This window comes from Hwangdonia sp., from assembly GCF_048381975.1.
GTDB lineage: Bacteria > Bacteroidota > Bacteroidia > Flavobacteriales > Flavobacteriaceae > Hwangdonia > Hwangdonia seohaensis.
In genome coordinates this window covers 115,343-230,685 of record NZ_JBLWYT010000004.1, presented here as the reverse complement: position 1 = coordinate 230,685, position 115,343 = coordinate 115,343, and the positions used below count along the sequence as shown (strand labels likewise).

The 115,343-nt window shown below is 37.2% G+C and carries 115 protein-coding genes and 1 tRNA gene (2 of these 116 running past the window's edge); 70 read left to right on the top strand and 46 right to left on the bottom strand.

The features are described from left to right. From bglX to ACN5J7_RS09200, 4 genes are all read left to right on the top strand, one after another. Positions 1-35: the final stretch of a beta-glucosidase BglX gene (gene bglX / locus ACN5J7_RS09215; protein ID WP_418603685.1), read on the top strand. 2,224 nt of this gene lie to the left of the window's left edge; 35 of the gene's 2,259 nt are visible here — the last part of the coding sequence; its start codon lies beyond the left edge, outside the window; its stop codon occupies positions 33-35. A gap of 79 nt (positions 36-114) precedes the next feature. Beyond that, the gene (locus ACN5J7_RS09210) at positions 115-1,029 is read left to right on the top strand and encodes an alpha/beta hydrolase (RefSeq protein ID WP_418603684.1); all 915 of its coding nucleotides are present in this window, start codon (positions 115-117) and stop codon (positions 1,027-1,029) included. Beyond that, a complete protein-coding gene (locus tag ACN5J7_RS09205; RefSeq protein WP_418603683.1) occupies positions 1,029-2,696 on the top strand; it encodes a sulfatase in 1,668 nt (555 codons plus the stop codon). The genes ACN5J7_RS09210 and ACN5J7_RS09205 overlap by 1 nt, the downstream gene beginning before the upstream one ends. Then, on the top strand, positions 2,686-4,536 hold the full coding sequence (locus ACN5J7_RS09200) for a family 43 glycosylhydrolase (RefSeq protein ID WP_418603682.1): 1,851 nt from the start codon (positions 2,686-2,688) through the stop codon (positions 4,534-4,536). The genes ACN5J7_RS09205 and ACN5J7_RS09200 overlap by 11 nt, the downstream gene beginning before the upstream one ends. Before the next feature lie 7 nt (positions 4,537-4,543). On the opposite strand, the gene ACN5J7_RS09195 is transcribed toward ACN5J7_RS09200, so the two are convergent. Further along, complete coding sequence (locus tag ACN5J7_RS09195; RefSeq protein WP_418603681.1) at positions 4,544-5,647, bottom strand: formylglycine-generating enzyme family protein; 1,104 nt, start codon at positions 5,645-5,647, stop codon at positions 4,544-4,546. Between the two features lie 190 nt (positions 5,648-5,837). Between ACN5J7_RS09195 and ACN5J7_RS09190 the strand changes: the two genes are divergently transcribed. From ACN5J7_RS09190 to nadD, 3 genes are all read left to right on the top strand, one after another. Further along, complete coding sequence (locus ACN5J7_RS09190) at positions 5,838-6,695, top strand: YicC/YloC family endoribonuclease (protein ID WP_418603680.1); 858 nt, start codon at positions 5,838-5,840, stop codon at positions 6,693-6,695. Between the two features lie 78 nt (positions 6,696-6,773). Continuing rightward, positions 6,774-7,361, top strand: coding sequence for a guanylate kinase (gene gmk / locus ACN5J7_RS09185; RefSeq protein WP_418603679.1), 588 nt, complete (start codon positions 6,774-6,776; stop codon positions 7,359-7,361). Between the two features lie 78 nt (positions 7,362-7,439). Next, entirely contained in the window at positions 7,440-8,018 is a 579-nt protein-coding gene (nadD, locus tag ACN5J7_RS09180) for a nicotinate (nicotinamide) nucleotide adenylyltransferase (protein ID WP_418603678.1), read from the top strand. 1 nt (position 8,019) lies between these two features. On the opposite strand, the gene ACN5J7_RS09175 is transcribed toward nadD, so the two are convergent. Then, the gene (locus ACN5J7_RS09175) at positions 8,020-8,631 is read right to left on the bottom strand and encodes a hypothetical protein (protein ID WP_418603677.1); all 612 of its coding nucleotides are present in this window, start codon (positions 8,629-8,631) and stop codon (positions 8,020-8,022) included. A 219-nt stretch (positions 8,632-8,850) separates the two neighbouring features. Here ACN5J7_RS09175 and ACN5J7_RS09170 point away from each other — a divergent pair, with 219 nt between their 5' ends. The 4 genes from ACN5J7_RS09170 (at position 8,851) to ACN5J7_RS09155 (ending at position 12,136) form a co-directional block, all read left to right on the top strand. Further along, complete coding sequence (locus tag ACN5J7_RS09170; RefSeq protein WP_418603676.1) at positions 8,851-9,588, top strand: lysophospholipid acyltransferase family protein; 738 nt, start codon at positions 8,851-8,853, stop codon at positions 9,586-9,588. A gap of 11 nt (positions 9,589-9,599) precedes the next feature. Then, the gene (locus ACN5J7_RS09165; protein WP_311935546.1) at positions 9,600-10,592 is read left to right on the top strand and encodes an acyl-ACP desaturase; all 993 of its coding nucleotides are present in this window, start codon (positions 9,600-9,602) and stop codon (positions 10,590-10,592) included. 67 nt (positions 10,593-10,659) lie between these two features. Next, positions 10,660-11,319, top strand: coding sequence for an HD domain-containing protein (locus ACN5J7_RS09160; RefSeq protein WP_311935544.1), 660 nt, complete (start codon positions 10,660-10,662; stop codon positions 11,317-11,319). Between the two features lie 274 nt (positions 11,320-11,593). Then, positions 11,594-12,136, top strand: a complete 543-nt coding sequence (locus ACN5J7_RS09155) for a CIA30 family protein (protein ID WP_311935542.1) — start codon at positions 11,594-11,596, stop codon at positions 12,134-12,136. Between the two features lie 22 nt (positions 12,137-12,158). Here ACN5J7_RS09155 and ACN5J7_RS09150 read toward each other — a convergent pair whose 3' ends face one another. Next, positions 12,159-13,232 (bottom strand): PA0069 family radical SAM protein, encoded by a 1,074-nt coding sequence (locus tag ACN5J7_RS09150; RefSeq protein ID WP_418603675.1) that lies wholly within the window; start codon positions 13,230-13,232, stop codon positions 12,159-12,161. 209 nt (positions 13,233-13,441) lie between these two features. Between ACN5J7_RS09150 and ACN5J7_RS09145 the strand changes: the two genes are divergently transcribed. Next, positions 13,442-13,678: a hypothetical protein gene (locus ACN5J7_RS09145; RefSeq protein ID WP_418603674.1), complete on the top strand. Its 237-nt coding sequence runs from the start codon at positions 13,442-13,444 to the stop codon at positions 13,676-13,678. A gap of 3 nt (positions 13,679-13,681) precedes the next feature. On the opposite strand, the gene ACN5J7_RS09140 is transcribed toward ACN5J7_RS09145, so the two are convergent. The 7 genes from ACN5J7_RS09140 to ACN5J7_RS09110 all read right to left on the bottom strand — a co-directional run bounded on the left by ACN5J7_RS09140 (position 13,682) and on the right by ACN5J7_RS09110 (position 19,737). Further along, positions 13,682-14,152 carry a hypothetical protein gene (locus tag ACN5J7_RS09140; RefSeq protein WP_418603673.1) on the bottom strand — a complete coding sequence of 157 codons (471 nt, stop codon included), beginning with the start codon at positions 14,150-14,152 and terminating at the stop codon, positions 13,682-13,684. Beyond that, the gene (locus tag ACN5J7_RS09135; RefSeq protein ID WP_418603672.1) at positions 14,152-14,415 is read right to left on the bottom strand and encodes a helix-turn-helix domain-containing protein; all 264 of its coding nucleotides are present in this window, start codon (positions 14,413-14,415) and stop codon (positions 14,152-14,154) included. The genes ACN5J7_RS09140 and ACN5J7_RS09135 overlap by 1 nt, the downstream gene beginning before the upstream one ends. A 372-nt stretch (positions 14,416-14,787) precedes the next feature. Continuing rightward, positions 14,788-15,570 (bottom strand): enoyl-CoA hydratase/isomerase family protein, encoded by a 783-nt coding sequence (locus tag ACN5J7_RS09130; protein WP_418603671.1) that lies wholly within the window; start codon positions 15,568-15,570, stop codon positions 14,788-14,790. Next, positions 15,557-17,062, bottom strand: coding sequence for a sensor histidine kinase (locus tag ACN5J7_RS09125; RefSeq protein ID WP_418603670.1), 1,506 nt, complete (start codon positions 17,060-17,062; stop codon positions 15,557-15,559). The genes ACN5J7_RS09130 and ACN5J7_RS09125 overlap by 14 nt, the downstream gene beginning before the upstream one ends. A gap of 128 nt (positions 17,063-17,190) precedes the next feature. Continuing rightward, entirely contained in the window at positions 17,191-17,751 is a 561-nt protein-coding gene (locus ACN5J7_RS09120; protein ID WP_311935527.1) for a CopD family protein, read from the bottom strand. Between the two features lie 3 nt (positions 17,752-17,754). Continuing rightward, a complete protein-coding gene (gene hemH / locus ACN5J7_RS09115) occupies positions 17,755-18,786 on the bottom strand; it encodes a ferrochelatase (protein WP_418603669.1) in 1,032 nt (343 codons plus the stop codon). 51 nt (positions 18,787-18,837) lie between these two features. Beyond that, a complete protein-coding gene (locus ACN5J7_RS09110) occupies positions 18,838-19,737 on the bottom strand; it encodes a helix-turn-helix transcriptional regulator (RefSeq protein ID WP_418603668.1) in 900 nt (299 codons plus the stop codon). Positions 19,738-19,925: 188 nt separating this feature from the next. On the opposite strand from ACN5J7_RS09110, the gene hemA reads away from it, so the two are divergent. The 22 genes from hemA (at position 19,926) to ACN5J7_RS09000 (ending at position 37,951) form a co-directional block, all read left to right on the top strand. Further along, positions 19,926-21,191, top strand: coding sequence for a glutamyl-tRNA reductase (hemA, locus tag ACN5J7_RS09105; protein ID WP_418603667.1), 1,266 nt, complete (start codon positions 19,926-19,928; stop codon positions 21,189-21,191). Further along, a complete protein-coding gene (hemC, locus tag ACN5J7_RS09100; protein WP_311935521.1) occupies positions 21,184-22,761 on the top strand; it encodes a hydroxymethylbilane synthase in 1,578 nt (525 codons plus the stop codon). The genes hemA and hemC overlap by 8 nt, the downstream gene beginning before the upstream one ends. A 105-nt stretch (positions 22,762-22,866) precedes the next feature. Continuing rightward, positions 22,867-23,898, top strand: a complete 1,032-nt coding sequence (gene hemE / locus ACN5J7_RS09095) for a uroporphyrinogen decarboxylase (protein WP_311935519.1) — start codon at positions 22,867-22,869, stop codon at positions 23,896-23,898. Between the two features lie 120 nt (positions 23,899-24,018). After that, on the top strand, positions 24,019-24,774 hold the full coding sequence (locus tag ACN5J7_RS09090; RefSeq protein ID WP_418603666.1) for an EI24 domain-containing protein: 756 nt from the start codon (positions 24,019-24,021) through the stop codon (positions 24,772-24,774). Then, complete coding sequence (locus tag ACN5J7_RS09085) at positions 24,764-25,306, top strand: GNAT family N-acetyltransferase (RefSeq protein ID WP_418603665.1); 543 nt, start codon at positions 24,764-24,766, stop codon at positions 25,304-25,306. The genes ACN5J7_RS09090 and ACN5J7_RS09085 overlap by 11 nt, the downstream gene beginning before the upstream one ends. A 2-nt stretch (positions 25,307-25,308) precedes the next feature. After that, positions 25,309-26,214 carry an oxygen-dependent coproporphyrinogen oxidase gene (gene hemF, locus ACN5J7_RS09080; RefSeq protein WP_418603664.1) on the top strand — a complete coding sequence of 302 codons (906 nt, stop codon included), beginning with the start codon at positions 25,309-25,311 and terminating at the stop codon, positions 26,212-26,214. Further along, complete coding sequence (locus ACN5J7_RS09075; protein WP_418603663.1) at positions 26,214-26,924, top strand: class I SAM-dependent methyltransferase; 711 nt, start codon at positions 26,214-26,216, stop codon at positions 26,922-26,924. The genes hemF and ACN5J7_RS09075 overlap by 1 nt, the downstream gene beginning before the upstream one ends. A 4-nt stretch (positions 26,925-26,928) precedes the next feature. After that, positions 26,929-27,921, top strand: a complete 993-nt coding sequence (hemB, locus tag ACN5J7_RS09070; RefSeq protein ID WP_418603662.1) for a porphobilinogen synthase — start codon at positions 26,929-26,931, stop codon at positions 27,919-27,921. Between the two features lie 99 nt (positions 27,922-28,020). Next, entirely contained in the window at positions 28,021-29,310 is a 1,290-nt protein-coding gene (locus tag ACN5J7_RS09065; protein ID WP_418603661.1) for a serine hydrolase domain-containing protein, read from the top strand. Between the two features lie 46 nt (positions 29,311-29,356). Next, positions 29,357-30,475, top strand: a complete 1,119-nt coding sequence (locus ACN5J7_RS09060) for a CNNM domain-containing protein (protein ID WP_418603660.1) — start codon at positions 29,357-29,359, stop codon at positions 30,473-30,475. Between the two features lie 84 nt (positions 30,476-30,559). Then, the gene (locus tag ACN5J7_RS09055) at positions 30,560-31,042 is read left to right on the top strand and encodes a methylated-DNA--[protein]-cysteine S-methyltransferase (RefSeq protein ID WP_418603659.1); all 483 of its coding nucleotides are present in this window, start codon (positions 30,560-30,562) and stop codon (positions 31,040-31,042) included. Between the two features lie 53 nt (positions 31,043-31,095). Further along, positions 31,096-32,253 carry a serine hydrolase domain-containing protein gene (locus tag ACN5J7_RS09050; RefSeq protein ID WP_418603658.1) on the top strand — a complete coding sequence of 386 codons (1,158 nt, stop codon included), beginning with the start codon at positions 31,096-31,098 and terminating at the stop codon, positions 32,251-32,253. Beyond that, a complete protein-coding gene (locus ACN5J7_RS09045) occupies positions 32,243-32,956 on the top strand; it encodes a 3'-5' exonuclease (protein WP_418603657.1) in 714 nt (237 codons plus the stop codon). Before ACN5J7_RS09050 ends, ACN5J7_RS09045 begins: the two co-directional genes overlap by 11 nt. A gap of 22 nt (positions 32,957-32,978) precedes the next feature. Beyond that, positions 32,979-33,389: a response regulator transcription factor gene (locus tag ACN5J7_RS09040; protein WP_418603656.1), complete on the top strand. Its 411-nt coding sequence runs from the start codon at positions 32,979-32,981 to the stop codon at positions 33,387-33,389. Positions 33,390-33,466: 77 nt separating this feature from the next. Continuing rightward, positions 33,467-33,838 (top strand): VOC family protein, encoded by a 372-nt coding sequence (locus ACN5J7_RS09035; RefSeq protein ID WP_418603655.1) that lies wholly within the window; start codon positions 33,467-33,469, stop codon positions 33,836-33,838. Positions 33,839-34,002: 164 nt separating this feature from the next. Then, positions 34,003-34,464 carry a DUF4199 domain-containing protein gene (locus tag ACN5J7_RS09030; protein ID WP_418603654.1) on the top strand — a complete coding sequence of 154 codons (462 nt, stop codon included), beginning with the start codon at positions 34,003-34,005 and terminating at the stop codon, positions 34,462-34,464. A 5-nt stretch (positions 34,465-34,469) separates the two neighbouring features. Further along, positions 34,470-34,934 (top strand): DUF1801 domain-containing protein, encoded by a 465-nt coding sequence (locus ACN5J7_RS09025; RefSeq protein ID WP_418603653.1) that lies wholly within the window; start codon positions 34,470-34,472, stop codon positions 34,932-34,934. Beyond that, complete coding sequence (locus ACN5J7_RS09020) at positions 34,931-35,317, top strand: VOC family protein (RefSeq protein ID WP_418603652.1); 387 nt, start codon at positions 34,931-34,933, stop codon at positions 35,315-35,317. Before ACN5J7_RS09025 ends, ACN5J7_RS09020 begins: the two co-directional genes overlap by 4 nt. A gap of 157 nt (positions 35,318-35,474) precedes the next feature. Further along, positions 35,475-36,239 carry a TSUP family transporter gene (locus ACN5J7_RS09015; RefSeq protein WP_418603651.1) on the top strand — a complete coding sequence of 255 codons (765 nt, stop codon included), beginning with the start codon at positions 35,475-35,477 and terminating at the stop codon, positions 36,237-36,239. A gap of 118 nt (positions 36,240-36,357) precedes the next feature. After that, positions 36,358-36,819, top strand: coding sequence for an NINE protein (locus ACN5J7_RS09010; RefSeq protein ID WP_311935490.1), 462 nt, complete (start codon positions 36,358-36,360; stop codon positions 36,817-36,819). A gap of 181 nt (positions 36,820-37,000) precedes the next feature. After that, complete coding sequence (locus ACN5J7_RS09005; protein WP_311937466.1) at positions 37,001-37,324, top strand: metalloregulator ArsR/SmtB family transcription factor; 324 nt, start codon at positions 37,001-37,003, stop codon at positions 37,322-37,324. Between the two features lie 105 nt (positions 37,325-37,429). Beyond that, positions 37,430-37,951, top strand: a complete 522-nt coding sequence (locus tag ACN5J7_RS09000; protein ID WP_311935488.1) for a DUF6428 family protein — start codon at positions 37,430-37,432, stop codon at positions 37,949-37,951. 131 nt (positions 37,952-38,082) lie between these two features. Here the strand turns inward: ACN5J7_RS09000 and ACN5J7_RS08995 are convergent, their stop codons facing one another. The 3 genes from ACN5J7_RS08995 to ACN5J7_RS08985 are packed head-to-tail and all read right to left on the bottom strand — an operon-like array spanning position 38,083 to position 41,691. After that, positions 38,083-39,912 carry a lysophospholipid acyltransferase family protein gene (locus ACN5J7_RS08995; RefSeq protein WP_311935486.1) on the bottom strand — a complete coding sequence of 610 codons (1,830 nt, stop codon included), beginning with the start codon at positions 39,910-39,912 and terminating at the stop codon, positions 38,083-38,085. Positions 39,913-39,934: 22 nt separating this feature from the next. Next, on the bottom strand, positions 39,935-41,185 hold the full coding sequence (locus ACN5J7_RS08990; RefSeq protein WP_418603650.1) for an aspartate kinase: 1,251 nt from the start codon (positions 41,183-41,185) through the stop codon (positions 39,935-39,937). A 23-nt stretch (positions 41,186-41,208) separates the two neighbouring features. After that, the gene (locus tag ACN5J7_RS08985) at positions 41,209-41,691 is read right to left on the bottom strand and encodes an N-acetyltransferase family protein (protein ID WP_418603649.1); all 483 of its coding nucleotides are present in this window, start codon (positions 41,689-41,691) and stop codon (positions 41,209-41,211) included. Positions 41,692-41,811: 120 nt separating this feature from the next. Here ACN5J7_RS08985 and fbp point away from each other — a divergent pair, with 120 nt between their 5' ends. Then, positions 41,812-42,819 (top strand): class 1 fructose-bisphosphatase, encoded by a 1,008-nt coding sequence (fbp, locus tag ACN5J7_RS08980; RefSeq protein WP_311935481.1) that lies wholly within the window; start codon positions 41,812-41,814, stop codon positions 42,817-42,819. A gap of 184 nt (positions 42,820-43,003) precedes the next feature. Here fbp and ACN5J7_RS08975 read toward each other — a convergent pair whose 3' ends face one another. Together ACN5J7_RS08975 and gltB are read right to left on the bottom strand one after the other, a co-directional pair. Next, positions 43,004-44,470: a glutamate synthase subunit beta gene (locus ACN5J7_RS08975; protein ID WP_418603648.1), complete on the bottom strand. Its 1,467-nt coding sequence runs from the start codon at positions 44,468-44,470 to the stop codon at positions 43,004-43,006. Between the two features lie 4 nt (positions 44,471-44,474). Next, positions 44,475-48,989: a glutamate synthase large subunit gene (gene gltB, locus ACN5J7_RS08970; protein ID WP_418603647.1), complete on the bottom strand. Its 4,515-nt coding sequence runs from the start codon at positions 48,987-48,989 to the stop codon at positions 44,475-44,477. A 458-nt stretch (positions 48,990-49,447) separates the two neighbouring features. On the opposite strand from gltB, the gene ACN5J7_RS08965 reads away from it, so the two are divergent. From ACN5J7_RS08965 to ACN5J7_RS08955, 3 genes are read left to right on the top strand one after another with little or no spacing between them, the layout of a single operon-like run. Beyond that, positions 49,448-50,497 carry an outer membrane beta-barrel protein gene (locus tag ACN5J7_RS08965; protein ID WP_418603646.1) on the top strand — a complete coding sequence of 350 codons (1,050 nt, stop codon included), beginning with the start codon at positions 49,448-49,450 and terminating at the stop codon, positions 50,495-50,497. A 60-nt stretch (positions 50,498-50,557) separates the two neighbouring features. Beyond that, positions 50,558-50,896 carry a P-II family nitrogen regulator gene (locus tag ACN5J7_RS08960; protein WP_311935474.1) on the top strand — a complete coding sequence of 113 codons (339 nt, stop codon included), beginning with the start codon at positions 50,558-50,560 and terminating at the stop codon, positions 50,894-50,896. A gap of 27 nt (positions 50,897-50,923) precedes the next feature. Continuing rightward, positions 50,924-52,228 (top strand): ammonium transporter, encoded by a 1,305-nt coding sequence (locus ACN5J7_RS08955; protein ID WP_418603645.1) that lies wholly within the window; start codon positions 50,924-50,926, stop codon positions 52,226-52,228. A gap of 68 nt (positions 52,229-52,296) precedes the next feature. On the opposite strand, the gene ACN5J7_RS08950 is transcribed toward ACN5J7_RS08955, so the two are convergent. Both ACN5J7_RS08950 and ACN5J7_RS08945 read right to left on the bottom strand, forming a co-directional pair. Next, positions 52,297-52,770 carry an N-acetyltransferase family protein gene (locus ACN5J7_RS08950; protein WP_418603644.1) on the bottom strand — a complete coding sequence of 158 codons (474 nt, stop codon included), beginning with the start codon at positions 52,768-52,770 and terminating at the stop codon, positions 52,297-52,299. Between the two features lie 47 nt (positions 52,771-52,817). Continuing rightward, the gene (locus ACN5J7_RS08945; protein WP_418603643.1) at positions 52,818-55,409 is read right to left on the bottom strand and encodes a phosphoenolpyruvate carboxylase; all 2,592 of its coding nucleotides are present in this window, start codon (positions 55,407-55,409) and stop codon (positions 52,818-52,820) included. Positions 55,410-55,691: 282 nt separating this feature from the next. On the opposite strand from ACN5J7_RS08945, the gene ACN5J7_RS08940 reads away from it, so the two are divergent. From ACN5J7_RS08940 to nadB, 3 genes are read left to right on the top strand one after another with little or no spacing between them, the layout of a single operon-like run. Next, positions 55,692-57,506 carry a hypothetical protein gene (locus tag ACN5J7_RS08940; protein WP_418603642.1) on the top strand — a complete coding sequence of 605 codons (1,815 nt, stop codon included), beginning with the start codon at positions 55,692-55,694 and terminating at the stop codon, positions 57,504-57,506. Between the two features lie 36 nt (positions 57,507-57,542). After that, a complete protein-coding gene (gene nadA / locus ACN5J7_RS08935) occupies positions 57,543-58,469 on the top strand; it encodes a quinolinate synthase NadA (protein WP_418603640.1) in 927 nt (308 codons plus the stop codon). Positions 58,470-58,474: 5 nt separating this feature from the next. Beyond that, positions 58,475-60,031 carry an L-aspartate oxidase gene (gene nadB / locus ACN5J7_RS08930; protein ID WP_418603638.1) on the top strand — a complete coding sequence of 519 codons (1,557 nt, stop codon included), beginning with the start codon at positions 58,475-58,477 and terminating at the stop codon, positions 60,029-60,031. A gap of 47 nt (positions 60,032-60,078) precedes the next feature. On the opposite strand, the gene ACN5J7_RS08925 is transcribed toward nadB, so the two are convergent. Next, entirely contained in the window at positions 60,079-60,411 is a 333-nt protein-coding gene (locus ACN5J7_RS08925) for a single-stranded DNA-binding protein (protein ID WP_311935460.1), read from the bottom strand. Positions 60,412-60,584: 173 nt separating this feature from the next. Between ACN5J7_RS08925 and ACN5J7_RS08920 the strand changes: the two genes are divergently transcribed. Both ACN5J7_RS08920 and ACN5J7_RS08915 read left to right on the top strand, forming a co-directional pair. After that, on the top strand, positions 60,585-61,115 hold the full coding sequence (locus ACN5J7_RS08920) for a GNAT family N-acetyltransferase (RefSeq protein ID WP_418603637.1): 531 nt from the start codon (positions 60,585-60,587) through the stop codon (positions 61,113-61,115). 36 nt (positions 61,116-61,151) lie between these two features. After that, a complete protein-coding gene (locus tag ACN5J7_RS08915; protein WP_311935456.1) occupies positions 61,152-61,502 on the top strand; it encodes a hypothetical protein in 351 nt (116 codons plus the stop codon). Between the two features lie 5 nt (positions 61,503-61,507). On the opposite strand, the gene ACN5J7_RS08910 is transcribed toward ACN5J7_RS08915, so the two are convergent. Further along, positions 61,508-61,975, bottom strand: a complete 468-nt coding sequence (locus tag ACN5J7_RS08910) for a CBS domain-containing protein (RefSeq protein ID WP_311935454.1) — start codon at positions 61,973-61,975, stop codon at positions 61,508-61,510. 167 nt (positions 61,976-62,142) lie between these two features. Between ACN5J7_RS08910 and ACN5J7_RS08905 the strand changes: the two genes are divergently transcribed. Next, positions 62,143-62,856 carry a tetratricopeptide repeat protein gene (locus ACN5J7_RS08905; protein WP_418603636.1) on the top strand — a complete coding sequence of 238 codons (714 nt, stop codon included), beginning with the start codon at positions 62,143-62,145 and terminating at the stop codon, positions 62,854-62,856. A 72-nt stretch (positions 62,857-62,928) separates the two neighbouring features. Here ACN5J7_RS08905 and ACN5J7_RS08900 read toward each other — a convergent pair whose 3' ends face one another. Together ACN5J7_RS08900 and ACN5J7_RS08895 are read right to left on the bottom strand one after the other, a co-directional pair. Beyond that, on the bottom strand, positions 62,929-65,019 hold the full coding sequence (locus tag ACN5J7_RS08900) for a M13 family metallopeptidase (RefSeq protein ID WP_418603635.1): 2,091 nt from the start codon (positions 65,017-65,019) through the stop codon (positions 62,929-62,931). 119 nt (positions 65,020-65,138) lie between these two features. Further along, positions 65,139-65,663: a hypothetical protein gene (locus ACN5J7_RS08895; protein ID WP_418603634.1), complete on the bottom strand. Its 525-nt coding sequence runs from the start codon at positions 65,661-65,663 to the stop codon at positions 65,139-65,141. A gap of 156 nt (positions 65,664-65,819) precedes the next feature. Between ACN5J7_RS08895 and ACN5J7_RS08890 the strand changes: the two genes are divergently transcribed. Together ACN5J7_RS08890 and ACN5J7_RS08885 are read left to right on the top strand one after the other, a co-directional pair. Next, a complete protein-coding gene (locus ACN5J7_RS08890; protein ID WP_418603633.1) occupies positions 65,820-66,782 on the top strand; it encodes an NAD-dependent epimerase/dehydratase family protein in 963 nt (320 codons plus the stop codon). Between the two features lie 71 nt (positions 66,783-66,853). Continuing rightward, positions 66,854-67,444 carry a HupE/UreJ family protein gene (locus ACN5J7_RS08885; RefSeq protein ID WP_311935447.1) on the top strand — a complete coding sequence of 197 codons (591 nt, stop codon included), beginning with the start codon at positions 66,854-66,856 and terminating at the stop codon, positions 67,442-67,444. Positions 67,445-67,873: 429 nt separating this feature from the next. Here ACN5J7_RS08885 and ACN5J7_RS08880 read toward each other — a convergent pair whose 3' ends face one another. Next, positions 67,874-68,305, bottom strand: coding sequence for a hypothetical protein (locus ACN5J7_RS08880; RefSeq protein WP_418603632.1), 432 nt, complete (start codon positions 68,303-68,305; stop codon positions 67,874-67,876). A gap of 481 nt (positions 68,306-68,786) precedes the next feature. Between ACN5J7_RS08880 and ACN5J7_RS08875 the strand changes: the two genes are divergently transcribed. From ACN5J7_RS08875 to ACN5J7_RS08860, 4 genes are all read left to right on the top strand, one after another. Next, positions 68,787-69,218 (top strand): dCMP deaminase family protein, encoded by a 432-nt coding sequence (locus tag ACN5J7_RS08875; RefSeq protein WP_311935443.1) that lies wholly within the window; start codon positions 68,787-68,789, stop codon positions 69,216-69,218. Then, entirely contained in the window at positions 69,218-70,810 is a 1,593-nt protein-coding gene (locus ACN5J7_RS08870) for a S41 family peptidase (protein WP_418603631.1), read from the top strand. Before ACN5J7_RS08875 ends, ACN5J7_RS08870 begins: the two co-directional genes overlap by 1 nt. A gap of 145 nt (positions 70,811-70,955) precedes the next feature. Beyond that, positions 70,956-71,189, top strand: a complete 234-nt coding sequence (locus tag ACN5J7_RS08865; protein WP_418603630.1) for a type II toxin-antitoxin system ParD family antitoxin — start codon at positions 70,956-70,958, stop codon at positions 71,187-71,189. Continuing rightward, entirely contained in the window at positions 71,190-71,492 is a 303-nt protein-coding gene (locus tag ACN5J7_RS08860) for a type II toxin-antitoxin system RelE/ParE family toxin (RefSeq protein ID WP_418603629.1), read from the top strand. A 31-nt stretch (positions 71,493-71,523) separates the two neighbouring features. On the opposite strand, the gene ACN5J7_RS08855 is transcribed toward ACN5J7_RS08860, so the two are convergent. From ACN5J7_RS08855 to ACN5J7_RS08845, 3 genes are all read right to left on the bottom strand, one after another. Further along, positions 71,524-72,126, bottom strand: a complete 603-nt coding sequence (locus tag ACN5J7_RS08855) for an NAD(P)-binding domain-containing protein (RefSeq protein ID WP_418603628.1) — start codon at positions 72,124-72,126, stop codon at positions 71,524-71,526. A gap of 157 nt (positions 72,127-72,283) precedes the next feature. Beyond that, positions 72,284-72,487, bottom strand: a complete 204-nt coding sequence (locus tag ACN5J7_RS08850) for a hypothetical protein (protein WP_311935436.1) — start codon at positions 72,485-72,487, stop codon at positions 72,284-72,286. Between the two features lie 62 nt (positions 72,488-72,549). Next, on the bottom strand, positions 72,550-73,137 hold the full coding sequence (locus tag ACN5J7_RS08845; RefSeq protein WP_311935435.1) for a MarC family protein: 588 nt from the start codon (positions 73,135-73,137) through the stop codon (positions 72,550-72,552). A 273-nt stretch (positions 73,138-73,410) separates the two neighbouring features. Between ACN5J7_RS08845 and ACN5J7_RS08840 the strand changes: the two genes are divergently transcribed. The 5 genes from ACN5J7_RS08840 to ACN5J7_RS08820 all read left to right on the top strand — a co-directional run bounded on the left by ACN5J7_RS08840 (position 73,411) and on the right by ACN5J7_RS08820 (position 78,540). Then, positions 73,411-73,974: a DUF3109 family protein gene (locus ACN5J7_RS08840; RefSeq protein WP_311935433.1), complete on the top strand. Its 564-nt coding sequence runs from the start codon at positions 73,411-73,413 to the stop codon at positions 73,972-73,974. 402 nt (positions 73,975-74,376) lie between these two features. Continuing rightward, a complete protein-coding gene (locus tag ACN5J7_RS08835; protein WP_418603627.1) occupies positions 74,377-75,651 on the top strand; it encodes a ribonucleotide-diphosphate reductase subunit beta in 1,275 nt (424 codons plus the stop codon). A gap of 2 nt (positions 75,652-75,653) precedes the next feature. After that, entirely contained in the window at positions 75,654-77,447 is a 1,794-nt protein-coding gene (locus ACN5J7_RS08830; RefSeq protein ID WP_418603626.1) for a ribonucleoside-diphosphate reductase subunit alpha, read from the top strand. Between the two features lie 112 nt (positions 77,448-77,559). Further along, complete coding sequence (locus tag ACN5J7_RS08825; RefSeq protein ID WP_311935429.1) at positions 77,560-78,087, top strand: RDD family protein; 528 nt, start codon at positions 77,560-77,562, stop codon at positions 78,085-78,087. A 15-nt stretch (positions 78,088-78,102) separates the two neighbouring features. Beyond that, positions 78,103-78,540, top strand: coding sequence for a nucleoside deaminase (locus ACN5J7_RS08820; RefSeq protein WP_418603625.1), 438 nt, complete (start codon positions 78,103-78,105; stop codon positions 78,538-78,540). Positions 78,541-78,546: 6 nt separating this feature from the next. On the opposite strand, the gene ACN5J7_RS08815 is transcribed toward ACN5J7_RS08820, so the two are convergent. Beyond that, complete coding sequence (locus tag ACN5J7_RS08815) at positions 78,547-79,266, bottom strand: DUF6503 family protein (protein WP_418603624.1); 720 nt, start codon at positions 79,264-79,266, stop codon at positions 78,547-78,549. 268 nt (positions 79,267-79,534) lie between these two features. On the opposite strand from ACN5J7_RS08815, the gene ACN5J7_RS08810 reads away from it, so the two are divergent. Beyond that, positions 79,535-81,304 (top strand): Na/Pi symporter, encoded by a 1,770-nt coding sequence (locus tag ACN5J7_RS08810; protein WP_311935422.1) that lies wholly within the window; start codon positions 79,535-79,537, stop codon positions 81,302-81,304. Between the two features lie 181 nt (positions 81,305-81,485). Here the strand turns inward: ACN5J7_RS08810 and ACN5J7_RS08805 are convergent, their stop codons facing one another. Both ACN5J7_RS08805 and ACN5J7_RS08800 read right to left on the bottom strand, forming a co-directional pair. Then, positions 81,486-83,849, bottom strand: coding sequence for an inorganic phosphate transporter (locus ACN5J7_RS08805; protein WP_418603623.1), 2,364 nt, complete (start codon positions 83,847-83,849; stop codon positions 81,486-81,488). Positions 83,850-83,918: 69 nt separating this feature from the next. Further along, a complete protein-coding gene (locus ACN5J7_RS08800; protein WP_418603622.1) occupies positions 83,919-85,115 on the bottom strand; it encodes a porin in 1,197 nt (398 codons plus the stop codon). Between the two features lie 396 nt (positions 85,116-85,511). On the opposite strand from ACN5J7_RS08800, the gene ACN5J7_RS08795 reads away from it, so the two are divergent. Then, the gene (locus ACN5J7_RS08795) at positions 85,512-85,835 is read left to right on the top strand and encodes a nicotinic acid mononucleotide adenyltransferase (protein ID WP_311935416.1); all 324 of its coding nucleotides are present in this window, start codon (positions 85,512-85,514) and stop codon (positions 85,833-85,835) included. A gap of 132 nt (positions 85,836-85,967) precedes the next feature. On the opposite strand, the gene ACN5J7_RS08790 is transcribed toward ACN5J7_RS08795, so the two are convergent. Both ACN5J7_RS08790 and ACN5J7_RS08785 read right to left on the bottom strand, forming a co-directional pair. Continuing rightward, positions 85,968-87,176, bottom strand: coding sequence for a multidrug transporter (locus ACN5J7_RS08790; RefSeq protein WP_418603621.1), 1,209 nt, complete (start codon positions 87,174-87,176; stop codon positions 85,968-85,970). 42 nt (positions 87,177-87,218) lie between these two features. Further along, the gene (locus tag ACN5J7_RS08785) at positions 87,219-90,062 is read right to left on the bottom strand and encodes a TonB-dependent receptor domain-containing protein (RefSeq protein ID WP_418603620.1); all 2,844 of its coding nucleotides are present in this window, start codon (positions 90,060-90,062) and stop codon (positions 87,219-87,221) included. A 159-nt stretch (positions 90,063-90,221) separates the two neighbouring features. Between ACN5J7_RS08785 and ACN5J7_RS08780 the strand changes: the two genes are divergently transcribed. From ACN5J7_RS08780 to ACN5J7_RS08750, 7 genes are all read left to right on the top strand, one after another. Next, complete coding sequence (locus ACN5J7_RS08780; RefSeq protein ID WP_418603619.1) at positions 90,222-91,562, top strand: deoxyguanosinetriphosphate triphosphohydrolase; 1,341 nt, start codon at positions 90,222-90,224, stop codon at positions 91,560-91,562. Positions 91,563-91,801: 239 nt separating this feature from the next. Continuing rightward, positions 91,802-92,479, top strand: a complete 678-nt coding sequence (trmB, locus tag ACN5J7_RS08775; RefSeq protein WP_418603618.1) for a tRNA (guanosine(46)-N7)-methyltransferase TrmB — start codon at positions 91,802-91,804, stop codon at positions 92,477-92,479. After that, on the top strand, positions 92,479-93,108 hold the full coding sequence (locus ACN5J7_RS08770) for a LysE family transporter (RefSeq protein WP_311935406.1): 630 nt from the start codon (positions 92,479-92,481) through the stop codon (positions 93,106-93,108). The genes trmB and ACN5J7_RS08770 overlap by 1 nt, the downstream gene beginning before the upstream one ends. Positions 93,109-93,110: 2 nt before the next feature. Continuing rightward, positions 93,111-93,440: an MGMT family protein gene (locus tag ACN5J7_RS08765; protein ID WP_418603617.1), complete on the top strand. Its 330-nt coding sequence runs from the start codon at positions 93,111-93,113 to the stop codon at positions 93,438-93,440. A gap of 145 nt (positions 93,441-93,585) precedes the next feature. Continuing rightward, a complete protein-coding gene (locus ACN5J7_RS08760) occupies positions 93,586-94,722 on the top strand; it encodes an Mrp/NBP35 family ATP-binding protein (RefSeq protein WP_311935400.1) in 1,137 nt (378 codons plus the stop codon). A 3-nt stretch (positions 94,723-94,725) separates the two neighbouring features. Next, positions 94,726-94,971, top strand: a complete 246-nt coding sequence (locus ACN5J7_RS08755) for a NifU family protein (protein WP_311935398.1) — start codon at positions 94,726-94,728, stop codon at positions 94,969-94,971. Between the two features lie 79 nt (positions 94,972-95,050). Further along, positions 95,051-95,383, top strand: a complete 333-nt coding sequence (locus tag ACN5J7_RS08750) for a 2Fe-2S iron-sulfur cluster-binding protein (RefSeq protein WP_311935396.1) — start codon at positions 95,051-95,053, stop codon at positions 95,381-95,383. Between the two features lie 78 nt (positions 95,384-95,461). On the opposite strand, the gene ACN5J7_RS08745 is transcribed toward ACN5J7_RS08750, so the two are convergent. The 7 genes from ACN5J7_RS08745 to ACN5J7_RS08715 all read right to left on the bottom strand — a co-directional run bounded on the left by ACN5J7_RS08745 (position 95,462) and on the right by ACN5J7_RS08715 (position 102,217). Continuing rightward, positions 95,462-96,664 (bottom strand): glycoside hydrolase family 18 protein, encoded by a 1,203-nt coding sequence (locus tag ACN5J7_RS08745; protein ID WP_418603616.1) that lies wholly within the window; start codon positions 96,662-96,664, stop codon positions 95,462-95,464. Positions 96,665-96,675: 11 nt separating this feature from the next. Next, a complete protein-coding gene (locus ACN5J7_RS08740; protein WP_418603615.1) occupies positions 96,676-97,584 on the bottom strand; it encodes a serine/threonine protein phosphatase in 909 nt (302 codons plus the stop codon). 117 nt (positions 97,585-97,701) lie between these two features. Next, a complete protein-coding gene (locus ACN5J7_RS08735; RefSeq protein WP_418603614.1) occupies positions 97,702-98,880 on the bottom strand; it encodes an acyl-CoA dehydrogenase family protein in 1,179 nt (392 codons plus the stop codon). Between the two features lie 119 nt (positions 98,881-98,999). Next, the gene (locus tag ACN5J7_RS08730; protein ID WP_418603784.1) at positions 99,000-99,713 is read right to left on the bottom strand and encodes a tRNA1(Val) (adenine(37)-N6)-methyltransferase; all 714 of its coding nucleotides are present in this window, start codon (positions 99,711-99,713) and stop codon (positions 99,000-99,002) included. 81 nt (positions 99,714-99,794) lie between these two features. After that, positions 99,795-100,319: a ribosome maturation factor RimM gene (gene rimM / locus ACN5J7_RS08725; RefSeq protein ID WP_311935389.1), complete on the bottom strand. Its 525-nt coding sequence runs from the start codon at positions 100,317-100,319 to the stop codon at positions 99,795-99,797. 173 nt (positions 100,320-100,492) lie between these two features. Continuing rightward, entirely contained in the window at positions 100,493-101,011 is a 519-nt protein-coding gene (locus ACN5J7_RS08720; RefSeq protein WP_311935387.1) for a 30S ribosomal protein S16, read from the bottom strand. Between the two features lie 144 nt (positions 101,012-101,155). Beyond that, the gene (locus ACN5J7_RS08715; protein ID WP_418603613.1) at positions 101,156-102,217 is read right to left on the bottom strand and encodes a lactonase family protein; all 1,062 of its coding nucleotides are present in this window, start codon (positions 102,215-102,217) and stop codon (positions 101,156-101,158) included. 169 nt (positions 102,218-102,386) lie between these two features. Here ACN5J7_RS08715 and dnaE point away from each other — a divergent pair, with 169 nt between their 5' ends. Then, positions 102,387-106,775 (top strand): DNA polymerase III subunit alpha, encoded by a 4,389-nt coding sequence (gene dnaE / locus ACN5J7_RS08710; protein WP_418603612.1) that lies wholly within the window; start codon positions 102,387-102,389, stop codon positions 106,773-106,775. 138 nt (positions 106,776-106,913) lie between these two features. Here the strand turns inward: dnaE and ACN5J7_RS08705 are convergent, their stop codons facing one another. The 7 genes from ACN5J7_RS08705 to ACN5J7_RS08675 all read right to left on the bottom strand — a co-directional run bounded on the left by ACN5J7_RS08705 (position 106,914) and on the right by ACN5J7_RS08675 (position 110,175). Next, the gene (locus ACN5J7_RS08705) at positions 106,914-107,519 is read right to left on the bottom strand and encodes a MarR family winged helix-turn-helix transcriptional regulator (protein WP_418603611.1); all 606 of its coding nucleotides are present in this window, start codon (positions 107,517-107,519) and stop codon (positions 106,914-106,916) included. Positions 107,520-107,605: 86 nt separating this feature from the next. Next, positions 107,606-107,869 (bottom strand): DUF2024 family protein, encoded by a 264-nt coding sequence (locus ACN5J7_RS08700; protein ID WP_418603610.1) that lies wholly within the window; start codon positions 107,867-107,869, stop codon positions 107,606-107,608. 1 nt (position 107,870) lies between these two features. Next, positions 107,871-108,107 carry a hexameric tyrosine-coordinated heme protein gene (locus tag ACN5J7_RS08695; protein WP_311935376.1) on the bottom strand — a complete coding sequence of 79 codons (237 nt, stop codon included), beginning with the start codon at positions 108,105-108,107 and terminating at the stop codon, positions 107,871-107,873. Next, positions 108,108-108,824 (bottom strand): hypothetical protein, encoded by a 717-nt coding sequence (locus ACN5J7_RS08690; RefSeq protein ID WP_311935374.1) that lies wholly within the window; start codon positions 108,822-108,824, stop codon positions 108,108-108,110. A gap of 141 nt (positions 108,825-108,965) precedes the next feature. Then, positions 108,966-109,199, bottom strand: coding sequence for a thioredoxin family protein (locus ACN5J7_RS08685; RefSeq protein ID WP_311935372.1), 234 nt, complete (start codon positions 109,197-109,199; stop codon positions 108,966-108,968). 231 nt (positions 109,200-109,430) lie between these two features. Then, entirely contained in the window at positions 109,431-109,754 is a 324-nt protein-coding gene (locus ACN5J7_RS08680; RefSeq protein ID WP_418603609.1) for an ArsR/SmtB family transcription factor, read from the bottom strand. Next, positions 109,744-110,175, bottom strand: a complete 432-nt coding sequence (locus tag ACN5J7_RS08675) for an SRPBCC family protein (RefSeq protein WP_418603608.1) — start codon at positions 110,173-110,175, stop codon at positions 109,744-109,746. Before ACN5J7_RS08675 ends, ACN5J7_RS08680 begins: the two co-directional genes overlap by 11 nt. Before the next feature lie 341 nt (positions 110,176-110,516). Between ACN5J7_RS08675 and trxA the strand changes: the two genes are divergently transcribed. The 5 genes from trxA to ACN5J7_RS08650 all read left to right on the top strand — a co-directional run bounded on the left by trxA (position 110,517) and on the right by ACN5J7_RS08650 (position 114,198). Beyond that, a complete protein-coding gene (gene trxA / locus ACN5J7_RS08670; RefSeq protein ID WP_237240951.1) occupies positions 110,517-110,834 on the top strand; it encodes a thioredoxin in 318 nt (105 codons plus the stop codon). Positions 110,835-110,918: 84 nt separating this feature from the next. Next, on the top strand, positions 110,919-111,458 hold the full coding sequence (locus tag ACN5J7_RS08665; protein WP_418603607.1) for a ClpP family protease: 540 nt from the start codon (positions 110,919-110,921) through the stop codon (positions 111,456-111,458). A 94-nt stretch (positions 111,459-111,552) separates the two neighbouring features. Beyond that, positions 111,553-112,482 (top strand): DUF58 domain-containing protein, encoded by a 930-nt coding sequence (locus tag ACN5J7_RS08660; protein WP_418603606.1) that lies wholly within the window; start codon positions 111,553-111,555, stop codon positions 112,480-112,482. Between the two features lie 194 nt (positions 112,483-112,676). Beyond that, a tRNA-Asp gene (locus tag ACN5J7_RS08655) sits at positions 112,677-112,750 on the top strand. A 230-nt stretch (positions 112,751-112,980) separates the two neighbouring features. Next, complete coding sequence (locus tag ACN5J7_RS08650) at positions 112,981-114,198, top strand: site-specific integrase (protein WP_418603605.1); 1,218 nt, start codon at positions 112,981-112,983, stop codon at positions 114,196-114,198. A gap of 397 nt (positions 114,199-114,595) precedes the next feature. Here ACN5J7_RS08650 and ACN5J7_RS08645 read toward each other — a convergent pair whose 3' ends face one another. Beyond that, a complete protein-coding gene (locus ACN5J7_RS08645; protein WP_418603604.1) occupies positions 114,596-115,003 on the bottom strand; it encodes a response regulator in 408 nt (135 codons plus the stop codon). Next, positions 114,990-115,343: the 3' portion of a PAS domain-containing sensor histidine kinase gene (locus tag ACN5J7_RS08640; protein ID WP_418603603.1), read on the bottom strand. Its footprint extends 1,149 nt past the window's final position; the window shows 354 of its 1,503 coding nt (coding positions 1,150-1,503); the start codon falls outside the window, past its right edge — the gene reads right to left on this strand; the stop codon is at positions 114,990-114,992. Before ACN5J7_RS08640 ends, ACN5J7_RS08645 begins: the two co-directional genes overlap by 14 nt.

Below are 115,343 nucleotides of genomic sequence, written 5' to 3'. Positions count from 1 at the left end.
ATTTCGATTTTGAACACGCATTCACTTTAGAATGATTAATAGCAACTAAACCCACAAGATTTCTTATGAAACCTTGTGGGTTTTAAATTGAGTTTTATGTTAAATGAAACACAGATGAGACAACCAAACATAAAATACAAACTTTTCATACTAATATTTGGCATAACCAGTTTTGTTTGGTCTCAAAATAAAGCCACGTACACCTATGCTATTAAAGGCTCGGATACTTTAAAATTGGATGTTCACAGCCCCGAAAATATGAAACCAAATGATAGTTTACCCGTGTTGCTTTGGATGCACGGTGGCGGTTTCTCAGGAGGAACAAGAGATAACACACACCACGAGCAAAAGCTGGCAGAATATGTTACCACAAAGGGTTATATAGGCATTTCAATATCGTATAGGTTGCTGCGAAAAGGCACCGAAACCGGTTTTGGTTGCGATTGCCCAAAAGCCGATAAGCTGGAAACCTTTAAGCAAGCGGGCTTAGATTATTTGGATGCGGCTAAGTTTGTTTTTGATAATAAAACGGAATTGCAAATCGATCCCACAAAAATAATAGCAGGTGGCAGTAGCGCTGGTGCCGAAGGTGTTTTGAACGCGGTGTATATGAAATCGTTTTTTATTGATGATTTAGAGCATTACAAAGACGTTAGTTTTGCCGGAGTGTTTTCGTTAGCCGGCGCCTTGGTTAATGCGGAATATATTACCAAGCACAATGCATTGCCAACGGTTCTGTTCCACGGGACGGATGATAATTTAGTCCCTTTTGCAAGCGCACCGCATCATTATTGCAGTCCGGAAAAACCAGGGTATTTACTTTTAGATGGTTCAGAAACCATTGCTGTAAAGTTGGATGAGTTGGAGACGGCGTATTATTTACATAAAGTTATTGGTGGCAGGCACGAATTATCTTCCATTCCGTTTGATGGACTGGATGCGGTTTTTGAATTTTTTGATAAAACCGTATTACACGATGAAGTCATTCAAACCAAAAAAATCATTACTAAAAAATCAAACCAAAACTAATGCCGAGAATTCTAATATTTGTGCTTATTGCTGTTGCTTTTCAATCCTGTAAAAATGAAAAAAAAGACGAACTTGCTGAATCCACAAAGCAACGTCCTAATATTATTTTCATCATGGCAGACGACCACGCAACGCAAGCCATTAGTGCTTATGGACATCCCATCAGCCAATTGGCACCAACACCAAATATTGATAGGATTGCCAACGAAGGCGCTATTTTTAAAAATAATTTCTGTACCAATTCCATTTGTGGACCAAGTCGTGCGGTAATTCTAACGGGAAAACACAGTCATGTTAACGGCTTTAGAATGAACGGAAACCGTTTTGATGGCAGCCAGCAAACCTATCCAAAACTGCTGCAAAAAGCGGGTTATAAAACCGCCATGTTTGGCAAATGGCATTTACACGGCGAGCCGGAAGGCTTCGATTATTGGAACATATTGCAGGACCAAGGCAATTATTACAACCCTAATTTTATTTCTGTAAACCCCGAAACCAAAACAGTGGATACCACGATGGTTGAAGGTTACGCCACCGATATTGTTACCGAAGATGCCCTGCGTTATTTAGATAAAATTAAAAAAGACAAACAACCTTTTATGCTCATGGTACAGCACAAGGCACCGCACAGAAACTGGATGCCTGCGCTGCGCCACCTAAATAAATATGATGAGGTTGCCTTCCCTGTACCCGATACTTATTTTACAACCCACGACGGTTCAACGGCTTCAAAGGAGCAGTATCAAACCATTTACAGGGATATGTACGAAGGTCATGATTTAAAAATGACCAAAAAAAAGGGTAGCCCGGAATTGGCACACAATCCGTGGAAAACAGATTTTGAGCGTATGACACCTGAACAACGTACGGCATGGGACAAAGCCTATCAACCAAAAAACGATGCGTTTCACGATGCGCATTTAAAAGGCAAAGATTTGGATTTATGGAAATTACAACGCTATCTGCAAGATTATTTGGCTACCATTGCCGCGGTTGATGAAGGTGTTGGAAGAATTTTGGATTACTTAAAAGCAAATAATTTAGAAGATAATACCATAGTGGTTTACACCACCGACCAAGGGTTTTATTTAGGCGAAAAAGGCTGGTTCGATAAGCGTTTTATGTACGAAGAATCATTGGCAATGCCCATGTTAATGAAATACCCTAAGGTTATAAAACCTGGAACGGAAATTACGGCATTAACACAAAACCTCGATTTTGCTGAAACATTTTTAGACTTTGCGCAAGTGGAAATACCTGTAGATATGCAAGGAAAATCATTAAAACCACTGTTAATAAATACTGTTGAAGATGCCGATTTTAGAGATGCCGTCTATTACCATTATTACGATTTTCCTGCCTTTCACATGGTTAAAAAAATGTACGGTATAAGAACCGATCGTTTTAAATTGATTCATGTTTACGATGATATTGACGAATGGGAATTGTACGATTTAAGAGAAGACCCATCAGAAACGAACAATGTGATTGATGAGGATATTTATAATGAAATTAAACATATTCTGCGACTGCGATTAGTTGAATTGCAAGAGCAGTATCAAGTCACCGAAAAAGAATTTGAACGCGCTAGTCCGGAATCCATTAAACGCGCCTATAAAGGTTTTGAACGATTAAGGGGCCAGCCCATGAAAGCTTATGAACACTAAAAACTTTAAAATACTAGTAGCCTTATTGTCTTTAATGGCCATGTCATCTTGTAAAAACAATAAGAGCGACAAGCCTGTTTTAGAAACAGAAGCAACCGAAAAGAAGAACCTTAAAACCTATTGTAATCCTTTGGATATAGATTACACCTATATGGTTTACAATTCTAGCAAAAATAAATCGTACCGTTCCGGAGCCGATCCTGCCGTTATTGAATTTCGGGGTGAATACTACATGTTCGTAACACGTTCATTTGGCTATTGGCATTCCAAGGATCTCGTAGACTGGAAGTTTATCAAGCCAAAGCAATGGTTTTTTGAAGGAAGCAATGCCCCTACGGCTTTCAATTATAAAGATTCGTTGGTGTACTTTGCGGGCAATCCTGCTGGTTACGGGAGTATTCTGTACACAGACGATCCGAAAAAGGGAACTTGGACTCCAACGGCATCCATTTCCCATAATATTCAGGATTCGGAATTATTCATTGATGATGATGGCAAAACGTATCTTTATTGGGGCTCTTCCAATGTACATCCAATCCGTGTAAAAATGCTGAATAAAGACGACCGTTTTCTGGAAACCGGTGTTAGAAAAGAATTGATTAACCTTAATGAAGAAGAACACGGATGGGAACGTTTTGGCGAAAACAACTACCACCCAACTTTAAAGGAAGGTTATATGGAAGGGGCATCCATGACAAAACACAACGGAAAATACTACCTACAATATGCCGCTCCGGGAACTCAGTTTAATGTATATGCAGATGGTGCTTATATTGGAGAAACTCCACTTGGACCTTTTACTTATATGAAAAATAACCCTATGAGCTTTAAACCTGGAGGATTTACCAATGGTGCGGGACATGGAATTACCGTAAAACAAACCAACGGACAGTATTGGCATTTTGCCACTATGGCGCTAGCCTCAAACGCACAATGGGAGCGTCGCTTATGTATGTTTCCTACGTTTTTTGATGATGAAGGTTTAATGTACAGCACTACCGATTATGGAGATTACCCCAGGTTTGCGCCCAATCATCCCACAAAAGCAGGTCAGCATAATGGTTGGATGTTGCTTTCATATAAAGGTAATGTTACCGTGTCATCGGCATTAACCCAAGTCATGAAATTTACCTCAAATGATGATGATGTAAAAATCACGGAACTACCAACTGAAAAAGATGCAGAGGGGCATATTATATCCAAGGTTTTAACCGATGAAAACCCGAAAACCTTTTGGGTTGCTGAAAAAAATAACGACAACCAATGGATTACCATTGAATTGAAAAATGCTGGAAACATATACGCACTTCAGTTAAACTTCCACGACCACGAATCGGGAATTTACACACGTGTAGACGGATTGAGACATCGTTTTACTATTGAAACTTCCGAGGATGGTAAAAACTGGCAAATGGCAGTAGATAGGAGTAAAAGCAACTTGGATGCACCTAATGCGTATATCGCTTTAGATAAACCTGTTAATGCGAAGTATGTACGCTACAACAATGTGGAAGTACCAGGTAACAACTTTGCCATGTCAGAGATTAGAGTATTCGGATTGGGGTTAGGCGAAAAACCAGATGCCGTTACGGGATTTGAAATTAAAAGAGAAGAAGACCGAAGAGATATCTCATTTTCTTGGAATCCCGTAGAAGGCGCACAAGGTTATAATATCCGTTGGGGCATTGCTCCAAACAAACTTTACCAATCGTGGCAGGTTTACGATACCAATGCGCATTTTATGCGCTGCCTCGATAGAGATACGCCCTATTATTTCACTATTGAAGCCTTTAGCGAAAATGGTATTTCTGAAAAAAGCGATGTGTTGTTTATAGAATAACAGTGTATTAATTATTCATCAACATTTCAGGGGTTACAACCGTTCTAAACCCAATATGTTCTGATGAGGAATCAGTACTCGATCCCATTTTAGATGAAATTCTGTAACTGGCGCAATAGGTGTAACTACATAAAAAAGAACCGCCTTTTATAATTTTTTCCTGCACATACGGGTTGTTGGGATTGTAAGCTTCAGTTGCACCTTTAGGATTGATTGCCGGGGTATTTTTCGAAGCTAATTCTTTATAATAATTTACGTTGTACCAATCGCTGGTCCATTCCCATACATTACCCGCCATATCGTACAATCCAAAGTCGTTTCCTGGATACGATTTAACGGGCGCCGTTCTTTCAAAACCATCTTCCAAAGTGTTAAACACCGGGAATTCACCTTCCCAAGTATTGGCTTTTTTAGACAATAAGCTTACATCGTTGCCCCAAAAATAAGTGGTGTTTTCGTTTTGTGCTCTGGCAGCATATTCCCATTCTGCTTCGGTTGGCAAGCGTTTTCCTGCCCATTTGCAATAGGCTTGCGCATCTTCAAAAGAAATATGGGTTACGGGATAATCTTCTTTTCCTTCTAAAGTCGAGTTTATTCCGCTTGGTTTTTTCCAATTCACACCAATCACCCAGCGCCACCATTGTGAAAAGTCGTATAAATTAGGAACCGATGTTTTTGTTTTTTTAAACATTAAAGACCCCGGTTGCAAAATGGTATCATGTGGTTTTGGCGTACCTTCGGGCAGTTGCTTTTTCATCTCTTCCCAATCAATTTCACGTTCGGCCGTAGTAATATAACCGGTTTCATCTACAAATTTTGAAAACTGAGCGTTTGTAACTTCGGTTATATCCATAAAAAAACCATCAACGGTTACAGCATGTTGTGGCTTTTCGTGCGCCATGGCAATTTCGTCTTGCGGTACAGCACCTTGTAAAAAAGATCCTTTAGGAATCCAAACCATGCCTGTTGGCGGGTGTTTAATTAAGCTGTCTAATGTGGTTGTATTTAGGCTATTGTTATTTTCTTCAATGGTTTCCGTTTTTTGTTTTTTACAGCTAAAAACGGCTAAAAAACAAAAACAAAAAATAAAGCAATATAAAGGGGTTTTCATTGAAATTCGGTATCAAATTAATCGTAAAAATATTAATTTACTTTTACTAAATCTGTATGATTATGCTAAAAGTCTTCACTTTACAAATCAGTGAAAAAATGAAGTTTTATAAAACCTAACTAATTGTAAACAATACATTTTCTAAACCTTAGCTTTTACTTACCTTTGCACAACTTAATATATTTTGAATATGATACATTCAATGACAGGTTACGGAAAATCTGTTTTACAATTACCAACCAAAAAAATTACGATAGAGCTTAAATCTTTAAACAGCAAAAATTTAGATTTAAATGCCAGAATGCCCTCCATTTACAGGGAAAAGGAACTGGCCATAAGAAAGCTTCTCGCCAAAAAATTAGAACGCGGTAAAATAGATTTTTCAATTTATGTTGAAACCACTGCAGAAGATACGTCAACACAAATTAACGTGCCTGTTGTAAAACAGTACATCAATCAATTAAAAAAAGTGGTTGATGGCGACGACATGGATTTGCTTAAAATGGCAGTTCGTTTTCCGGATGCTTTAAACACTATTCGCGAGGAAATTGATGAAAACGAATGGCAATCCATTTTAAATGAAATCCACACTGCGATAGAAAATTTAACAAGTTACCGTTTATCCGAAGGCAAGGTTTTAGAGCAAGATTTTAATAATCGTCTCGTTAGTATTGCCGATTTATTGGAGCAGGTTATAGCCATGGATCCCGATAGAATCGACGGGGTTCGCGAGCGTTTATCAAAGGGTATTGAGGAGTTAAAAGAGAAATACGACGAAAACCGTTTTGAGCAAGAGCTGGTTTATTACATTGAAAAATTTGATATCACCGAAGAAAAAGTACGCTTGAAAAATCATTTGGATTATTTTGCTGAAAGTTTAAACTCTAAAGATTCAAACGGTAAAAAATTAGGTTTTATAAGTCAGGAAATGGGCAGGGAAATAAACACCATTGGCTCAAAAAGTAATTATGCGCCCATGCAACAATTGGTGGTGCAAATGAAAGATGAATTGGAAAAAATTAAAGAACAATTACTGAATGTGCTTTAAAAGAAAGCCAATTAAGAAAACAAATGTCACACTAAGCGCCGTCGAAGTGCTTTCGAAGCGTTTTTAAAAAGTATAAACTTGGTTCAAAACAAAAAAAACAAAGGTAAATTAATAGTGTTTTCGGCACCATCGGGTTCTGGTAAAACAACCATAGTAAGGCACTTATTGGGGATTGATAATTTAAATTTGGAGTTCTCGGTATCGGCAACATCACGGGCAAAACGCGGCGCGGAAATCGATGCCAAAGATTATTATTTTTTATCGGCAAAAGAGTTTAAAAACAAAATTAAAAACGACGAATTTTTAGAGTGGGAAGAGGTGTATCGCGATAATTTTTACGGCACTTTAAAAACCGAAGTCGAACGCATTTGGGCTAAAGGAAAGCATGTTATTTTCGATATTGATGTGTCGGGAGGATTACGTATAAAACGCAAGTTTCCAGAAGAGACTTTAGCTGTTTTTGTGAAGCCACCAAGCATTGATGAGCTTAAAATCAGATTAAAAAAGCGCAAAACCGAAAGCGACGATAAAATAAATATGCGCATTGCAAAAGCCTCGGCAGAATTGGCAACCGCACCTTTATTTGATGTGATTATTGAAAACGATAATTTGGAAAAAGCACTTAACGAAGCCGAAAACCTAATTAGTGATTTTGTGTCCCGATAATTTTCGGGACTTAAAATATAAATATAAAATCCTGCAAGTTTTTAAAACCTTGTAGGTATTAAAATTAATTTCTTTCAGGTGAAAATTGGTTTATACTTTGGTTCTTTTAACCCCATACACATTGGGCATTTGGTGATTGCAAATCACATGGTAGAGCATAGCGATTTGGATCAAATATGGTTTGTCGTAACGCCGCACAATCCGTTTAAAAAAAAGAGCAGTTTATTGGATAATTACCAACGGTTGGAAATGGTTTATCGCGCCACAAAAGACTATGCCAAACTGCAACCCAGCGATATAGAATTTAATTTGCCCCAACCCAATTACACTATAAATACGCTGGTTTATTTACAGGAAAAACATCCAGATTATGAATTTTCGTTGATTATGGGCGAAGACAATTTAAAGAGTTTCCACAAGTGGAAAAACTACGAATTGATACTGGAAAATCATCATATTTACGTGTACCCAAGGCTTTCAAATGGTACCATGGAAACGCAGTTCGATAATCATAAAAAAATCCATCATATCGATGCGCCCATAATGGAATTATCTTCAACCTTTATTAGAAACGCCATTAAAGCAGGCAAAAACATTCAACCTATGTTACCACAACATGTTTGGCAATATTTGGATGAAATGAATTTTTATAAATAAATTAATAAGCACCTCCACCATCTTCATCACCATCTGTTTCGCAATCTTCTAGATTAGCTTCTACAAACATTGCCCAACTGTTTCCAGTAAAACTTTCACCTTCTGCCCAAGCTGTTTCTTCTGAAGAACCGCTAACCTCTGCATGTGCTGCAAAACAAAACTGTTCTGTAACATCGCTTAAATTTATTAGATAAATAACTTCCGTTATATTATCGGCATGCGTACTAGCATATTCAAAATTTCCAATTTTGGGATTGTTACTTTTTGTGGTTGGAAACCCATCTACTTCACAGTTTGTAATATGTAAATGAGTAGCATTAATAGTCCAATCAGAGTTGCTCGTGTATGTAACAACCAAGTTATCTCCTTCAACATCTATACTTACGGTTCCGGCAATATGATTTTGACCAGCAACAAGATTAATTGTTTTACAGTGTTCTACTGTACCATTAGATGTTGGGTTAGTACTTTCTGAAATTACTACATTAATGTTTTTTACGTTGCTCTTTTTTTCTTGAAGGGTTAATTGCTCGCTTTGAGCCTCTTTAATGCTTTCAACATTACAACTTAAAAATATAGAAACTAGGCATAGGGATAATAATAAATTTTTCATAACTTCATTATAAATAGGTTAAGAAGGTGAATTTAGACATTTAAAGGATTATTTCCGTAATTTTTCGACGAAATACGAAATAAAATTATATTTGAAAGAAAAAGAATATGTTTTTATTTTGTGTATAGCATGTTGATTAGTAGTAAATCCACTAATAAAATCAATAAAATAATGTAAACTTACTAACCACCAAAACTAAGTTTTTATGTATTTTTGGGCATGCTAAAACTATTATCATACCCTTTAACGGCTATCTACTTGGTCTTTTTTTTGATCACATTATTGGTGTTCCATCCCATACAATGGTTTTGTTTTAATGTTTTTGGATACCAAGCGCATAAAAAAAGTGTCGATTGTTTACAGTTTTGCTTAATGCGGTGCATGAATATTTTGGGCACGCGATTTACCTTTAACAACCTACATCAAATTGATACCAATCAGCCTTTAATTATTGTAGCAAACCATCAGAGTATGTACGATATATCGCCCATAATGTGGTACATGCGAAAACACCATCCTAAATTTATAAGCAAAATAGAATTGGGCAAAGACATACCAAGCGTGTCGTATAATTTACGGCATGGCGGTTCGGCATTAATCGACAGAAAAAATCCGCGTCAATCCTTGCCCGCCATCATGAAATTTGGTGAGTATATTGAAGAAAACAAACGGGCAGCCGTTATTTTTCCCGAAGGCACACGCAGTAAAAACGGCGAACCAAAACCATTTCAAACCAAAGGATTGGAAATTCTATTTAAAAAAATACCGTCGGCTTTGGTGGTTCCTATTTCCATAAATAACTCTTGGAAAACCTTGCGCTATGGTAAATTCCCCATGGGATTGGGCACTCATATCACTTTTACCGTGCATAAGCCTATAAAAGTTAGTACCTTTACAGATAAGCAAGCGCTTATAAATAGTGTTGAAACCACTATAAAAGAACATATTCACCCTTAAAAATAAAAATGATGTCTGCGAAAAATGTGAGATTAGAGGTAATGCAGTTTTTAGAAAAAGACGTAGAATCTTTAATAGAAAAATACCTGATTCCGATAGATAAGATATGGCAACCCACCGATTTTTTGCCGAATTCTGAAGGGAATCATTTTTTTGAAGAAGTTAGAGAAATAAGAGAATTATCAAAAGAATTGCCCTATGATTTTTGGGTGGTTTTGGTGGGCGATATGATTACCGAAGAGGCTTTGCCAACCTACGAATCGTGGTTAATGGATGTTGAAGGCGTTAACCAAGTGGACCGAGAAAACGCTTGGGCAAAATGGGTACGCCATTGGACCGGTGAAGAAAACCGCCATGGCGATGTGCTGAACAAATACCTATACCTTTCCGGTCGTGTTAACATGCGCGAAATTGAAAAAACCACGCAACACTTAATTGCCGATGGTTTTGATATTGGCACCGATAGAGACCCGTACAAAAACTTTGTTTACACCAGTTTTCAGGAGTTGGCAACCTATGTGTCGCACAATCGGGTGGCAAAACTGGCTAAAGATAAAGGCAACAAGCAATTGGCTAAAATGTGCAAGATTATTTCGGGCGACGAGATGCGACACCATCACGCGTATTCTGAGTTTGTGGAGCGTATTTTTAAAGTCGATCCCAGCCAAATGATGATGGCGTTTCATTATATGATGAAACAAAAAATAACCATGCCAGCGCATTTTTTAAGAGAATCCGGAGATAAAATAGGTACTGCTTTCGAGGAGTTTTCAAATACCGCGCAACGTATTGGGGTGTATACCTCAAGGGATTATGTTGATATTTTGCAAAAGCTAATCGATCGTTGGGAAATTGATAAAATTACCAACCTTACCGATGAGGCCGAAAAAGCCCGGGATTATCTAATGAAACTTCCAAGTAGAATGTTGCGATTGGCAGACCGTATTAAAATCCCGGAAAACTCATTTGAATTTAAATGGGTGGAGCCTGCGGTTATTAGATAACGCATTATCTTTATTCAATTTATAATCAATTCCTTTCTTAGTTGAAAGGAATTTTTATTTTTACACCATGCATGCTTCCGAAGAACTCATAAACAAAACCAAAACCTTTGTAAAAGACACACTTGCCGATGCCGAGGGCGGACACGATTGGTTCCACACCCTAAGGGTGTACCATAATGCTTTGCTCATTTCAAAAAACGAAAATGTAAACACTTTGGTCGTGCAATTGGGCGCGTTGCTTCACGATATTGCCGATAGTAAATTTAATAATGGCGACGACACCATTGGCCCCAAAATAGCGCGGGAGTTTTTGTTTAAATTGAATATAGACTCTGCGATTATCGAGCATGTTGTAAAAATTATTGAAAACGTTTCTTTTAACAAATCACTTGAAAAAGGGCAAAAATTCAATTCATTGGAATTGGAAGTCGTGCAAGATGCCGATAGGCTCGATGCCATTGGCGCCATTGGCATTTCCCGTTGCTTTAACTACGGTGGCTTTAAAAACAGGGCGCTTTACAACCCGGAAATTAAGCCAAATCTGAACATGAGCAAAACGGAATATAAAACCTCAAATGCGCCAACCATCAATCATTTTTACGAAAAACTATTGCTGTTAAAAGATAAAATGAACACCCAAACCGGGAGACGAATAGCACAAAAACGACACGATTATATGCTCGGTTTTCTCAATCAGTTTTATGACGAATGGAACGGTAAAATCTAAACGGTTAAGTTTCTTTTAAGGTTCAGGTGGTTTAATGTTGGTTCGATATAAATGCTCATCATTTTTGCACGAATAAGCAATAAAATAGTGTGTTGTCACCTTGAGCGCAGTCGAAAGGTCTTTAAAAGTCTAACACCTTAAAAGGTTTCGACAGAGCCTGTTCTGAGCGCAGTCGTAGTACATAACCTGACAAAAAAATTTAAATAATCAACATATTATATGATTGTTAGGTCGAATTTACCATATCTAATTATTTTACATTAGCTTTAAGCTTATGAAAACAGCATTTATACTTATGGCACTTCTTTCCTCTGCTTCGGGCATCGTTTTTAATTTTGGGACTCAACATAATACTGAGAATTGGCGCATTGTTAACGATGGGGTTATGGGTGGCGTATCAACATCAAGTTTAATCGAGAATGATAACGCGATACTTTTTAAGGGAGAAACATCATTGGATAATAATGGTGGTTTTGCTAGTATCCGTACACTTATTGATAAAGGTCGTTTAAAAGACTGCAAAACCATGACGATACGCTTTAAAAGCTCGAGCACTCACAGAACGTTTGGATTGTCGCTTAAAACATCGCAACGTTACTACATACCTTATCATAAATTTACGTTTACCCCAAAATCAACCGATTGGGAAGAATTAAAAATTAATATTACGGAATTTAAACATTACCGAATTTCAGAAATAATAGGCGAAAACATGCCGTTAGAAGTATTAAAGGAAGTCTTTAATATTGCATTGATTGTTAGCGACGGTAAAGCTGGAGATTTTAATATTGAAATTGATTATATAAAGTTTGAGTAGCGTATTTAAAACCGAACCCATTTTAAAACAACTTCAACTGCCCATCTTTAAATGATTCGTGCAAATCGCAGTTTAATTTGGGCATCGTCTTGTTTTTAAAATACTTTTTTCTGGCCAAATCCACCAACATATTTATCTGTTCGGCAATTTTACCTTCACCGTGCATCCGTGTGCCGTAACGGCTATCGTTCAAAGTTCCCCCGTGGCAACTGGCTATTTGATGCAGTACTTTATCGGCACGATCGGGCATGGTTTTTTTAATCCAATCGGTAAAAATTTCGCCAATGGCACCATTAAGCCTTACAATGGTATGTGCAATGCCCAAAGCGCCATAGTCCGATGCGGCCTTTGCCAAGGGTAAAATTTCATGGCTGTTTATTGATGGAATAATGGGCGCCAACATCACGTTAACGGGAATCCCGTGTTCGCTTAGGGTTTTAACGGTTTCCAAACGTTTTTTAATGGTGGCGGTTCGGGGTTCTAAAATGCGTCGCGTATCTTCATTTAGCGATGTAATCGATAGGTTTACGCCAATTAAATGATCTGCGGCCAGTTGTTTTAAAATATCCAAATCCCTTAAAATCAAAGCGTTTTTTGTAATTATGGCCACCGGGTGCTTGTATTTTAAAAACACCTCCAAGCACTGTCGGGTTATTTCAAATTGCTTTTCGGCAGGTTGGTAACAATCGGTATTTCCGGACATCACGATGGGGTGCGCTTTCCAACTTTTTTTAGTAATTAAAGCTTCCAATAATTTTGGCGCGTCCTTTTTTACCATAATGCGGCGCTCAAAATCCAAACCCGCGCTATAGCCCCAAAACTCGTGCGAATTTCGGGCGTAACAGTAAATACAACCGTGTTCGCAACCTTGGTAGGCATTCATGGAGTAGGCCATCCCAATATCGGGGCTCTCTACTTTATTGACTATGGTTTTAGGGAACACCTCTAAATACAGCGTTTTGTTTTTATCGCTGGCTTCGCCTTCCTTTTGGCAGAACTCCAGAAAGTCGTCACGTATGTCGTGGCGCAATTCGAAAAACCGATTGGGTACATTTTGCTGCGCACCACGCCCTTTTATGGTAGATTTTGGATTCATTACGGACAAATAAAGCAGCTTAAAATTAGGTATTATTTGTTTTGGAAACTGTTAAAGGTGGGATGTGTTATTAACAAACTTGATAAATCGAGGTTTAAGTATTAAAAAATACAGAGATAAATATCTGCCTGATTTTGTCTTGATTTTGCAGAAAATTTCAGCTAGATTTGTTAGACAACTGTTAGGGAATAATTTAAGGTTTGTAATTAATGAAAGCAGAAGAACTTATAAAACAATTTGATAAAATAAACGCTAATGGATTCCAACTTTCAAAAAGAAAAGGAATACTAACTTCAACTTGGTTATTATATCAAAAAAATCAATTTTATTACTTTTTTGATATAGTGGATAAGATTGTGTTTAATGATAGTCACAAATATTCAAAAGATGAATTTATTGAAGAGTTTAAAAATTCACATTTTGAAATAGATTGTGTAATTTCTTAAAAATCACAAATTTATTTGAAATTGAATTCTTTTATTTCTAATTATCTTATCTAATTCTTCAATGGTCAACATTGCATACGAAGGCGATTTTTCATTTAAGCAAACGAAACAAAATCTAAACCTATCGCCTAATAATTTCCCGAAATTAAATTCATTTTCCGTTGCACCAAAAAAGAACCCTTTAGGATTGTCAGGAAGATACTTTTTTGTGGTCTTTAATTCTATAAATAAAATCTCGTCTAGATGTGTTTCAATGTAATCTTTTTCAAATGCAATTCCTTTTAATTTAGGAATATATACCATATCAAAAGATTGTAAAAAACTATGAGGAATATTAACCCTATCCAAAAGCTCTCTTTTCATTTCTTTATCAATTTTAAAAAACCCTGTTTGTTCCTCAATAAGATAATTTATTCCTTGTTTTTCTGTAACATTATTTGATAATGTCAATTTAAATGAATGTTTTCTTGACATTAATCCTCTGTTTTTAACTTATAGCGTTTAAGTAATTCTTTAGCTTTCTCAAATTTTAAAAGTTCATCAATCGTCAAATTGAATACTTTTGCGAAAATCGCCATGTTAGTAAGTGAAATGTTTCTTTCACCTCTTTCAATCATTCCTATATAAGTTCTGTGAAATCCCGTTTTATAAGAAAGTTGTTCTTGACTCAAATTTTCCTGAGTTCTTAAGTAGCGAATTCTATCACCAAATTCTTTTAAGAGAAAGCTGTTTATCATAACTCGAAACTATACTAATTGTATGTTTCAATCAACCGACAATGTGTACCAATGAAAAAACCTTTTTTCACTAATCTAACAAATGAGTTCTTGTGATTTTCGAATCGATTAATTTTAATAGTAGAAATGGAGAAATCGTTAAAGAAATAACCGAAAAAGGTATAAGAAAAACTTCTTTTCCAAAGAAAACCGAAAACAGAATAAGTCACGTTAGGCCACACGCAAGAAATGCAGCAGACACATACGAATTACCAATTGCTGATAAATTGACAGGATTGACTGAATATACGAAACATTGTTTTTGGCTAAACGCAAGTTATGTTAAAGACGAAATATATTTGAAATAAGTTAACCTATTAACAAAACAAACTCCTACTCCCCCGGAAAATCCGCTTTTCGCTTCTCTAAAAAAGCCGTAGTCCCTTCGGTAAAATCTTGGGTGTCAAAACAGTTTCCAAATTCGGAAACTTCAACTTCAAAGCCATTTACACCATCTTTATAATTCGCGTTAATGGCTTTAATGGCAGCACCAATGGCCACTGAAGAGTTTCGGGCTATTTTACCGGCTATTTTTTCGCAAAGCGGTAATAAATCCTCGGCTGCAGTTACGTGGTTTATCAAACCGTAGCTCAGGGCTTGATTGGCGTCAATCATACCTGCGGTCATAATCAGTTCCATGGCGCGCCCTTTACCAATAAGTTGCGGTAAACGCTGTGTGCCGCCATACCCCGGAATAACTCCAAGCGACACTTCGGGCAAGCCCATTTTGGCATTGTTGCTGGCCACCCTAAAATGGCAGGCGATGGCCAGTTCCAGTCCGCCACCAAGTGCAAAACCGTTAATGGCAGCTATGGTTGGTGTGGATAGGTTTTCAACAAAATCGAACAATAATTCCTGACCTTTTTTTGCCAATTTTTTTCCTTTTTTAGAATCGAAATGTGCAAATTCCGATATATCGGCGCCTGCCACAAAGGCCTTTTCGCCACTGCCCGTTACAATAATAACCTTGGTGTTTTTATCGGTATCGGCCTGTTTAAAAGCCTCGTGCAATTCTTTAATCGTAGCCTTGTTTAAAGCGTTTAATTTACTGGGGCGGTTTATGGTAATGCTTGTAATGCCTTGGTTAAATGCGGTTATAATGTTATCGTAATTCATGGTGTAATGCTTTAGGAAATGTTACTGTAAATGTTGTGCCTTTATTTTTTTCTGATGTAAATGTGATGCTGCCGTTGTAGGTTTCCACGATGTTTTTTACCATGGCCAATCCAAGGCCCATACCACTGGTTTTTGTGGTGAATTTGGGCTCGAAAACCTTAGTTTTATTTTCTTCCGAAATGCCTTTACCGTTATCGGAGACGACAATGTTTATATGATTGTTTTCGGAGGCAACCTTAACCACCACACTGGGATTCTCGCTATCTTCCGGAATGGATTGAATGCCGTTTTTAACTAAATTGGTAACCACTCGAATAAGTTGTGTGCGGTCCAGTTTGGCAACAATCTCATCTTGGTCGGCTTGAAAATGAATGTAATCTTCGTTAAAAATATCCAAGGCCAGCTTAACGATTTTTACCACGTTTAGGGTTTCGTTTTGTTGCGCCGGCATTTTGGCAAAGTTTGAAAATGCCGATGCAATCGAGCTCATGGTATCGATTTGTTGGATTAAGGTTTTGCTGTATTCATCAACTTTTTTATCGATATTTTCGTCGTGCGGATTAAACTTGCGTTGAAAGTTTTGAACCGTTAAGCGCATAGGCGTTAAGGGGTTTTTAATTTCGTGCGCCACTTGTTTTGCCATTTCCCTCCAAGCTTGTTCGCGTTCGCTTTTTGCCAATTGTATGGCGCTTTCCTCAAGCTCGTCAATCATACTGTTATACGATTTTACAAGGGTTGAAATTTCTTCGCTGGTATTTTCAATTACGATTTTTTCGTTGCGCTTTTCCAGTCGCGTGGTATTTATTTTATCGCTAATGGTTTTAAGCGATTTTGTAATGTATTTTGATAGTAAAAAGGCAACACCGATGGCCATAAGCAACACAAAGGAATAGGCGTAGCCAATACGCTCTAAAAACTCGTTGAGTTCTTTTGTTAAGAAATCGTCGTTCTCTAAATACGGTATGTTTAATATGGCTAAGGGTTTGGATTTGTTGTCGTTAATATAGGTGTACAACGACTGGAAGGTCTCCCCGTTTTCCTTATGATAATCGACAAACCTGTGCTCTGGGGCATTGGTTATGCTGTTTATTTCTAGGGTATGCGATAGGTTGTTTAAAATTTCGGCCGCAATGCATTGTTCCTTTAAACTGGGTTGTAAATTGGCTTTTGATGAGATTAAAAGTCCGCCCTCTAAATCGTATAAATTAATTTGCAAACGGTGTATTTCGGCAATATTCCCGATTTCTTCCTTAAAAATCAATGGGATGTTTTCGGTTTTAACTTCCCACGTGTTTTGGCGGCTATTTAAAACCCTGCTGATATGGGTTTTTATATTTTGCTCTTTACGCTCCAAGCGTTCTTTGTGGTAGTCTTTAGTTTCCTCGCGATACTGATAAATGGCTACGGCAGCAATTAAAATAGAGGCCAACAGTACCAAGAGTATCATGGTTAAAAAGATGCGTGTTCGTAAAGAGAGTTTCTTTATTTTCATTTGAAGGAATAATGCATAAATATAGCAATAATCAAACCAAAAACACGATGTGTAAATTCCAAAATTAAAAACCCAAATTCCAATGTGTTCATTTTGGAATTTAGTCTTTGAAAATTGGAATTTGCATTTTAAGCTTCCGGATTCTTTTCCCTGATATTTTTGTACAGTTTAAAACCGAGCATGATCAAAATGCCCAAAACGACAATGCCAACAACCCCAAACACCCAATTTATGGCGCTTTTTAAGATGACCAAAAAGATGACGGCAAACAGGATAAAGGTGGCGCCTTCGTTCCAGATGCGCATAAAACTCGATGTTTTGTTTACCACATCGTTTTGTAGTTGTTTAAAATATTGATGGGTTTTTAGATGATAAATTATGAGGAGCACCACAAAACCTAGCTTAACCTGCATCCACGGTTGATGCAGTAAGGCTGGGTTTAAAACAAATAAGATGATGCCAAAAAGCGTTGCTAAAATGGCTGATGGCCAAGTGATAATTTGCCACAACCGTTTTGCCATAAGCTTGAGCTGTTTGCCTAAAATATCCTTATCTGGCGCGGGTTTTTGTGAAGCTTCTATTTGGTACACAAACAAGCGCGGGATGTAAAATAAACCGGCAAACCAGGTGATTATAAAAATAAGATGGAATGCTTTTATGTACTGGTAATAGTCTAAAAAATCATCCATAAACTATGCGGTTTCAAGCTTTTTCTCTGCCCATGCGTTTATCCAATTCGACAGCAAATCAACAAACTCTTGGTCGTCGTTTAAACACGGAACTGTGGTGAAATCCTGTCCTCCCATTTCATGGAAAATCTCTTGACCTTCCATGGCTATTTCTTCCAAGGTTTCTAAACAATCGCTGACAAATGCGGGGGTTACGATGGCCATATTTTTAATGCCTTTTTTGCCTAAACGCTCAATGGTTCTGTCCGTGTATGGCAACAACCAAGGGTCGAATCCCAAACGCGATTGAAACGATGTGGAATAGGTGTTTTCTTTTAATTGTAGTTTTTCGGCAACCAATCGTGTAACTTCCAAACATTGGTGTCTGTAGCAAAACTCGTGGGCTTTACTTGGGGTTACGCAACAGCTTTTGTCTATTTTACAATGCGATTTTGTAACATCGCTTTTTCGGATATGACGCTCGGGCACACCGTGATACGAGAACAGCAAGTGTTCGTAATCAATGCCTTTTAAATGGTTTTTTATGGAGTTTGAAAGCACCTCGATATAATCGGGCTTGTTGTAAAACGCCGGAACAGATTCAATAGAAATATGAGGAAAATGCTGTTGACGCAATTCTTCGGCCAATACCGTAATGGTTTCGGTTGTTGCCATGGCAAACTGCGGATATAGCGGAAAAAGCAATACCTCGGTAACGCCTTTGGCTACCAATTCCTGGAGCCCTTTTTTAATGGTCAAGCTGCCGTAACGCATAGCTAAAGCCACGGGCATACTTGTTTGTTTTTGTATTTTTTTCTGCAATCGCTCAGACAGCACGATTAACGGAGAGCCTTCGTCCCACCATATTTTTTTGTAGGCCGCTGCCGATTGTTTTGGGCGTGTTTTTAAAATAATACCTTTTACCAAAGCAGTTCTGGCCACAAGCGGAATATCGATAACCCGCTCGTCCATTAAAAATTCGCCTAAATATTTTTTTACATCTTTTGGGGTTGGGCTATCTGGAGACCCGAGGTTTACTAATAAAATTCCTTTCATTTACATTTCATTTTTTTTAAACCTACAAGGTTTTAAAACCTTGCAGGACTTTTATGCCTGAGACATTAAATATTTTTTTGGTGTCGTGCCGTATTTCTTTTTAAAAGCAGCGATAAAATGGCTGGACGTGCTGTAGCCTACTTTATGCCCAACTTCGGTAACATTGTGGTCGCCGGTTTCCAATAATTTTCTGGCGAACTCCATTTTGTAATCAAATAAAAAGCTAAAAACCGAATCGCCATAAATTTGTTTAAAGCCTTCTTTCAGCTTTTTTAAATTCAATCCTATTTCATCGGCAAGCTCTTGTAAACTTGGTGGTTCGGCCATTCTGGAAATAATAATATCTTTTGCTTTACGTATTTTAATAACGTTGGTTTCATCCACTAAAAACGGACATTGTTCAATATCGGCATCTTCACTTCTATTAAAGTACAAACTTAATAATTCAAAAGCTTTTCCTTTAAAATAAAGACTTTTTATAGATTGATTTAGATTGAAACTTATTAACTGGTTTAAAACAATGGCCATTGATGGCGAAATAACACCGTCTTTATAGTATTTTTTATCTCGGTTATCTTCATTTAAAAATGAAATATAATCGGCTTCTTGAGAGAACAAACCATGAAATTTTTTAATTGAAATCATTAAAGATACCATCCACGAATTAGGATTCACCTCTAAATTGATGGGTAAATCGCGTTGCGGATTGTAAAGCAACAACGAGTTTTCTTCCTGAATATTTAAAGCATATCGGCCTTCGTTAAAAAGAAACTTACTTAGCCCCTTTACACAAAAATGAAATTGAATGTAATCGCAATCAATAGCTCTGGTAACTTTTTCAACTTGGTTGCTGTCATTTTTATAGGTAAAAACTAAAAAGCCATCATCTATTTGAGTCTCGGTAAAAGATCTTTCAGCGACATTTTTTTTTGCGATTTCTTGGTTATTCATTCTACTTTATTTAGATTCATTCTAAACTAATGGGTCAAAACCCATTGATTTCACTGCAAAAATATGATATTTATCATATAGTTTTTAAAAAAACGGTTAAAAAACCACAAACGATATTAAAAGTTCTTTTAGCGTTGTTTTTATTCTAATCATAAATATACATTTGCTAAGGAAATTACAAAACACTAATGCAGAAATACAATATATCAAGAAGTAGCTACTTTTATGCCATTGGGTTAAGCTATAAAAAAGCCGATGCCGAAATACGAGGGCGTTTTAGTTTGGACGACGATGCTAAAATAGCATTGATGAACCAAGCTAAAGCCAATGATATTGAGAGTTTAATAGTAACTTCTACGTGTAACCGAACAGAAATCTATGGTTTTGCACAACATCCTTTTCAACTTATCCAATTGCTTTGCGATAATACGAGGGGGACTGTTGACGAGTTTCAAAAAGTAGCTTACGTTTATAAAAACAAGGAAGCCATTGCGCACATGTTTCGTGTGGGCTCGGGCTTAGACAGCCAAATTTTAGGCGATTTCGAAATTATTAGTCAGCTTAAAAAAAGCGCGAAACTGTCCAGGAAATTCGGGTTGTTCAATCATTTTTCAGAGCGTTTGGTAAATGCCGTTATTCAAGCGAGCAAGCGCATTAAAACCGAAACCAATATTTCGTCCGGTGCTACCTCGGTGTCATTTGCTTCAGTTCAGTATATTTTAAATACCATTGAAAACGTTTCAAATAAAAACATCTTGCTTTTTGGAACCGGAAAAATAGGCAGAAATACCTGTGAGAATTTGGTTAAACACACCAAAAACGAGCAAATCACCCTAATTAACAGAACGAAGGATAAGGCCGAAAAAATTGCTGGTAAGTTTAATTTGGTGGTTAAGGATTATGCCAATTTACAGGAAGAAATTAATTCTTCGGGCATATTAATTGTCGCTACCGGTGCGCAGCGTCCTACTATTGATAAACACTTGATAAACACCAACAAGCCGCTTTTAATTCTGGATTTGTCGATTCCTAAAAATGTGGATGAAAACGTAACCGAATTGGAAAATGTATCGTTGGTGCATTTAGATCACTTATCAAAATTAACCGATCAAACCTTGGAGGAAAGAAAAAAGCACATTCCTTTGGCAGAATCTATTATTGAAGAGGTTAATACCGAATTTAATGATTGGCTGGAAACCCGAAAATTTGCACCAACAATTAAAGCTTTAAAGCATAAGCTTAACGATTTTAAAGTGGCCGAATTGGATACGCAACGTAAAAAACTATCGGACTTTAATGAAAAGCAAGCTGAAATAATTAGCAATAATATCATTCAAAAAATTACAAATCATTTTGCGCATCATTTAAAAGATGACAGCATTTCTACGGACGAGAGTCTCGACCTTATTAAAAAAGTATTTCAGCTAGAAGAATCTACAAAAACAAATGTCTAAAATCATAAAAATTGGTACGCGCGATAGTGAATTAGCACTATGGCAAGCTAAATCCGTACAACAACAACTCGAAAATTTAGGTCATAAAACAGAATTGGTGCCTGTAAAATCTACAGGCGATTTGGTTTTAGACCGACCCTTATATCAATTGGGCATTACGGGTATTTTTACAAGAACCCTAGATATTGCTATGTTGAATAACGACATCGATATTGCCGTTCATTCCTCAAAAGATGTGCCTACCTTGTTGCCAAAAGGCATCGTACAGGCCGCCGTAATAAAGCGCGGTAACGTTAACGACACCCTGGTTTTTAAAAACAACGAGGAGTTTTTAAGCGCCAAACACGCCACCATCGCAACCGGTAGTTTACGCCGAAAAGCGCAATGGCTCAACAGATATCCAACGCATACCATTGCAGACATTCGCGGTAATGTGAATTCCCGACTGCAAAAACTTAAGGATAACGAGGATTGGAACGGTACTATTTTCGCAGCAGCAGGTATTGGGCGTATTGGCGTAAGACCCGAAGAAGCCATTAATTTAGATTGGATGATTCCTGCGCCGGCACAGGGCGCTATAATGATTACGGCTTTGGAGGACGACGAAGAAGTTAGAGCCATTTGCAGAGAACTTAATCACGAGGAAACTGAAATTTGCATCAATATTGAACGTGAGTTTTTAAATAGACTCGAGGGAGGTTGTACAGCACCCATTGGCGCACTCGCATATATAAAAAACGAAGAAGTTAATTTTAAAGGCGTACTGCTAAGTGAAGACGGCACCAAAAGAATTGATGTTACCCGCGTTAAAAAATTGGGAGAGCACGAAGACATGGCAAAGTATTGTGCCGATTTTGTTATCGAGCGTGGTGGCAAACGCTTAATGGACACCATTAAACGGTCTACCAAAAAAACCAACGTTTATTCCACCAAATCGCTTACCGAAAGCCAGCGTCTTTTGTTTCATCAAAAAGTAAAGGCCGAAAGCATCGATTTTATAAAAATAAGCCTAAACAGAATTCACCCAAGGCTTTTAAAGAATGAAATTGAAAATGTAATCATCACTAGTAAAAATGCCGTTGAATCTTTAATTACCAACTATTCAGCAGCCGAATTACAGTTTAAAAATATTTATTGTGTGGGCAGACGCACCAAGCGTTTGGTAGAACAGAAAATTGGTAAAGTAACCCATTCCGAAAAAAACGCTAAAGCCCTAGCCGAATATTTAGTGGAATTTATGGATGGTACCGAAGTTACTTATTTCTGCAGTGATTTAAGATTGGACGATTTGCCTAATATTTTGGAGGAAAACAACATTGAAGTTAACGAAGTTGAAGCGTACCAAACCAAATATGATGGTGTAAAAGTTAACGATTCTATTGAAGGCGTTATGTTTTATAGCCCTTCAACCGTGCAGGGTTTTGTTAAAGAAAACAACGCCGAAGTCATTGCATTTTGCATTGGCCAAAGCACAGCAAAAGAAGCGAAAAAACACTTTAACGACGTTAGGGTTGCCAAAGTACCAACTGTTGAAAGTGTGATAGAGTTGGTAAACGAGCATTATGTTTAACATATATCCTGCAAGGTTTTTAAAACCTTGTAGGTATGATAAAAAGAATTCCTTTCCATCCCGATAATTATTGGGAGTAATCGGATTCGCAGGAATGAAAAAACCATGATAAAAAACGATTTATTTTTAAGAGCATTAAAAGGAGAAACTGTTAATCGTCCACCCGTTTGGATGATGCGTCAAGCCGGAAGGTATTTACCGGAATTTATGGCCATCCGAGAAAAGTACGATTTCTTTACAAGATGCCGAACGCCAGAACTGGCCAGCGAAATTACGGTACAACCCATACGCCGTTACGGTATGGATGCCGCCATTTTATTTAGCGACATTTTGGTTATTCCGCAGGCCATGAATATCGAGGTGCAAATGAAACCAAATTTTGGCCCGTATTTACCCAATCCGGTGCGTACCCAAAAGGATGTCGATAATGTTATTGTACCCGATGTTACGGTAGAATTAGACTATGTGTACCAAGCCATAAAAGCCACTAAGGAATTATTGAATAACGATATTCCGCTAATAGGTTTTGCAGGCTCACCATGGACCATTTTGTGCTATTGCGTGCAAGGTCAAGGTAGCAAAACCTTCGATAAAGCCAAAGAATTCTGTTTTACAAATCCCGTGGCGGCACATCAATTATTGCAAAAAATCACCGATACCACCATTGCATATTTAAAAGAAAAAGTAAAAGCAGGTGTTAACGCCGTACAGATTTTCGATTCATGGGGTGGCATGCTATCGCCAACCGATTATCAAGAATTTTCGTGGCAGTATATCAATCAAATTATTGAAGCCTTAAAAGACGATGCGCCGGTTATTGCCTTTGGTAAAGGCTGTTGGTTCGCACTTGGCGACATGGCAAAATCCAACGCATCCGCATTGGGTATCGATTGGACCTGCTCGCCACAAAACGCGCGTTATTTAACGGGCGGAAACATTACGTTACAAGGTAATTTCGATCCGTCGCGTTTGCTATCGCCACCGGCTCTAATCAAGAAAATGGTGCACCAAATGATAACCGATTTTGGCAAAGACAAATACATTGTAAACCTAGGTCACGGTATTTTGCCACACATTCCGTTAGATAACGCCAAGGCGTTTATAGATGCCGTAAAGGAATATAAAAGCCCCTCTTAATCTCCCCGAGGGGAGAAACCACAAAGCGTGGGTGTAACGTCAATTAATTGGTTTTTATTATTTTAATAGCTTTAAACGTAATTAATTCCCTCTCCAAAGGAGAGGGCTAGGGAGAGGCCTATGATAAAAAATATTATTTCAAGCATTAAAGCATACTTCGGTGCGTTTAGTTTAATATCCAAGCTAAAACTCTGGAAATATTTTGCCGTACCAATGCTTATTAGCATAGTAACAGCCATAAGTATTGCCGTTTCAGCTTACGGATTATCCGATGATATTGGGTACTATATTTCTAAAATTTGGGTTTGGCAATGGGGCAAAGAAACCTTTACAACCATTGGCAATGTTGTTGGCGGATTGTTAATTATCGCGCTCGGACTCATCCTTTACAAACACATCATAATGGCATTATCGGCACCTTTTATGAGTCCTGTGTCCGAAAAAATCGAAGCATATCTAACAGGAAAACAAGAGCATTCACACAGAAACACATCGTTTTTTCAGCAACTTTGGCGCGGTTTACGTATAAATATTCGTAACCTGTTCATGGAAATTATTCTAACTATTTTAATATTAATCATCAGCATAATTCCTGTTATTGGTTGGATTACCTCTATATTGCTCTTCGTCGTTCAAGCGTACTATGCAGGGTTTGGTAATATGGATTACACCTTAGAACGCCATTATAAATACGCAGACAGTGTAAAATTCGTTCGCAAACATCGTGGTTTGGCTATTGGTAACGGCTTGGTTTTTATGGGGTTTCTCTTTATTCCGGTAATTGGTGTTATTTTAGTGCTGCCTTTATCGGTAACCGCAGCTACCCTAAAAACCGTTGAAGCCTTGCAACCTAAACAAATTGAACGTGCTAATTGATTTAGAATCATATTATCTCCAACCAATTAAAACCCGAGACGCTTGGGCTCTTTGCGATTTTATAATTTCAAATGAAGACCGATTAAAACGCTATTTCCCTAAAACCTTAGAACAGAATTTAACACCAGATTTGTCGAAGGTTTTTGTTGAAAAAAAAGTGAAACAATTCCGATTAAAAGAAGAGTTTTTATTCACTTTAAAAGAAAAAAGCACCAAGCAATTAGTAGGCTTAATCTATATAAAAGAAATCGATCCCATTAAAAAACAAGGGGAGTTTGCTTACTGCATCGGTTATCCGTTTGAAGATAAAGGGCTAGCGAGCAAATCGGTAAAATTATTAACGGAATTCGCTTTTAAGGATTTGGGTTTAAAAACGCTCCAGATTATTGCACATAAAACTAATTTAGCAAGTGTTAAGGTGGCAGAAAACTGTGGTTTTATTTGGAAAAAAACACTTAAAAATGAATTTACACCAAATGGCGAATTACCTTTAGATATGGAGCTTTATGAGCTTTATTTTGAAAATGAATGAAAATGAAAAACAAATTCTACCAATACATACAAGATTTACAAGACACCATCACGTCAAAGTTAGAAACCATTGATGGCAAAGCCAAATTTCAAGAAGATATTTGGAAACGACCGGAAGGCGGCGGCGGACGAACACGCGTTATCGAAAACGGTCATGTTTTCGAAAAAGGCGGTGTCAACATTTCGGGTGTACATGGCAAACTACCCAAATCGATGCAAGCTTATTTTAAGGTTGGCGATGTCGATTTTTTTGCCTGCGGACTAAGCTTGGTTTTACATCCTGAAAATCCTATGGTGCCAACTGTACATGCCAATTGGCGCTATTTTGAAATGTACAATAAAGACGGCGAGATTATTGACAGCTGGTTTGGTGGCGGACAGGATTTAACGCCGTATTACCTATTTGAAGCAGATGCAAAACACTTTCATCAAACCTGTAAAACAGCCTGCGATAATCACAATCCGGAGTTTTACCAAACCTATAAAAAACGTTGCGATGAGTATTTTTATAATGCCCACAGAAATGAAGGTAGAGGTGTTGGTGGTTTGTTTTTCGATCATTGCAAAGCTTCAGAAACCATGACCATGGAAAATTGGTATAACTTTGTTACCGAAGTTGGCGATAGTTTCCTTGAGGCTTATGTGCCCATCGTTGAAAAACGAAAAGATTTACCATACACAAAAAAACAACGCAATTGGCAGGAAATTCGTCGCGGGCGTTATGTGGAGTTTAATTTGGTACACGACAAAGGCACGCTTTTCGGATTAAAAACCAACGGCCGCATAGAAAGTATTTTAATGAGTTTGCCGCCGCATGTACAATGGGTTTACGACCACCATCCGGAAGCTGGAAGCGACGAGGGAAAATTAATTGAAGTGCTTAAAAATCCTAAAGATTGGGTTTCATAATGAAGGACTTATACAATCCTAAATACGTAGAAACTCTTTTTGACAAAATGAGTTCTTCGTACGAAAGAATGAATTATATATCATCTTTTGGTTTTAGTGAACGTTGGAGAAGGCAATCTGTAAATTCAATTGATATTAAAAAGAACTCTGTTGTTTTAGATTTGATGACTGGAATGGGAGAATGCTGGAAACCAATACTAAAAGCCTTAGGCCAGAATGGAGAATTGATTGGTCTAGATTTTTCCTCAGGCATGCTAAAAATGGCAAAAAAAAGAAAAGAAAAATATCCAAAGCATAAGATTAATTTATTACAAGAAAATGTTTTCGAGAACTCAATAAGTAGTGGTTCTGTGGATTATATTGTTTCTGGTTTTGGACTGAAAACATTTTCCGAAAAACAACTCAATGATTTTGCGTTAGAGGTAAATAGATTATTAAAATCGAAAGGTTCATTTTCTTTTATTGAAGTATCAATTCCTCAAAATAAAATACTAAAGTTTTTTTACCTTTCATATTTAAAATATTGTATTCCTCTGTTTGGGTTTTTGTTTTTAGGGAATCCTGAAACTTATAAAATGCTTGGAGTATATACATCGTTATTTAATAACTCTAAAAAAGCAAAAGAGATTTTTGAAATGAACGGATTTAAAGTTGAGTATTTAAATTACTTTTATGGTTGTGCAACAGGCATTAAAGGTCAAAAATTATAATATTATGTACCCATTAAGAAGAAACCGAAGATTAAGAACCAACGAAGCCATTCGTAGCTTGGTGCGAGAAACCATAATTACGCCAAACGATTTTTTGGTCCCATTATTTGTAGTTGAAGGTAAAGGTGTGAAAGAAGAAATCGCATCAATGCCCAATTACTTTCGATACAGTTTGGATTTATTGGAAAACGAAGTGAAAGAACTTTGGAAACTGGGATTAAAATCGGTGCTGCTTTTTGTGAAAGTGCCCGATAATTTAAAAGATAATAAAGGAAAAGAAGCTTTAAACAAAAACGGATTGATGCAACGCGCCATTAAAACCGTAAAAAATGTGTGCCCCGATATGTTGGTCATGACCGATGTGGCACTCGACCCATATTCCATGTACGGGCACGATGGCATTATTGAAAACGGTGTTATTGTTAACGACGATACCGCGGAATTTCTCGCAGAAATGAGCATTTCACACGCCAAAGCCGGTGCTAATTTTGTGGCGCCAAGCGATATGATGGACGGGCGTATTTTAACCATTCGTGAAGCTTTGGAAGAGGAAGGGTATACGGACACCGGTATTATGAGTTACTCGGCAAAATACGCCTCGGCATTTTACGGCCCTTTTCGAGATGCTTTGGATTCTGCTCCGGTAGATTTAAAAGATATTCCGAAAGACAAAAAAACCTATCAAATGGATGTTGCCAACAGGCACGAAGCACTTAGGGAAACCGAAATGGATATTGACGAAGGCGCCGATATTGTGATGGTAAAACCCGGTATGGCTTATTTAGACATTTTACGCGATATTAAAAATGAATTTGATGTGCCGGTTGCCGTATATCAAGTTTCGGGCGAATATGCCATGATTAAAGCTGCTGCCGAAAAAGGTTGGTTAAACCACGACCAAATTATGATGGAAACCACCACCGCTTTTAAACGCGCTGGCGCCGATGTGATTGCAAGTTACTTTGCAAAGGATATAGTTAAACTCATTAATCGATAACATAAATTTATAAATTAATCCATTATTTTGTCACCCTGAGCGCAGTCGACGGGTTGTAAAATTGATTTCGTAACTTTCAAGTCCATAATTTATTTTCATATGATTCGTTTTAAAATTTTATCGCTGTGCTGCTTTTTATTTGGCATGCAATCAATAAACGCGCAATTAAGCTACGATACGCCAGAATCTGTTGGGCTCGATTCAATTTATATAAAAACGAATGTCGACTCTATAATGCGCGATGCCATTATTCAAAAAGCATTCCCAGGTGCACAACTGCTGGTTGCCAAACAAGGTAATATCATATTCCATGAAGCTTACGGGTTTCATACCTACGACAGCATTCAAAAAGTAAATTTAAACGATGTTTACGATTTAGCATCGGTTACCAAAATAGCAGGCCCATTACCGGCTTTAATGAAGCTTTACGAAACGGGTAAGCTAGATTTAGATGCGCATTTTAGCACCTATTGGAAAGACTGGAAACATAAAAAGGATAAAAAAGATATTACGCTCAGGGAGCTGTTGGCGCATCAATCGGGGATAAAGCCTTATATCGTTTTTTTAGCTGAGGTTTATAAAAACGGTAAAGTGAAAAAGCGATTCATTAAAACCGAAAAAAGCAAACGTTTTTCAAGCCAATATTACAGCGATATGTATGTGAAAAACAGGTTCAAAAATAAAATCTACCGACACATAAAACGGGTTAAGGCCGATGGAAAAAAAGAGTATTTGTACTCGGGTGTTGCCTCATTGATTTATCCGCAAATAATAGAAGACATTACGGGCGTGCCTTACACAACATATCTTCAAGATAATTTTTACAAACCGTTGGGTTGCACGACGCTTGGGTATCTTCCAAAAGAGAAAAACTTTAAAAACGCTATTGTTCCCACAGAAATCGATACGGTGTTTAGAAAAACATTGGTAAACGGTTGGGTGCACGACGATAATGCGGCGCTTTTAGGCGGTATTTCCGGTAATGCGGGCTTGTTTGGTAGCGCAACCGATTTGGCTAAATTTATGCAAATGCTGGTGCAAAACGGCACTTATGCCAACAAACAGTATTTTAAACCCGAAACCGTAAAGGAGTTTACCCGAATTCAATACCCGGAAAATAACAACCGCCGAGGCCTTGGGTTCGATAAGCCATTAATTGGTAACGATACGCTGAATATTAAAGAAGCTTATCCTGCGCCACAAGTAAGTCCAGAAAGCTTTGGTCACGCCGGTTTTACGGGTACTTTTGTTTGGGCAGACCCTAAAAACGAGCTTGTTTTTGTATTTCTTTCCAATCGGGTTTATCCAAGCCGAACACATCGAAATATTTACACTTTAAATATAAGGCCCAAATTGCAACAATTATTTTATACAGCTATAAAAGATTAAACCAAAACTCATAAATTATTAGTACTTTAGACCTTTAATTTATCTTATGGGATTACTTCTGTTTTACGCTTTTATTTCGGTGTTTTTTTCGTTTTTATGCTCCATTTTAGAGGCTGTTCTATTAAGCGTTACGCCAACATTTATTAATGTAAAAAAGCAAGAGGGTAAAGATTATGCTTTTGCTTTAGAGGCCTTAAAAAAAGATGTAGACAGACCGTTAATTGCCATTCTTACCCTAAATACCATTGCGCACACCGTAGGTGCAATTTTGGTTGGGGTGCAAGCAAAAGCGGCTTATGCCGAAATATACGGTTCGGAAACAAAATCCATTTTTGGCTTTACATTTACCGAAGATTTAATGGTTGGTATAGTTTCTACAATCATGACGATTTTAATATTAGTGGCTTCAGAAATAATACCAAAAACCATTGGTGCAACCTATTGGAAATCATTAGTTAATTTTACCACCAAAGCCTTAAGGGTTTTAATATTTCCTTTAAAATATACAGGCCTACTTTGGTTGCTCCAACTCACCACAAAATTAATTGGAGGCAAAGGACACGGTAGTATTTTAAGTCGGGAAGGGTTTATTGTTATGACCGATATGGCACACGAAGAAGGCGTTTTTCATGAGTCTGAAAGCAAAGTCATTAAAAACCTGTTGACCTTTAAAGAAATTAAGGCCAAGGATGTGATGACGCCGCGAACGGTAATGAAAACCGAAAACGGAAACACCACGGTTGAAGATTTTTTCAATCAGAATTTAAACCTTCGTTTTTCACGGGTTCCCATATTTATTGATACCGAAGACAATATAAAAGGTTTGGTATTAAAGGACGATGTGTTTAAGGAAATGGCGCTTGGAAATGGCCATAAAAAGCTTTACGAACTTAAAAGAAGTATCATTGTTGTTACCCGAAACATGGCTATTCCAACCCTGTTTGAAGAGCTTGTGGAAACCCGAAACCACATGGCTTTGGTAGTTGATGAATACGGTACCGTAAGCGGATTGGTAACCATGGAAGATGTTATTGAAACCTTATTGGGTCTGGAAATTATGGACGAAAGCGATAACGTATCCGATTTACAAGTACAAGCCAGAAAAAATTGGGAAGCCCGAGCCAAAAAACTAGGTATTTTAGACGATATGAATACCGGGAGTTAAGGAAACATGCGTACTTAAAACTCGAATTGAAAATATATTTAAAATGAATGTAGCATCTGACAATTATAAAATAAAATTAATCAGATGAAAAGTTGCATCATCAAATCGCCTTTAGGATACACTAAAATAGTTGGTGACCAGGATGGTATTACTTCGGTTACAGTTCTAAATAATAAAGATTCAGAAGAAAAAATCACCGATATTATTCCTGTCGAATTAGAAGATTGCGTTATTCAGCTTAATGAATATTTTGAAGGGTCTCGAAAGCAATTCGATTTAAACCTCAACCCAAAAGGCACCGATTTTCAACGGAAAGTTTGGAAAGCATTAGAGCAAATTCCTTACGGCAAAACCCTTTCATATTTAAACTTGTCAAAACAATTGGGCGATGTAAAAGCCATTCGCGCCGTTGCCAATGCCAACGGCAAAAACCCACTCTGGATTATTGTTCCGTGTCATCGTGTTATTGGTAGCGACGGTAGTTTAACCGGTTACGCTGGCGGTTTACACCGAAAAAAATGGCTGTTGGAGCACGAAAGCCCATATAAACAACAATCGCTGTTTTAGTTATCTGAAAACATAAAATTTTTCCTATATTTATTTCAACTAAAATTCTTAAAATGAAATTCTTGAAAAAATTCTTAAAATGGATAGTCATCCTATTTGGTTTATTAGTAATCGTACTTTATGCCACCGATACCGATTATTTGCTTAAAGCGGTTAGAACCATTTATCTTACCGGACATTCTACAGCTTATTTAGAAGATTATAAAAAATTTGACAATCAAGTGGTTGAAAACGGCACACCTCAGCCCTGGCCAAATCATAAAAATTACAATTCCGTTCAAGAGTCGGAAGGCTTAAAACAAATCAATAAAACGAATGGAACCATTGCTTATGTGATTATAAAAAACGACAGCATTTGGTTTGAAAATTATTACGATGGTTTTAATGAAAACTCTAAAACCAACTCGTTTTCCATGGCTAAAAGCTATGTGTCCGGACTTATGGGAAAAGCCATTCAAGAAGGTTATATTACAAGTTTAGACCAACCGGTTAGCGATTTTATCCCGGAATTTGGCGAAGGATTGGCCGCTAAAATGACGGTTGGCGATTTGTCGTCCATGGCATCTGGAACCAATTGGGACGAAAAGTACTATTCGCCATTATCCATTACAACACGTGCTTATTTTGATGACGATCTGGAAAAAGTCATGTTGGGTTTAAAAGTGGTTAGAGAACCCGGAACATCCTATAAATACGCCAGTGGCGATACCCAAATGCTTGCCATGGTTATTGAAAAAGCAACGGGAAAAAAAATGTACAACTACCTAACCGAAAGTTTCTGGAAACCTTTGGGAAGCGAAAACCCAACCCTGTGGCAAGTGGATAGCGAAGACCACGACTTGGTAAAAGCTTATTGCTGCATTGCCAGTAACGCCAAGGATTTTGCCCGTTTTGGAAAACTATATAAAGACCACGGAAAATGGAACGGACAACAACTATTGGATTCTGCTTTTGTGGCAAAATCCTTAAAACCGCGTTTTCCTGAAAGTCCAGAATACGGTTATGGCTGGTGGCTAAAAAGCATTGGCGACAAACATTTTTTTATGATGCGCGGGCACCTTGGGCAATACGTTTTTGTTGAGCCTAACGACAACATTATCATTGTAAGATTAGGGCACTCCAAAGGCGCAGGGGATGCCATTGCAACATTTACGGACGATATTACCACTTATATTGAAGAAGCCTATAACATGCTAGGTTATGATCTCTAAACTAAACTTAGAAAACATCTTATTTCTGGACATAGAAACCGTACCGGAGGTTCAGCGTTTCTCTGATTTAGACGACACCAAACAAGCGCTTTGGGAACAAAAATCTCAGTACCAACGCAAAGACGATTTTACCGCGGAAGAATTTTACGAGCGTGCCGGAATTTGGGCAGAGTTTGGCAAAATAGTGTGTATTTCGGTGGGTTATTTTACACATCAAGGCGATAGCAGAACATTTAGAGTCACGTCTTTTTACGGTGATGAAATTAAAATTCTTAAAGATTTTAAAAACCTTTTAATTTCTCATTTTAGCGAAACCAAACACTTGCTTTGTGCGCACAATGGTAAGGAATTCGACTTTCCGTACATCGCACGACGTATGATAATCCACAACATCGAGTTGCCGTACAAACTGAATCTGTTCGGCAAAAAACCATGGGAAGTGCCGCATTTAGACACACTTGAGCTCTGGAAATTTGGCGATTACAAAACCTATACCTCTTTAAAATTACTGACCAATGTTTTGGGCATCCCTTCGCCAAAAGATGATATTGACGGTAGCGAAGTCTATCGGGTGTATTATGAAGAAAACGACATAGACCGCATTATTATTTATTGCGAAAAAGATACCATTGCCGTGGCCCAAATATTTTTAAGGTTACGCGGCGATGCGCTTTTGAGTGATGATGAAATTATTCATATTTAAATAGGATTTTCAAAGGTTGTAGATGAAAAAAACCATTGTCATATTTGCACTTCTAATTTTGGCATTGTTGTTAGTGTTTCAAATTGGTAAATACGCCATGGTTTCAGGAGATTTAAAAACAGAAATAGTAGTTGCCGGTATCGCCATTGTTTTCTTTTTTGTTGGAATTTACATAAACAAAAAAAGCCTTCACAAACAAAACGCACCTTTAATAGAAATCAATCACAAGAAAATTGATGCATTGGGAATTACCAATCGCGAATACGAAGTTTTACAACACATTTCCTTAGGCTTATCCAATAAAGAAATAGCCGATACCTTATACGTTTCAGAAAGCACTATAAAATCGCACGTTTCAAATTTACTGGTAAAATTAAATGCAAAACGGCGTACCCAAGCAATACAGATAGCGAAAAAATTGCAGATTATTTAAAATTCGTACTTTAGTATGAATTCTAAAAAAGGGGTTTAAACTACTTTTAAGGCGATATTAATATTAAAATAAAATTTATGGAATTAGGAGCATTTTCTGCAAGCTTAAATGTGAAAGACATTAATAAATCTAAATCATTTTATGAAGCATTGGGGTTTTCTGTTTTTGCCGGCGACATTGAAATTAATTATTTAATCATGAAAAACGGCAATGCTTTAATTGGTCTTTTTCAAGGCATGTTTGAAAACAACATTTTAACTTTTAATCCTGGTTGGGACGAGAGTGCAAACAAATTGGAGGGGTTTACCGATGTTCGCGAGATTCAAAAACACCTAAAAAGCAAATCCATTGAACTGGAAAGAGAGGCCGATGAAAACACCGAAGGTCCTGCAAGTATTGTGCTGTTCGATCCCGATGGCAACACCATTCTTATCGATCAGCATGTTTAACCCATACATCACAAAATGAAACGAACATGAATTTTTTTAATCAAAAAATACACACAGTGTTATGATTAAAACAAATTCATGAGAGAACGAGTGTAGCGAGTGGTTACATCAGTTCTTAAATTTTTTAAATAACTTATTTACAGTAAGTTAAAAATTTTAAACAGATGAAAACGACAATAATTAGATACGGACTTTTTGGAGGCATAACGGGGTTTGTCATTTTTTTATCGCATTTAACATTCGCAAAACATTTAAGCTTTGACACCTTAGAAATATTAGGTTATATTTCAATATTCATTTCATTGTCATTCATTTATTTTGCGATAAAACACTACAGAGATCATGTAAATCAAGGGGTTATTACATTAGGAAAAGCGATAACCGTTGGCTTGCTGATTTCGGTTTTAGTGGGAATAGGCATTGGGCTTGCCGATTTTATTTACACCAAATTTTTAAACCCTAATTTTTTTGAGGATTACGCGCAAATGCTAATCGACCAAGGAAGAGGCGATGAGGTTATCGAAATAACAAGCGTCATGGGAGCATTGTTTATGCTGGCATTGGTAACCGTGATTGGGTTTATTATTTCGTTAATTTCCGGATTGATATTACATCGTAAAAATTAAGAATTATGCAATCAAAAGCAACCACACCACAACAGTATTTAAACGAACTTCCAGAAGAAAGAAAAGAAGTTATTGAAAAATTAAGACAGCAAATTTTAAGCAACCTTCCCAAAGGCGTGGAAGAACAAATGAGCTATGGTATGCTGGGTTATGTTATACCACATTCGGTATATCCAGATGGTTATCATTGCGATACCAGTTTGCCTTTGCCGTTTATGAGTTTAGCATCGCAAAAAAACTTTATAGCCGTTTACAGCATGGTTATTTATGCAAAAAAGGACATTTACGATTGGTTTACAAAAGAATATGCCAAACGCTGTAAGTATAAATTGGATATGGGCAAGAGTTGTATTAGATTAAAAAAAATAAACGATATCCCGTATGAACTTATTGGGGAATTAACCGCGAAAATGAGTACCGACGAATGGATTCAACTGTACGAAGACGCGATAAAAAACAGAAAAAAATGAAAAAACGAGTAACAGGAATAGGCGGGTTGTTTTTTAAAACCAAAGACCCAAAAGCATCTAGGGATTGGTACAAAAAACACTTAGGTTTTAATACCGATGATTATGGCTGCACCTTTTGGTGGAAGGATAAAGAGGGAAATGATTGTACAACCCAATGGAGTGCATTTGCAGAAGACACAAAGTATTACGAGCCATCAAAAAAAGACTTTATGTTTAATTACAGAGTTGAAAATTTACATGAACTTTTAAAGGTTTTAAATGAGGAAGGCGTTACTATTGTGGGCGAAGTTGAAGAATACGAATACGGAAAATTTGGCTGGATTTTAGATAACGACGGCAACAAAATAGAACTTTGGGAACCTGTAGATAGTGCTTTTTTGTAAATGCTAAAAAGTTTCTTTTAGCGAATAGATTTCCGTTGTCCCGAAGTGTCGGGGTGCATTCCCGAGTGGTCACTGAGCAAAGTCGAAGTGAAATCGGGAAACCTTTATCCGTATTTGAAAAATTCCCGTAATTTGCCTTTTTATTATTTAGACTATATTGACTTATATAGAAATACTTCAATCTTATCATCTAACTGCATTGCAATGGATAGCCATAGGTTTTGCAGTTTTTTTGTTGGGCTTATCTAAATCTGGAATTAAAGGAATTGGGATTATAATTGTTGTTATACTCGCCTTTGTTTTTGGCGAAAAAGCGTCAACGGGCATTTTGCTTCCCATGTTAATCTGTGCCGATGTTTTCGCTGTAGTTTATTACAACAGGCACGCCCAATGGCATATTATTAAAAAGCTTATCCCATGGATGATAGTTGGTGTTTTAGTGGGCGTTTGGGTAGGCAATGATATTTCCGAAGTCCTTTTTAAAAGGCTCATGGCAATAATCATAATTGCCTCGGTTATTATTATGTTTTACTCAGAAAGCAGAAAATCCAATAAAGTGCCAACCCATAAATTATTTTCAACAGGAACTGGTTTTTTAGCTGGCTTCACAACCATGATTGGTAATTTGGCAGGCCCAATTTCAAACATCTATTTTTTAGCAATGCGCTTTCCTAAAAATGAATTTATAGGTACAGCGGCGTGGTTATTTTTCATTATAAACATCTTCAAACTTCCTTTTCATATTTTTATTTGGAAAACCGTAACTTTAGAATCATTGGTTTTAAATTCGGCGTTAATCCCAGCAGTTATTATGGGGTTTTTCTTGGGCGCATATATTGTCAAGTTAATTTCAAACATAAAATACAGGCGCTTTATTTTAATTGTTACGGCAATTGGTGGTGTTATTATGTTGTTTAGATGATTTGTTATTTAAAAGTGATTTGTAACAATTAGCGTATTTTAAATACTAATAGTTTAAGAAATAGTTAATAATGCATAAATTTATTAACTTTATGGTCTAACCAAAATTATTAAATAAAATGTCCGACGAAAAAAATTTAAGCGACGACCTAAACGATATGTTAGGCGATGCTAAAGAAGGTGCAAAAAAAGCTGCCGATAAAGCAGGGGAATTTGCTGAAGATGCTAAAGAAAAAGCAAAAAAACTTGCTGAAGAAGCTAAAGAAACAGCCTCTGAGTTTACCGATAGTGCCAAAGAAACATTTGCTTCCGGTGGAGAAAACAAAAAAATATTGGCAGGAATTTTAGGTATCCTTTTTGGCGGATTGGGAGTTCATAAATTTATTTTGGGTTATAATAAAGAAGGTGGAATCCTTTTAGGAGCAACATTAATAGGTATTCTTTTATCCTGTGTTGGCGTGGGGCTTTTAATTGTTTGGGTGCCCGGTGTTGTAGGTTTTATCGAAGGTATCATTTATCTAACAAAATCTGATGAAGAGTTTTATAACACCTATCAAGTAGGAAAAAAACCTTGGTTTTAATTGAAAAGTAATTCCTCATTTTTTTAACGAGATTTCCGTTGAAATTGTCATTCCCATGAAAACGGGAATCTTAATAAATAAATCTTTAATAAGATAATTGAAACAAAAAAGCCAAAAAAAATCAATTTTGGCTTTTTTAATTAAATTTAACATCGTAATATTGCAATATATAGATAATGAAATGGGAATTACAAAATCACAGATATTTACCGAACAACAAAACGATTTAGCACAGTTCTTTAAAGTGCTTGGTCATCCTGCGCGTATAGCAATTTTGCAATATATAAGTAATCAGAACGCATGTATCTGCAACGATTTGGTTGAGGAAATCGGGTTAGCACAAGCTACTATTTCTCAGCATTTAAAAGAACTAAAAAGCATTGGTTTGCTTAATGGGGAAGTAGAAGGGAAGAGCATGTGCTATTGCATTAATGTTGACCGATGGAACGAGTTACAAAATCAATTAAATACATTTTTTAACACCACAAAATCCAATTGTTGCTGATGGACTTTAGTTGTCATTCCTGCGCTGTCAGGAATCTTCAAAATTAAAAAGAGAAAATGAATGGATTTCCTCCTTCGAGGGAATGAAAATAAAAATCACTTAATTATGAAAACACAAGAATTATTTAAAATTTTAGAACAGAACAAAGACAAATCTTTGTTATTTGAATACGCGCCAAATAAATGGGTTGGCGCCAACTACCATATTACCGAAGTAAAACATGTTACAATAGACTCTGTAGATTGCGGTGCCCAAACCGATGCTTGGAGAGAAACCATTATACAACTATGGGAAAGTCCGAAGGAAATTGGTAAAACAGAGTACATGTCGGTTTACAAAGCCATGGCCATTCTTAACAAAGTTGGTAAAATGAAACCTTATGCTTTAGAAGCCGAGGTAAAATTTGAATATAGCAATGCAACGTTTAATACAGCACAATTGTTTGTAAACGATTTCGAAATACGCAATAACGACTTAATAGTTAAATTAGCCATCGAAAAAACCGATTGTAAAGCCAAAAGTACTTGCGGTGTTCCGACTGAGCTCAACAGAACCGTTTCTGAAGAAAAGGAGCCGGTTTCAGCTACCGAAGAACCTTGTTGCACACCAAGTGGTAATTGTTGTTAAGTTTAAACGGTTTGCGACCCTACGAATGAAAACTGTTCGTTCTACCTGAATTAAAAAGCAACGCGCTTAAAACAAAATTTTTTGTAGCTGTGAAAAGTTTGTGGGGACATGCAAGGAATATTATCACTTGATTAACCCCCATTATTCTCCATAAACTTACGCTCCAATTCCGCTTGAAATTCTTCCATCACAGGGCGAACGGTGCTTTCGGGTAAGTCGGAAATTTTAATGTACATTAAGCCATCAACAGCGTTGTTAAACAGCGGATCCACATTAAAAGCCACCAATCGGGCATTTTGTTTAATGTACTTTTTAAGCAGTACGGGGAGGCGCAATGCACCGGGTTCAACCTCGTCGATAATTTTATCGAATTTGTTTAAATCGGCTTCGGTTTCATCAAAAACAAACTCTTTATCGGCATCTTTCAGTTTTACCTTAAATTCTTTTTTTGGATGCACATATTGCGCGATATACGGGTCGTAATAATGCGATTTCATAAACTCGATCATTAGCGATTTTGAGAAATTTGAAAACTGATTACTAATACTAACGCCACCAATTAAAAACTTGTGTTCGGGGTAGCGCAATGTGGTGTGCACAATACCTTTCCAAAGTAAAAACAAGGGCATGGGTTTTTGTTGATATTCCTTTATAATGAAAGCACGCCCCATTTCAATGGATTGGCTCATCATTTTATACAACTCGGGCTCAAACCGAAATAAATCCTGCAAGTAAAAACCATCTATCCCGTAGCGTTCAAAAATCTGCGAACCCAATCCCATTCTATAAGCACCGGCAATTAAATTGCTTTCGTTATCCCATAAAAACATGTGGTGGTAATAGGTATCAAAACCATCCAAATCGATAGATTCGTTGGTGCCTTCGCCCACCTCGCGGAACGTAATTTCCCGTAGGCGACCAATTTCCCTTAATATGTTCGGGATACTTTTGGCTGGCGCTAAATACACCTCGTAATTCTTACTTATTAGCAATCTGCAATCTTCGTTTTTAAGGGCTTCAACCTCAGAAATCATGGTTTCCGAATCAACTGGCGTTACTATTTTTTTAGGAACTTTTGGGGCTTTTAGCGTTGATGAAATATTATCTAAAATCTTAGATTTATCTTCAAAAGCATTGGATAGCATATACGTTTTTCGTCTTAAAAATCCAGAAAACTCATCAAGGGTTGTGTGTTCTTTTTGGTCGTTAACCGAAATGGCTTTACCAATTCGAACTTTAATAACCCGACGTTTTTGGGTTAAAAGCTCCGACGGTAATTTTGCGGTTCTAAAGGTATCGCTAATTTTAGAAAGCTTGTAAAACAACTTGCTGTTCTTGGCATGAAAATAAATAGGAACAATGGGCACTTCGGCTTTTTGCGCCAGTTTCATGGCAGCTTCCTCCCAGGGTTTATCCACCACCAATTTGCCATCGCGATAGGTTGAAACCTCTCCGGCTGGGAAAATACCAAGCGGATGCCCATCCTTTAAATGGCGAATTGCGTTTTTAAAACCGGCTATACTGGATTTGGCGTCTTTCCGGTCTTCAAAAGGATTTACAGGCATAATATACGGTTTCATCGGCTCGATGCGATGCAACAGAAAATTGGCTATAATTTTGAAATCGCTGCGTTGTTCCAGCATTAATTTTAAAAGTAAAATCCCATCAATGCCTCCAAGCGGATGATTGGATACGGTAATATAAGCACCGTCTTTTGGCAAGCGTTTTAGGTCTTCTTCGGGTATTTCAAACTTAATTTGAAATTCATCCAAAATCCCATTCAGAAATTCCAAATGGCTTAAATGCTTATTTCTATTGTATATTTTGTTGAGTGTAGATATTTTAAGCAGTTTCATTAAAACCCAACCCAAAAACGTACCAATAAACCCATACTTGTCCAATTGTATGGCTTTGGCTACTTCTTTGGCGGTTACCAATCCTGTATTTTGTTGTTTGGTCATGAGTGTAAATGTACTAAATAAACTATTTAGTTACTACTTGAATGGTTTCTTGTGTTAATTGTTTTAATAACACGGTTTTACCGGTTTCAATTTGCTTAATAGCACCATCGGTATAATGCCGAATGGTGTAAAGCGATACGTTTTTGTTGCAGGTGACTTTAAATTTTGCTTTTAAATGATGTAACAATTCTTCGAGATTGTTATAAATATTATCCACGCAAACCGAAAAGCTGATGGCCGAATTTTGAATCACATCTACCTTCATTTTATATTGGTGCAAAAGTTTGAAAATATCACTGATATTATCTTCAACAATGTACGAAAAATCTAAAGACGATAGGGAAATAAGCACTTGGTTTTTTTTAACGATAAAACAAGGAATCATAGGCTCTAAAGTGGTGTCTTTGCCAACCATGGTACCATCTTGTTCCGGATTTAAAAAGGATTTTACGTAAAGCGGAATCTCCTTTCTTTGTAAAGGCTGTAATGTTTTTGGATGAATAACCGAAGCCCCGTAAAAAGCCAATTCAATAGCTTCGCGATACGATATTTTATTAAGTAATTGTGCGTTTTCAAAATACCGTGGATCGGCGTTTAAAACACCCGGAACATCTTTCCAAATGGTTACACTTTCAGCATTTAGGCAGTACGCGTAAATGGCTGCGGTATAATCGCTGCCTTCTCTACCAAGTGTGGTTGTAAAATTATTGGCATCGCTTCCTAAAAAACCCTGTGTAATATTTAAAACGTTTTTGTTGAATTGCGCGGTAATTAAGTGTTGGGTGTCGTCCCAATTAACATGGGCACGCCTGTAATAATTATCGGTTTTTATGTGATTCCGAACATCTATCCAATTGTTTTTTATACCAATAATGTTTAAATATTCGCTGATGATTGTAGTTGAAATAAGCTCGCCAAAACCAACGGTTTGGTCGTAAATAAAGTTGTAATCTGGCGATTTATTGGTTTTTAAAAAGCTGTTTAGCTCATCGAAAAACAAGCTTATTTTTTTAAAAACAGGATGGTTTTCATTTTCAAATAAATCTAATAAAATTTGATTGTGAAACTTTTTAACCTCTTGAATTGAGCTTTGTAACTGAGCTTTATTATTAAAATAATTTTTTAAAACCAACTCCATGGCATTGGTGGTTTTGCCCATTGCCGAAACCACAATCAGGGTGTTTTTATAACCTGTTTTTTGCAGCACCTCCGCTAAGTTTTTAACACCATTGGCATCTTTAACCGATGCGCCACCAAATTTGAATACTTGCATGTTTTGAGTCCCTTAATAACGGTTTATCCTAACTTCGAAATATAATCTTTTATAGCTTGTTCGTTTAAATGCACCACACACCAATCGCGCTTAACGTCGGCACCCTTTTTCTTATAAAATGCAATGGCAGGTTCGTTCCAATCCAGCACTTCCCAATTAACGCGTTTTACACCCAATTTATAAGCGTATTTTATCACTTCATCTAAAAGTGCGGTGCCCAAACCAGAGCCTCTCATTTTCTCGCTAACAATTAAATCTTCTAAATGAATGGCTTTTCCTTTCCATGTCGAATAGCGATTATACACTAATGCGATGCCTTCAATACGGTTATTGACTTCGGCAACAAAACAGTGAAATTGCGGGTTTTCTCCATAGCCGTCTTTTTGTAATTCTTCAACAGTTACTTCAACAGCATCAGCCTCTTTTTCAAAAAGCGCCAATTCTTTTATTAAACGCAGCACTTGTGGCATATCGTGCGCTGTAGCGTTTCTTATTTTGTAAGTCATAGGGTTAAAATAAATTCAAATATAGTTTAAAGTTAAATATATAAACCCATTAATCTTTTACGAAAACGTTGTAGTTAGTTAAAAATTAATAGATATTTGCACAAACAAAAAATCGTTTTCATGACTAGAAAAAACCAAACTTTAGGAGAGTTTATTATTGAAAATCAAACATCGTTTAAGTATAGTTCGGGCGAGTTATCCCGACTTATTAATTCCATACGATTGGCGGCAAAGGTAGTAAATCACGAAGTTAATAAAGCTGGTTTAGTTGATATTATTGGTGCCGTTGGCGATACGAATATACAAGGTGAAGATCAGCAAAAATTAGATGTTTACGCGAACGAAAAATTTATACAAACCCTAACCAAAAGAAACATTGTTTGCGGTATTGCCAGTGAAGAAGAAGACGATTTTATTTCGATTAACAGTCAAGATGAAAACAACCAAAACAAATATGTGGTTTTAATCGACCCGTTAGATGGCTCTTCAAATATCGACGTTAATGTTTCGGTGGGTACTATTTTTTCAATTTACAGACGCGTAACTCCGGTGGGAACTCCGGTTACTTTAGCCGATTTTTTACAAAAAGGAAGCCAGCAAGTAGCTGCGGGGTATGTGGTTTACGGGACATCAACCATGCTAGTTTACACCACAGGAGATGGCGTAAACGGGTTTACCTTAAACCCTGCCATTGGTTCTTTTTATTTGTCGCATCCCAACATGCAATTTCCTGAAGACGGGAATATTTATTCGGTAAATGAAGGGAACTATATTCATTTTCCGCAGGGCATAAAAAACTATATCAAGTATTGCCAACAAGAAGAAGGCGACAGACCGTACACCTCGCGTTATATTGGTTCTTTGGTGTCCGATTTTCATAGAAATATGATTAAAGGCGGCATTTATTTATATCCGCAAAGCTCTAAAAACCCCAATGGGAAACTACGATTGCTTTATGAATGTAACCCTATGGCGTTTTTGGCTGAACAAGCCAACGGAAAATCGAGTGATGGTTTTATAAGAACATTGGATGTTGAGCCCACCGAATTGCACCAACGCGTGCCCTTTGTTTGCGGCAGTAAAAATATGGTTGAAAAATGTGAGGAATTTATGAGAAATTCACAATAAAAAAGAGGTTGTCTAAGAAGTCCTTTGGATTTAATTTGTCAGGTTGAGCTTGTCGAAACCGATCTTGATTGTCAATAAGTTAAAATATTTCGACAAAGCCTGTGCTGAGCGCAGTCGAAGTACTCAATATGACATAGAATTAGACTTTTTAGACAGCCGCTTTTATAGCATATATATAGATTTATTAATGCACACCAACCAAATCGCCATCGGCATTTTTAGTGGCTAAATCCGATTTGCCCATCAAATAAATATCAACTTGTCGAGCTGCTTCCCTGCCTTCAGAAATGGCCCAAACAATTAATGATTGTCCACGACGCATATCGCCAGCGGCAAATATATTCGGAATATTGGTTTGATATTTCTCATATGATGCTTTATAGTTTGAACGAGCATCTTTTTCAATACCAAGTTTATCGGCCAAAGTGCTTTCGGGTCCTGTAAACCCTAAAGCTAAAAGGGCCAAATCGCAAGGCCATATCTTTTCGGTGCCTTTAATTTCTATAAGTTTTGGGCGTTCCCCAGGAATCATTTCCCACTCGACATTTATGGTTTTTAAAGCCGTGAGTTTTCCGTTTTTATCGGTTATAAATTCTTTGGTATTAATTAGCCAGTTACGCTCAACACCTTCTTGATGAGAAGACGATGTTTTTAACTGCAAAGGCCAATAAGGCCACGGAGTAGTTGGCGAACGATGCCCCGGAGGTTTTGGCATAATCTCAAAATTCACGACCGATTTTGCGCCTTGGCGATTTGAGGTTCCCACACAATCCGAACCTGTATCGCCACCACCAATTACGATGACGTTTTTATCGGTTGCCAATACTTGATTTTCTACTTTTTTACCAAATAACACTTTGGTTTGCTGGGTTAAAAAATCCATGGCTTGCACCACGCCATCGGCATCAATACCGGGAGTTGGTAAACTGCGTCTTTCGGTTGCGCCACCACATAAAACCACAGCATCAAATGCTTTGAGTTTTTCCACATCATAGTTTACGCCAACATTGACGTTGGTTTTAAAAATGATGCCTTCGGCTTTTAAAATGGCCAATCGTCTATCGATAATTTCCTTTTCCATTTTAAAATTAGGAATTCCGTAGCGCAATAAGCCTCCAATTTCATCATCACGTTCAAAAACGGTTACGGTGTGTCCTGCTCTATTTAGTTGTTGCGCGGCAGCTAAACCAGCTGGCCCCGAGCCAACAATGGCAATGGTTTTTCCGGTTCTAACTTTTGGTGGCTGAGGTTTAATCCAGCCTTCTTTAAAGGCACGCTCAACAATATTTTTTTCGATATTTTCTATAGAAATAGGGTCTTCAATTATACCCAAAACGCAAGCTTGCTCGCATGGTGCAGGGCATAAACGTCCTGTAAATTCAGGAAAGTTATTTGTGGAATGTAGTATCCACGAGGCTTTTTGCCATTCGCCTTGATGCACCATGTGGTTAAAATCCGGGATTAAATTCCCTAATGGGCAACCACTATGGCAAAACGGAATACCACAATCCATACAGCGTGAACCTTGTTTTTTTTGTTCCTCTTCTGAAAGCGGAATTGTAAATTCCTTGTAATGTTTTACACGATCCTTTACAGGAGTGTATGTTTCGTCTTGTCTTTCAAATTCTTTAAAACCTGTTATTTTTCCCATCGTATTATGCTGTTTCTAATGCTTCAACTAGTACTTCTCCTTTTTCCAAACGCTCTAAAGCTTTCTTATATTCGATTGGCATTACCCGAACAAAATGTTTTAAGCTGGCATCCCAATCATTTAATAATCTTTTACCAAGTTTACTGTCTGTATATAAAACGTGTTTTTCAATAAGTTCTTTTAAATCCTTGGCATGCTCTTCTAAAATATCCTCAAACTCAATGGTTTCGGTATTACACAATCCGTTAGTGAATTTGTTTTTAGGATCGTAAACATAGGCAATGCCGCCACTCATACCTGCGGCGAAATTCCGTCCCGTTTTACCTAAAACAACTACCTTTCCACCGGTCATATATTCACAGCAATGGTCGCCAACGCCTTCAACTACGGCGGTTGCGCCCGAGTTACGCACGGCAAAACGCTCGCCTGCAATCCCGTTAATATAGGCTTCACCTTCTACGGCACCGAACAAACAAACGTTCCCAACAATAATGTTGTTTTCCGCGATAAAGGTTGCTTTCGCTGGTTTCTTCACAATTAATTTAGCTCCAGATAGTCCCTTTCCTAAATAATCATTCGTGTTGCCATCCAATGTAAACGTCAATCCGTTGGCTCCAAAGGCACCAAAACTTTGACCCGCTGACCCTGTAAAATTGATGTTTAAAGTATCTTCCGGTAATCCTAAATGCCCGTATTTTTTAGATATTTCGTTACTTACAATAGCGCCAACCGTTCGGTTTATGTTATTGATTGGATAAGCTAAAGTCATTTTTTCTTTACGGTATAAGGCACGGTGCGAATCTTTCAAAATTTGAAAATCCATAACGTTGTCAATACCATGGTCTTGTTTTTCAGTATTCCGAACTTCCATTTCTCTGTAAACTGCTGGCCTGTACAATATTGAAGATAAATCCAAGCCTTTAGCTTTATAGTGTTTTATGGCTTTATTGGCGTTTATTTTATGGGTTTGACCAATCATTTCGTCCATGGTTCTAAACCCTAATTGCGCCATAATGCCTCGTAATTCCTCAGCGATATAATAGAAGAAATTAATAACGTGCTCTGGTGTGCCTTTAAAGTTTTTACGTAGTTCTTTATCTTGGGTAGCGATACCAACCGGACAGGTGTTTAAGTGGCATTTACGCATCATGATACAACCCGAAGCCACCAATGGAGCTGTGGCAAAACCAAATTCTTCGGCACCCAATAATGTTGCAATGGCTACATCGCGTCCTGTTTTTAACTGGCCGTCGCATTCCACAACAATTCTACTTCTTAGTTTGTTTAAAACCAAAGTTTGTTGTACTTCGGCTAAACCTAATTCCCAAGGCAATCCGGCGTGTTTTAAAGAGGTTAAAGGCGATGCGCCCGTGCCACCATCATAACCAGCGATTAAAACCACATCGGCTTTGGCTTTTGCAACACCCGCTGCAATAGTGCCGACACCAACTTCTGAAACGAGTTTTACGTTGATTCTGGCTTCGCGATTAGCATTTTTCAAATCGTAAATGAGTTGCGCCAAATCTTCAATGGAATAAATATCGTGATGCGGCGGCGGTGAAATCAAGCCCACAAAAGGGGTTGAGTTACGTGCCGCGGCAATCCATGGCAATACTTTTTCGCCGGGTAATTGTCCGCCTTCACCCGGTTTTGCACCCTGCGCCATTTTAATTTGAATCTCTTTGGCATTGGTTAAATAATGCGAAGTCACTCCAAATCGGCCAGATGCTACTTGCTTGATTGCAGAGTTTCGGCTGTCTCCATTTACATCGGGTTGAAAACGGTTTCTGTCTTCGCCACCTTCACCGGAATTGGATTTTCCACCAATACGGTTCATCGCAATAGCTAAGTTTTCGTGCGCTTCACGCGAAATAGAACCGTACGACATCGCCCCTGTTTTGAAGCGTTTTACGATTTCCGTCCAAGGCTCGACTTCATCTAAAGGAATCGGGTCTAAGTTGTCAAATTCAAATAACCCACGAATGGTCATTAAATTTTCAGACTGTTCGTTAACGGCTTTGGCATACACATCGTAACTGGCTTGATCGCTCAACCTAACGGCTTGCTGCAATTTTGCAACGGTTGTTGGGTTGAACATGTGGCGTTCGCCATTGCGTCGCCATCTGTAATCGCCACCAATGTTTAAGCCTAAACGTTTGTCTATTAATTTATCAGGATAAGCGTATTTGTAACGCTCGTTAATTTCTTTTTCAATTTCGTATAATCCAATACCTTCAATTCTTGACGCGGTGTATGGGAAGTATTTTTCAACGAAATGGGAGTTAAACCCAACAATTTCGAATATTTGAGAACCTCGGTACGAATGCAGTGTTGAGATTCCTATTTTGTTCATTATTTTAAGAATGCCTTTTCCGATGGCTTTATTGAAGTTATCGACCGCTTTTTGCTCGTCCATTCCCGTTATGAAGCCTTCTTTTACTTGCATTCTAATGATTTCGTTTACCATATAAGGGTTTACGGCACTGGCGCCATAACCGAACAAGGTTGCGAAATGATGCGGCTCGCGAGGTTCGGCAGATTCAATGATAATATCGAAATACGAACGCTTGCGCAAGCGATTCATTTGATGGTTTACATACGAACACGCCAACAAAGCCGGAATAGGTGCCAACTCTTTATTAACGCCTCTGTCTGACAAAATAATGATGTTTGTTTTTCTGTCGAGTGCTTTTTCAATTTGAACGATAATATCGTCTAAAGCATCTTCAAGTCCGTTTAGTCCCTGTGCTTTTGGATAGAGCATTTCAATGGTTTCAGCTTTAAAACTTTCAACGGAGATGCATCTTATCTTTTCTAAATCGGCATTGGAAATTACAGGGTTCTGAATTTTTAATTTTCTACATTGTCTTTCCGAAATACTGAAAATATTACGGTCTTTGCCCAAATTTAAACTGATATCGGTTACGATTTCTTCGCGAATACCATCCAAGGGCGGATTGGTAACTTGGGCGAATAATTGTTTGAAGTAGTTTGAAATAAGTTGTGGTCTGTCCGATAAAACAGCCAAGGGCGTATCGATACCCATGGAGCCTAAAGCTTCCTTGGCGTTTACTGCCATTGGGGTGATAACTTCCTGAATATCCTCGAACGTATAATTGAATAAACGCTGGCGGGTTTTTAAATCGATGGTTTCAATCGGGCAGGTTTCGTTGTTATAGGGAATATCCTTTAAATGCAAACGGGTTTTGTCCAACCATTCTTGATAGGGTCTTTCCGAAACAATTTTACTTTTAATTTCTTCGTCATTAATAATACGTCCTTCGTTCATATCAACCAGAAACATTTTTCCTGGTTCTAAACGACCGTGGCTTTCCACATCTTCGGGAGCAATATCAACCACCCCAATTTCAGACGACATAATCAGTTTACCGCTTTTGGTAACCGTGTATCGTGAAGGTCTCAATCCGTTTCTATCCAGTAAGGCGCCAATGTAATTGCCATCTGTAAAAGGTACCGATGCGGGCCCATCCCAAGGCTCCATAATACAAGCATTGTATTCGTAAAAAGCTTTGCGTTCTGGCGACATGGTTTTGTGTTTTTCCCAAGCTTCCGGAATCATCATCATCATGACTTCTGGCAACGAGCGTCCGGTGTGGGTTAACAATTCAACTACCATATCCATGGAAGCGGAATCTGATTTTCCTGGTAAAATAATGGGGAACAGTTTTTCAATTTGAGGGCCGAAAACCTCACTTTTCATAATTTCTTCGCGAACACGCATTCTGCTAACATTGCCACGAAGTGTATTTATTTCTCCGTTTTGGCACATAAACCTAAACGGCTGCGCCAATTCCCATGTGGGCATCGTGTTGGTTGAAAAACGCTGGTGCACCAATGCCAATCGGGTAACCAAATCGGTTTCTTGTAAGTCTTTATAATATGGGCCAATGTCTTCGGGCATAATAATACCCTTGTAAATCAATGTGGTTGTTGATAAACTTGACACATAAAAATACGAGCTTTCAGACATTTTGGAATTGGCTATAATATGCTCGGTTATTTTGCGGGCCGCATATAATTTTGCCTTGAATACATCTTCAGAAACATCGTTGGTTTTTTCGATAAAAATCTGCTCTATATTAGGTTCGGACGCTAAAGCAATCTCGCCCAATTGAGAAGAATCAACAGGCACTTGCCTCCAGCCCAAAACCGATAGGCCTTGGCCCATAATTTCTTTTTCGAAAGTGTCTTTACAAAATTTATATTGATTTACGTTTTTTGGTAAAAACACCATGCCCACGGCATATTTTCCTTGTACCGGAATTTTAAAATCGCAAACCCTTTTAAAATAGGCATGCGGAATATCGATTAAAAGACCTGCACCATCGCCTGTTTTTCCATCGGCACTAACGCCACCTCTGTGTTCTAGTTTTACCAGAATTTCTAAGGCATCGTGTATAATTTGATTGGTTTTTTCTCCCTTTAGATTACATATAAAACCTGCACCACAATTTTCGTGTTCAAATTCAGGCAAATAAAGTCCTTGTTTCTTCAGCATAATCAACAAATTTTAAGTTAAAAATAGGTGTTGAAAAGCTAAGATATGCACTAGAGTTTGAATAATAACAAGGGTTGAATCATTATTCCGATTTTGAAAATTTAGTCAACGCAAAACTAATTATATATCAATTAAACAAAAATATTTTAATAAATACTCAATTCATAAAAACTGGTTTTAAATGCAAAAGCATGAATTAATGTTAATGAAACGTCATTTGTTTGAAATTAAAATCAATTAAAAAAGAGAAAAGCTAATAATAATTCAAAATTGAAATTAAAAATACTCAAAAAAATCAAAGTCAAACCTATATACCCATAAAAAAATAGGGTTGAAATGTAAATATTAATAAAAATGAATTAGTCAACCCTATTTTTTATGGGGGTAAAATATTTTTTAAATAGTTTTGACCTGTTCTAAAGAAAAAATAATAGAACGAATAACTAAAATTGAAACTTATGAAAAAAATTACGACCCTTTTAATGTTTTTTGTGGCAACCGCGATGTTTGCTCAAGAAGAAGCACCGGCTCCAAAGTTTAACTTTAGCGGTAGTGTTGATGCCTATTATAGAGCCAACTTTACGGCACCAAACGATGAAAACCATGTTGCGCCGGGGTCTTCATTTGCTAATTTGCCTGGTTTTGCCTTAGGTATGGTAAACCTTGTTGCTAGTTATGAAGGTAAAAAAACAGGATTTGTTGCCGATTTAATGTTTGGTCCAAGAGGGACGGACGCCATATTTAACTCTCCAATGTACCCTGTGGGAAATGAGGAAATTGGCACGGGTAACATCGTGGCGCAATTATATGCTTATTGGAATGTGAGTGAATCCGTAAAACTCACCATAGGTAATTTCAATACTTTTTTGGGCTATGAGGTTATTTCGCCAGTCGTTAACTTTAACTATAGTACGTCTTATCTGTTCTCCTATGGGCCGTTTACCCATACAGGGCTGAAAGCCGACTTTACTTTATCTGAAGATTTTAGCTTAATGTTGGGCGTTATGAATGATACTGATATAACTGAATTCAATCCAACCGGCGATTACGCATTTGGTGCACAATTAGGGTATTCAGGACAGTTTCTTAATGTATTGGTAGATCCCTCTTTCTTTGAAATTGATTTCACTGGCGGATTTGATTTATCCGATACTTTCTTCTTAGGAATCAATGCTGCACATTTAAGTTACGAAGATAATGGCGGTTCATTTACAGGTGGAGCAATATATCCGCAGTATTCAATAAGTGAAAGCTTTACCGCTGGTTTAAGAGCTGAGTATTTTTCTGAATCTGATTTTGGCGCAGGAGGTATCGGAGCGTATGATGCCAATGGAGACGGTTCGGTATTTGCGCTTACGTTAACAGGTAGCTATGCCATTGAAAACTTAACCATAAAACCAGAAATAAGATTGGATTCTACTAGTGAAGAAGGGGCCTTTTGGGATAATGACATAATGCCATCAAAAAGCTTGGGTTCTTTCGTATTGGCAGCCATCTATTCATTCTAAAATAATAAATAATATGAGATTTCCTCTTACGAGGAAATGAAAAAAAACAAATATATAATCATGAAAAAAGTTGAAGCAATTATTAGAAAATCCAAGTACAGCGAAGTTCGAGATGCGTTGCACGAGGTAGGTGTAAATTTTTTCTCTTACTGGGATGTAACCGGATTGGGAAACGAAAAAGAAGGACATGTTTACAGAGGGGTATCCTATAGTACGAGCGATATTCAGCGCAGGTACTTATCCATTGTAGTTAACGACGATTTTGAGGAAATAACCGTACAGACCATTTTAAGAGTAGCAAGAACAGGTGATGTTGGAGATGGGAAAATATTTGTTTCCGATGTCCAAGAGTGTTACAGAATACGAACAGGAAAAAAAGGCGGAGATACCTTAAGATAATCAGCATCATTTAAACATTAAAATATTATGGAATTACTTACTACAAACAATGTATGGATGATGATCTGTACGGCACTCGTTTTCTTTATGCACATGGGTTTTGCGCTTTTGGAAATAGGATTAACGAGACAAAAAAACACATTAAACATTCTTTTTAAAAACATTTTTATTATTACCGTTGGCTTGCTATTATACGCTCTGGTTGGGTTTAACTTAACGTATCCAGGGTTTGGGCCCGATGATTGGGGCGTATTTGGATTTGCCGGATTTGGGTTGGATTCACCACTAACCAATGCCGGAACCTTGGATCTCACATATAACGAAGGCTACACCTATTGGACCGACTTTTTATTTCAAGGCATGTTTGCGGCAACGGCAGCGACCATAGTTTCGGGAGCCGTGGCAGAACGTATGAAGATTGGGGCGTTTATGATATTCGCTGTAATTTATGTTGGTTTTGTTTACCCTATTGCGGGTTCATGGAAATGGGGCGGCGGCTTTTTGGATCAATTGGGCTTTTACGATTTCGCAGGGTCTACTTTAGTGCACTCCGTTGGTGGCTGGGGCGCATTGGTGGCTGTATGTTTATTGGGCGCTAGAATAGGTAAATTTAAAAACGGAAAAATACAGGCCATTCCAGGGCATAATATTCCTTTGGCTACGGCTGGTGTATTAATCCTTTGGTTAGGTTGGTTTGGTTTTAATGGCGGTTCTGTACTTTCTGCTGATCCGGGATTAACATCCTTGGTTTTGGTTACCACATGTTTAGCCGCCGCAAGTGGTGGGGTTGTAGCTGCCATTGCCTCAACAGTAGTTTACAAAAACTTAGATTTAACCATGTTCTTAAATGGTATTCTTGGAGGCCTCGTGGGTATTACCGCTGGGGCAGACGTAATGTCGCCAACAGCGGCCATAATAATTGGAGCCGTATCGGGTGTGCTTATTGTTTTTGCGGTTGGTTGTATTGATAGGTTAAAGTTAGATGACCCTGTTGGAGCCATTGCCGTGCATTTAATTTGTGGTATTTGGGGAACGCTGGCTGTTGGTATGTTCGGGTTTAGTGCCGTTACCAATGATGCGGGTGAATTTTTAAATGCCAATGGCGATGTGGTAGCAACGATTTCTGAAGCTGCAAATGCATTATCATTTTTACCTCAATTATATGGTGTACTGGCTTATGCGGCCATTTGTACCATCTCTACATTTTTGATTGTTTTTGTTTTGAAGAAAACAATGGGTATCAGGGTTTCTGAGCTTGAGGAAGTTGAAGGTTTGGATTCTCACGAACACGGTATGGATGCTTATCCGGATTTTAGGTTGAATGAGCATTAAACATAACATGAGTTTAATTTGAATAAAAAGGGTGCTTTACTTTGTTTAAAGCACCCTTTCTTATAGGATTAAATGCAATGTGTTTTTTTACGAAAGTGTAATTTCATCCCTTCGTGCGACGCTTTAAAACCCAAGTCTTCATAAAACTTAATGGCATCGGGTCTTTTTTTATCGGTCGTTAATTGCAGTAAATGCGCGTTTCGTTCTTTAGCTTTGTTAATGGCCCATTTAAACATGGTTTTTCCTAGGCCAATGCCTCTTTTGTCCTTTCTAATTCTTACCGCTTCAATTTGCGCCCTTATGCCACCGCGGTAAGTTAGGTACGGAATAAACGTTAATTGCAAAGTGCCAATAACGTCTCGATGTTCATCTTCAACAACAATGAGCTCTTGATTTTCGTCGGCATTTATTTTTTCAAAAGCATCTAAATATGCTTTCGGAAGTGGTATTTTAAATTGTTCTCTCGTTTTGCCAAGGTCGTCATCAGCAATCATTTCCACAATTTTCGGAACATCTTCTATGGTTGCTTTTCTAAATACCATTTAACTGTTGCTGTTCTGTTGTTTTAAGATAAAAGCGGAAAATCAATTTAAGCCGAATTCCTACTCGCATTAATATTCCCGAAAAGCGAACGGGTTACTATTTTTTCATAAATTTTCTTTTCTTCATCATCATCGCTAACCCCAGCTTTTTCCAGTTCTTGAATTTTTTTAAGCGCATACTGTTGTATGGTCAGTAATGGCAAGACAATAGATTCCCTAACCTCGATTGAGGCTTTTCCTGTGGGTTCGTTTTCCATTAATTCGGCATAGCCAGTAAGCTTTAAAAGCAATCGTTTGGTAATTGTGTATTCATCGTGAATGATATTCCAGAAATCACCAAATTCTTCGTCATTAGACATGTATTTTGTTAAATCGAAAAACGATTTTGTTAAAGACATCATACTGTTTTCCAATAAGGTTTTAAAGAATTTTGAGTTTTTGTAAAGTGCTTCAACTTTATTAAACTCACCGGCATCTTCATATTTTTTAAGCGCGGTTCCCACGCCAAAAAATCCTGGGACATTTTGTTTTAATTGGCTCCATGAACCCACAAACGGAATGGCTCTTAAATCTGAAAACACCAATTTATCTGAAGTGCCTCGTTTTGATGGGCGGCTTCCAATATTGGTTTTTGCATAGTATTTTAAGGTGCTCATACGCTCTAAATACGGAATAAACATCGGGTGGCTTTTAAAATCCTTGTACGTTTTATAACTGGTTTCGGCCAAATCCGTCATAACTGTTCTATCGTCATCAGATAGTTTGTTGCGTCCGCCAGAAATTCTGTTGTCTATACCAGAACTGATAAGCTGCTCTAAGTTATATTGCGATGAATCCAACGTGCCAAAATTAGAGCTAATGGTTTGCCCTTGAATGGTAAGCTGCACTTCTTTGTCCTCAATAGTTGGGCCTAAAGACGAGTAAAATTGATGCGTTTTACCGCCGCCTCGTGCCGGTGGTCCACCACGACCATCAAAAAATATGGCTGTAACATCGTATTTTCTAGACATTTCGGTAAGCAATTCCTTGGCTTTAAAAATACCCCAATTTGCCATTAAATAACCACCATCTTTTGTGCCATCAGAAAAACCGAGCATAATGGTTTGTTTGTTGCCTCGACTTTTTAAATGGGCTCTGTAAGCCCGATTTGTATACAGCTGCTCCATAACTGCCGGAGCATTTTCCAGATCGGTAATGGTTTCAAAAAGCGGTACAACATCAACGGTTAAACGCTCTTTAAAAGCCACTATTTTAAGCATGGCGAAAAGCTGCATAACATTTAAAGCCGTTTGGTTGTTACTTATTATATAACGGTTGGCTCCGCGCTCGCCGTTTGTTGCTTGAATATCTTCAATGGCTTCAATGGTTCTTAAGGTATTGCGCACCATTTCGTCTTCAAAAGCATCAATATCTATGGTTTCGTGCTTCGCTTTTGATAATATTTTTATTTGCTCGTCTTCACTTAACTCGTTATAATTTTTCGGGAACGAATCACTTCCTTTTTCAATTAAATGATTGATAACTGTAGTAAAAACGTTGTTGTGTATGCGGCTGTCTTGCCTGATATCCAAAGTGGCAAAATGGTATCCAAACAAATGGATTCTGTTTATTAAATTATGAATTTCACTAATGTATAACGATTGGTGTTCTTTTACAATGTGATTTCTTATGCTTAACAATTCCTTAATAAGCTCTTTTGAAGAAATGGTTTTTTTAGTGTTTAAATTGATGCTATAATTATATAAAATAGTCTCTAATTTAATAATCCGTTCTTCCACGTCTTTAAAGGTAAGCTTGCGTCTTAAAGCTTTAAGGTCTTGGTAGTATTTTTTAAGGATGGCTTTTTTTAATTTTTTAGCCACTTTCAGGGTTGTTTTCGGTTTTACATACGGGTTTCCGTCGCGGTCTCCACCGGGCCAAAAACCAATATTTATAATTTCGTTGTGCTTTTTGCCATCGTCGTAAATGTTTTGTTGAATGTAATTGTAAATTTCTCCAAACGAGGTGTAAAACACGTTCTCTAAATACCAAATTAGGCTTTTTGCTTCGTTATACGGTGTGGGTTTAACGCGTTTAAAAAAGGGTGTTTTTCCTAATTGGGCGAATAAATTATTGATTTCAGTCAGGTTGTTGTCTTTTATGGCTTCAGTTAAATCGGTAATAATGCCCAAAACCGAACCTGGGTAAAATTGCGTTGGATGCGCCGTTAAAACAATGCGCACCTTAAATTCTTCGAGATAGGCTTTTAAGTCTTCTAATCTGTTTTCTGCCGTAGCCGATTCTTTTAGGTTTCTTAAAGTACCAATACCTTCCATATTATTCACAATGGGGAATGCGGCATCTTCAATAGCATCAAATAATACAACTTGCCTTTCAATGTATTGAATGAAACGGAACAGTAAATTTATTTGGCTTTGCTTATTGCGGCGTGCTTGGTATTTTTTAAAAAACGAATTTACAATCGTTGTGGGGTCCTCTTCGTGCGCAAACCCTTTTTTACAGGTTTCATGAAATAAGGGTAGTAATGCTCCTGTTTTTGTAACGGTATCAAAAGGCAGCGTCATAAATACACTGTTGTAAATTTGGTATTTAGACAGTACGTTTTGCTTAAATCTAACTAATTTTGGTTCTACAGACATAATAGCAATCTAATTGAGATTAACCGTAAAAATACTAAAGGTTTAACGAAAAGGCATAGGTGCATTTAAGTTTTATCGATTTTTATTGTTCTACCGATTCTTATTAAGAATAATTAAATAAAACGGGAGCTATCCTTACATCTTTATAATTGGTAGTGCTAATTTTTTGAGAAGTAAAATCTGCGACATTCTTTTTATAAACAATGCAATTCAAAAAAGTATGATAATTATCATATTCGGTGGATTATCAACTCAATACCTTTGCCGATTAATGCAAGATGTATGAAAAAAGCACACTCGTTTCACATTCCGGTAATGGGAATCGGATTCACAATTGATACACCTTTAAAGGTGGCCCAATACGGTATGGACTCTGTAATTTCTTTAGTTGATGATATTTTACTTGAGAAATTAAGAAAAATGTACAGCGAAAAATTCAAGATGCCCTACAGCGAAATCACCGATAAGATAGATGATTTTAGAGCCAAAAGAATTACCTCGTATTTGAATTTGATAAACGATTTAGCCGATAAAAAGTTTGAATCGTTAAAACAGTTAACCACCGAAAAAAGCGACGATTTATTGGCCTACATCAATATGTTGCCGGATGGTTCGAAATTAAAGTCTGAGTTTAAGAAATTAACGTCAAAAGAATTTCATTTATCTGATATTAAAAAATGGGCAAACAGCAATTTGTCAATGGGCAGTATTGATGTTAATATCATGACCAAAGTTGATAAAGACAATTATAAAAAGAACGAAAAATTACCGACCGAATATAACGATGCCCACGCTGCTTTACGAGGTTTTGCCAATAGTAAATTAAATTCTTCGGTGGTGCTTTCTGCAGGTATGAATCCCAGACTATATACCTATATGTCTCAGTTTAACGATTTTTTTCCAAATGAAAACGGCGCGTTTAAAAAGAGAATTATTTTAAAAGTAAGCGATTTCAGATCGGCACTTATCCAAGGGAAATTTTTGGCCAAAAAAGGCTTGTGGGTTTCTGAATATAGAATTGAATCCGGGTTGAATTGCGGCGGGCATGCCTTTGCCACAGACGGGTATCTTTTAGGGCCTGTTTTAGCTGAATTTAAAGAAAAAAGAGAAGCCTTAAAAACAGATATTCAAACACTTTTAAATCAAGAGCTTAAAAATCAAAATCGAGTGGTGCCAAACAAAGCATTGCCTATTCAAATAACAGCGCAGGGTGGTGTGGGTACTAAAGAAGAACACGAGTTTTTAATAGACCATTATAATTTAGACTCGGTAGGTTGGGGCTCTCCTTTTTTACTTGTGCCAGAGGCTACAACCGTTGATGACAAAACCTTGCAAAAATTAGCAAAAGCTAAAGAAGAAGATTTGTATTTAAGCGATATTTCGCCTTTAGGTGTGCCGTTCAATAATCTTAAAGACAACACCAAAGATGCTGAAAAACAAGTTTTAATTAATAAGGGAAGACCGGGAAGTTCCTGCCCTAAAAAGTTTGTAGCGCTTAACAAAGAATTTAAGGAAACGGGTATTTGTACGGCATCAAGAGAGTATCAATATTTAAAAATAAAGGCTTTAAACGAACAGCAGCTCGATAAGGAAACGCATGAAAAACAATACCATAAAATTATCGAAAAGTCTTGTACTTGCGTAGGTTTAGGGACATCGGCCTTATTAAAATACAATTTGGATACCAAAGTTGAAGGCGAAGGTGTTTCCATTTGTCCCGGGCCAAATATGGCGTATTATTCTAAAGTTATGAGTTTAAAAAACATAACCGATCATATTTACGGAAGAGCCAATATGGTAACCCGAAACGACCGCCCCAACTTATTTATTAAAGAGCTTCAAATTTATATTGATTTCTTGAAAAACAAATTGGAGGACGCTAAAGTATCGTTTAATAAAAAAGAAGAAAAATACCTGTTCACGTTCACAAATAACATGAAAGAAGGGGTTTTTTATTATCAAAATCTGTTTCAAAACACAAAGCATGTATTTGAAGATTTTAAATCAACGGTTTTAAATGAATTAAACCAAAGTGAATTAGCACTAAATACAATTTATTCAGAAATTGAGACTTTAGCCATTAAGGTTAAGGCGTAGTCTGATTTTTTTGAATACGAACTAAATGGTGATACAATGGATTTAGTTAAAGAGATACGCCGCCTAAAAAAAGAGAAGAATGCTGTAATTCTTGCGCATTATTATCAAGTGCCGGAAATACAGGATATTGCAGATTATGTTGGCGATAGTTTAGGGCTATCGCAAAAAGCCGCCGAAACCGATGCCGACATTATTGTGTTTGCCGGTGTGCATTTTATGGCAGAAACCGCTAAAATATTAAGCCCCAAAAAAAAGGTGGTGCTGCCCGATTTAAATGCAGGTTGCTCGTTGGCAGATTCCTGTCCGCCAGAGGCTTTTAAAGCATTTACCGAAGCGCACCCCAATCATGTGGTGATTACCTATGTGAATTGTTCGGCAGAAATTAAAGCGTTAAGCGATATAGTTTGCACCTCTTCCAACGCCTTAAAAATTGTAGAATCTATCCCTAAAGAAAGGCCTATTATTTTTGCGCCCGATAAAAATTTAGGGGCTTACATCATCAAAGAAACAGGACGCGATATGTTGCTTTGGGATGGCAGTTGTGTGGTGCACGAAGCGTTTTCAATGGATAAATTAATCGAGCTTCATAAAAAATATCCCGATTATAAAATCATAGCGCATCCAGAATCCGAAGAGCATATTTTAAAAACGGCAACATACATTGGTTCGACCGCAGGTATGATAAATTATGTAAAACAGCATCAAGACCAGAAATTTATTGTGGCAACCGAGGCTGGTATTTTACATAAAATGAAAGAAGCCATGCCCAACACGGAATTAATTCCTGCACCGGCGAAAGAAGATAATACCTGTGCGTGTAGCGAATGTCATTTTATGAAAATGAATACACTTCAAAAATTATACGATTGTTTACTTAACGAATCGCCAAAGATTGAAGTTGACGAAACCATTATCGAGCAGGCTTTATTGCCCATTGAGCGTATGTTGGAATTATCTAAATAATAACAATGACAGCAGATTATCTGGTAATTGGTTCGGGTATTGCGGGTTTAACGTTTTCGGTTAAAATTGCAGAAGCATTTCCCGGTAGAACCGTAACCATAATCACAAAAGCCAACGAAGAAGAATCCAATACAAAATACGCCCAAGGCGGTGTAGCTGTTGTGTTAAACCGTAAAAAAGATTCTTTCCAAAAACACATTGTAGACACTTTAAATGCCGGCGACGGACTTTGTGATGCATCTGTTGTTGAAATGGTTGTTAAAGAAGGCCCTAAACGCTTGGAAGAACTCATGGCTTGGGGCGCAAATTTTGATTTTGATACGCTCGGAAATTTAGATTTAGGAAAAGAAGGCGGTCACTCAGAATACCGTGTGGCGCACCATAAAGATATTACGGGCGCAGAAATTGAGCGCGCTTTATTAGCTAGGGCGCATCAACTTGAAAACATTAGCATTTTGCCGCATCATTTTGCCATCGATCTAATTACAAATCACCATGTAGGTGGTAAAAAACCTAAAGTAAATGCGTGTTACGGGGCTTATGTTTTAAATCAAAAAGACAAAACCATTTTCACGTTAAAAGCCCATAACTCGGTTTTGGCTTCTGGCGGTATTGGTTGGGTTTACGGGCACACGACCAATCCGGTAATTGCAACTGGAGATGGCATTGCCATGGCGTACAGGGCCAAAGCTAAAATTTTGGACATGGAATTTGTGCAGTTCCATCCCACGGCTTTATTTGAGGCTGATGGCGAATCGTCGTTTTTAATATCCGAGGCAGTTAGGGGTTTTGGTGCCTATTTACGTAATAAAATAGGTGAGCGTTTTATGTCAAATTACGATAATCGGGCAGAATTGGCGTCCCGCGATATTGTATCGCAAAGTATTGATAGCGAATTGAAGAAAACGGGAGACACCCATGTGTTTTTAGATGGTACGCATTTGGATATGGCGGCGTTTAAAAAACACTTTCCCAATATTTATAAAAAATGTAAAGCGCATCATATTAATATTGAAACCGATTGGATTCCCGTAGTGCCGGCAGCCCATTACTTATGTGGTGGCATTGAGGTTGATACGGACGGAAAAACGTCTGTCCCAAATTTATTTGCCTGTGGCGAGTGTACCAGAACAGGTTTGCACGGCGCCAACCGATTGGCCTCAAATTCGTTATTGGAAGCTTTGGTTTATGCACACAATATTTTTAAATATTTAAGAAACGATAGTTGTAAATCTGTAAATTTGAATATTCCCGATTGGGATGATGAAGGCACAAGCACGCCAAAAGAACACGTTTTAATTCAGCATAATTTACGGCAATTGCAAGCTTTAATGCGCGATTATGTGGGGATAGTGCGTAGTCAAAGCAGATTGAAAAAAGCGATAAAACACCTCGATTTGATGTATACTGAAGTTGAAGATTTTTATAAAGCCTCAAAAATTTCCACACCGCTCTGCGAATTAAGAAACATGATTAATGTGGCACATTTAATTATTAATCAATCTCTAGAAAGAAAAGAAAATAAGGGAGGCTATTTTAATGTGGATAATGTAAAAAAATAAACAGGCCTTTTTTAAGAGACCTGCTTATTTTTTGGGCAAAAAATGGTTTATTTTCCAAGCATCAATAACTCACTACAAACCACTTCGGTAATATAGCGTTTGTTACCATCTTTATCGTCATAGCTTCGCGATGTTAATTTCCCTTCAATGGCAACCTCTTTTCCTTTGGTTACGTATTTTTCAATTATTTGAGCCGTTTTTCCCCAAGCCACAATATTATGCCATTGGGTATCTGTAATTTTTTCACCTTTATTATTGGTGTAGCTTTCGTTTGTGGCCATATTAAATTTAGCCAATGTTTTTCCTGATTCAAGATTGATGATTTCCGGATCGTTTCCTAAGTTACCAATCAACTGTACTTTGTTTCTAAGTGTGTTCATAATTTTAAATTTACGTGTTAAACAGTTAATACTATCGAAGTCTTATGTTTCGACACTGCAAATATGCGACGGCATCCAAAAGTTATTCGGTTATTACTTATTTAAATTCGTTTGTAAATGTTTGTAGTCGTTTGTAAATGGATAATTTGTATATTGTAGCATATTTAACGCCCATGACATTCAACATAGAAACCGAACGACTCATTTTGAGAGAACTCAGGCCAACCGATTTAAACGGCATGTTCGAGCTAGACTCCAATCCAGAGGTGCATAAATATTTAGGAAACAAACCCGTTAAAACCATTGAGGAGTCTCAAAAAATACTGGATAGTGTTTTCAAACAATATAAAGAACGCGGTATTGGCAGGTTTGCAGCTATTGAAAAACACACGGGCAACTTTATTGGTTGGTCCGGCATTCGATTAAACACCGAATACAACATGAACGGCCATACAACATATTACGATGTAGGCTATAGGTTTATACCAAAATATTGGGGTAAAGGTTATGCCACCGAGTCTGGGAAAGCGTCGGTAAATTACGCCTTTAATGTTTTAAAATTACCGGAATTGTATGCGACAACTCATTTGGAAAATGAAGCATCGCACCGTGCACTTTTAAAAATTGGATTGAAATATATTGAAGATTTCTATTTTGAAGAAGAACAACTAAACTTGCGTTGGTATAAAATTGAAAGCCCTTAAAGGGCATTAATTAAGAAATATTATAAATTTAAATTGATGGAAAAGAAATGCCCCGAATGTGGCGATAAAATTGTAGGCAGAATTGATAAAAAATTCTGTAGCGATGCGTGCAGAAATGCCTATAATAACAATATTAATAAAGACCACAAAAATTTAATAAGAAATACCAATAATAGGCTCAGAAAAAATTATAGGATTTTAGAGGCTTTAAACCCAATAGATAAAACCAAAACCTCGCGCGCCAAACTTATTGAAAAAGGATTCGATTTTAATTACTTTACCAGTATATACACCACAAAAAAAGGAACGGTTTATTACTTTGTTTACAACCAAGGCTATCTGCCATTAGAGGGCGATTATTATGCTTTGGTAAAAAGAGAAGGATAATAAACCTATTTCCAAGTTTGCCCTTTAAGTTTCATAGCGGCCTTTAGCACATCTTTTTGGCTAATCTGTCCCACTAATTTACCGTTTTCAACTATGGGAAACCTACGGTGTTTGGTTTTTAAAAATTCATTGGCGGCATCAAAAATATTCATGTTGCCATCAATGGTATCTACATTTTGGGTAATAAAATTTTCAATGGTTTTATCTTGCATCGGCATATTGTAATAACGGCTTTCGCTAATTTGTTTAATGCAATCACCTTCAGAAATTATTCCAATCAGTTCGTTTTTTTCATTTACCACGGGGCCACCGGAAATGCGGTTTTTAATTAGCGATTGCATCACACTTTCAATGGTTTGCTTTGGTGTAAACGTAATTAAATCCCGTGTCATATAGTCACTAACCTTTAAAGGAGTGTTGTCTTCAGCATTTGCTTGCTGCCTTCTTGCGCCTTGGAAACTTTTAATTGCCATAAAAATAAAAATTAAAGTAATCTTAAATATAATTATTTTTTTTGAATTTTCCTAGAAACAAGAGGCAACTTTAATTTTCAGATCATAAAAAATGAAAATAATTAGCATTGTTTTAAGACATTACATGCTATTTTTTTATAGTTTTAGCGAAATTTAAAAAAGTAGAAATGAAACGATTTTTAATGTTGGCTCTAGTGGCAGGCTGTTTTCAGCTAAATGCACAGAGCAGCCCAGATTTAATTAAGCACTACGAGGCTTATTACAACCAAATGAAAACACAAGGGGATATGCAGGGCGTAATAAATGCCATGACGCATTTGAATGTGTTGTCGCCATCTGTGGCAAGGCAAGACACTTTGGCCTATATTTATATGAGCGAAGGCAAATATGTACAGGCTTTAAATACGATTGGTATTGAAAGAAATGTTGGCGATTCCGATATTGCCGTTGAGGTTAAAGCGTTGTCTTTAAAATCGGTAAAAAGACCAGCATTGGCTATTGGCCATTTTGAGGAGCTTTTTAAAAGAAACCCAAATGCCCTTATTGCTTATGAGTTGGCCGAATTAAACCTGCAAATCCAAAAACTGGATGAAGCTTTAAAACATATTAATTACGGTCTTGCTAATGCTAAGGAGGATATGACCAAAGCTTTTTACGAAACGCAAAAACCATATCAAGTGTCTTTAAAAGCAGCCTTTATGTATTTGAATGCTTTAGTGGTGTATAACCAAGATACCAAAGCCAATATTGATAAAGCAGTTGATATTTTGGATGCCACCCAAAAAACGGCACCTAATTTTAATTTAATTCAATTGACAAAATCTGAATTGTTAAGACAGAAACAAGCTTTGACACAAGCTGCCGCTCAACCCAAAAATTAGATTTAAAAAGAATAAAAAAAGGGCAGATTCCGAATTCGGAATCTGCCCTTTTTTATTGAACACTATTTGGGATTACCAGATTTTTACACGGTCTTCCGGTTTTAAATACATGGCGTCTCCTTCTTTAATATCAAAAGCTCCATAAAAAGCATCTACATTTTTAAGAGGCATAACGGCACGGTACATACCCGGAGAATGCGTATTGGTTTTTATTTGATTGCGTAACGCATCATCAGTGTATTTTGTTCTCCAAATGGTTGCCCACGATAAAAACAAACGTTGCTCTGGTGTGTAGCCATCAATGTTTTCTGGTCTGCCATGTTCCGCCATATATAATTGCAAACCATCATACGCAGCATTAATTCCTCCTAAATCTCCAATGTTTTCACCTAAGGTAAACTCACCATTTAAAAAAGTTTCAGGTAAAGCTTCAACTTCGCTGTATTGCTCGGAAAGTTTTTTCCCTAAGGCGGTAAATTGCTCTAAATCTTCATCGGTCCACCAATTGTTTAGGTTTCCGTCGGCATCGTAACGCGACCCGGAATCATCGAAACAATGTGATATTTCGTGACCAATTACAGCGCCAATGCCGCCATAATTTACAGCTTCATCGGCTTGATAGTTATAAAAAGGCGGTTGTAAAATAGCCGCAGGAAAAACAATTTCGTTATACGGTGGCATAAAATAGGCGTTTACAACTTGGGGCGCCATAAGCCATTCGCTTTTATCAACCGGTTTTCCGAGTTTATTTAAGCCATCTTTAAAATTCCACACTCTTACATTTTGCATGTTGTTAAAGTACGAGCCGCCATTTTCAACACTTTCAACATCAAGATCAGCATAGTCTTTCCATTGGTCTGGATAGGCTATTTTAACATTCATTTTTTGTAATTTCTCCTTTGCTTTTTCTTTGGTTTCAGGCGTCATCCATTCGAGGTTATCGATTCTTTTTTCAAAAGCCAGCATAATGTTTTTAATCATTTTTTCGGCTTTGGCTTTAGCCTCTGGCGGGAATTTTTTATCCACATAAAGTTTTCCTAAAGCTTCACCAATAGTGCCGTTTAGTGTTCCTAAAGCACGCTCTTCCCGGTCTCTTTGCTTTTTTGAACCTCTTAGTTCTTTACTGTAAAACTCCCAATTGGCTTTATCGATTTCGGTAGATAATAACCCGGAATTTCCATCAATTAAAGTCCAACGTAAATAATTTTTCCAATCGTTAACATTGTTTTCTTTTAAAATGCCCTCTAATGCATTAAAGTATCCGGGGTCTGTAACAATAACGGTGTCCAATTCCTTAACGCCAATACCTTTAAAGTAGGCGTCCCAATTGATTGAAGGCGTCATTTTTGACAAATCGTCCATCGATTTAGGATTGTATCTTTTTCTGGCATCACGTCTGTCTTCTTTAGTCATTCTGGGTTTAGCCATTCGGGTTTCGAAAGCTAAAATGTTATCGGCATTTGCTTTGGCCTCTTCGTCCGAATAACCGATAAATTTTAACATACGGGCAATGTGCGCTCGATATTTTTCTCGTTTAGCTTTAGTGTCGTCATCCTCATCAACATAATAATCGCGACTTAAGCCCAACGCACCATTACCTAAATAACCTGTGTTCAGATTGCTGTTTTTAGGATGTGCGCCTACGCCAAAGCCAAAAAAAGCGCGACCGCCTTTGGGAGCTGTTTCGATTAAAAAATTCTGCAAATCGGTACTGTTTTTAATGTTATCGATTTTAGCCAATACCGCTTCAATAGGCTTAATACCTTGGGCATCTCTGGTAACGGTATCCATTATGGATTGGAAGAGAAATACCGCTTTTTCTTGATCCGAACCCGGTAAAACCTCAATGGTATTCAAATCTTTGTCGGTTGCCATGGCCGATTTTAAAATGGCTAAAGCATCTTCGTCTGTTTTTTTTCTGAGTTCATCAAAACTTCCCCAACGGGTTCGGTCTGAAGGAATGTCGTTATTGTCCAGCCAAGTACCATTTACGTGTCTAAAAAAATCATCATTTGGTTTTACATTGGTGTCCATGTATTCTAGGTTAATACCTGGTACGGTTTCCATTTGTGCGGTTTCTTTTTTGGCATCGTTTTTACAGGCAACGAGCCCTAAAAAAGCCAATCCGCTAAATAGAAATAAAGAATTTAATTTGGTTTTCATGTGTTTGTAATTAGTGATTTAGTTTTAAAAAATTGTTGCACAAGGTACTATTATTTAGCACTTTCAAAATGCTATTTATAACAACCTTAACAAAAGATTAAGAAAATAAGACCTGTGTTTTACTGGGGTTTTTGAATGTTTCTGCTGTCTTTCTCCAGCTTTTTATTCATTTGGAAGTTTAAGTTTGACACCGCCACCAAAAACTCTTTTACGGTAGCATTAAGCTCCGATTTTGATGTGGTGGATAGGTTATATAAGCTTTCTAACTTTAAAACCTTAGTGTCTAAAACCTGTAATCTGGCCAAGGTGGCCGACGTATTTACTGGCGCAGGAATATTCTTTTTTAAATCGGTTAAAAGCGTTTTAATGGCTTCCTCATTATTGCTGAAATAAATTAAATCGCCTTTTTTTACATTGTTTACAATATCTTGAAGTTGGTAGTATTCTTGCCAGTTTTCAATGGCGCGCTCTGTTTTTTCGTCTAAGCCAAAATCAGCAAAATCAAGTTTTGCGATGTCACTTTCAGATAATTCCTGACTCTTGATTTCTGTATCGTTAACTTCCTCAGGATTGTTTTCTTCCGTTTTTTTACAAGAAGACACCATCATAAAAATACAAATGAGGCTTATAAGTTTAAGGTTCATACAACTACATGTTTTTGGATGCTTTACAAAGATATAGCAATAGTTTGTTTTATGTAAAATAATCAATCGTGTTCTTGAAAAATTTTCATCTTTAAAATGAAATATTATCAATATAATCTTATTATTTTTGATTTATTCTTATAAACCGTGTTTTAAATGAACCCAAAAATATTGATTATTGGTGCTTGCGGACAAATTGGTTCGGAATTAACATTTAAGCTTAGAGGCATTTATGGCGATGAAAATGTAATTGCAAGCGATATAAGCTATAGTAATTTAGATATTGTTAACTCTGGGCTTTTTGAAATTGTTGATGCCCAAGATTATGCCAGTATTAATATGTGTATTGAAAAACACAACATCGATATCGTTTACTTAATGGCTGCCATGTTGAGCGCCACGGGAGAAAAATTCCCGATGAAAGCTTGGGAGTTGAATGTGAATTCGCTGTTCAACGTTTTAAATTTGGCAAAAGCAAAGTTTATAAAACAAGTGTTTTGGCCCTCTAGTATTGCCGTTTTTGGCCCCTCTACGCCATCTGAAAATACGCCGCAATATACGGCCATGGAACCCACAACCGTTTACGGCATTACCAAACAAGTTGGCGAACGTTGGTGTGAATACTACCACCAAAAATACGGTGTAGATGTTAGGAGTTTGCGCTACCCGGGCATTGTGAGTTGGAAAACACAAACCGGTGGCGGCACAACAGATTATGCGGTAGATATTTACCACAAAGCCATTACCGATAAGAAATTCGATTGTTTTTTATCTGAAAACACGAAGCTGCCCATGATGTATATGGACGATGCCATTAAGGCCACCATCGATATTATGCGGGCCGATGCCGATACCATAAAAATACGGTCGTCTTACAATTTGGCTGCCATAAGCTTTACGCCAAAGGAAGTGGCACAATCGATAAAAAACCACATTCCGGAATTCGAAATAAGCTACACGCCCGATTACAGGCAAGCCATTGCCGATAGTTGGCCAAAAAGCATAAACGACGATGCGGCACGACAAGATTGGCATTGGAAACACGCCTTTTCGCTCGAAGCCATTACCAAAGAGATGCTTTTTCAGTTGGATAAAAAATATAATACTGAGGTAAAATAATAGAATTACAGCCAAAACCTGCCTTTATTCGTATATTTGACATACCCAATTAACCCTAAATCTTAATTAAAATGCTTGACAATTTTTTATTCAACGTAAAATACGGCATGAACCACGTGCTGGATATAAATGCTTACGACCACGTTTTATTTCTAATCGTACTCACCATTCCCTATGTTTTTAAAGACTGGAAACGGGTTTTACTGCTCGTTACCGTATTTACTTTGGGGCATACCTTGTCGCTTGTTTTGGCGGCCTACAATGTAGTAAGCGTTAACGCTCAAATGGTAGAATTTTTAATACCCATAACCATTTTAATTGTGGCGCTGTACAATGTGTTTACTGCAGGCAAAGGTGCACAAAAAGAAAAAATAGGCGTCCTGTTTTTAACCACACTGTTTTTTGGTTTAATACACGGTTTGGGCTTTGCACGCGAGTTTCATATGCTTTTGGGAGCCACCGACAGCAAACTGGTTTTACTGTTGGAGTTTGCTTTAGGCATTGAAATTGCCCAAGTTATTATCGTGTTTGTCGTGCTGTTTTTAAGCTATGTGGTGCAAACCATATTTAGGTTTACCAAGCGCGATTGGATTATGGTGATATCGGCAATCGTAGTTGGTTTGGTTATCCCCATGTTGCTTAACAACGACTTTTTGGCTTAAATAATTATTTGGGCGTTACCCCCTGAAAAGGGGGTCGGGCTTTCCGCTATATCTTTTTAAACGTCATTGCGAAGGAGGAACGACTGTGGCAATCTGTTAAATTTTAGTTCTTATTAAACTTTATTTTTCTCATTTTTAAAAAGGATGCCGCTGCAATCCCTAACGCGCACACTCATGTGGCTTACTCAGAATCTAACAGATACTTTATTGAACAAAAAAATCTTAAAATTTTGTTCATATGTTCTAAAAAAATTAGACAATTAAGTTAATTCTCTTTGTTGTATACGGATATTGCCCACAGTATTTTTATTCCACTTTAATCTGTAATTCAGTCCAATTTAGTTTGTCAGTTTTTATTTTGTTTAAATTAATTCCATTATCAGTTAAAAACTTGTAAAAACCCAAAATTCCTTTATTGTTACTCACTTTTTATTCGTCAAACGGAATGCTCAAAATGAATTTCTGATTCTTTTCCGATATTCCGAAAACATCGTCATTAGTTGCTATTTTTTCTCGTAAATCATAATCGTTGTAAATCAAATATGTTGATTCTCCGTTTTTATCAATTGATATTCCGATTGAGTATTCAGCATAATTCTGGTCTTTTGGTGGTGTTCCTAAAAACCAATAAACAAAATTGTGATAGTTGTAAGCATTGAAAATTTCGTTTTTAGATAGTTTGAGAATAGTCCAATCGCCGAGTTTAGATTTTTTTATTGTCATATTCACAGGATCGTCTGCGGCAAAAATTTCCAACCATTCTGTTATTTTAGGCTCAACATTTTTTAGATTTTTGCCTTGAACTAAAATATATCTGTCGTAACTTTCCTTTTCTAAAGTTTTTATTTGAAATTCAGTCATTTTATTTTCAGATTTGGTTTGAGATTTAGAAGAAAAACTCATCAATATCAGAAGCATTATTAATATTCTCAAGGTTTTTCTCATATTGTGGACAACGTGTTATATAGTCAGTTTTGTTAAACATATCCCATTCCCATAAATAAGTCAAGATATGCTATGTTTTTTATTGCTGTTATTCCCTAAAGATAAACTTTTTACTACATCATTTAAAAACTTATTTGATTTATTGTAAGCTTTATAGCTATTTTAAAATGTTGCAACACATATCAAATTTTCGCAAAAGTTTAACGAACTTGCGTTGCAATTAAAATACGAACCGAGTATATTCGTTATATTGTTTCGCGTTAAGGATTGCAGTGGAAATCCTTTTGCTTTTTTGCAAAAGATTGTAGCGAAAAGCCTGACCTTTTGCAATCCTGCAAGGTTTTTTTAACCTTGTAGGTATGAGTAAAAGGTAACGCCCAAATTATAAAATAAATTAATGCCAGAACATAAACAACTTAAGTACGATAAGGCTTATTTAAGAATTGCCAAAGAGTGGGGAAAATTATCGTATTGCAAACGCCGGCAAGTTGGCGCACTTATTGTAAAGGATAGAATGATAATATCCGACGGGTACAACGGCACGCCTTCGGGTTTTGAGAATTTTTGCGAAGACGAACAGGGTTACACCAAATGGTACGTGCTGCATGCCGAGGCCAACGCCATTTTAAAAGTAGCGGCATCGACCCAATCGGCAACAGGGGCAACCTTGTACATAACCATGTCGCCCTGTAAAGAATGTAGCAAATTAATACATCAAGCGGGCATAGTAAAAGTGGTGTACAACCAAGCCTATAAAGACGATTCCGGACTGCGCTTTTTGGAAAAAGCAGGTGTTGAACTTAAATTAATTGAAGAAATAGACAAATAATGCCCTATCAAAAAAAATATTTACCCTTGGTTTTAGGTGTTGCTATTGCAGCAGGCATTTTTATTGGCGGCAAGTTGAATTTTACCGATGCGCCAGACCGCCTGTTTTCAACCAATAGCAAAAAGGACAAACTAAACCGACTTATCGATTATATTGATTACGATTATGTTGATGAGGTAAACACCGATAGTATTGTTGATGTTACGGTTAATGGCATTCTGGATAATCTGGACCCGCATTCGGTGTACATCCCCAAAGAAGATATGGAGCGTGTTGCCGAAAACATGAAAGGTGATTTTGTGGGCATAGGCATTAGTTTTTATCCCTACAGGGATTCCATTGCGGTAATTAGGCCTATTGAAAACGGGCCAAGTGCCAAAGCGGGCATTAAAGGTGGCGACCGCATTATTATGGCCAACGGCGATTCGCTTTATGGAAAAAAATTACAAGACGGCGAGATTATTAAAAAACTTAAAGGTCCCATTAACAGCAAAGTAAAATTGAAAGTTTACAGAAAAGGCGAACCAAAGCTTTTGGATTTTACGGTTAAACGTGGGCACATTCCCATTAAAAGCGTTGATGCCGCATATATGTTAACCGAGAAATTGGGTTATATCAAAATCAATCGATTTGCTGAATCTACCTATAAAGAGTTTAAAAAAGGATTGGAAAAACTTATTGATCTTGGCGCCACGGAAATCGCATTGGATTTGCGCGACAACCCAGGCGGTTTTTTAGGGATTGCCGAACAGATTGTTGATGAGTTTTTAGAAGACGATAAACTTATTTTGTACACAAAAAACAAGCGCGGAAGCATCGAAAAAAGCTTTGCAACAAGTAAAGGGAATTTTGAAAAAGGCCATGTGTATGTGCTGATTGACGAAAACTCGGCATCGGCAAGCGAAATTGTTGCCGGCGCATTGCAAGACAACGACAAAGGCACCATTATTGGGCGACGCTCTTACGGCAAAGGCCTCGTGCAACGCGAAATGGATTTGGGCGATGGTAGTGCGGTACGCTTAACCGTATCGCGTTATTATACGCCAACGGGTCGCTCTATTCAAAGGCCTTACAAAAATGGGCATAAAGACTATTACGATGAGTATTTTGAACGATTGGACAGTGGCGAACTCTTGGATCCGGAAAAAATTCAAGTGGCCGATTCGCTAAAATTCACCACACCAAAAGGTAAAATTGTTTATGGCGGCGGCGGTATTATCCCCGATGTGTTTGTACCCATTGATAATAGCATGCACAACGAAACCCTTTCTCAATTATTTCGACGTGGTTTTATAGGTAATTTTGTGTTCAGGGAATTGGATAAAGACCGAAGTGTTTTCAGTAATATGTCTAGGCAGGATTTTATCGATAATTTTGAAGTTGAGGAAGATTGGGTTTATGCGATACAGGATTATGTAAACCTTAGGCTGAATTCTAAAATAACCTTTGTGGCATACCACGACGAAGTAAAACAATATATTAAAGCCACTTTGGCCGACCAACTTTTTGGCAATGGTGCTTTCGAAGAGGTGTTCAACCAGCGCGATATTATGATTGAAGAGGTGGTTAAGTTGAGTGATGGGGAGCGGTAATTTAAGCCTTAATTCGTTTTTTAAGGGTGCTTTCATCAAGTAAAATCGAAACTAAAAAAAATTTCAAATAACAAAAAAATGTCCATATTTGTAAAATATGGACATTTTTATTATCTTTAATTAATGGATAATAAAAATTATAACGATGAATGTAAGTTTAACAAAAAAACAAAAAGAATACATTGAAAATCAGATTGAATCTGGCGATTTTCAAAACGCAAGTGAGCTGGTTAGAGATGCATTGCGCTTACATGAAACGTACAGGCATCGTGTTATTGTAGATTTAAAAGCTGAAATTGAAAAAGGTTGGTCTGGAGCAACAAGTAATCGCAATGTTAAAGATATTATTGATAGTAAACGCCGAAATAAAACGGGCTAAATGTCAAACAAAATAAAAAGCTACAAGTTATCCGAGGAAGCAGATTTTGATATTGAAGCCATATTTGATTATTCACATTATTTCCACGGATTTAATCAAGCAGTAAAATATCTTAACGATTTAGATGCGGTTTTTAACCAATTAGTCATCAATCCAGAAATTGGAAGAAAACGAAACGAAATAAAAATAGGATTGTATAGTATTACTGAACAGGAACATGTTATATTTTATAGAATCCTAAAAAATCATATCAGAATAGTAAGAGTACTCCACGGAAGTAAAGATATGCCTAAACAATTTTAAACTTAGTCTTTTAGCTCCTTTGGGCGGTTAACTATATCTTATCATGCACCTTAGTGTGTTTCCCACCATTCCAAAGCGTTAAAATATCGGTCGCCACATGTGCGCCACTACCCGAAGCAATGGCAAACTGACTGCGCCAACCGGCCAATGTACCGGCAACATAAAGGTTTTCTTCAATTAAATGATTGGTATTTTTTAACCAAATACGGTCTTTTTCAATCGCTGCTTTTGGATGTGGTTCCACATAACTTTCCAAACCTTTTATCCGCATTAAATTGGTGTAACCCACAGCGATAACCACCAGTTTGGCTTCGTAAGTGTTTTTGTTGGTTTTAACTTTAAAGCCGTGAACCGATTTAGAAATAGCAGATACTTTTTCGTTTTCAAGTTGGGCAACATGAGGATATAAATCGCCTAATTGCTTTTTGCCTTTTTCTAAAATTGAGGCACCGGTGGTTCCGGGTTCTAAACCTAAAACATTATTAAATAAAGCATTTTGTAAATGCGATGTTTTTTGATGTGTAATAATAGCAATCTGTTTGTTTGCTGCAAAAGGTTTGTTTTTTGCAGACCCCAAAACCAAGGCGCAAGATAAGCCCGCAGCGCCACCACCAATAATTAAAGCATCGTACATCAAAATCACTGAGTTTTAAAATTAAAAAAATCGATTTGTTTTTTTTGATAGGTAAAGATCAAAAAATAAAACCATAGCCTAAGTAACGCTAATTGTGTTTTAGGCTAAATAGGAGAAAAAGAAACAGCTAAAGTGTCTTTTTAAAGTTAATTAAACGTTAACTATGTTTTTTTGCCTTTTGCTCTATACGTTTTGAGATTCGTAAAATCCCCATCATGATGATAACGCAAATCGCTGCAACTATCGCAATTAACGCTATAATGCTTTCGCCCTGAAAAGGGGCATTGAAATCTACTTTTGTAACGTTAAAAATAATAAGTCCTAAAGCTGCAATACTAAGTATTATGGTTAAAAGTTTCATGTATTTAAAATTTTAATCGTTTTGTAATAATCTTTAATTTACCTGCTACCCATTACGGGTTTTTATACCACATCAAACAACGCTTTAATGTTATGGGCAAATAATTTTACGGCAATGGCTAATAGTACAACGCCAAATACCTTACGTACAATGTTAATGCCATTTTGCCCTAAAAAACGTTCTATTTTCGAGGATGTTTTAAGCACAATATAAATAATAATTACGTTTAATAAAACCGCAACAATAATATTTTCAATTCTAAATTCGGCACGCAACGAGAGTAAAGTGGTTAAACTGCCTGGGCCGGCAATTAACGGGAATGCCAACGGAAAAACAGCCGTAGTCATAGCATCGTGCTCTTCTTGCTTATAAAGTGTTATGCCCAAAATCATTTCCAAAGCAATAAAGAATAAAATAAAGGCACCAGCCACGGCAAACGAGTTTACATCAATTCCAATTAGGTTTAAAATGCTTTTTCCCAAAAACAGAAACACAATTAAAATAACCCCAGCAATAAGTGATGCTTTCTCGCTTTGAATATGTCCTACTTTTTTACGTAAATCGATTACAATTGGCACGTTACCAATAATGTCGATCACCGCAAACAACACCATAAAAGCGGTGAATATTTCTTTAAAATTAAGTTGCATTTTTTAAAGGTTTAAATTCAAAAATATGTCGCAGCTTGCTGCGTTTTTATATCATTTGTCATTCTCGCTAAATCGGGAATCTAAAAAATTAATAATCACTAAAAATAGAGGTTCTTAATTTTTCGGCAAAAGTAGATGATTATAACCGATTTATAACATTATATTAATGTAAAGTTTCTATACTTTTGCCTACTCAATTACAACTGATAAAAAAACAAATGTTTTCCAATAAAGCGTAAAACATTTTTATAAAAGTAGGTTAAATAGTAGAATATGTTTCAATTAGGAAAAACCATAGTTTCGGAAGATATTATAGAAAAGGATTTTGTGTGCAACCTATCGGCCTGCAAAGGCGCGTGTTGTATTGATGGCGATGCCGGTGCGCCACTTGACGAAGATGAGGTTCAAATCCTAAAAGACATCTATCCGAAGGTGAAACCTTTTTTGCGACAAGAAGGTATTGAAGCTATTGAAAAACAGGGCACGCATATTACTACGGATTTTGGTGATTTTGAAACCCCTTTGATTAATAATGCCGATTGTGCCTATGTGATTTTTGATGAAAAAAACACAGCACTTTGCGGTATCGAAGAAGCTTATAATCAAGGAGAAATTTCTTGGAAAAAACCAGTATCTTGTCATTTATACCCCATTCGGGTCAAAGCATATTCTGAATTTTCGGCGGTAAATTATGATAAATGGGACATTTGCGATGATGCCTGCACGCTTGGTAAAGAACTGCAAGTGCCGGTTTACAAATTTGTAAAAGAAGCCCTGATTCGAAAGTTTGGGGAAGACTGGTATACGGAGCTGGAAAAAGTTGCAAAAACTTTATAAAATAACCATCTTGAGCACCAGCAAAACAAGGGTTTTTTGATAAAAAAATCTTCACTTTTTATGTTCACTTTTTAAGCAGTCAAAAATATTAAAATACTGATTTCCAGTACATTGCTAAAATTTTGTGTAAACTTCTTGTTTTCAGCGTTATTGTTTGTTTGTTAAAAACTTGTTGATAAGGTTTACAAAACACCCTTTCTTTTTTGAGAACAATTGCCAACCTTTGTTAAGAGCAAATAAAGTTAGATTTTCTGTTTCATTATATCAAAATAAAACGATGGGGAATCTGATTTTTTTTGGAAAACACACGCTATATTCTTTCTTAAAAAAAGAAATAATTTAGATTTTTTTTTTTTTGGTTTTACACCGGTCTTGCAACCAACTAGCTATTAATTATAAAATATGGAGATTACACACATTATTAAAAGAGATTACGAAACAAGCCCTTTTGTTTTAAAAAAGATTTCTAATGCCATTGAAAAAGCCATGCTTTCTGTTGGTAACGGCACCAAGGAAGACGCCAACACCATTGCCGTAAATGTTTTAAAAGCCTTATTGAACAGAAAGGAAAAAGATTATAAGTATGTGCCAACCGTGGAGCAGGTACAAGATCTTGTTGAAGAAAAATTAATGGAAAGCGCATTTCACGATGTGGCTAAAGCCTATATTTTATACAGAGACGAGCAGGCTAGAAACAGAAAGACCAATATTTTTGAAAAGCGCATAAACCTAAAGCCTTACGAGTATCCTGCACTTAACGATTATGTTGATGCCATAAGACATTCTTATTGGATTCATTCAGAGTTTAACTTTACCAGCGATATACAAGATTTTAAAACAAAGCTTACCATAGTAGAGAAAAATGCGATAAAAAACACCATGCTTGCCATTTCGCAAATTGAAGTGGCGGTTAAAAGTTTTTGGGGCGATCTTTATAATAAAATGCCTAAACCGGAAATTGGGTCGGTGGGAGCTACTTTCGCAGAAAGTGAAGTAAGACACCAAGACGCCTATTCGCATTTACTTGAAATTTTGGGTTTAAACAACGAGTTTAAGCACCTAAAAAAGAAACCCGTAATCATGCGTCGTGTGCACTATTTGGAAACCGCGTTAAAAAACGCAAAAAGTGAAGATAACAAGGAGTTTTCAGAGTCTATTTTATTGTTCTCACTCTTTATAGAGCATGTTTCTTTGTTCTCTCAGTTTTTAATAATTATGGCTTTTAATAAGCATAAAAACATGCTTAAAGGAGTTTCAAACGTTGTTGAAGCAACCTCTAAAGAAGAACAAATCCATGGCGATTTCGGGATAGATGTTATCAGAATTATAAAAGAAGAAAACCCAACTTGGTTTGATGAAGAGCATGCCAAATTAGTACAAGAATTATGTAGAGAAGCCTTTGAATCTGAAAGTAAAATAGTAGACTGGATTTTTGAAGCGGGAGAATTGGAATTTTTACCAAAAGATGTGATTAACGAATTTATTAAAAATCGTTTTAACAACTCCCTAGAAAGTATTGGTATTGAAAAAGTATTCGAGATAGACCAAAAATTAGTTGAAAAAACCGAGTGGTTTGACGACGAAATTATAGGCACAAAACACGGGGATTTCTTCGTAAAACGATCTATAAACTACAGTAAAAGAACAAAAAGTATAACCAGCGACGACCTATTTTAAAAATGAGCAACTACACCAACAAAACTACAGCAGAAAATTTACAGCAAGAAGCAGCGCCTTCAAAATTCAACGAATTAATTAATGCCAGAACCGAAGCGATAAAAGAAGCTAGTAAGAAGCCGGAAATAAAATGGTTAACAGAAAACAGTCGTAAATTCTTAGCATCAGGATACTTAACTGACGACACAACACCCGAAGAGCGCATTAAGGAAATCGCACTAAGAGCAGAAGAAATATTAAAAATAGATGGCTTTGCCGATAAGTTTTATGGGTATATGGCAGAAGGCTATTATTCGCTAGCTTCACCGGTTTGGTCTAACTTTGGTAAAAAAAGAGGTTTGCCCATTAGTTGTTTTGGCTCGCACATATCAGACGATATGGGAGATATTCTGTACACCCAATCCGAAGTTGGCATGATGTCTAAATTAGGAGGCGGAACTTCCGGTTATTTTGGTAAACTACGTCACAGGGGTGCGCCTGTAAAAAACAATGGTGAATCTTCAGGGGCGGTGCACATCATGCAGTTGTTTGAAAAAATGGTAGATGTTGTAAGTCAAGGTTCTGTGCGACGCGGGCGTTTTTCACCATATTTACCCATAGAGCATCAAGATATTCATGAGTTCTTGGAAATTGGTACAGAAGGCAACCCCATTCAAGAATTGACACATGGTGTTACCGTTGGAAACCAATGGATGGAAGAAATGATTGATGGCGATGCCGATAAAAGAGCCATTTGGGCAAAGGTATTGCAACGCCGAGGCGAAATAGGTTATCCTTATATTTTCTTTAAAGACAATGCCAACAATGCGGCGCCAGATGTATATCAAGACAAAAAGCATGAAATCTACGCGAGTAATTTATGCTCAGAAATCATGTTGCCAACAAACGACAGATGGTCTTTTGTATGTGTGCTTTCTTCAATAAATTTATTGCATTACGATAAATGGAAAGATACCGATGCCGTTGAAACCATGGTGTACTTTTTAGATGCCGTTTTAGAGGAGTTTGTTACCAAATTGGAAGTATATAGAGATTCTACAAATCGCGACGACCAGCAAACATTCCTCTTTATGGAAAAGGCCTATAATTTTGCCAAGGAAAACAGGGCTTTAGGTATGGGCGCTTTAGGATGGCACTCTTTATTACAATCTAAAATGTTGGCTTTTGATAGTCAGGAAGCTTTTAATTTGAATAGTGAAATATTTAAAACCATTGGTGAAAAATCTAAAAAAGCATCTGAAGAATTAGCCAAATTATTTGGAGAGCCCGAAGTATTAAAAGGTTACGGAAGACGAAACACAACATTAAATGCCGTGGCACCAACAACCTCTTCAGCATTTATTTTAGGGCAAGTATCCCAAGGTATCGAACCCATTTGGTCTAACAGTTATGTAAAGGATATTGCCAAAATTAAAACCACAATTAAAAACCCGTTTTTAGTCGATCTTTTAGAAGAAAAGGGATTAAATACAAGCGACATTTGGAAAAGCATTCGCGATTACGATGGTTCTGTACAGCATTTAGAAGAGCTCACAGACCATGAAAAGGACGTGTTTAAAACCTATTCCGAAATCGATCAAATGACCATTATTTACCAAGCGGCAAATAGGCAAAACCATATAGACCAAGGGCAATCGTTAAATATTATGGTACACCCAGATATGCCGGTTAAAGACATTAACAAACTATATGTTACAGCTTGGAAATTGGGAGTAAAATCGCTGTATTACCAACATAGTATGAATGCGGCGCAGAAGTTTAAGCAAAAGAAAGAATGCACAAGTTGCGAAGGTTAATTTATAATTAATTTTAAGTGTACAAAATGCCACCTCAATTGGGGTGGTTTTTTGTTTGCTTACCATTTGTAAAAAAATGTTATTTTTAGGTTTTCAACTTAACCACCTATTTATGACAAATCAAAATTTTAAAGTTACCCCAGATTTATATGCAACAAAAGGAAATCGTTTTGCAAATTACATTGTAGATTTATTGGCCATAATATTGGTGTTTTGGATCGTTGTTTTCGGAGCATTTTATTTGTTCTATTCTTTTGCTACGGATACAACGCCAGCAGACAACCTTATTTTTTATATGGAAAATTTAAATCCATTATTGGACAGATTGATAACAGCCATTGTTTTGGCATTTGTATATTTTTCAATAGAAATGCTAACCAAAGGAAGAAGTATAGGAAAGTATATTACAAAAACAAAAGTTGTTTTAGCAGATGGTACTAAACCAACGGCATCAGACTATTTAAAACGTAGTTTTTCAAGAATGATACCTTTTGAAGCCTTATCTTTTTTAGGGTCACAAAGCAGAGGTTGGCACGATACAATTTCTAAAACCTTTGTGGTAAACATTGATAAGTTTGAAGCTAAAAAGAAAACCTTCAATGAGCTAGATCAAATTGGAGTAGCGCAAGAAACTGAATAAGTTTAAATTTTACTTATGGATAAATTTTTAGAAGCAGCCATTGAAGAAGCAAAAAAGGGACGGCTTCAAGGCGGTATACCTATTGGATCGGTTATTGTTTATAAAGGCGAAATAATTGGTAGAGGGCACAATAAGCGTGTGCAAAACGGAAGTGTGGTTTTACACGGCGAAATGGATGCTTTTGAAAATGCCGGACGACAGCCTGCGAGCGTTTATAAAGCCTGTACTTTGTATACCACACTATCACCTTGTTCGATGTGCTCTGGGGCGATTTTGCTATACGGTATTCCAAAAGTTGTTATTGGTGAAAATAAAACCTTTTCGGGCGACGAAGCCTTATTGAAATCCCGTGGTGTTCAAGTAGATGTTGTAAATAATAAAATATGTATCGACTTGATGGAATCTTTCATTTCTGCCCATCCGGAATTGTGGAACGAAGATATTGGTGAATAACTTGTTTTAGTTTAAAATATCGGTACCCAAATACGCATCATCTTTATTGTAATACCAAGCTCGGGTTTTCGGCATTTTTATACCGTTAACAATTTCTTCATCAGTCAATAAAATATATTCTCCGCTGTCTTTTTTAATAGACCCTGTATCGTCGGTTTTATAAAATTGATATACTTCCATGGCGTATGTTTTAGGGTTGAAATAAAAATACCAAACATCTTTTCCAACGGAAGCATCATAAGTAACCTGTAATACTAAAAAGGCTTTTCCTTTGAATGTTTTTTGCTCAATCACATCGTTAATTATCGTACCTTCATCTTTAAGTTTCATGGGCAAACCGTATAAATAGGTGTAGTAGTTTTTATACAAATAGGCGCGTTCACAACTTAAATTATGAGTTTTTAAAACCTGATTCGATAAATCGGTTTTGCCGTTTAAGGTAATGGTACATGCCTCTTTTTTTACATCGTATTCGGTTACTACCGTGTCTTTTTTTGCTTTTAAATAGAAGTGCTCTTCGGGTAAATTGATACTAATTTTTGAGTTTCTATTTGAACTATTGGGCGTTTCCATGGTGACGTGAAACGTGCCATTAAATGTTTTCCATTTATGTTGCGGGTCGTGGTACTTAATGGCTTTGTCAAGTAATTCCGAACCTTTAATTTGTTGGCCAAAAGACATTATACCGAATAATAAAAAAAGCGAAGTAGGAAATAAAGTCTTCATGTTTTTTTTGCTAAAATACAAGCTTTTTTTTGATGGTTTCCGTAAAATGAATTTCCTTTAAAATAAGGAAACACTTAAACCTCCTTTTTTTGGTTTTAAATTTAGAATCGATTAATTTAACAAAATCATTACAAGTGTGGTCTATAAACTAAATTATGAAACACCAAATTTATACGATTTTACATGCTGTACGCTCAATGCGATTTTCTGGATTACAGCTAATTTCAAGACGCTTTATTTCTGATAAAAACTATAATAAGTTAGCGCTATGATTAGAAAAACAATATTTGTTGTGCTTTTAATTATCATAGCGATTCTTCTGTTTTTTAATCCCAATTTTAAAACTATTTCGGCTGGTGTAGCCATTTTGCTTTTCGGGATGATTATGCTGGAAGAAGGCTTCAGGGTTTTTACCAAAGGCCCGCTTCAAAGTATATTAAAAAAAGCAACAAACAAGCTTTATAAAAGCATTACTACCGGTGCTTTGGTTACGGGTTTAATTCAGTCCAGCTCGTTGGTTTCGGTAATTACCATTTCGTTTGTCAGTGCAGAGCTAATCACTTTAGCAGGCGGTATAGGACTGATTTTTGGCTCCAATATCGGCACTACGGCCACGGCGTGGTTAGTGGCAGGTTTTGGGTTGAAAATCAAGGTATCTACCTTGGCAATGCCCATGCTGGTTTTCGGAATTATTTTTGCATTTCAAAAAAGAACAGCTTTAAAAGGAGTTGGAAATGTTTTGGCGGGTTTGGGCTTTTTCTTTTTGGGAATTCATTACATGAAAGAAGGCTTTGATGTTTTTAAAACCTACTTCGATTTGTCCCAATTTGCTGTTTCCGGGTTTTTAGGCGTGTTTATTTATACCGGATTGGGAATTGTTATCACTACCATTTTACAATCTAGCAGCGCCACTTTGGCTTTAATTTTAACTGCGCTTGCGGCAGGACAGATAGAGTATGAAAACGCCCTAGCCTTGGCCATTGGTGCAAATGTGGGTACAACCATTACGGCCGTTTTGGGGTCGTTGGGCTCAAATACGGCTGGCAGAAGATTAGCCGGAGCGCATTTTGTTTTCAATATTACAACAGGGTTAATCGCCATTGTTTTTATATTTCCGTTGGCCCGATTGGTTAATAATTTGTCTGAAGTTTTACAAATTGCAGACACCAATTACACTTTAAAACTAGCGTTGTTTCATACTATTTTTAATGTTGTGGGCGTGCTGGTAATGATTCCTTTTATTAAAAAACTTGAAGGTTTATTGCAACGGGTTGTAAAGGAAAAACCGGATAAGGACAAAGATGTTGATGAACCAAAATATTTAAACTCCGCTGTATTGAAGTTTCCGGGAACGGCTATTTCAGCATTAATTAACGAATCGAGATATCTTTATAAAAACAGCATTTTCGAAATTGTGGCGCACGCATTAAATATTCATAGAGAAGACATAAAATCCAATGAAAAAATAAAGAAGATTGTAAAAAAATCCGATATAGATTTTAAAACAGATGTGGAAGGGTTGTACTATACCAAAGTAAAAACCATTTACAGCGAAATAATTAGGTATGCCACCACGGCACAAAGTGATTTAAAACTAAACAAAAGACAAATCAAGGTGGTTTCTGATATAAAAATAGCGAACAGAAAGATGGTTGAAATTATAAAAAGCGTCAAGGAGCTGAACAAAAATATCACCATGGCGTCGGCATCAAACAACAAACAACTGCAAAATGAATACGATGGCTTTAGAAAAAAACTAACCAAAGTGTTGAGGGTTATCTATTTGTTTAGAACGGAAACAGATCACGCAGAATACGCTCGAAAACTTAAGCAATTAAGAAAAGAAGCCAAAGCAAATATAAGGCAAAGTAACACCTCTATTGATCGATTGATTAGAGAGGATTTAATTACGGCTAAAATGGCGTCGTCGCTTTTTAACGATTATGCCAATGTAAACGATATAATAGACAAGCTCATTGAAATTGCCGAATTGTTATATGGTAAAAAGGACACGCTTTTGGAGAATAAAACGGAATAAAACCTGTATAAAAGATGCCGTTTTTGTTCTTCTGAATGCCCTCAAAAACCTAGATGCTCGCAACTTAAGCTGCTTCACTGAGTAACATTAAAGTTCCCGAAACCAAAATTCATTTGGCTTTAGGAATTTCAATGCGACATGCTTTATTCAATGATTCTTTTCAGACTAGCTATATTAAGGTTTAGTTGTCCTTTTTCTTTTTGTCTTTGTCAGATTTACTCCCAACTTGCAAAACGTCATCTACCACACTAATAGTGGCTGGTTTTACAGAGGCATCATGCGAGTTGTAGTATTCATCTAAAAGATTCATGGTAGCCGTTAACAAATCCTTGGTTTCCAATAATAAACTAAAATATAACGTTGTGTTTTTTGGGCTAGATTCCTCTGTTCTTGTTCTAGAGACTTGCTTTGCGATTTTATCGGTTACCAAGTCGTACACCTCTTTTTTACGTTTAATAATTTCGCCTATTTGCTCGAATGAGTGCGAATCGAAAGCCGCTTTGGTATCGTTAAACAAGGTTTCAAGGGTGTTGTCAACATCTTTAAGTTCTTTAATTTGGCTAAATTTAAGTTTCTTATGGTTGTTGTTAATGTGTTTATGGCTCACTTTTGATATGTATTCCAACGATTGTGTCATATCTTGTAAATAGCCTAAAATGTTAATATAAAAACTACTTGCACGTAAACTGGTTTCATCTAAATTTTTAATAAAATAGAATATGTTATCCCTCAACTCATCAACTTCGGCCGTTAGTTTATCAACTTGTTTTTTATTCTTTTTAAGTAGTGTTAAATCCTGTTTGGCCAAACCTTTTACGGCATTGCTGTAAATCCTGTTTCCGCGTTTTACAACATTGGCAATATTGCCGGCACTTTCGTGAATAACACCTTGTACCGATCTGCTCCCTGTTTTTTTCAGGCTGTCCTCGGCCTTTACTTCATTAGATTTTTTATTGTGTGCCACTGTGCTTCTTATCAGCAAAGCTATGGCTACCAATAATAAAATAGGGAACATAACTTTTATGTTTAAGTTTAATAAGTAAGCTACCAAAGCAGCTGCAGTAAAAGCGCTAAATGCAGTGAAGAACCAACCGCCAATAACGTTGATTACACCAGCTACCCGATATACGGCACTTTCTGCGCCCCAAGCGCGATCTGCTAAAGAGGTACCCATGGCCACCATAAATGTTACATAGGTTGTAGATAACGGCAGTTTGTACGATGTTGCAATAGAGATTAATACCGCAGCTACCATTAAGTTAACGGCGGCTCTCACTAAATCGAAAGCTGGGAGCTCCTTGGCTTTGTCTTTTGATACCTTTGCTACGGGAGCTTCAAATTGTTTTTCTATTTTATCCTGCCAAGGTTTAGGTAGAATGTATTCTGACATTTGAGACATTAACATAGCCGATCGTACAAATCCGCGCGATAAAAAATTAGGTTGAAAACGTTCTTTTGTTTCACCTTGGCTGGATAAATCCAAAGAGGTTTTTACAACATTTTTAGCCTTGGTAGAAAACCATAGAGTTAATACCATAATCATACCTGCCCCAAATAATAGCCAATTGTTTGTGGGTACTTTTTCAGCCAGTATTTCCATAGAAAAGTCTGTGGCCAAAGTTCCTGAACTTAAAAACGAAGCGCTCCATGCTTCGTAGGCATTGTACGCTGCGATTGGCACACCAATAAAGTTTACTAAGTCGTTGCCGGCAAAGGCCAATGCCAATGCAAAGGTGCCTACAATAATAATGAGTTTGTAAACATTAGTCTTAAAATAATGTATTAATGCATAGGCTAAGAGCGACCAGAAAACGAGACTCACTAAAGTGATAAATAGTACTTGGCTTTCTAAAAAATTATTCATGGTTTCGCCACCAAGAATATCAAATGATTCTTTAGCATAGGAGGTGCCTTTTAACCCTTTCATAAAAATGAAGTAGGTAATAGCCGTTAAGGCTAAACCACCAAATAAAGCGCCAACCCAAGCCGCTTTCTTTTCAAAATTATAAGATAGTAATACCCTTGCCACCCATTGAACCACGGCTCCAATAGTAAAGGCAACGACGACCGAGAGCAGGATTCCGAATATAATCTGGGAGGCTTTTGATGTGTTTATGTAATTGATGACATCACTAAAATTACCACCATCGGCACCAATTTTAATTAAAGCCATGGCAACAGCTGCCCCCAATAACTCAAATACAATAGAAACAGTAGTCGAGGTGGGCATCCCAACAGAATTGAAAAAATCTAACAATAGGATGTCTGTTATCATTACTGCCATGAAAATAATCATGATCTCATCAAACATAAATTCTCCCGGGTTAAATATCCCTTTTCTCGCCACTTCCATCATTCCGCTTGAAAATACGGCTCCAACGGCAACACCAATACTGGCAACAATCATAATGGTTTTAAAAGAAATAGCTTTAGAGCCAATGGCAGAATTTAAAAAATTTACCGCATCATTACTTACTCCTACAACCAAATCAGCAATGGCTAAAAGGGCTAAGGCAATAATCATGTATAAGTATATGTTTTCCATAATTTAGTTTAAAATAGTTTACAAATATCTTTAGACTTTTTTGTTGTAATGTTACCTAATTGTTATGTTTTAAAAATGGATATCGAATTGTAATCGCCACATTAATTCGTTATTTCCGTCTTTAATTTCCAAATGACTGATATCGGTTTGCACTTTTAATTTATGCCCCACAATGTATTTAGAAACCCCTAATGTATATTGGCTTTCTGGGTTTTTCCCCGTTATGTTTTTATCTAATTTTATGTTGGTGTAACGTCCAGAGATTTCCCAATCGTTTTTACATAAAACACCTGTTTGAAGATTTAAACCTTTGCCAACCTGCACTTCATCGCCGGTTAAGGTGCCATCAGAATTTTTTGCAAATGGATCTTTGGCATCTCTATCGGCATATTCTGCCATTAAAGAAAAACCTTGGTATTTAAACATCGCATCAATAAAAAGCGTGTTGATGTTGGTTTCAAAAAAATCGGTGTCGCCATCAATGGCCATGTACGACCCTTGGTTGCTTCTGGATTTAACCGCATTGTTATTATGGTCGTAGCTTATGCCCAAAGCCAATTTTGGCGTCTGTTCCCTTTTTAAATCGGCACCCACATAATCGCCTTTGCTCGCAAAATTCCCAAAAGGCAATAATTCAATGCGGCCCGTATATTGATGACCGCCTAAATTTCCGGTTGTAATATTTCTGCCTTCGCCCTGCGCCACAGAAAATATTTCTTTTACTACAAAGGAATCCGAAATATTAAATTGATGTCTTAATTGCACACCTAAATCTCTATCGATATTAAATCGGCTATTTAAAAGCGAACGGTCTACCTGTTGAAGATTTCCCGACGAAATTACACGATCTCTATTCCCCGGAAGTTTAGCTTGACCAAACCAAAGCTCGAAACCTGGTGCAAAATGCCATTTCATCACTGCATCAATAATATACCGAGGCGCATTGCTTGTAAACGGCGAAGCACCGGAAATATCCCGATTGGATAAACCTAACTCTAATTTATATTCTAGTTTGGGCGTAAATGCGTAACCGTCAAATTTTAAACGGGCACGACGTACTAAAAAATTCGATTCGTTTTGTTGTCCATCTTCCCAATTGGAAATGGCCAGAAATTGCATTCGCGCACCAACTTTCATGGTCCAACTAGAATCTTGTCCAACAAGGTTAAAAAGTCCTTTGCCAAACTTAGGAGATTTAACTTCTTGTGAATGAGATGATAATATGGCAAAAAGGCCAATTGCAACACACGTAAACTTAAGCTTCATTATAATGTTTTAGTTTTTGTCGTTGCAAATAACTAAAACCAATGTTAACTTAATGTTTCCTAATGATTAAATTTTTATAACAAAAAAAGACTGCCTTGGCCTAAGGCAGTCTCATTAGAAATCATAATAATGTAGTCGACAAAAACTAATAGATTATATGAAATACTAATTGTTTTGTCTTAAGACAAGGCAAATATCATGTTTTAAATTGATGTGAATGTAACCTGAATATTAAGTAATTATTAAACTTCCCAATGTTAAATCTTTATGTGAAATAAAGAAATAACATACTGGTATTAAGGCTTTTAAAGCGACAATGTTAGCTTAAGGTTAATTTAAGGTTGTATTAATGTTACGCAATTTGTATATTTAGATTATAATGTTAAACCCATAATTATGAAGAAATCAATTTTATTGCTTTTCACCTTTTTAATTACTGTGGTATCTATTGCTCAAGAAAAGCAAAAGAGAGATTTAAAACTTAACAAAGACACAAACTTAATTGATGTTGTTTATTATCATGACAATGGTGTTGTAAGCCAGAAAGGGTCTTACACAGTAGATGGTAAATTACAAGGTGAGTGGTTAAGCTTTAACACAGCAGGTGAAAAAATCGTTTCTGCAAATTATGATAATGGTAAAAAAGTCGGCAAATGGATTTATTGGATTGACGGAATTAAAAAAGAAGTCAATTATGAAAACAACGTCGCTTCGTTATAGTTTATATGGCAAAGTGAATAATAAAAAAGCATCCTAATTTTTAGGATGCTTTTTTATTATTTTAATGTCTGGTCTTGAACTACTGATACACTAAAACACAAGTGTAATGAAAAGATCAGACAACATATTGAGTTAGTTTCCTACCGTCCAGTTTGCGCCCCATGTTGCATAGTCCGTCCCTGTTCCCTGACCTTCACCTGAGATGAAATCTGTTTCAGAAAAAGTATCGCCAGTATCATTTTTGGTTTTTGTGGTTACATCGATAAAGGTAATGTTTGTAACATGTAAATCACCGTTAATAACTCCGGTTCCAGTGGGATTGTCGCTATTGGCACCCGCATCGCCATCAAGGTCGAACCCCTCGGCAAAGCCTTCAATTAGAATATTGTTAAAAATTCCTTGGGTACCAGCTCTTAACCTAATGGCTTCGTTTCCTTTTGACGAACCCAAACCAACAATTGTGGCATTGGTTACGGTGGGTTTAGACCAAAATTTAGGATTAGAAAGATTCCCAATGTCAGTGTTGTAGCCATCGCATTCAAACCCTTTATCATGGTCTGCTCCGTGTTTAATGTAAGCATTTGTAATAGACCCCGTAAACCCTTCAGTCCAATCAATTGAATCATCTTGACAATTAATTACAACGGCATAAGACACTTCTGCTGTTCCGCCGAAAAACTCTATCCCGTCATCAGCTCCTTCGTAAGCTTGAATATATTCAATTGTTGTTCCTGCGCCAACACCATAAAAAGAGAATCCGTTGTTTTCTGAAGAGCCATCAGCGGCTCCGCCCGAATATTCAACACGTACATAACGTAAAACACCTGAATTATCGGCCGAATCTGTTCCGCCGTAAGGCAAACTTCCAATTTCTGACGTTGATGTTGCACTGCCGGTAACAGAGTTAATAGGTGCTTTTCCTAGTACTATTAAACCGCCCCATTGTCCAGCCGCCGGATTTGAATTTCCAGAGGTCATTACAATAGGTTTTGTAGCAGAACCGTTAGCTATAATTTTGGCGCCTTGCGAAATAGCAATGTAAACATCGGCACCCGTTGCAATGGCTTTAATTGTTACACCTTCGTTTATAGTCAGTGTAGTGCCTTCAGCCATTATTACTGGACCACTAATGGTGTAGGTTCTATTGGCTTCCAATGTTAAGTCTGAAGAATATTCCGCGGCACCAATGGCGATTTCTTCATCATTGCTACCAGTGTTTCCACCGCCATTGTTATGAATAACGCTGTTATCCGTGATGTAAATATCGGCTGTGTCGTCTGTAGCACACGAGTTAAAAAGCAATGCTATGGTTGCTAATCCTAATACTAAATTGTTTTTCATCATTTCTAAGTTTAATTTTTATTCGTTCTTTAATTAATGGTTTTAAAATTTATATTTTAATTGGAGTCCAATGTTCATTCCTTTTTTATAGTTTGAAACATCTTTTCCGTTAGGGGATGTTACCACTATAGCGCCTTGGGTTGTTTCTCTAATATATTTTATACTTGGATTTAAAAGGTTTTTTGCGGCGACATTGATTTCAAACGTTTTGCCTATTTTATTTTTTAGAATAAAATCTAAAGTTGGAATCCCTTTTTCAATAACATTTCCTAAATGACCAGATCCTAAAGCATCAATTCTATCTGAAAAATAAGAGAATGATAAGGTTGCGTTGGGTTTGTAGTGTTCAAAAGATGTTGGTGAATAGTTAATATCTGCATTGATAATTAATGGCGAAGCGCCTTGTAATGCCTCTTTGTCATTTACAAAACTTACATTAAAATTGCTGCCAACGATGTCTTGATACAAATCTTGTTCAGTATACATATAAGTGGCATTTAGCCCCATAGAAAGTTCTGCTTTGTCATCTCCGTTAGTAATGATATTTTTTCTAATCTCTGCTTCGATACCATAGATTTGAGCTTTTTCGCCCGTTCTGAAAAAACGTTGTGTTCCTGTAGCGTCAAACGCTACAACTTGATTAATTGGATCTTTAATTTGTTTGTAGAATGCACCGAGTGAGATTAATTCTGATGTTGTTACAAACCATTCATATTTTAAATCGACATTTAAAATTGTTGAGTACGATACATCTTTTACATTAGTATATGAATCTCCTGCTTTTTGTCCCAACAGATCTGGATTTCCACCGATACGCTGCGATACACTTTCATAAACAAAAGGCGCCACTTCTTTAAATTCTGGAAGAGAAATGGTTTGACTTGCCGAAAAACGTAAATTTTGATCTTCGGTTATAGCATATTTTGCACTTAAACTCGGCAAATACAATACATCTGAAGCTTCAATATTATCGTTGCCATTTACACCTAAATTAATAACATCGTACTCAATGTATTGCTTAAAAGATTCTACCCTAACCCCTGGAATAATTAGCCATTTTTCATTTAGATTAATCTCAGCATTTAAGTAACCCGCGTAAATATCTAGTTTACCTTTATAGGTGTTTTCAGACAAACCCGGTCTGTTTGTATTACTAAGATTTGGATATGGTTTTATTACTTTAATCTCGTAAGTGCCTTGATTATCATTTAGATTTAAGTTATCTAAAGTGAAAAAGCTATTTAAATTATTAACGTTTTCAATTCCGCTGTTATCAATAATATCATAGCCATATCTAATATTGTCAAAACGACGTTCTTTAGTTCGCGCATTATAACCAACATTAATTTTAATGTTTTCAGAGGGTTTGTGAGCTAAGTTTAAACGACCGTTTAACTCTTCATCTTCGATGTTTTGGAAATAACGCTGATTATCAAAATCTACATTACTATAAAAAATAGGTTGAGTATTAGGGTCATTGTCCAATGCATATTGATAGTTTTCAAAATTTAAACGTTTTCTATCTGGTTCATGCGCAGCAACATAGTTGTGACCAAAGCCCCAATCTAATTCAATCTTATCAAATTTATGAGTTCCTAAAAGTTGATTAACATAAATAAGATTTTCATTAAATTGAATATTCTGCTGATAAAACCCTTCGTCTGTATTGGCAATAGCATCTCTATTTCGCCCTTTACCATCAATGCCAAAATATCCTATTTTATCTGACGAACTATTTACAAAAAGCGAGTTGAATTTAAGTGTATTGCTAGTATCAATTTTATAAATGATTGATGCCATGGCTGTAGTGGTGGTGCCGTATTCAAACTCTTCAGATTGCTCAAAGGCTTTTTTCTCAACATTGGTGTAATCTATTGAAGAGCCTTTTCTGTACTGGTAATCGTTTTCAAACGAACCAGTAGCGTAAAAACTAAGTTTTGATCCGTTTTCAAAATTGAATGATTTTCCAAAGGCACTATTAACACTTGTGTTTATTGGCATGCCAGCATCAACAGGGTCGAATCCGTGAGATAAAATAACGGCAAAAGGGTTATGCGCATATCGGTTATAAAACCCAAAATGACCTGTCCCTTCGCTTCTTACAAAGTCTTTTCCGATTGCATTGGTGTTAATTTCGGAGCCGATTCCAAAATCAAAGAAACCTGAGCCTTTATAAACTTTTGAGGAAATATCTACATTTCCTGCCGCAAAATCGCTATAAAATTTTGAAGAATACGCTTTACTAATCGAAACATTTTCAATAACATCAGAAGAGAATAAATCTAAATCAATATTCTTTTTGCTAACATCGTTGGATGGCAAAGACAACCCATTCATTGTGGTATTCAAATATCTATCTCCTAAACCACGCACATAGACATTACTTGAGCCTTCTTGCTTTGATACTCCAGAAATTTTAGCAATAGCTCCAGCAGCATGACTAACACCTTTTCTCGACAACTCTTCAAAACCAATACTTTGTTTAATTTCAACGGCTTTTTTTTGCTCTAAGAGTAGTGCTGTTTCGCTTTCTCGTTTTGTAGTTGTGGTAATAATGACTTCGTCTAAAGAAGCTGCACTTGCAGCCATAATTACATTTAATTCTGTCTTTTTACCAGCTACAATGTCAACACTAATCTCTTGTGTTTTGTAACCCACAAAACTAAAAACCAGTGTGTAACTTCCGGCTTCTAAATTTTCAAAAGCATATAAACCATCAAAGTCTGATGTTGTTCCCGTAGTCGTACCTTTTATTAAAACATTGGCAAACGCCAAGGGCTCATTATTAAACTCCTTATCGGTTATTTTTCCGGCCACTGAACCGGTGTTTTGGGTGTGTGAAAATGTTGCAGTAAGTAGTGTAAATAATAGTACTATATGTTTCATTATTTTTTTTAGTTTGATGCTGCAAAGAAAGGTTGTCAATGTAAAGGCGGTGTTAAGTAAGAATTAAACAACCGTGATGAAAATGTTATGCTAATGTTACCAGATTTTAGGTTTGTTTTTATCGAATTTACTTATCTTGCTTGCTCTTAAAAATGCAACATGAACTGGGAACAACTACTATCTTTAAAACGCTCTGGCGACACCAATAAACGCATACGAAAAGAACAAGACGAAACACGTTTGGGGTTTGAAGTGGATTACGATCGTATTATTTTTTCATCAGAATTCAGAAGCTTACAAGACAAAACCCAGGTTATTCCATTGTCCAAAACCGATTTTGTGCACACCCGATTAACACACAGTTTAGAAGTTAGCGTTGTGGGGCGTTCTTTAGGCAGGCGCGTGGGGCAAAAACTGCTGAAAAAGCATCCGCATTTGCAAAGCGTTCACGGGTATCAAGCTAACGATTTTGGCGCCATTGTTGCCGCAGCAGCTTTGGCGCACGATATTGGCAATCCGCCCTTTGGCCACTCCGGCGAAAAAGCCATTGGCGAGTATTTTAAAACAGGCGAAGGCCAAAAATATAAAGACCAACTAACCGAAAAAGAATATCAGGATTTATGCGATTTTGAAGGCAATGCGAACGGCTTTAAAATTTTAACCGAAGACCGCGCAGGACGCAACGGCGGCTTGCGACTAAGCTATGCCACATTGGGGGCGTTTATAAAATACCCAAAAGAGTCGTTGCCCAAAAAACCAACCCAACATATTGCCGATAAAAAATACGGCTTTTTTCAAAGTGAAAAAGAAGCGTTTAATGATGTTGCCAAAGAACTCGGATTATTAAAAAGAAGCGACAAGCACATCAGCTATTCGCGGCATCCATTGGCCTTTTTAGTCGAGGCCGCCGACGATATTTGTTACACCATTATCGATTTTGAAGACGGTATAAACCTCGGGCTCATTCAAGAAGAATTTGCGCTGGAATACCTTTCAAAAATCATTAGGGATAATATAAAACCAGAAAACTATTATGCGCTTTCAACCAAAGAAGACCGCATCGGATATCTGCGTGCCTTGGCCATAGGAAGCCTTATAAACGAAGCTGTCGATATTTTTATGGCGCACGAAGAAGCTATTTTGAGTGGCGATTTTAATAGTGGTTTGTTGGACAAAAGCAAATACGATGCGCAGATAAAGGATATCATAAAAATCAGCATCGAAAACATATACCAATCCACCGAGGTTATCGATAAGGAAATCGCAGGTTACGGCGTCATAAACACCTTGCTAAACACCTATACAACCGCCGTAAACAACACGTTTCACAACACCGCCTCCAATTACGATACCCTCATTTTAAAAGGCCTGCAAAAAACCATTAAAACCAATACATCCAGTTTGTACCATCGCTTAATGGGCGTATGCTATCACGTGTCGCTGCTTTCGGATAGCAAAGCCATTCTCGATTATAAAAAAATTAAAGGTATAGAATTTTAAGCCCATAATTTGGGCGTTACCACAACCCTTCGATTGCGCTCAGGGCAAGTGGTCGGGCTTTCACTACTCAATCCCTACTGCGTCGGGGATTTCAAACATTTAGCCTGCGGTAAGCGCAGTCTAACCGTTCAATCCCTAACGCGCTTTTTTGCTAATGTGTAATATAAGCATGAGCGCTCTCGTATATTTGCTTAATTTTGTCAAAATAATTAATAGTAATAAGAAATAGTAAATTACCTGTGGGAAGTAAAAACAAACTTAAACGCTTTAAAGAAAACGAAACCTTCAAAAATGTTTTCCAACCCAAACGGGACGAATTGGTTAATTCAAATTTCAATTTAAAAGGAAATTGGAGAACAACAGTCTTTAAAAACGATAATCCATTAATTTTAGAATTAGGTTGCGGAAAAGGCGAATATAGCGTCGCTTTGGCCCAAAAATATCCCAATAAAAATTTTATAGGTATCGATATAAAAGGCGCACGTTTTTGGAGAGGTGCAAAAACGGCCATTGAAGAAAAAATAGATAACGTGGCATTTCTTCGCATGCAAATTGAACTTATAGATTATGCCTTTGCCGAAAATGAAGTGGACGAAATTTGGATTACCTTCCCCGATCCGCAAATAAAATACAAGCGCACCAAACACCGCATGACTAATCCTGAGTTTTTAAAACGCTACAAGCAAATATTAAAACCAGAAGGTGTGGTAAACTTAAAAACCGATAGCGAATTTATGCACGGTTACACCCTTGGTTTATTGCATGGCGCAGGACACAAGGTGCTTTATGCTAATCATAACGTTTACAAACAAGAAGGCAGCCCCGAAGAAGTAACCAGCATTCAAACCTATTACGAATCGCAATATTTAGAGCAAAACAAACCAATTACGTATATTAGGTTTAAAATTAACGGTTAGTGGATATTACTTTTATCTTTTTTTTAGGGTTAATTATAGCGTTGGTTGGCGTAATTCCGCCAGGGTTGTTAAATATGACAGCCGCTAAAATAAGCCTAAAAGAAGGGCACTCCAGAGGTATTGTGTTTTCCATCGGGGTTTGCGTTATTGTTACGGCCCAAACTTATATCGCCGCTATTTTTGCACGGTATTTAAGTAACCACCCCGAAGTTATCGATGTGTTGCAACGGGTTGCATTTGTTATTTTTGTTCTTATAACCGTGTATTATCTGTTTATTGCCAAAACACAACCCAAAAAACAAGCATCGCCCAAAATAAGAAGCAAGCACAGTCGCTTTTTTCACGGGGTGTTTTTGTCGGCAATCAATGTGTTTCCAATTCCGTATCAAGCGTATATGACCATTACTTTGGCATCGGTTGGCTGGTTGGATTTCGATAAAATAAGTATTATTTCGTACGTTGCAGGTGCCACCACGGGAACCTTTGTAATGCTGTATATGTATATTTTCTTTTTCGATAAAATAAAGGAAAAGTCGGTTACCTCCCAAAAAAGCATGAATCTTATTATTGGTGGTATCACTGGGGTAATTTCCATAGTAACGCTAATAAATATCATAAAAGAGTTGTAGTGATGAAACCAGAAACTTTAAATTTCTTCGATAAAGTTTACGAAGTCGCTCGATTGATTCCCTACGGAAAAGTAACCAGCTACGGAGCCATAGCGAATTATTTGGGCGCAGCAAAAAGTGCGCGAATGGTGGGTTATGCCATGAATGGTTCGCATGGTAAAGATGTGCCGGCGCACCGTGTTGTAAACCGTAAAGGCTTGTTAACGGGAAAACATCATTTTGATGGCACCAACCTCATGCAGCAACTTCTGGAGAGCGAAGACATTGAGGTTGTTGACAACCAAATCCAAAATTTTGAATCTGTTTTTTGGGATCCTGTAAAGGCCTTGTAAATATGTCCTAATTTTTCAAATAATTACAAATTGCGCCTCGCATATACACACCCAAATAACACAAAAATCATTTCAAGAAAACCGCTTTAAAATCTAAACAATTCACTGTATATTTGTACTTTAGAATAAATCTAAATTGAAAGCTGTGAAATTAAACAAACAAGATATATTAAAAGCGCTCGAATCTATTACCGTTCCTGGTGAAGGCATGAATATGGTGGAGAGCAAAGCCGTAAAAAACGTCATCACTTTTGGTGATGAAGTTATCGTAGACATTACCATTGCAAACCCGAGTTTGCAGGCCAAAAAACGCGTTGAGGTCGATATCCTAAAAACCATCCACGAGAAAGTTTACGAAAAAGCTAAAATTACCGTAAACGTAAAAGTGGACGTGCCCGTAAAACCAAAAGCGAACGTTATAAAAGGTGCAGCGGTGCCTGGTTTAAGAAATATTATAGCCATTGCTTCCGGAAAAGGAGGCGTTGGAAAATCTACAGTTACGGCAAATTTAGCGGTGACTTTAGCCAAAATGGGCTTTAAAGTTGGGGTATTGGATGCCGATATTTACGGGCCATCAATTCCTATTATGTTTGATGTTGAAGCAGAACGTCCTTTGGCAGTGAATATTAATGGAAAATCTAAAATGAAACCTGTTGAGAATTACGGTGTTAAAGTATTGTCGATTGGCTTTTTTACAAAACCCGATCAAGCAGTTGTTTGGCGCGGACCAATGGCGGCGAAAGCGTTAAATCAAATGATTTTTGATGCGCATTGGGGCGAACTCGATTTTATGCTAATTGATTTACCACCGGGAACCGGAGATATTCATTTAAGTATCATGCAATCGCTACCAATCACCGGTGCAGTTGTAGTTAGTACGCCGCAAAATGTAGCCTTGGCCGATGCTAAAAAAGGCGTGGCCATGTTCCAACAAGAAAGTATAAATGTGCCCGTTTTAGGTATTATTGAAAATATGGCTTACTTTACGCCAGCTGAACTACCGGATAACAAATATTATATTTTCGGAAAAGAAGGAGCCAAACATCTTTCAGAAGATTTAAAGGTGCCATTTTTAGGCGAATTACCTTTGGTACAAAGCATTCGGGAAGCAGGCGATGTTGGTCGTCCAGCAGCTTTACAAACGGCAACCCCATTAGAGCAAGCTTTTGAAAAGTTAACTCAAAATGTAGTTCAAGAAGTGGTAAGGCGAAATGACGATTTGCCACCAACCGAGGCTATAAAAATTACAACAATGGCTGGATGTTCAGCAGTTAAAAAATAGGTTATGACATCAGAAGAACTTAAGTTAAATGTAGAAAAAGCACTGGAGGAGATTCGTCCGTTTTTGCAAAGCGATGGTGGCGATATTTCGTTGTTGTCCATCGAAGAAGACAACACCTTGGTTAAGGTTCAGTTGCAAGGTGCTTGTGTGGGCTGTAGTGTAAATCAAATGACACTTAAATCTGGTGTAGAAATGACTATTAAAAAACATGCGCCACAAATTAAGCAGGTTATAAATGTTGAAGCCTAATCAATTTTCATAAAAATTTATTAAAAAGTAAAAATGGGGGATGCTTTATAAACATGCCCTATGGTATTGAAATTATATCATGGAACAGGACATAAATATAAAAATAACAGATAGAGATGGCGTTACGCACGAGGTTGTTGCCCCAACCGATATGGCCATGAACCTTATGGAAGTGGTCAGGTCTTACGAGCTTGCACCAGAAGGTACCATTGGTGTTTGCGGTGGTATGGCTATGTGCGCGTCGTGCCAATGCTATGTTATATCAGAACATGAGCTTCCCGAAATGTCAGATGATGAGGAAGCGATGCTTTCTGAAGCTTTTGATGTTAAAGACAATAGCCGTTTGGGATGCCAAATACAAATGACACCAGACATGGAAGGTTTGGTCGTGGAGCTGGCTCCGGAGAGTTAATTTTTACCCGATAGTAGAGATTTCATTATTTCAAGGTTTTTTAATCTCATTCTTTATAAATATAGCGTTGGCTTATTCTTAGGGCAATTCACTGGCCTTATAAATAGCATTTAAAAGACTGTTTTTTTCTTTTACGTCCTGCCCAAGCTGCCAAAACATAATACCACCTAATTTTTCTTTTTTGGCATATTTTGTTTTAAGTTTTACCGATACCGTATCATCAAAAGTAATAAAAATGCTATCAGTCGCATTGAATAAATATGGTGCTTTGGCCACAGCATCCCAATGCCTTTTATAATTTTTGTCGCTTTCGTATTTTTCTCTAATATCTTTGTAAACAATGGTAGCATAGGCTCCTTTATTGGCTTGATACAGTCCATTGTTAATTGAAGCAACGCCTTTCCAAGCTTTACCGTAAAAAGCCGCACCAATTACAATTTGCTCGCGCTTTACGCCTTTTGAAATACAAAAATCAACTATCATTTCGGTTGAATTCGGCTCGTATTCCGTCTTATATTTAGCACTTCTTTTTTTCATTTCTTCATAAAAATCTGAAACTAAAGAATCTTTTAAATGTTCCGTTTTAATCCAGCCCAATGGTGTGTGATGCCCTGTAAATGGGGCGTTTCCACTAACTTGATCGTAAGTCATGATATTCATAAAATCAACATGTTTCATAACTTCAACAAGCTCAATATTATCGTAATACCGTTTCCAACCCGCCGATGCAAAGGTTAGGGTTTGTGTTCTGTCTAAAGTATTTAATGCTTCCCGGAGTTCTTTCATTAAAAGTGTAAAATTTTGCTTGTCTTCCGGTCGTGCTTTGGTGTTGGCGGCAGGAATTCCAGGGTATTCCCAATCTATATCTAAACCATCTAAACTATATTTTTTATTAAAACGAACAACGCTTTCCACAAATTTACGCCTGTTTTCCGGGGTATGTGCCATATCCGAAAACCCTTTAGAACCCCAGCCACCACAAGCAATCATCACCTTAAGGTTGGGATGATTTTTTCTTTGCTCCACTAATTGATGCAGTTTTTTGCCATACGAATCGTTGTTAAATTTCATCTCGTTATCAATCACCTTAGTGAACGAAAAAATAATGTGGGTAAGCTGATTTAATGGTAAATTTTCAGGGTTATAATCTTTTTCGGGAACATAATATGCCATTACAGCAATGGGTTTTTCGGTTTGGTTTTCATCTAAAACGGAGTTGGTATTTAGAGAAAAGGTGGTTAGTGAAAAAATAAAGACGAGACCATATTTTAATAAATTCATAGCTTTAGTTTTTATAAGATTGATTCTGTTTTATAGTCAATTAATCTTTTTGGGCCTTCGAGCAAGACCCTTACAATTTGAAGTGTGCCGTCTTCTTTTGTGGCAATTTGCCACTTAATTAATGAAATTTCACCATGTTCAATTTCAATGCCCGTAATACTTCGCGGATGCACACAGCTCCCATCGTTAAAAAAAGCAATATCTCCGGGTTCGGGAAAACGCGGTCTGTGGGTATGCCCAACAATGGTTAGCAAGTTGTTTTTTTCTGCAATCCATTTTTTGGTGCGTCGCTCAACTTTAATCAGTTCGGTATAGTTTTTTGCGGGACTTGTAGGGTCGGCAATTCCCATAACATTTAAGGGCTTCCACAGCACCCGAACCATAAATCGGCTCCATTTCCAAAATAAATAATTCCACCAATCGGCTTGATGGCCGTGGGTTAAAAATAATTCCTGTCCAGTTCTTGAATGTTTTAAAACGATACCTTCATGATACCTTATGTCGCCAAAAAGCTCTACATCTTCTCCAACTTTTGGGTCAAAATAAGTTGATAAATGTTTTTTTACGTATTCCGGATTTCTGTAAACCATGTCGTGGTTTCCCCAAATCATGTGTAATCGATTGGCTTTATGAAACAGTTTCATAAGCATATACACGTTTTTATGAGCGTTTAAAATAGCTTTGAACGATATGTTTTCCCAAAGTTCGTCGCCGTCACCAATTTCGCAATACTGAAAACCCTCGGCATAATAATGTTTTAACGCGTGAAAATAAATATTTCTGTTATTGGCAAAATCGTCTGCAAAGCTATTGTCGCCACGGTGGCAATCGCTAAAAAGAATAAACTTGCTATCGTCATCAAAATCAATGACTTTAGCACTTGCGTACGCGTTATCTAATCTTTTTTTAGATGAGAACATAAAAGTAAATGTAAACAAATTTCAATAAAAAAATGCTTCCCAATTTATGAGAAGCATTTTTATGATTCTTAAAAATGAATTACCCACAAGAGTGAGCTGCCAAATATCGCTTAGCGATTATTTAAACGCGTTAAGTCCTGTAATGTCTAAACCGGTAATTAATAAATGAATATCGTGTGTGCCTTCGTAAGTAATCACACTTTCTAAATTCATGGAATGGCGCATAATGGAATACTCGCCGGTAATGCCCATTCCGCCTAACATTTGTCTGGCTTCGCGGGCAATGTTAATAGCCATATCCACATTGTTGCGTTTCGCCATCGATATTTGTGCTGATGTGGCTTTATCTTCATTTCGCAGCACACCAAGTCTCCAAGTTAAAAGTTGGGCTTTGGTGATTTCTGTAATCATTTCAGCTAATTTTTTTTGTTGCAGTTGAAATTGCCCAATGGGTTTCCCAAACTGGATGCGTTCTTTGCTGTATCTTAAAGCCGTATCGTAACAGTCCATGGCAGCACCAATAGCGCCCCAGGCAATGCCGTAACGTGCGGAATCCAAACAACCAAGTGGTGCGCCCAGACCAGATTTGTTAGGTAATAAATTTTCTTTTGGCACTTTAACATTATCGAAAATAAGTTCGCCCGTGGCACTCGCACGAAGCGACCATTTGTTATGGGTTTCGGGCGTTGAAAAACCTTCCATCCCACGCTCGACAATTAATCCGTGAATCCTGCCTTCTTCGTTTTTTGCCCAAACCACGGCAATTTCTGCAAAAGGGGCATTGCTAATCCACATTTTGGCACCGTTTAAAAGATAGTGGTCGCCCATATCCTTAAAGTTGGTAACCATACCGCTTGGGTTGCTGCCATGGTCGGGTTCGGTTAAACCGAAACAGCCAATCCATTCGCCACTAGCCAGTTTTGGTAAGTATTTTTTACGCTGCGCTTCGTTGCCGTATTTCCAAATAGGATACATTACCAAAGAGGATTGCACCGACGCTGTACTGCGCACACCAGAATCACCGCGTTCAATTTCCTGCATAATCAATCCATAAGAAATTTGGTCTAATCCAGCACCGCCATATTCTTCGGGAATATAAGGGCCAAAAGCTCCAATTTCCGCCAATCCGTTTACGATTTGGTTTGGGAATTCCGCTTTTTGGGCATACTCTTCAATTATTGGAGACACATCGCGTTTTACCCATTCTCTAGCGGCATCACGCACTAGTTTGTGTTCTTCGGTTAAAAGCTCGTCTAAGTTGTAATAATCTGGAGCTTCAAATAAATCTGGCTTCATTTTAGATTCGTTTTTATGTTAAAAAAAGCAGCCCATTAATATATCTTAACTACGGTTCGCTTTTTTTTAATATTTTATCATTTTAAGTCCTCAAATTTAACTAATCCATATTGAATGGGTTACATTTTTATGTAGAAATCTTTTGTTAAATTGATGTATTCTTTGGTGTATTGATGTCTCTCGGTTTCAATAATTAATGCGTCTGTTTTTATAGCGCTTTCGCGGAAAGAAAATTCGATTAAACTACGTTTGATTTCAGAATTTGGGTGACCTTTTACGTGCAATAAATTATTGGGGAAAAGATGGGCTCTTGAAGCTAATTCAATAAGTTTTGATTCTTCTTTAAAAGGAATAATCACAGAGAAGGTGCCATGTTCTGAGAGTAATTTTGAAACGCTATCAACAAGGTGCTCAAACGGCATAGCATCGGTAAATCGGGCTAAATCACGTGCTTTTTTTTCTGTTTTGTAATCTTCAGAATAGAATGGCGGATTGGATACTATTACATCGTATTTATCTTCAATTTCTTCTGTAAAAGCTTCCAGTGAGGCGTGGTAACAAAACAATCGGTCTCCCCACGGAGATGCTTCAAAATTATCAACACATTGTTCGTAGGCGTTATCGTCAATTTCAATGGCATCAATCAATTCAGCGTTGCTGCGTTGTGCCAGCATAAGTGAGATAACACCGGTGCCGGCGCCAATATCTAAAACAGAAAACGGATTGTTTTTTAATGAACACCAAGCACCCAGCAACACGCTATCTGTACCAATTTTCATGGCGCATCGGTCTTGGTTGATAGTGAATTGTTTGAATTTGAAGGGTTTATTCATGGCTGTCATCCTGAACTTGTTTCAGGATCTCATAATTATAAGATGTGATGCTGAAATAAATTCAGCATGACGTTACGTTTACTACAGATACAAATCAATCAACCCCTCAGGGGTTTCAACAAGAATCGTTTTGTTTTCTCGATCAACTTTTAAAATAAACTCATCATTCATTGGTATTAATATTTCAATACCATCCCTGTCAATTTCAAAAAGCGACTGCGCTGTAGAATCATTAATGCTCGTTAACTTACCAACTTTACCATAGTTTTTATCTTCAATGGCAAACCCAATAACTTCGTGAAAATAAAACTTGTCGCCTTCTAGTTTCGGCAATAGGTCGAGCGGTAAATACAAATGGCTTTTCATAATGGCATCTGCATCGGCTTCGGTATCTACATCTTCAAATTTAATACGCAACAATTCAGATTTGTGTAGCTGTGAGCTTTCCACAAAAAAAGGAATTAGGTTGTTTTTAAGCTCTAAAAAAATGGTGTCTAAATGTTCGTAAATTTCAGGCTGATCGGTATCTAGTTTTGCTAAAACCTCGCCTTTAAAACTGTACTTTTTTACAATTTTACCTAAATAAAAACAGTCTTCTTTTGTCATTGAAAAGGCATTTTTTGTTATTCCCGCGAAGGCGGCAATCTATTTCAAGTTTATTCAAAGTTAATGAGATTCCCATCTTTATGGGAATTATTTAACCAAACTTTTAAAAGTGTGGTTAAATAAAAAACTCCGATAGAAGCTATCGGAGTTTAAAAGTATAAAAATAAAAGTTTTTATTCTTCTTCGTTTGAAGCTTCGGCCTCAACAGCAGGAGCAGCATCTTCAGCTACTTCTTCTTCAACAACAGGAGCAGCCGCAGCTATTCTTGCTTCGTTAACCGCTTTTTCAGCAGCTAATGCATCCGCTTTCGCTTTCGCTTCTGCTTCAGATAAACCATCAGTTTTAGCTTGTACTTTTCCAGCTTTTTCTTCTAACCAAGCTGTGAATTTTGCTTCTGCTTGCTCTTCGGTTAAAGCTCCTTTTTTAACACCACCTGCAAGGTGATTTTTTAGTAAAGCACCTTTGTAAGATAATAGGTTTTTAGCGGTGTCAGTTGGTTGTGCACCATTCTGTAACCATTTTACAGCACCATCAACATCTAATTCAACAGTTGCTGGATTTGTGTTTGGGTTGTAAGCACCTAATTTTTCCAAGTATTTACCATCTCTTTTTGAACGTGAGTCTGCTGCTACGATCCAATAGTAAGGTTTTCCTTTTTTACCGTGTCTTTGTAATCTAATTTTTACTGGCATAATAATTAATTATTTGAGGTTCTCGACCTCGGTTATTAATGAGGGCGCAAAGATACGTAAAAAGTTAAAAGTTAGAAGTAATAAATTAAAAGTTTTTTTAAAACTATTTGCACGAGGGAATTTAGGATAAAAACAGCAAACTTTTTAAAACAGCAAACAAACGGGTGTGGGCAATGGAACTTCGTTCAAAAATGAGAGGAATCCGGTTTGGGTATTCACTTTAAAAACAGAAATATTATTGCTTTTTTGATTAGCCACCAACAAGAATTTACCCGATGGATCTATAGCAAAGTTTCGTGGCCAATCGCCATGAACACTCATGTTTTGGATTTTAGTGAGTTTGCCGGAAGTAGTATCACGCTTAAAAACAACCATGGAATTTTCACCGCGATTTGAACCATATAAAAATTGCTCGTCTTTGGATAAATGGATATCGGCACAGTAGCTTTTTCCTTTAAAATCATCATCTAAAGTTGAAAGCGTTTCAATAAATTCAAACCCATTTTCTGTTTTTTTAGCTGACGTAATCGTGCTGGAAAGTTCGTTTATTATGTAAATGAATTTCCCATCTTTTGTCAACGAAAAATGTCTGGGGCCAGAACTGTCTTCCAGTTTTACAATTGAAGGAGTAATCAGTTTATAGTTATTGTTGGCTAAGCGATAATTAAAAACGGCATTGCGCCCTAAATCCGAAACCAATAAATCATCTTTAAAAAATTGAGCTGAATGTGCGTGTGAAGCAATGCTATCGGTTTTATGGTTTAAAACCTGAAATGCTTCATTTAAAGCGCCATCATTTTTAATATTATGTAACGAAAAATTGCCGCCGGTATAATTTGAAACAACGGCTTTATCACCTTGTTCGTTAATTGCAACATGGCAAGGGTGCGCCCCTTTTGTCCTCACTTTATTTATGAATGTTAGGGTTTTGTCGTCTTCCACTTTAAAAGCCGAAACACTGCCATTTTCATTTTCATTAACGGCATATAAATAATTTCTATCGCGTGAATAAGTTATAAATGAAGGGTTCTCTGAACTTGCTGCCAATTGTTTATTGGTCAATGCGCCAGTTTCAGAACTAAACTCAAATTGATAGATGCCTTCGCTTTCACCATTTGTGTAGGTGCCAACATATAAAGTGGTGTTTGGATTGGTACAGTTAAAAAGGATAGCGGTTAGCACAAATACTAATAATTTTGATTTCATAAGAAAATATTAATCCTCTAAAGTAGTTTATTTTATCGAAATGCAAAGATGAAACTTTGTTTACAAGTGTTTATAACTTCACTTTAAAAAAGTATAAATTCTATGTATTTTTATAGGCTAAGTTTTGTTTTTTATAAACGACTTAAACACAACCATCTAAACTTCAAGAATGTACTTAATTTTCGATACCGAAACCACAGGATTACCAAAACGTTGGGACGCGCCCATTACAGATACCGATAATTGGCCAAGGTGTATTCAAATTGCATGGCAGTTGCACGATGCTATGGGGAACTGTATCGATCATCAAGATTATTTGGTGCAACCGGATGGGTTTAACATCCCTTATGATGCCGAAAAAATCCATGGTATTTCTACCGAATTGGCACAAGAACAAGGTGTGCCTTTAGCCGAGGTTTTAGAAAAATTCAATGAAGCTTTGGGTAAAACCAAATTTGTGGTTGGGCAAAACGTTAAGTTCGATTTGAATATTATGGGTGCCGAATTTGTACGTGCCGATGTGGTAAACCCATTACAGGAATTACCCGTTTTAGATACCTGTACCGAGCACACCGCGCAATTGTGCCAAATCCCCGGCGGGCGTTACGGCAAGTTTAAATTACCAACCTTAACCGAACTTCACGAATTTTTATTTAATAAACCTTTTGCCGAAGCCCACAACGCTACTGCCGATGTTGAGGCGACCACACGTTGTTTTTTCGAATTGATTCGATTGGGAGAATATACCAAAGAACAATTGGATGTTCAGCCCGATTATTTTCAAAAATTCTCGGAAGCCAATCCGCAAACCATTCAACTTATTGGTTTAAAGCACATCAATCTTAAAAAGGAAAGTGCTAAGATTAATGCGCGTTTGCAAAAAGCACAAACCGCTGATATTTCTTCGGCAGAAATCAAACAAAACGTATCCGAATTAAAGGAAATCGATTTTGTGCATTTGCACAATCATTCCCAATTTTCGGTATTGCAATCCACCATGAGCGTGTCCGATATTGTTGCTGCCGCCGCCGAATACAACATGCCCGCTGTGGCGTTAACGGACCACGCCAATATGATGGGCGCTTTTCACTTTGTGAATGCAGTAAATAGACATAATAGTGGTGTTAAGGCTAAAATTAGAGCCGCCAAAGAAACAGGCGAAACGGTTACCGCCAAAGAAATAAAACCCATTATAGGTTGCGAGTTTTTTGTTTGCGAAAATCATTTGGATAAAACCAGAAAAGATAATGGCTACCAAATCGTACTATTGGCCAAAAACAAAAACGGCTATCATAATTTGGCTAAATTATCGTCGCACGCTTTTGTTAATGGTTTTTATTATTTACCTCGAATCGATAAAAAACTCATTCAAGAATATAAAGAAGATTTAATTGTATTAACGGGGAATTTATACGGCGAAGTCCCAAGTAAAGTTTTAAATATTGGCGAAAATCAAGCCGAAGAAGCTTTGCTGTGGTGGAAAAATGAGTTTGGAGATGATTTGTATGTCGAGCTAATGCGCCACAACCAAGAAGATGAAAATCGCGTTAACCCCGTATTAATTCAATTGGCAAAAAAGCACGATGTTAAGTTGGTGGCCTCCAACAACACCTATTACAGAAAGCAAGACGATGCCAATGCACACGATATTTTACTCTGTGTAAAAGATGGCGAAAAGCAAGCCACTCCCATTGGTCGCGGTCGTGGGTATCGTTACGGATTGCCAAATCAAGAGTACTATTTTAAGTCTTCTGACGAGATGAAAAATGCCTTTAAAGATGTGCCCGAGGCGATTACAAATATCCAAGAGGTGGTCGATAAAGTGGAGGCTTATCAATTGGCGCGCGATGTGTTGTTGCCAGCCTTCGATATTCCCGAGCAGTTTAAGCACGAAGACGATTTAAACGATGGCGGAAAACGTGGTGAAAACGCGTATTTACGTCATTTAACTTACGAAGGCGCGAAAAAACGCTATGGTGAAGATTTAACGGAAGAAATTAAAGAGCGACTCGATTTTGAGTTGAGCGTTATTGAAAACACAGGGTATCCCGGATATTTTTTAATTGTAGAGGATTTTATTCGCGAGGCCCGAAATATGGACGTGTCCGTTGGTCCTGGTCGTGGTTCGGCAGCAGGTTCGGTAGTGGCATATTGCCTTTGGATTACCAATATCGATCCGCTTAAATACGATTTACTTTTTGAGCGTTTCCTAAATCCAGACCGTATTAGTATGCCCGATATCGATATTGATTTTGATGATGAAGGCCGAAGTCGCGTGATGGATTACGTGATTGAAAAGTACGGAAGCAACCAAGTGGCGCAAATCATTACCTACGGTACCATGGCGGCAAAATCGTCTATTCGAGATACGGCGCGTGTGCTCGATTTGCCTTTGTTTGATGCCGATAGAATTGCAAAACTTATCCCGACCATGTCTAAGCTCGGAAAGATTTTTGGGTTGGACGAAAAGGAATTGGCTAAAAAATTCAGGGCTGAAGATCTGGAAAAAGTCAATCAACTTTTAAATATTTCTGAAGGTGAGGATTTGGAAGCCGAAACCGTAAATCTTGCCCGAACGCTTGAAGGTTCGGTGCGAAATACCGGAATTCATGCCTGTGGGGTTATCATCACTCCCGACGATATTACCAAGTTCGTGCCTGTGGCAACAGCAAAAGATTCCGATTTATATGTTACCCAATTTGACAACTCGGTGGTTGAAGATGCTGGTTTATTAAAAATGGATTTCTTGGGATTAAAAACGCTGACTTTAATTAAAGACACCGTTAAAATTGTAAAGGCAAAACACAATATTCAACTCGATCCGGACTCATTTCCTTTAGATGATGAAAAAACATATCAATTGTTCCAACGCGGAGAAACCGTTGGGGTATTCCAATACGAATCTCCCGGTATGCAAAAACATCTTAAAGATTTAAAGCCAACGGTTTTTGAAGATTTAATTGCTATGAATGCCCTGTATCGTCCCGGGCCCATGGAATATATTCCGAGTTTCGTTCGCAGAAAACATGGCGACGAAGCCATTGAGTACGATTTGCCGGCGATGGAAGAATACCTCAAGGAAACATACGGAATCACCGTATACCAAGAGCAAGTGATGCTACTTTCGCAAAAACTGGCCGGATTTACCAAAGGTGAAGCCGATGTATTGCGTAAAGCCATGGGGAAAAAGCAAATTGCTGTTCTCGATAAAATGAAGCCTAAATTTATTGAGCAGGCCAGCGCAAACGGACACGATGCCAAAATTTTGGAAAAAGTTTGGAAAGACTGGGAAGCCTTTGCGAGTTACGCCTTTAACAAATCGCACTCCACTTGTTACGCGTGGATTGCTTATCAAACGGCATATTTAAAAGCCCACTATCCTGCAGAATATATGGCTGCTGTATTATCCAATAACATGAACGATATTAAGCAGGTAACCTTCTTTATGGAAGAGTGTAAACGTATGAAACTCAACGTGCTCGGGCCCGATGTAAACGAAAGTTATTATAAGTTTTCGGTAAATCAAGATAATGCGGTGCGTTTTGGCATGGGCGCCATAAAAGGGGTTGGCCACGGTGCGGTAATGACCATTGTTGAAAACAGAAAAGAAGATGGCCATTATAAATCTATTTTCGATTTCGCAAAGCGGATAGATTTACGAGCAGCCAACAAAAAAGCATTTGAAAATCTAGCATTAGCAGGAGGTTTTGATAGTTTGGCCAACACCCATAGAGCCCAATATTTCCATGATGATGGCGATGGCATTACGTTTCTTGAGAAAGCTATAAAGTATGCCCAAAAACACAAAGAGAACGAAAACTCTGCACAGGTAAGTTTGTTTGGCGAGGCGAGTGAAGTACAAATTGCCGAACCCGAAGTGCCGCCATGCGAAGAATGGGGCACGATGGAAAAACTGAGTAAAGAGCGCGAAGTTGTTGGCGTCTATATTTCTGGGCATCCCTTAGACGATTTTAAGATCGAAATGAAAACCTTTTGCAACGGTACGGTTGCCATGTTTAATAATTTAGAGCCTTACGTGAACCGGGAAATTGTTTTTGGCGGTGTAGTAACCGATGTGCAGCACCGTGTGAGCAAACAGGGTAAAGGATGGGCGCTATTTACCATTGAAGATTATACCGATAGTTTTGAGTTCAGGATTTTTGGGGAAGAGTATTTAAAGTACAGACATTTTTTACTCAAAAACAGTTTTGTGTTTGTAAAAACTTTTGTGCGCGAAGGTTGGGTGAATAAAGACACGGGAAAGAAAAGCGATCCAAGATTGCAGTTTAACAGTTTCCAGTTGTTGCACGATGTGATGGAAAATTATGCAAAAAAGCTGTCTATTCAAGTGGATATTAAAGACCTGAGTGAACAAAAAATTATGGCATTAAAAGAATTGATAAACATGCATCCGGGGAATCAAGCTCTTAATTTTTTAGTGTACGATACCAAAGAAAAAATTAAATTGACCATGCCCAGTAGAAAGCAAAAAGTAAAAGTGTGTCAAGAACTTTTGGGTGAATTGGAGGCGCATGATGTTAGGTTTAAATTGAATTGATATCGTTGGAACTGTCATTCTGAGCTTTTTCATTAGAAAAAAAGCGTAAGAATCTGTTTAAACGTAGTTTCTGTTGATTTTAAGAATTCCTAACAAAAAAATGTTACTGTCGAGCCTCCCTCACAATGACGGTTTATATTAAGCTTTCATCTCAAACTCCTCGCAATCAATCCGAATTTCAGAATTCAACAATTCCTTTTCCAATAAATTGCAATAATGTTGATTGTTGTTTTTTTGATAGAACTTGCAAGCATAACAAGTGCGTTGCACCGTTAAAACACCTATTCGATTTAATTTGTAAATGAGTTTGCTGAGCGTGTTGAAGGTGGATTCTAAATCGGCATCACTAATACCGTTTAATTGATTTTTTAAAGGTTGCGCAAAATTTTCGGTTTCTAAAATTATGGTTTTACCAGAATCTGTTAATTGTACCGCGTAACTTCTACTATCGGAAGTGGAGAACACTTTTTCAATCAACCCTTTATTTACCAAAACCTTCACAGCATCACTAATTGTGGGTTTTGTAACGTTGAATTCTTTGGCCAAATGGCTCACATTACAAAACTCAATTTTGTGATAATTTATAAAAATGAGTATTTGAATTTGAATTGGGCTCAAACCTAAAAGCTTTGCCTTTTCCCAAAGCAATACTTTAAAGGCTTCGGAAATGCGCTCTAAACCAGCAACGATTTTGCTGGAAACATCAGAGATTTGCTGATTGGGATTAAAAATACTATCGCTCATAATAAAATGCCTGCCAATATTAGGTTGACAGGCAAAGTTAGTAATCAATATTAGGTTGACAGGCAAAGTTAGTAATCCTAATTAAGTTAGTTGCAATTTTCCATTTCAATAATCGAAAATCCTTTCCTTTGGATGTCTTTTATAACGGCATCCGTAGCCTGTTCAATATGACAAAAATTACAGATTTTAGACGAGATGCTTTCAGTTTTAAAAGCTTTACTTTTTAAATAACTTGTACCGTAATTTAAAATGGTTTGCTCATCTTGTAAGCTGTTTGGCACCAGAATATCAAAATGCATTAACTTACCGTCGTCTCTTTTTACATAGGTATCCCAAACTGAAACTTTCATATTAACTTTTTTTAGATTTCCAATAGTTATTTGCTTTGGCAACGGTTTGATAATTTATAGCAACGACTTGCGATGCCGCTATTAAAAATTGGGCGTTATCCTCGTAAGCTTTTCTTCCGCTTTTTAGTTTTTCCATATCAGGTTGTGTGTATTTTACACCCATTCTCGACATTTTTATAGCAAGTTCAAACCCGTCTTGAGGTGTTTTTGTTATTAAAGTTGTTAACCAAATATCCATTTATTTTACTTTATAAGGTAATGATAAATCGCCACTCGCCACACTATACACCTCGTAAACGCCAAGCATGGGCGTATTTTCTATACTGGTGTTCACTTTCATGAAAGCCGTAACAGCATCAAAGGAAAAATCGGTTTTGTTATTGATTCTATAATCTGGAACAATTACTTTAATGGTGTTTGCTTTTGTAACAACAGGATACCCCGGAGAATCCATATACATGGGCATGCCTGGGTTTGTGGGCGGTAAAACCACAGACTCATCGTCTTTTTTAAATTGCTTCACCGAAAGTCCGCCTTTTACGCGTTTGTCTTCAACCAAAATCACCCAATGCGGATGCCATATTACACCGTCGTTGTCGTAAATAGCATCTGAGTTTTCATCCCAAAGTGGGGTGTCATCAAAGTCTGGATGAGAGGTAAGGGCAAGCGCAACAATACCTTCGGTTGCGTTAAAACCTACGTCTGTTGGCTTTAAATTTGTTGGGAATACATAGCCTAAAACGGGAGCGCCATCTAATTGGCCTGCTTTTTTAGGTGTTGTTTCGCCAGCATTACCTTTTACTGCAATTTCCCAAACGGTAATGTTTAAATCTGAATCGTGGGTAACATGCGTAGAGGTAATTGCGAAATTGTCGCTTTGGTATTGATGGTCTTGCCCTTGGATATTTGCTGTGTATAGAAACACAGCTGCTATTAATAATACTATTGATTTCATGCGTTTATTTTTATTGTTTTTTTAATTGTCACATGCGACATCCATTTAATCATTTCCTTGGGTATCAAGTTTTAGTTACGGATGTTTCATACATTTGATAGGTTTAAAAATTAGGATTCCTAACCAAATAGGTTAAAAAAATTAACCTTTTACCGCTTCCATTGAAGCGCCAAAGTTAATGTGAAGTACATTTCCGTTTGGTGTTACCAACGCTGGAACCGATTTTACACCAGCCTTTTCAGCTTCTGAAATTCTTGAACTGTCTTCGCCAAAATGTACAATGTCTACATTTTCTGCTCCTATTAAATTAACAATGTCGTGTTCTGCGCTTACACATACAGGGCATCCTGCGTGATAAAAAATTGATTTACTCATAATATTTGGTTTTAAAGATTTATTAGGATGTAAATATAGTTAGGATTCCTAACTAAATAAAATATTTTAACATTTATTTTTAATTTTAGTGCGATTCTGAGCTTTTTCATTAGAAAGAAAACGGGAACCTGTTTGTCGAATGCTTTAGGTTTTTAACGTACAATTAAAAGATTGCCACACTTCAACTGCGCTTAGTGCAGGCTATCTTCGTCCTTACAATTGCGGTATCAATTATACCTTATTATCTAAGTAGTCGCCTAAATCACTCAATTTATCATCCCAGAATTGCTCGTAAAACTTCAACCATTTATTGACTTTTTGAAGCTCTTTGGGGTTGGCGTTACAAAAGCGTTCCCGACCTTCGGTTTCAATGTAAACCAATCCTGCGTCCTCTAAAGTTTTAATGTGCTTGGTAACCCCTTGCCTTGTCATTTCAAATTGATTTGAGATTTGGGTAATAGACAGTGCTGAGGTAGCAAATACCAAGGCATGAAAAATATCACGCCTTGTGGGATCTGCTATAGCTTTAAAAAGTTTGGTGATTTTATCCTGCATTAACCTCTTGTTTTAAATAAGTGGTTAATCCGGCCATGCAATTATCCCAACCGCCGTTAAAGCTTTCAAACATGGCAATGGCGGTTTCGCCTGGGTAATTCGAAATATTGGAATGCTCTAAAGTTAGCTTTGTGCCGTTTTGGGTGGCTTCCAGTTCCCATTTTACGGTGGTCTCGACTTTGGTGTCGCCAACTATCCAAGTATATATTAACACATACGGATTTGCTTTTTTTACTTCGCCACTTATAACCGTGCAACCTTTTTCGTTTGGCGGCGATGTAAAGGTGTATTGGTATCCGGGTTCGGCTTTAAAATCGGCCGGGATAAACCAGGTTGAGATTTCTTCGGCTTTTGTAATGGCATTCCAAACCACATCGATATTGTGATTTAGCATGGTTTCTTTTTTAATAACATCATTCATAATTTTTTGTTTTTTGATTAATATGCAACTTTGTGGTTGCTAAATTAGGGCAAATATTTTTAATACGCAACTTTTTGGTTGCGTAATTGAATTTTAAAATGGCGTTCGGTATTGCGCAAGGGATAGTAGCGACATCCTTTTTTGCCATTAAAGCAAAAAAGATATAGCGGATAGCCCGACCTCCCGATAGTTATCGGGAGTGGTTGAGCCCTAAAAAAATTGAAATAACCTAAACCAATATGGTTATAAATAAAACAAATTGTTGGTTTGTAAGCTATAGAGAATATTTTGACTAAATTTGTAAATAAATAAAAAAGTAAAACCTATTAAAATATAAAATTATGGCATTAGAAATAACAGATGCGACGTTTGAAGAAACAGTTTTAAAAAGCGATAAGCCCGTACTAGTTGACTTTTGGGCAGCGTGGTGTGGACCATGTAGAATGGTTGGGCCGGTTATTGAAGAAATTAGCGGCGAATACGAAGGTAAAGCTGTTGTGGGTAAAGTAGATGTTGATGCAAATCAGGAGTTTGCTGCAAAATACGGTGTACGTAACATTCCTACGGTATTGGTTTTCCAAAACGGGGAAGTTGTTGGAAGACAAGTTGGTGTAGCGCCTAAGAATGCTTATACTGATGCTATTGATGCGCTTTTATAGCAGATAGTTAAAAAGAAAAATGAAAAGGTTTGCCATTTATGGTGAACCTTTTTTTATTTTAGATGCAAAATAAAAATACAGATTATGAGTAAAAATAAAGTTCAGGACGCTATTGATAGCAAATTAATTGAAGCACGCAAAGTGTTTTTGTGGGGACAGGTTGATGACGATTCGGCAAAACACGTGATAGACAGGTTGTTGTATTTGGATGCTTTGGAAACCAAGGATATACATTTATATATTAATAGCCCGGGCGGTTATGTAACGTCTGGTTTTGCTATTTACGATTGTATGAAATCGTTAAACAGCGATGTTTCAACAATTTGTACAGGTTTGGCGGCATCAATGGGTTCTATTTTACTATCGGCCGGCAAAAAAGGCAAACGTTTTATTCAACCTCATGCACGAGTGATGATACATCAACCCAGTGGTGGCGCACGCGGGCAAGCTTCGAATATAGAAATTCAGGCCAAGGAAATACTTAAAACCAAAGAACTTGGAGCACAAATTTTAGCTGATAATTGTGGGCAATCGTTTGAAAAGATAATGAAGGATTTTAATCGCGATTATTGGATGGGTGCCGAAGAGTCGGTTGCTTATGGGATTGTTGACGCGGTTATTTAGAAAATAGAAGATAGAAAAGAGAAAAAAGAAGAATTTTGAGTTTTTTTAGTCTTGTTTCTTGACTCTAACAGCGAAACGGTCTAACACCTTAAACATGAATTTACAGCACGAACTTAATAAAGCCAGTGGTTTTAAAAACCTGGAATTACTTGCAAAACAAGTGGTAGAGGGTTTTATTGCTGGGATGCACAAGAGTCCGTTTCATGGGTTTTCGGCAGAATTTGCCGAACATAAAATTTACAATCAAGGCGAAAGCACACGGCACATCGATTGGAAGTTATTTGCAAAAACCGATAAACTTTATACTAAGCGGTACGATGACGAAACCAATTTACGTTGTCATATTATTATAGACAACAGCAGCTCGATGCATTATCCGGAAATGGATGATTTTTCAATAGATAATCTTAATAAAATAGGATTTTCGGTATTGGCTTCGGCAGCCTTAATGCACATGCTTAAAAAACAGCGTGACGCTGTGGGTTTAAGTATTTATAGCGATAGCTACGATTATTATGCCCCGGAAAAAGGGAGCGAACGCCACCATCAAATGTTATTAAATCAACTTAGTGATGCCGTAGTTTCGAAACCTTTGAATAAAACCACCGAAACGTATCGGTATTTGCATCAAATAGCGGAAAAGATTCATAGGCGCTCTATGATTTTTCTGTTTACGGATATGTTTCAAACTTCGGAAGATGACAGTAAATTGTTTGAAGCCTTACGTCATTTAAAATATAATAAGCACGAGGTTATTTTATTTCATGTGATTGATAAAGACAAAGAGTTAAAGTTCGATTTTGACAATAAACCCAAGCGATTTATTGATGTTGAAACCGGAGAACACATTAATTTGTATGCCGATTCTATTAAAGACAATTACCATAAAGCCGTAAGCAGTTATTTTGATGCATTACGCTTAAAATGTGCGCAATACAAAATTAAATATATTGAAGCAGACATCAATAACCATTTTAACGATGTGCTGACCACGTATATGGTGGAACGCAAAAAATTTGTTTAAGTTGCCCGCCTTTCCGATAGGTATCGGGACTACCCAAAGGGGAGTAACGAATAGCTTATAAATTAAGCACTTATAAAACTATTGTTTGTTTGCTGGTTCCACCAGTATTTTTTTATAAAATTTATTTAAAAAACTTCAAAAAACATTTGAGATATAAAAAAAGGCGTGTATATTTGCAACCGCAATAATGCAACGGTCTGGTAGTTCAGTTGGTTAGAATGTCGCCCTGTCACGGCGAAGGTCGCGGGTTCGAGTCCCGTCCAGACCGCTAAAAGGATTCTCAAAAATCCACAAAACCTTGTAAGTCTTATGATTTACAAGGTTTTATCTTTTTAGGGCAATCATAGGATTCGGTTCTAAATGGTTCCAAAAGGTCACAAATCGTCAACATATCTTTTTTTATTTAATTATGTTGACAGAATAACGTAACTTATTCATATTGTTATAGTTGATTTGACTTTCGTCTCAATAATGTTTAACCTTTTAAAGACGACAACTATGCGAACTTCAACAACCTTTTCAGTACTGTTTTGGGTATACGGCAAACGAGCCATTAAAGGCCAAGTGAATATCTACTTGCGTATTACCTTAAATGGCAAGCGCGTTAATATTAGCCTAAAAAAGAAAATTAATATTGTTACTTGGGATGAAAAAACCCAGAGGGCAAATGGGACGGATATGGAATCACGTAATCTAAACCTTTATTTGAACGAGGTGCAATCAAAGGTTTATCGGATTTACGATGAATTTAAGAAGAATGAAAAGCCATTTACCTCACAAATGGTAAAAGCTAGATTTCTCGGTGAAGACAGAAGACGCTTTTCTTTCCAAGATCTTATTGGTTACCATAATGAAAAGATGCAGCACAAGTTGCATAAAAACACTATGGGCCAATATAAGACCAGTCAAAGGTATATGGTAGAGTATATTTTAAAGGAATATAAAGTCACTGATATTCTTCTGTGTGAACTTGATTATAGTTTTATAATAGGTTTTGAGGATTTTCTGCGCTCCTATACCCCAAAGAGCGGCCAATCTAAAATCGGCAACAATACGGCCATGAAGCATATTAAACGATTACGTAGAATGGTTACCCTGGGCTATCAGATGGAGTGGGTCGATAGAGATCCATTTGTTAATTTTAAAATAAAGATTGAAAAGAAAGAAAGGGAGTTTCTAACAGGGGAGGAATTACAAAGTATTGAGAACTTATCCCCCAAGATTGAGCGTCTGGTTGTTGTTAAGGACTTGTTTGTTTTTAGTTGTTATACCGGCATTTCTTATAGTGACATTGTTGAGTTGACTACCGGGAATATAGTAAAGGGGATGGATGGCCTCAATTGGATATCGGCGAAGCGGACAAAAACGGGGACACCTTTTAAAATCCCATTACTTCCTAAGGCTAGTGCCTTAGTGGATAAGTATAAAAACATTAGGACTTCTAGCAATGATAGACTTTTGCCTAAATTGTCGAATCAAAAACTGAATAGCTACCTAAAGGAAATAGCGGACCTTTGCGGCATCAAAAAGAACCTTACTTTCCATATGGCACGTCACACCTTTGCCACAACCGTGACTTTAACCAATGGTGTGCCGATAGAAACCGTTTCTAAACTTTTGGGACATACAAAGCTGGCAACGACCCAAATCTACGCCAGGGTAGTGGAAAAGAAGGTGAGCCAGGACATGGAAAAACTAAAATTGATATTGGGGTGAATTTAAAAATTGGTGTTTTGGGTTGGGTTTTCTAAAATAACAGGAAGTATTAGCTTGTGGTTATAAAATCGTTTTTGGACTTACCCAGTATAGGTGAAAACCAATATGTTTAGTCATAGTGAATAGGTAGACAGGCCAGGCTTAGGGTCTGATACCGGGATGTGTGTGAGTTCGAGCCCCCAAGCAATGATCACCAATAATGCCACAACCAATAAGCTTGGACACGTGCTAAGAAATGATGTCCCATGGGGTATAACACTCCTTATCCGTCCTTAATTTCGGACATATGGTTTTTGTTCACATCATTAAATTTGGAACAACAGTCCCTGAAAGTCGTAATATGACATTAAAGATTTTGGCCCATAGTATGATATAAGGACATGTTAAGTACTGAATATCAGCTGCCTCTCCCTGTTAGTTTTTGAGAAATCCTCGTTAGGGCAGCAGGGGAAATGGGCTTGAGTATATAGTCATCCACAACGTTATAGCTTTTTGCTTTTTCAATGTCCTTGGGATCGATCGATGAACTGACAACAAATATGGTAATCGGCTTTTTTGTTTTGATTTTCACAAACTCATCCAGAAATTGCCAACCATCCATAATGGGCATATTGATATCCAGCAAAATAACATCGGGGATACTTTCGCCGTTCATTAAAAGGGGCCTTAAATTTTCCAAGGCCTCTTTACCGTTATTGTAAACCATAAAGGCATTTGAAAAATCGGCCATTTCCATTATTTTTTGAGTACCATAGATAAAAATAGGATCATCGTCAATGATACAGGTAATATCAATCTGTTCCATTTTTCAATTGTATTAAGAACAAGGTTCCAACGTTTACTTTACTTTTAACGCTTATTTCTCCCCCCAAAGCCTTTATTTGGTTTTTGGTCAGGAACAGCCCCAGTCCCCGGGCTTCCTTATGGTCGTGAAATGTCTTGTACATGCCAAAAAGCTTTTTTCCATGTAAGTCCAAATCAATGCCTAGGCCATTGTCCCTAAACTTAATAATGACCTTGTCTTTTTTTTGTTTGGCACTGACTGATACCTCTAATGGACGATTGGGTGATTTGTACTTTAAGGCATTGGTCAATAAGTTGAGCATGATACTATCCAAATATGCAGGAATGCCCTTAACACTGAG

Excerpts from the sequence above, each read along its gene's own strand:
- ACN5J7_RS08925 (WP_311935460.1), bottom strand. The coding sequence starts at position 60,411 with ATGAACACACTTAGAAACAAAGTACAGTTGATTGGTAACTTAGGAAAC.
- ACN5J7_RS08715 (WP_418603613.1), bottom strand. The coding sequence starts at position 102,217 with ATGAAATCAAAATTATTAGTATTTGTGCTAACCGCTATCCTTTTTAAC.
- nadB (WP_418603638.1), top strand. The coding sequence starts at position 58,475 with ATGACAGCAGATTATCTGGTAATTGGTTCGGGTATTGCGGGTTTAACG.
- ACN5J7_RS08810 (WP_311935422.1), top strand. The coding sequence starts at position 79,535 with ATGATTAGAAAAACAATATTTGTTGTGCTTTTAATTATCATAGCGATT.
- ACN5J7_RS08790 (WP_418603621.1), bottom strand. The coding sequence starts at position 87,176 with ATGAAAAACAATTTAGTATTAGGATTAGCAACCATAGCATTGCTTTTT.
- ACN5J7_RS08875 (WP_311935443.1), top strand. The coding sequence starts at position 68,787 with ATGCCAGAACATAAACAACTTAAGTACGATAAGGCTTATTTAAGAATT.
- ACN5J7_RS09055 (WP_418603659.1), top strand. The coding sequence starts at position 30,560 with ATGAAAAGTTGCATCATCAAATCGCCTTTAGGATACACTAAAATAGTT.
- ACN5J7_RS09200 (WP_418603682.1), top strand. The coding sequence starts at position 2,686 with ATGAACACTAAAAACTTTAAAATACTAGTAGCCTTATTGTCTTTAATG.
- ACN5J7_RS08720 (WP_311935387.1), bottom strand. The coding sequence starts at position 101,011 with ATGCCAGTAAAAATTAGATTACAAAGACACGGTAAAAAAGGAAAACCT.
- ACN5J7_RS09075 (WP_418603663.1), top strand. The coding sequence starts at position 26,214 with ATGAAGGACTTATACAATCCTAAATACGTAGAAACTCTTTTTGACAAA.
- ACN5J7_RS08960 (WP_311935474.1), top strand. The coding sequence starts at position 50,558 with ATGAAAAAAGTTGAAGCAATTATTAGAAAATCCAAGTACAGCGAAGTT.
- ACN5J7_RS08745 (WP_418603616.1), bottom strand. The coding sequence starts at position 96,664 with ATGAATTTATTAAAATATGGTCTCGTCTTTATTTTTTCACTAACCACC.
- ACN5J7_RS09025 (WP_418603653.1), top strand. The coding sequence starts at position 34,470 with ATGCAATCAAAAGCAACCACACCACAACAGTATTTAAACGAACTTCCA.
- hemH (WP_418603669.1), bottom strand. The coding sequence starts at position 18,786 with ATGAAAGGAATTTTATTAGTAAACCTCGGGTCTCCAGATAGCCCAACC.
- ACN5J7_RS09050 (WP_418603658.1), top strand. The coding sequence starts at position 31,096 with ATGAAATTCTTGAAAAAATTCTTAAAATGGATAGTCATCCTATTTGGT.
- ACN5J7_RS09120 (WP_311935527.1), bottom strand. The coding sequence starts at position 17,751 with ATGGATGATTTTTTAGACTATTACCAGTACATAAAAGCATTCCATCTT.
- ACN5J7_RS09150 (WP_418603675.1), bottom strand. The coding sequence starts at position 13,232 with ATGAATCCAAAATCTACCATAAAAGGGCGTGGTGCGCAGCAAAATGTA.
- hemE (WP_311935519.1), top strand. The coding sequence starts at position 22,867 with ATGATAAAAAACGATTTATTTTTAAGAGCATTAAAAGGAGAAACTGTT.
- ACN5J7_RS09195 (WP_418603681.1), bottom strand. The coding sequence starts at position 5,647 with ATGAAAACCCCTTTATATTGCTTTATTTTTTGTTTTTGTTTTTTAGCC.
- ACN5J7_RS08850 (WP_311935436.1), bottom strand. The coding sequence starts at position 72,487 with ATGAAACTTTTAACCATAATACTTAGTATTGCAGCTTTAGGACTTATT.
- ACN5J7_RS08735 (WP_418603614.1), bottom strand. The coding sequence starts at position 98,880 with ATGAAGCCAGATTTATTTGAAGCTCCAGATTATTACAACTTAGACGAG.
- ACN5J7_RS08990 (WP_418603650.1), bottom strand. The coding sequence starts at position 41,185 with ATGCAAGTATTCAAATTTGGTGGCGCATCGGTTAAAGATGCCAATGGT.
- ACN5J7_RS08920 (WP_418603637.1), top strand. The coding sequence starts at position 60,585 with ATGACATTCAACATAGAAACCGAACGACTCATTTTGAGAGAACTCAGG.
- ACN5J7_RS08865 (WP_418603630.1), top strand. The coding sequence starts at position 70,956 with ATGAATGTAAGTTTAACAAAAAAACAAAAAGAATACATTGAAAATCAG.
- ACN5J7_RS08690 (WP_311935374.1), bottom strand. The coding sequence starts at position 108,824 with ATGAAATCAATAGTATTATTAATAGCAGCTGTGTTTCTATACACAGCA.
- ACN5J7_RS08755 (WP_311935398.1), top strand. The coding sequence starts at position 94,726 with ATGACATCAGAAGAACTTAAGTTAAATGTAGAAAAAGCACTGGAGGAG.
- ACN5J7_RS08665 (WP_418603607.1), top strand. The coding sequence starts at position 110,919 with ATGAGTAAAAATAAAGTTCAGGACGCTATTGATAGCAAATTAATTGAA.
- ACN5J7_RS08900 (WP_418603635.1), bottom strand. The coding sequence starts at position 65,019 with ATGAAAACCAAATTAAATTCTTTATTTCTATTTAGCGGATTGGCTTTT.
- ACN5J7_RS08955 (WP_418603645.1), top strand. The coding sequence starts at position 50,924 with ATGGAATTACTTACTACAAACAATGTATGGATGATGATCTGTACGGCA.
- ACN5J7_RS09160 (WP_311935544.1), top strand. The coding sequence starts at position 10,660 with ATGCATGCTTCCGAAGAACTCATAAACAAAACCAAAACCTTTGTAAAA.
- ACN5J7_RS09165 (WP_311935546.1), top strand. The coding sequence starts at position 9,600 with ATGTCTGCGAAAAATGTGAGATTAGAGGTAATGCAGTTTTTAGAAAAA.
- ACN5J7_RS09010 (WP_311935490.1), top strand. The coding sequence starts at position 36,358 with ATGTCCGACGAAAAAAATTTAAGCGACGACCTAAACGATATGTTAGGC.
- ACN5J7_RS09090 (WP_418603666.1), top strand. The coding sequence starts at position 24,019 with ATGATAAAAAATATTATTTCAAGCATTAAAGCATACTTCGGTGCGTTT.
- ACN5J7_RS09190 (WP_418603680.1), top strand. The coding sequence starts at position 5,838 with ATGATACATTCAATGACAGGTTACGGAAAATCTGTTTTACAATTACCA.
- ACN5J7_RS08940 (WP_418603642.1), top strand. The coding sequence starts at position 55,692 with ATGAAAAAAGCACACTCGTTTCACATTCCGGTAATGGGAATCGGATTC.
- ACN5J7_RS08840 (WP_311935433.1), top strand. The coding sequence starts at position 73,411 with ATGTTTCAATTAGGAAAAACCATAGTTTCGGAAGATATTATAGAAAAG.
- ACN5J7_RS08910 (WP_311935454.1), bottom strand. The coding sequence starts at position 61,975 with ATGGCAATTAAAAGTTTCCAAGGCGCAAGAAGGCAGCAAGCAAATGCT.
- ACN5J7_RS08895 (WP_418603634.1), bottom strand. The coding sequence starts at position 65,663 with ATGAACCTTAAACTTATAAGCCTCATTTGTATTTTTATGATGGTGTCT.
- ACN5J7_RS08975 (WP_418603648.1), bottom strand. The coding sequence starts at position 44,470 with ATGGGAAAAATAACAGGTTTTAAAGAATTTGAAAGACAAGACGAAACA.
- ACN5J7_RS08905 (WP_418603636.1), top strand. The coding sequence starts at position 62,143 with ATGAAACGATTTTTAATGTTGGCTCTAGTGGCAGGCTGTTTTCAGCTA.
- ACN5J7_RS09020 (WP_418603652.1), top strand. The coding sequence starts at position 34,931 with ATGAAAAAACGAGTAACAGGAATAGGCGGGTTGTTTTTTAAAACCAAA.
- ACN5J7_RS08645 (WP_418603604.1), bottom strand. The coding sequence starts at position 115,003 with ATGGAACAGATTGATATTACCTGTATCATTGACGATGATCCTATTTTT.
- ACN5J7_RS08815 (WP_418603624.1), bottom strand. The coding sequence starts at position 79,266 with ATGAAGACTTTATTTCCTACTTCGCTTTTTTTATTATTCGGTATAATG.
- ACN5J7_RS08835 (WP_418603627.1), top strand. The coding sequence starts at position 74,377 with ATGGAGATTACACACATTATTAAAAGAGATTACGAAACAAGCCCTTTT.
- ACN5J7_RS08855 (WP_418603628.1), bottom strand. The coding sequence starts at position 72,126 with ATGTACGATGCTTTAATTATTGGTGGTGGCGCTGCGGGCTTATCTTGC.
- ACN5J7_RS08730 (WP_418603784.1), bottom strand. The coding sequence starts at position 99,713 with ATGAATAAACCCTTCAAATTCAAACAATTCACTATCAACCAAGACCGA.
- ACN5J7_RS08675 (WP_418603608.1), bottom strand. The coding sequence starts at position 110,175 with ATGAATGATGTTATTAAAAAAGAAACCATGCTAAATCACAATATCGAT.
- ACN5J7_RS09205 (WP_418603683.1), top strand. The coding sequence starts at position 1,029 with ATGCCGAGAATTCTAATATTTGTGCTTATTGCTGTTGCTTTTCAATCC.
- ACN5J7_RS08880 (WP_418603632.1), bottom strand. The coding sequence starts at position 68,305 with ATGACTGAATTTCAAATAAAAACTTTAGAAAAGGAAAGTTACGACAGA.
- ACN5J7_RS09140 (WP_418603673.1), bottom strand. The coding sequence starts at position 14,152 with ATGTCAAGAAAACATTCATTTAAATTGACATTATCAAATAATGTTACA.
- hemB (WP_418603662.1), top strand. The coding sequence starts at position 26,929 with ATGTACCCATTAAGAAGAAACCGAAGATTAAGAACCAACGAAGCCATT.
- ACN5J7_RS09040 (WP_418603656.1), top strand. The coding sequence starts at position 32,979 with ATGAAAAAAACCATTGTCATATTTGCACTTCTAATTTTGGCATTGTTG.
- ACN5J7_RS08705 (WP_418603611.1), bottom strand. The coding sequence starts at position 107,519 with ATGAGCGATAGTATTTTTAATCCCAATCAGCAAATCTCTGATGTTTCC.
- ACN5J7_RS08845 (WP_311935435.1), bottom strand. The coding sequence starts at position 73,137 with ATGCAACTTAATTTTAAAGAAATATTCACCGCTTTTATGGTGTTGTTT.
- ACN5J7_RS09145 (WP_418603674.1), top strand. The coding sequence starts at position 13,442 with ATGAAAGCAGAAGAACTTATAAAACAATTTGATAAAATAAACGCTAAT.
- ACN5J7_RS08915 (WP_311935456.1), top strand. The coding sequence starts at position 61,152 with ATGGAAAAGAAATGCCCCGAATGTGGCGATAAAATTGTAGGCAGAATT.
- ACN5J7_RS09065 (WP_418603661.1), top strand. The coding sequence starts at position 28,021 with ATGATTCGTTTTAAAATTTTATCGCTGTGCTGCTTTTTATTTGGCATG.
- rimM (WP_311935389.1), bottom strand. The coding sequence starts at position 100,319 with ATGACAAAAGAAGACTGTTTTTATTTAGGTAAAATTGTAAAAAAGTAC.
- ACN5J7_RS08765 (WP_418603617.1), top strand. The coding sequence starts at position 93,111 with ATGAAACCAGAAACTTTAAATTTCTTCGATAAAGTTTACGAAGTCGCT.
- ACN5J7_RS08870 (WP_418603631.1), top strand. The coding sequence starts at position 69,218 with ATGCCCTATCAAAAAAAATATTTACCCTTGGTTTTAGGTGTTGCTATT.
- ACN5J7_RS09135 (WP_418603672.1), bottom strand. The coding sequence starts at position 14,415 with ATGATAAACAGCTTTCTCTTAAAAGAATTTGGTGATAGAATTCGCTAC.
- ACN5J7_RS09045 (WP_418603657.1), top strand. The coding sequence starts at position 32,243 with ATGATCTCTAAACTAAACTTAGAAAACATCTTATTTCTGGACATAGAA.
- ACN5J7_RS09175 (WP_418603677.1), bottom strand. The coding sequence starts at position 8,631 with ATGAAAAATTTATTATTATCCCTATGCCTAGTTTCTATATTTTTAAGT.
- ACN5J7_RS08785 (WP_418603620.1), bottom strand. The coding sequence starts at position 90,062 with ATGAAACATATAGTACTATTATTTACACTACTTACTGCAACATTTTCA.
- ACN5J7_RS09130 (WP_418603671.1), bottom strand. The coding sequence starts at position 15,570 with ATGAATTACGATAACATTATAACCGCATTTAACCAAGGCATTACAAGC.
- ACN5J7_RS08800 (WP_418603622.1), bottom strand. The coding sequence starts at position 85,115 with ATGAAGCTTAAGTTTACGTGTGTTGCAATTGGCCTTTTTGCCATATTA.
- ACN5J7_RS08695 (WP_311935376.1), bottom strand. The coding sequence starts at position 108,107 with ATGGATATTTGGTTAACAACTTTAATAACAAAAACACCTCAAGACGGG.
- ACN5J7_RS09005 (WP_311937466.1), top strand. The coding sequence starts at position 37,001 with ATGGGAATTACAAAATCACAGATATTTACCGAACAACAAAACGATTTA.
- hemF (WP_418603664.1), top strand. The coding sequence starts at position 25,309 with ATGAAAAACAAATTCTACCAATACATACAAGATTTACAAGACACCATC.
- ACN5J7_RS09110 (WP_418603668.1), bottom strand. The coding sequence starts at position 19,737 with ATGAATAACCAAGAAATCGCAAAAAAAAATGTCGCTGAAAGATCTTTT.
- ACN5J7_RS08825 (WP_311935429.1), top strand. The coding sequence starts at position 77,560 with ATGACAAATCAAAATTTTAAAGTTACCCCAGATTTATATGCAACAAAA.
- dnaE (WP_418603612.1), top strand. The coding sequence starts at position 102,387 with ATGTACTTAATTTTCGATACCGAAACCACAGGATTACCAAAACGTTGG.
- ACN5J7_RS08860 (WP_418603629.1), top strand. The coding sequence starts at position 71,190 with ATGTCAAACAAAATAAAAAGCTACAAGTTATCCGAGGAAGCAGATTTT.
- ACN5J7_RS08885 (WP_311935447.1), top strand. The coding sequence starts at position 66,854 with ATGCTTGACAATTTTTTATTCAACGTAAAATACGGCATGAACCACGTG.
- ACN5J7_RS09210 (WP_418603684.1), top strand. The coding sequence starts at position 115 with ATGAGACAACCAAACATAAAATACAAACTTTTCATACTAATATTTGGC.
- ACN5J7_RS08965 (WP_418603646.1), top strand. The coding sequence starts at position 49,448 with ATGAAAAAAATTACGACCCTTTTAATGTTTTTTGTGGCAACCGCGATG.
- ACN5J7_RS08650 (WP_418603605.1), top strand. The coding sequence starts at position 112,981 with ATGCGAACTTCAACAACCTTTTCAGTACTGTTTTGGGTATACGGCAAA.
- ACN5J7_RS08680 (WP_418603609.1), bottom strand. The coding sequence starts at position 109,754 with ATGCAGGATAAAATCACCAAACTTTTTAAAGCTATAGCAGATCCCACA.
- ACN5J7_RS09125 (WP_418603670.1), bottom strand. The coding sequence starts at position 17,062 with ATGAAAATAAAGAAACTCTCTTTACGAACACGCATCTTTTTAACCATG.
- ACN5J7_RS08700 (WP_418603610.1), bottom strand. The coding sequence starts at position 107,869 with ATGAAAGTTTCAGTTTGGGATACCTATGTAAAAAGAGACGACGGTAAG.
- ACN5J7_RS08805 (WP_418603623.1), bottom strand. The coding sequence starts at position 83,849 with ATGGAAAACATATACTTATACATGATTATTGCCTTAGCCCTTTTAGCC.
- ACN5J7_RS09170 (WP_418603676.1), top strand. The coding sequence starts at position 8,851 with ATGCTAAAACTATTATCATACCCTTTAACGGCTATCTACTTGGTCTTT.
- ACN5J7_RS08890 (WP_418603633.1), top strand. The coding sequence starts at position 65,820 with ATGAACCCAAAAATATTGATTATTGGTGCTTGCGGACAAATTGGTTCG.
- ACN5J7_RS08750 (WP_311935396.1), top strand. The coding sequence starts at position 95,051 with ATGGAACAGGACATAAATATAAAAATAACAGATAGAGATGGCGTTACG.
- ACN5J7_RS08780 (WP_418603619.1), top strand. The coding sequence starts at position 90,222 with ATGAACTGGGAACAACTACTATCTTTAAAACGCTCTGGCGACACCAAT.
- hemC (WP_311935521.1), top strand. The coding sequence starts at position 21,184 with ATGTCTAAAATCATAAAAATTGGTACGCGCGATAGTGAATTAGCACTA.
- ACN5J7_RS09060 (WP_418603660.1), top strand. The coding sequence starts at position 29,357 with ATGGGATTACTTCTGTTTTACGCTTTTATTTCGGTGTTTTTTTCGTTT.
- trxA (WP_237240951.1), top strand. The coding sequence starts at position 110,517 with ATGGCATTAGAAATAACAGATGCGACGTTTGAAGAAACAGTTTTAAAA.
- ACN5J7_RS08945 (WP_418603643.1), bottom strand. The coding sequence starts at position 55,409 with ATGTCTGTAGAACCAAAATTAGTTAGATTTAAGCAAAACGTACTGTCT.
- ACN5J7_RS08820 (WP_418603625.1), top strand. The coding sequence starts at position 78,103 with ATGGATAAATTTTTAGAAGCAGCCATTGAAGAAGCAAAAAAGGGACGG.
- ACN5J7_RS08985 (WP_418603649.1), bottom strand. The coding sequence starts at position 41,691 with ATGACTTACAAAATAAGAAACGCTACAGCGCACGATATGCCACAAGTG.
- fbp (WP_311935481.1), top strand. The coding sequence starts at position 41,812 with ATGACTAGAAAAAACCAAACTTTAGGAGAGTTTATTATTGAAAATCAA.
- nadA (WP_418603640.1), top strand. The coding sequence starts at position 57,543 with ATGGATTTAGTTAAAGAGATACGCCGCCTAAAAAAAGAGAAGAATGCT.
- ACN5J7_RS08950 (WP_418603644.1), bottom strand. The coding sequence starts at position 52,770 with ATGGTATTTAGAAAAGCAACCATAGAAGATGTTCCGAAAATTGTGGAA.
- ACN5J7_RS09030 (WP_418603654.1), top strand. The coding sequence starts at position 34,003 with ATGAAAACGACAATAATTAGATACGGACTTTTTGGAGGCATAACGGGG.
- hemA (WP_418603667.1), top strand. The coding sequence starts at position 19,926 with ATGCAGAAATACAATATATCAAGAAGTAGCTACTTTTATGCCATTGGG.
- ACN5J7_RS08685 (WP_311935372.1), bottom strand. The coding sequence starts at position 109,199 with ATGAGTAAATCAATTTTTTATCACGCAGGATGCCCTGTATGTGTAAGC.
- ACN5J7_RS08660 (WP_418603606.1), top strand. The coding sequence starts at position 111,553 with ATGAATTTACAGCACGAACTTAATAAAGCCAGTGGTTTTAAAAACCTG.
- ACN5J7_RS09035 (WP_418603655.1), top strand. The coding sequence starts at position 33,467 with ATGGAATTAGGAGCATTTTCTGCAAGCTTAAATGTGAAAGACATTAAT.
- ACN5J7_RS09155 (WP_311935542.1), top strand. The coding sequence starts at position 11,594 with ATGAAAACAGCATTTATACTTATGGCACTTCTTTCCTCTGCTTCGGGC.
- ACN5J7_RS08795 (WP_311935416.1), top strand. The coding sequence starts at position 85,512 with ATGAAGAAATCAATTTTATTGCTTTTCACCTTTTTAATTACTGTGGTA.
- ACN5J7_RS08995 (WP_311935486.1), bottom strand. The coding sequence starts at position 39,912 with ATGACCAAACAACAAAATACAGGATTGGTAACCGCCAAAGAAGTAGCC.
- ACN5J7_RS08830 (WP_418603626.1), top strand. The coding sequence starts at position 75,654 with ATGAGCAACTACACCAACAAAACTACAGCAGAAAATTTACAGCAAGAA.
- ACN5J7_RS08740 (WP_418603615.1), bottom strand. The coding sequence starts at position 97,584 with ATGTTCTCATCTAAAAAAAGATTAGATAACGCGTACGCAAGTGCTAAA.
- gltB (WP_418603647.1), bottom strand. The coding sequence starts at position 48,989 with ATGCTGAAGAAACAAGGACTTTATTTGCCTGAATTTGAACACGAAAAT.
- ACN5J7_RS09000 (WP_311935488.1), top strand. The coding sequence starts at position 37,430 with ATGAAAACACAAGAATTATTTAAAATTTTAGAACAGAACAAAGACAAA.